The sequence below is a fragment of the Streptococcus sp. S1 genome, assembly GCF_034137685.1.
Taxonomy (GTDB): Bacteria; Bacillota; Bacilli; order Lactobacillales; family Streptococcaceae; genus Streptococcus; species Streptococcus dentalis.
In genome coordinates this window covers 1,656,536-1,771,878 of record NZ_CP139418.1, presented here as the reverse complement: position 1 = coordinate 1,771,878, position 115,343 = coordinate 1,656,536, and the positions used below count along the sequence as shown (strand labels likewise).

Sequence of the window (115,343 nt, the reverse complement as noted above, 5' to 3'; positions counted from 1 at the left end):
CGGGCTTATTCAGTTCTTTCAATCATTCATCAAAGATTGGACGTTTTGTCTAATCTTTTATTTTATATGCGGAATGAATAAAAATTTATTTTCTGGGTTTTGTGAATTGGATGGCGAAACATGTTAAGAGTTAGTGATAAAAACTGGTATAAGAAGGATCAAGTACATAAAATATTTGACAATAAAAAGATTTCATCTTAAAATATAATCAATCAATATCTATAGGAGAAAAATTATGAAAAAACTTCTCACAGCAGGCGTGGCTCTCTTATCAGTCGCAACATTAGTAGCATGTTCTGGCAAAACTGCTTCAGAATCATCAAGCAAAGATGCAAAGTCTTCTTCAAGTAAGGTAGAAAAGTCATCTAGTTCAGAAAGCAAATCAAGCAATTCATCAAAATCATCTGCTAATGATAAGACAAAAGATTCAAAAAAAGATGATAGTAAAAAAGAGGACTCTATCGCAGATGCTCAAAAAACCGTTCTCGAAACGAGTGATGAAGCAGGTAAGTCAATCATCACCTTGTATTACAAGGGAGATACCTTGTTAGTACAAGAAAAAGTTGATGATTACGATGTCTCAAAAGTAGCTGGCGATAACCCTCTTCAATCAATGAAAGAAGCCGTTGCTAGGAACCAAGAAAAATTTAAAGATCTGATGGGACATGGATTTGAACTGACATCAGAATACAAAGACGGTATCTTCTATATCACCAATACAATTGATTACACCAAAGTAGATATTAAAAAATTAAAAGAAATAATCCCTACTCTGAACCTAGAAGCCGACAATACAATCAGCTATTCTAAAGCTAAAGAGCTTTTCATTAAAAGCGGTATGGTCGAAAAATAGTGTTTAGATGTCCAAAATGGAATGGAGAGCAGCTGAATCCGCTGCTCTCTTTTTGCTTTCTTACAAAAATGTAAGAAATAAAGGGTAAAATGTAAGGTTATGTTATGGTGAAAGCGTTTCAGTTTTAGTACAATAGATTTGTAAAAATCGATTGAAGCTTTTATCGAGCTAGAAAGGAACGGACCATGACCCTACTAGACGTTCAACATATCAAAAAAATCTACAAAACCCGCTTTCAAGGGACGCAGGTCGAAGCCCTAAAGGACATTCACTTCACCGTGGAAAATGGCGAATACGTCGCTATCATGGGGGAATCAGGATCCGGGAAATCGACCCTTCTCAACATCCTAGCCATGCTGGACCAGCCAACCGAAGGGCGGGTTTACCTCAATGGCACCGACACCTCAACCATCAAGAACAAGGACGCTTCGAGCTTCCGTCGCGAAAAACTTGGTTTTGTCTTTCAAGATTTCAACCTGCTTGATACCTTGTCTGTCAAGGACAATATCCTCTTGCCTCTCGTCCTCTCTCGCAGACCAGTCAAGGAAATGATGAGCAAGGTGGATAGCGTCAGTCGGGAGTTGGGCATTCACCAACTGCTTGAAAAATATCCCTACGAAATCTCTGGTGGGCAAAAACAACGGGTAGCCGTAGCACGGGCCATCATCACCTCCCCTGAAATCCTCCTTGCCGATGAGCCAACAGGGGCGCTGGATTCCAAGTCTTCAGCAGCTTTGCTAGATGTCTTTGAAGATATCAACACTATGGGCCAAACCATTCTCATGGTGACCCACTCAACCGCCGCAGCAGCGAGGGCCAAGCGCGTGCTCTTTATCAAGGACGGGATCCTTTACAACCAGATCTTCCGCGGGGAAAAAACAGAACGTCAGATGTTCCAAGAAATCTCGGATACCTTGACGGTCATGGCGAGTAAGGAGGATCGTGATGTTTAAATTAACAAGTAAATTAGCTCTTTCCAACCTCAAACAAAATCGTAAGCTCTATTACCCTTTTGCTATAGCTATCATTTTAACGACTATGATCCTCTATAGCTTTATCGCCCTGGCAACGACCCCTCATTTAGAAGCTTCTTACGGAGGACGAACGGCAAGAGCTGTCCTTGGTTTTGGTTGTTTCGTCGTCCAGCTGGTCGTCGTCATTTTAGTGGCTTATGCCAATGGCTATGTTATGAAAAATCGTTCCAAAGAATTGGGATTATACAGTGTTTTGGGGATGGAGAAGAAGCATCTCCTCGTCATGACCTTATGGGAATTGCTTATCTTCTATATCCTCACAGTTGGAGTAGGACTGGGCTTGGGGCTCTTGTTTGATCCCTTGATTTTTGCCCTCCTCTTAAAATGTATGGGGCTTCCAGTCGTCATTCAATCGACCTTCCAGATAGGGGCTGTTCTTAACACTTTATTTGGGCTAGCCTTAGCTTTTGCCCTCATTCTCTTGTTAAATTCTTTCCGTCTCTTGCGCTACAGTTCCCTCCACCTCATGCAACAGAAAAAGGCAGGAGAGAAGAAAGGACGCTTCTTGCTGGTCCAAACTCTTTTAGGACTAGGACTCTTAGGAATTGCTTTCTATTTAGCGCTAACAGCAGAGCGTCCAGTTGCGGCTGTCCAAAGATTCTTTATTGCCGTTATCTTGGTCATTCTTGCGACTTATCTCTTATTCAACGCAGGCACCATTACCTTTTTAAGATTTCTCAAAGGTCGGAAATCCTACTATTACAAGCCAGAGAATTTTATATCCGTCTCCAACTTAATAGCACGGATGCGAAAAAATGCAGCGGGCCTTGCGACCATTAGTATTCTTTCCACCATGGTCTTGGTCACCTTAACAGGGTCGCTGAATCTCTTTATTGGAGGGCAGAATTACCTAGATACTATGTACCCTTCGGACTACAATATTAGTGTGGGGCATATGACTTCAGAAGCTGAAACAGAACCGGTTATTGAGGAGGTTCAAGCACAAATTAAGAAAGTGGCCGATGCGACACATCTATCAGATTATCAAGTGAATCAGACAACATACTGGTCGGCTGAAATTCGAAAGATTGATGGAAAGGTCTTAGAGGTTTATGACCAGTCCGATCAAGAAACTGGTCAGGAATTGAAGACAGAAGGAGTAGTCTACTTTTTTGATCAGGCAACTTATGAGCAACTGACGGGTCAAAAAGTTGAGCTTGGGGAAAATGAAATCCTAGCCTATGGGTATCAGTATCCTGGAAGACTAGACTCGCAATTAGAAATCAATGGAAAGAGCTTCGCGATTAAGCAAAAACTAGACTCCAATTTTATCCAAGGAAAACTCCCGCAAGCCGACCTGTTTCAACACCAAATGGGCTTGTATCTTGTCCTCCCTGACTTGAACCAACTGGGACTAAAAATTGATAAAAATTTGGAATTCTCTATTAGTGCTAAAAATAAAGAAAACCAAGATTTTATAGCTGGAATGGCCAAAGAGCTTAATTCGACAGACAAAATGAGTCAATATGGTGCGACTTTGTTTGGTGGGGTTGATCGATACAGCATGGAGAAGTAGTGGCGTGAATCAGCAGGGACAATCCTCTTTATTGGGATTTTCCTATCGGTGATCTTTCTATTGTCTACGGTACTCGTCATTTACTACAAGCAGATTTCAGAGGGCTATGAGGACCGGGATAATTTTGTGATCTTGCAACAAGTAGGGTTGGACCAAAAGCAAACGGCCACCACCATTCGCAAACAGATTCTCACTGTCTTTTTCCTTCCTTTATTCTTCTCCTTCCTCTACCTAGGAGTGGCCTACAAGATGATTGCAAAGATCGTTGCCCTCTTAGGAGCAACCAATGCGGGCTTGGTCCTTCAAACGACTCTGTCTATCTGCGCTGTCTTTTTCATCTCTTATATCCTCGTCTTTCTACTGACGTCTAGAAGTTATCGGAAAATTGTCGTGAGGTAGCGCTGAGTCTATAAAAGATTGAGAAATGAAAAATCCAATAAATAAACAAACTGGTTTTTACATAGAACAAGCTAAGTGTTGTGGAAAGAATTATAATAATGTATGTTATTAAGCTTATTTAAACAAAAACCGAAACTTTCCGCCGTGAGAAAAGTGCTAGAAATAATAGTATTTCTAGCACTCGGGAGTTTTGGAACCTTAGGTCCAAAACTAAGTTATGGAACTTCCTGGATTGCTGAAATCATCCACTGGATAATTTCACCTAACGTCCGTACTCACCTAAGGAAAGTTTCAAAGAGAGTTTTATCCTTAACCAAAAACACCGGGGATTATATCCCCGGTGTTTTCTTTCGTGATTATTTCACGTGTTTTGCAAGTTCTTCTTGCGCTTTTTTGTTTGATTCTTCTTTTTCTTTCAACCAATTCTTATAAGCTTTTTCGTAGTCAGCAGTTGTGACTGTCTTATCTTGAAGTTTTTGGTATTTGAAGAAGCTTGTTTCACCTTTAATACCAATTGCAGAATTTGCTGCTGAGAATGGCGTTACCTTCGTGATAGATGGAACTCCACCCTTAGAGTAGATTGGAAGAACAATTGCGTTTTCTGTCAACCAAGCTTGGGCATCAGCATATTTTTCATAACGCGCATTGGTATCCAATTTTTCAGCATTGGCAGCATCTAGCAATTCTTTGTATTGGTTCAAACCAATTTTCTCGATGAGCGCTTGGTCTTTCTTAGGATCAAGTCCCATACCAGTCAAGGTTGAACCATCTGTTGGGTTCAAGATATCTAAGTAAGTAGATGGGTCTTGGAAGTCAGGTCCCCAACCAGTGATATCCATGTCAAAGTCTTTTTGATCTGGTGATTGGGCAAAGTAAGTAGCGTTATCCGCATCGTCTGTAGACAATTTTTGTACGTCAATCACGACATTGTCTTTACCAAGAGCAGATTCGATAGAGCTCTTCATAGAGTCTGCTTGTTGAACAAGTGAGCTAGAAGATTGGTCTACGACATAGTCGATATGGATTGGGAATTGAACCCCTTGTGATTGCAATTCAGATTTTGCTTTTGCAAGTTCTGCTTTGGCTTTGTCTGCATTATGCAAGCTATCTTGAGCATCGGCAAAGCTCACACCTTTCCACTCATCTCCTGTTGCGGCAAGTTTTTCTTCAACGAGCGTACCGAAATCTTTTCCGTTGGCTTGCACAAATGTAGGTGGAACTAGTAGGGTACGAAGGGTTTTGGTTGCTCCATCTTTCCCATTAGCTTGAGCACTGTATGAAGTTCTATCCAAAGCAAAGTTCAAGGCTTGACGGAAGTTTTTGTTTTGAAGAGCTGTCTTAGTGCTGTTCTTTTGCTCGTCAGAAGTCTTCTTCGTATGACCGTAGTTTTGACGGTTTACATTGAAGTAAGCATAGTAGGCAACCGCATCTTGTGGTGAATAAACGATGTTATCCTTGAATTTCTTTTGAATCGTAGTGTAAGTTGAGCTCGTTGGGAAGAGACGGGCAGTAGATAAGTTGCCATCTGAGAAGTTACGAGCGAGATAGTCTTGGTCAGAGCCATCGAAGTAAGTCAATTTAACGGTATCGATGTGAACATTTTTCTTGTCGTAGTATTCTGGGTTTTTATCCAATTCAATTTGTGATTTTGAAGTGAAGGATTTCAAAATGTATGGACCGTTGTAGAGGATACCACTTGGTTTCACGCTACCAAAGTCTTTCCCAGCTGATTCCAAGAATTTTTCATTAACTGGCATCATAGTAGCAGTCGTCAATTTAGAATTCCAGAAAGATTCTGGTTGGTTCAAAGTATATTGAAGAGTGTGATCATCAACAGCTTTTACCCCAACAGTTGAGAAGTCTTTGGTTTTCCCGTTTACATAATCATCTAATCCTTTGACTGAGTTTTGAACCAAGTAAAGTGCATCAGATTTTTTATCTGCTACGTATTTTAGAGATGTCACGAAATCTTGTGCAGTGACGTCAGCATATTCATTTCCTTCTGAATCATACCACTTCGCGTCTTTTCGAAGCTTGTAAGTATAAGTCAGACCGTCTTTTGAAACGGACCAGTCTTCAGCAAGAGCAGGCACTAAGTTACCGTATTGGTCGTTTTCAAACAAACCATCGACCAAGTTGGTAGTAATATCGCTTGTAGTTGCACGGTTTGAAGTCAAATAGTTCAAGGTATCAGGGTCAGAACTATACACGTAGTTGTAGGTTGTCCCTTTTGACGCATTAGAAGATGAGCCACATGCAGCAAGGAAAAGCGTTGAAGCTGCGGCGACACCTGCTAAAAGAGCAAGCTTCGATTTTTTCATATTCGTGTCTCCTTTTGAATAATTTTAATTATTATACTCCAATCAATCTACAAAATAAAGTGTTTTTTGAACTTTTTTTGTATATTTACACACGAGTATACAGAAAAACCTTGATTTTAAGGGATTTTTAAGGAATAAAAATTTTTTAAAAAAGATTACTAATATGCTTTACATACTAGTGGAGAAAGAGTATACTGATAGTGAAATAGCTAGTATGTAAAACAAACTAGTTAAAAATGTGAAGAAAGAGGTGAGAAGGATGAAAGAGTCCCAATTACTAAAGGGAGTCTTGGAGGGCTGTGTGCTGGAGATTATTTCTAAAAAGGCCATCTATGGCTATGAATTGATCCAAAGTCTCAAAGAGATGGGATTTGATAAAATTGTCGCTGGGACCATTTATCCCCTGCTTCAAAAATTAGAAAAACAAGGGGTTATTCATGGGGAAATGAGGCCGTCTCCAGATGGTCCTGATCGCAAGTATTTTTCACTCAGTGATGCTGGAAGAGAACGCTTAGAGGAATTTTGGGACCAGTGGCAGGAGCTGGTCACAAAAGTAGAACGTATCAAGAAGGAGGGGGAAGAATGGTAGAAAGTTATACAGAAAAAATGTCCGATGAATTGATTCATTTAAACAAAGAGGATCAAACCTATATGAAAAAAATGGTGGCCTATATTGGGGCCAAGTCCTATTTTTATGATGATGAAGCACTCGGTGAACAACTCTACAATATGGTTTGCGACCTAAAAGTTGCTGAGAAAGAAGGCATACGGGCGGTGGATTATTTTGGAAAGGATCCACGGGCGATGGTGGATCAAGTTCTTTCAGACTTGCCTAAACGCTCTTTAGGATCTTATGTGGGACTAGTCTTTATGCTTGGAGGGATCTTAGTTGGCATGCGTTATTTAATGGATTTTACCTGGATGACGCCACTGAAAATCGAACCCCTGACCTATGTTGTCATTCTACTCAATTTCTTGGTGTTCAGCCAGTTCATTACGTGGCTTTGGTCCAAACAGAGCTATGGTGAAATGAAGTGGTCGTGGGCTACTTTTATCAGTGTGATCAGCCTGATGGTGTTTCTGAACATCGTACGACTATGTTCGATCTATTTTGGCCACATTGGGGGTCTCTTCTTATCAGATGGTTGGGCGATTGTTCTCGCTGTCTTAGTCCTGCTTGGGTTTGCAGTTATGGCCTATAGAAGCAGGAATCGTTTGATGTCGAGTCTACTAGTCCTGGGCCTGACTTTCTTAGTTACTGGATGCTGGATTCGTCTTGTGAATCAGGAAACTGCTCATTTAATAGGCTGGCTACTTCCTCTCATGGGACTAGTCCTGACTCTCATTGTATTTTGTCTCCAAAGAAAGAAGGAAGAAGCATGAAATCAGCAATGTATTATGAAGAAACGCAGGTCTTGATGCAAACCTTTAGCCAAGAGGACCAAGCCTATTTCCAAGATCTCTGGGATTATTTCAATCTTGCAGGTTTCTTATATGAGGAGAAAGCCTTAAGAGAGCAGGTCTATAATCTAGCACTTGACTTTTCGCAAGCAAGCGGAGATGGCCTCACGGCAAAGGATTATTTTGGTCTCGATCCAAAGGGAATGGCAGACCAAATCATCGAAAATATGCCTAAAGAATCGACGCGGTCTGTTTTGAAATATGGGGCTATCTTTTCAGGTATTGTGATTTTTTATCGCCTCTTAAGTGATTTTGCTTCTCAAGCGGTCCTTGTGCTCAAGCCTCTCGTCTATTTGACCGACATCATTTTGGGACTCCTAGCTGTTGGGATGATCTTCTATCTCCTTCGTCGCCTCATTTTTGTGGAAGAAAAAGCAAAAAAAGCAATTTATGTAGCATTCGTTCTAGTTCTAGGATTCTATTTTGTCGGTGAAATAGTGGGCGTCCGTTTCTTACCTGCTCTTGCCTGGCTAGTGGTCCCTAGTCCTTGGGATGCTCTTCTCATGACAGGGGCTAGCGGAGCTCTCATTCTTTGGCAATGGAAAGAAGAGTTTGGACGAGCTTTCATCTTTCCTATCGTCGCCTTTTTAGTGGTTGGATTCTTACATCGCTGGACCTTGGCACAAGGAGTTCAGAATCTTGGTATGACGGTTCTTCTGCCCACAGTGATCATCGTCTTTGGGCTAGTTATTTATTATTGGTTTACGATTCGTGCTTTGAAAAAGAATAGGACGGAAAGTGATAAATAGAAAGAAAAGGGGGGCTGGGACAAAAGTCCTAGCCTCTCAATTGTTTTTGGATTATCGAGCAAGACGCAGTGGTTGAGTGGGCTCTACTACGCTGATTTCATCAGCTTTTACAGCCCTACTCAACTGTGCGGAGGTGGGACGACGAAATCGAATTCTAACGAATTACCGATTTCTGTCCCACTCTCTTTCTTGTCCAAGTATGATAGAATAAACTCATTAGATGGGAGAATATACATGAATCTATTTCGAAAAAAGAGACTTGGGCAAGTACACCCAGGTCTAAATCGCCATTTAAGATTGTGGGATTTGATTATTTTAGGAATCGGTGCCATGGTGGGGACAGGGATCTTCACGATTACGGGTACTGCAGCAGCGAATTTAGCTGGTCCAGCCTTGATTATTTCGATTGTGGTTGCGGCTTTTTGCGTCGGCTTATCTGCCCTCTTCTTTGCAGAATTTGCGTCTCGTATTCCTTCAACCGGTGGAGCCTATAGTTACCTCTATGCCATCTTTGGAGAGTTTCCTGCCTGGATTGCCGGTTGGTTGACTGTGATGGAATTTATGACAGCTGTATCAGGGGTGGCTTCAGGTTGGGCTGCTTATTTCAAGGGCTTGTTGGCCAATCTTGGCTGGAGCCTGCCGACGGCTTTAAACGGGACTTTTGATCCAGCTAAGGGAACTTACGTGGATCTCTTGCCTATTTTGGTCATGGTCCTCGTCACTGCCTTAGTTCTTATGAATGCAAAAGCGGTATTACGTTTTAATTCCTTGCTGGTCTTACTCAAGTTCTCCGCTCTTGCCTTGTTTATCCTTGTGGGGATTTTTCATCTAAACCCTGGCAACTGGGAAAACTTTGCTCCGTATGGATTTGGCGAAATCTATGGTGGTCAGACAGGGATTATAGCTGGAGCTTCGCTCATGTTCTTTGCCTTTCTTGGTTTTGAGTCCATTTCCATGGCGGTCGATGAAATCAAGGAACCACAAAAGAACGTTCCTCGTGGCATTGTCCTTAGTCTTTTGATCACAACTGTTCTTTATATTTTGGTTACCTTAGTTTTGACAGGTATGGTTCCTTTTAAGAACTTAAATGTTGATGATGCAGTAGCCTTTGCCCTTCGTCAGGTCGGAGCCGGCTGGGCTGGAAATTATGTATCGCTGGTCGCGATTTTGACCCTGATTACCGTCTGCATTTCGATGACCTTTGCCCTTTCACGGATGATTTACAGTTTGGCGCGGGATGGGCTTTTGCCAAAAGATATGAAACAGCTCGATCCAAAAACTAAAATTCCAAAAAATGCAACACTAGTAGCTGGGTCGATGGCTGCCATTGCCGGTGGAGTCTTTCCACTAGCCAGTATCGCTTCCTTCTTAAATATCTGTACCTTGGCTTACCTGGTTATGTTGGCTCTTGCCCTCTTGAAATTGCGCAAGGAACACGGGGCTCCTGGACCTGGTGAATTTAAAACACCCTTGGTTCCAGTCCTGCCAATCCTATCGATTGTGGTCTGTCTGTCCTTTATGACCCAGTATTCCCTATCGACCTGGCTGGCCTTCGGAGTTGCTCTCTTGATCGGGGTCGGAATTTATTTCGGCTATGGCTATCGCCATTCAGAAGAAAATCAATAAAACATGAAAGCTAGAGTAGAAGAACTCTGGCTTTTTGTATAGGGAAAGCTCTTTTTTTGGTATAATAAAGGGAGAAGGTTAAATAGATAACAAAGGAGAAAAACATGACATTTGAAGAGATTTTACCAGGCTTAAAGGCTAAGAAAAAATATGTACGAACTGGTTGGGGTGGAGCAGAAAACTATGTCCAATTGTTTGATACCATTGAGCAAAATGGGGTGGCTCTAAAAGTGACGCCTTATTTCCTCATCAACGTCTCTGGTGAGGGTGAAGGTTTCTCCATGTGGAGCCCAACCCCTTGTGATGTCTTAGCCACAGATTGGGTGGAAGTCCATGACTAAAAGAGTCTTGATTACAGGCGTGAGTTCTGGGATTGGTCTGGCTCAAGCTCGTCTCTTTCTAGAAAATGGCTACCAGGTCTATGGGGTGGATCAGGGAGCGGATCCTCAGTTAGCAGGTGATTTTCATTTCTTGCAACGGGACTTGACCCTGGATTTGACGCCGATTTTCGACTGGTGTCCTGAGGTAGAGATCTTGTGCAATACAGCAGGAGTTTTGGATGATTACAAGCCGCTTCTGGAGCAAAGCGCTCAGGAGATTCAGGAGATCTTTGAGATCAACTATGTGACCCCAGTGGAGCTGACACGGCATTATCTGACTCAAATGTTGGAGAATAAAAAAGGTATCATCATCAATATGTGCTCCATTGCTTCTAGCCTGGCAGGAGGAGGCGGTCACGCTTATACCTCTTCCAAGCATGCTCTAGCGGGCTTTACCAAGCAGTTGGCCCTGGATTATGCAGAAGCTGGTGTTCAGGTCTTTGGCATCGCGCCAGGAGCCGTCAAAACAGGCATGACTGCAGCAGATTTTGAACCAGGTGGATTAGCTGACTGGGTAGCCAGTGAGACGCCCATCAAGCGCTGGATTGAGCCAGAGGAAGTAGCAGAAGTCAGCCTCTTTTTGGCAAGCGGGAAGGCATCTGCCATGCAAGGGCAAATCCTGACTATTGATGGTGGTTGGTCTTTGAAGTAATATAGTTGATACTCAGTGGATATGTGGAGGTAAGCTATGAAAAGAGATGAGTTTGGATTTGTATTGCCCAATCTCTACTATCAGTTTTTATCAGAGTGGGAAGAGATTGATCCCTATGAAATTGGAGATACAGGTATCTGTTTGTATGCTAAGGAGGATCTCCAGGAGCGTAATGAGACTTATCAGATTGAGGAAGTAGAGCCAGATTACTTTATGATTGGACAGGAAGGAGATTTGGCTTACTTTATCAAGAAAAATTCTGATGATTGCATTTATGAAAATGACCTGGGTGCTTTAGGCTCCTTAGAGATGAAAATAGTTGCTGCAAATGTTTATGACTTTATTGAAAAGGAACTAAAAGAAGAATTGTAGAAAATTGAAGGGAGTAATCATGTTTAGGATGCTTGATGAAGATTCACCGATTTCAAAAGAAGACCTTTTACAATTTGAGGAGATTCTTGGAAAGAAATTGCCAGAAGTCATGAAAAATTTTTATCTCAAGAACAACGGTGGTCAGCCCCAAGTAAGTGGTGTCCACGATGAACATCACCTCTTTCCTTTCAATTCCTTTAATTCACTTGAGGAAATGAGCAAGTCTCTTACATGGTATGACGATGAGGCTGTGCCTGCAGGATTTAGGGCTACAGACCTTCTCCATTTCGCCTATGATCCTGGTTCTGGCAATTACGCTCTTTCCCTAAGGGAAGAAGATTATGGTATGGTTTGCTTCTATGTTCTAGAAGAAACAGCTGAGATCTACGGTCAATGGGCTTCTTTTGAGGACTTTTTAAACTCTTTTGTTGAAGAGTGAGACGAAAAAGGAGAAGGGATGCGTAAACACCAAGAACTTTTACTAGAGCAGATAATTGAGCAGGTGCGCGTGGACAAGTTGGCATCAGATGATTAAAAACACTTTAAATTTTTTAAAAAAGAATAGAAAGGATTTCAGATGAAGCTACCTGAAGTAGTTGAACAACTGGAAAAACATCCAGACCTACATCTTTATTTAGATAAAGTATTAAAAAAGAATAAGAAAACCCAAGCTACCTATCTCGAATCGCTAAATCATCTGGCTTATTTACTTTATCTGGATGGTCAAGAGGAAATGGCTAAGGAATTATTAGATAGGATCATACAAGTTCCATTTGAAGGGAATTATAACACTTGGTCCTTTGTTGATAGCTCTCTAGTTTTATTGGCTTATCTGGAAAGAGAAAAAGAAAATCAGGTACTCCTCTATAAAAAACTCCTTTTATCTCCATTAGAACAAGGGGAGGAATCAACTCAAAAAATAAGAAGGAGAGTTCATCAGAGATTTTTGAATGGTGATAGCTTGGAGCAAAAGCTTGCAAAAATCGAGCAGGCTCCAAGCCCTGAATCAGAAATGGAACGTCGTCTGCTATACCTGACAGATTTATTGAAGATTCACCTTTTTATTGATGAGTCAACTTGTGAAGAGACAGATATTCGGACAAAAATCGAAGAGAATATAGAGATACTAAAGAAGTATATCAAGGAGCATGAAATCTTTAGCCTATTTCCTTTTAAGGGATAAGGTAAGTTATTGATCTTGGACTTTTAGAAAAGAGTAGAATATGGAAATCAAAAAACACTTTGGTGTATACGGAGTCTGTCTTCAAGAGGGGAAACTGCTCTGCATTGAAAAAAAAAGAGGCCCTTAACAGCATCGTTTTGATCTACCGGGTGGTAGCCAGGAACTAGGAGAAGGGCTGACTGAAACCCTCAAGAGAGAAGTTCTGGAGGAGACAGGCTATACGCTTAGCAATTATTCAAATCCTAGGATGTATGACGTGATGGTTCAAGAAGAGGGCAAAGATTTCGCTGTACACCATATCATGGCCTTTTATGATATCGTACTCGATTTCGAGAGCTCTCAACAATCCCTTCCTCAGGAGGTTCTTGATGGAAGTAATGATTCAGCCAATGCCATTTGGTTGAATGTGGAAGACATTACTGCCGACAATGCTTCTCCTTTAGTATTGAAGGTGAAGGCAGAGTTAGGAGGATTTCCAGAATTAGAACTGACAAGCTATAGAAATTGGAAGGTTAAAGAAAAGAAGGAGAACCAATGACACCTCAAGAAATGTGGAATGCCTACAAGCAGATTAACCCCTCGATTGGAGATGAGATAGATGCCTGGGCCTTTGGAGTGGATCCAGACCTTTTAGCGGAACTGGTCTTTAAAGGCGAAAAAACAGCAACAGCTTCAGCTTATGACCTCTACGCAGTAGAGGACGAACTCCTTCCACAAGAAGGGACCTTTGATGTTATTTTAGACAGTCAAGATCAAGCTGTCTGCATTGTTGAAATTACAAAGGTTTCCGTTCAGCCTTTTCATCAAGTGTCAGCCGACCATGCCTATAAAGAAGGCGAAGGAGACAAATCTCTGGCTTATTGGCGTCAGGTTCATGAAGACTTTTTCAAAGACTGTTTAGGAGAAGCGGGACTAACTTTTACACCTTATAGCAAGGTGGTTTTAGAAGAATTTCGCAAGGTTTATCCATTATAGAACGAGGCTGGGCAAAAACTGTCCAGCCTTCGATGTTTAATAGGAATAACTGTATGACGCAGTGGTTGATTGCTCAAAGCACTGCTTTTAGGTGGTGGATAGGACTTGCGAAGCAAGGTTCCTAAGTATTTGTTCGTTATTTAGCTCCAAAGATGACCTATGAAGACGGATAACAATGTTTTCTTTATCTGCAACCTCCAACAGTCTCCCAGACTGTTGGAGCTGTGCGAGGGTGGGGAAATTGAATAGGTTTGGGGAACCTTTTCAACTTTTGTTTAATTAGTCGAAGTTCTTTCCCACTCCCTTTGATTTAGGTCTTATTTTCCAAAAGGGGTGAAAAATGGTATAATAACTACGATATTGTAAAGAAAAGAGAATGTATATGCCAAATTATGCCATTATTTTAGCTGCGGGTAAGGGAACTCGCATGAAGTCAGATTTGCCTAAGGTTCTTCACAAGGTTGCTGGGATCTCTATGTTGGAACATGTTTTCCGTAGTGTTGGAGCCATCTCACCTGAAAAGACTGTAACGGTTGTGGGCCACAAGGCGGAATTGGTAGAGCAAGTCTTAGCGGGACAAACAGACTTTGTTAAGCAAACGGAGCAGTTAGGAACTGGTCATGCGGTAATGATGGCAGAGCCAGTCTTGGAAGGTCTTGAAGGGCATACTCTCGTCATTGCAGGTGATACTCCTTTGATTACGGGTGAAAGCCTCAAACACTTGATCGACTTCCATATCAACCACAAAAATGTGGCAACGATTTTGACAGCCGAAGCAGCGAATCCATTTGGCTATGGTCGGATTGTCCGTAACGACAATGCGGAAGTGCTTCGAATCGTCGAGCAAAAAGATGCGACAGAATATGAACAACAAATCAAGGAAATCAATACAGGGACTTATGTCTTTGACAATGCGCGTCTCTTTGAAGCCTTGAAGAATATCAATACAAACAATGCCCAAGGCGAATACTATATTACGGATGTCATCGGAATTTTCCGTGAGGCAGGGGAGAAAGTTGGAGCCTATACTCTGAAAGATTTTGATGAAAGTCTTGGGGTTAACGACCGCGTGGCTCTTGCAACAGCAGAAGGCGTCATGCGTCGTCGCATTAACCAAGCCCACATGGTTAATGGAGTGAGCTTTGTTAACCCTGATGCGACCTATATCGATGTCGATGTTGAGATCGCACCAGAAGTGCAAATCGAAGCCAATGTTACCCTAAAAGGGCACACAAAAGTTGGGGCTGAGACAGTTTTAACCAATGGAACCTATATCGTGGATAGTGAAATTGGTGCAGGTGCCGTTATTACTAACTCTATGATTGAAGAAAGCACCGTAGCCGATGGCGTGACAGTAGGACCATATGCTCATATTCGTCCAGGATCTAGCCTCGCCAAAGATGTCCATATTGGAAACTTTGTCGAAGTCAAAGGTTCGTCTATCGGCGAAAATACCAAAGCTGGTCATTTGACTTACATTGGCAACTGCCAAGTTGGCAGCAACGTCAATTTTGGTGCAGGAACTATCACGGTGAATTATGATGGCCAACACAAGTTTAAAACGACGATTGGAAACAATGTTTTTGTCGGATCCAATTCGACGATTATTGCGCCAGTTGAATTAGGGGACAATTCCTTAGTCGGTGCTGGATCAACTATTACCAAGGATGTACCAGCTGATGCGATTGCGATCGGTCGTAGCCGTCAAGTGAATAAAGAAGAGTATGCTCTTCGTTTGCCACACCATCCTAAAAATAAATAGGAGAATCTCATGCAATTTGAAGAAAAAACCATTGAGCGCAAGGAAATTTATCAGGGACCGATTTTCCAAGTGGTGACTGATCAAGTAGAACTACCCGCTGGAAAAGGTCAAGCTCAGCGTGATTTAATTTTTCATAATGGAGCAGTAGCGGTTTTACCGATCACAGATGAGGGCAAGACTATTTTGGTCAAGCAGTACCGCAAGGCGATCGAGAGGACTTCAGTAGAGATCCCTGCAGGGAAGTTGGAAAATGGTGAAAATGCGGATCCTCAAGCAGCTGCTCTGCGTGAATTGGAAGAAGAAATTGGTTACACAGCGGAACTAGAGTTGTTGTATGATTTTTATTCTGCCATTGGATTTTGCAACGAGCGGATCAAACTCTATGCTGCGACCAATTTGAAAAAAGTGGAACATCCACGCCCACAAGATGAAGATGAGACCTTGGAGTTATTAGAAGTGACCTTGAAGGAAGCGAAAGATTTGATCCTTTCTGGTGAAATCTGTGATGCCAAGACCATCATGGCTATCCAATATTGGGACTTAATCAATAAATAGAGGAGGATCCGATGGGAAAACCTTTATTAACCGATGAAATGATTGAACGAGCAAGGCGAGGAGAGGACATCACCGGTCCTAAAATGATCGATGCTGAAGAGACGAAAATTATTCGGACAGATCACAGAGGATTTGGCTATGAACGTCCTATGAGAGAAAGCCGTATGGAACGTCCGCAAGAGCGTTATTCTCAGGATACGGTGCAGATCCAAGTGGAGCCCACAGTGACCAAGAGTCGTCGCATTGAAGAGCGCAAACAAAGTGTGGTCCAATCCAAACTCAATAAGATTTTGTTCTGGATCATTGTGCTCCTCATTGTCTTGATCATTGCTATTTGGCGTCTATAAGGTCGTCACAAGGAGAGAAATGACATGAAAATTGGAATTATTGCAGCCATGCCCCAGGAGTTGAAGATCTTGGTTGAAGCCCTTGAAAATGGGGAAAAGCATCTGCGTCTTGGAAAAGTCTACTATACAGGATCAATTGGACGCCATGAGGTCGTTTTGGTTGAAAGTGGTATCGGAAAAGTCATGTCTGCTATGAGTGTAGCAGTCTTGGCCAATGATTTTAAGGTGGAAGCCATTATCAATACGGGTTCTGCAGGTGCCGTTGCCCCAGGGATGGCTGTTGGAGATATCGTTCTTGCGGACAAATTGGCTTATCATGATGTGGATGTAACAGCCTTTGGCTACAAGTATGGTCAAATGGCAGGCCAACCGCTTTACTTTGAATCCAGTCGCTATTTCGTATCAGAAATGAAAAAAGTTCTGGAAGAAGAAGCTGCAACCACACATGTAGGCTTGATCACAACAGGAGATAGCTTTATCGCGAGTGAAGAAAGAGTCGCAGCCATTCGGGAGCATTTCCCAGAAGTATTGGCAGTTGAGATGGAAGGGGCAGCCGTTGCCCAAGCCGCTCACGCAGCTGGACGTCCCTTCATGGTCATTCGAGCTATGAGTGATACGGCAGATCACGCAGCCAACATCTCATTTGATGAATTTATCGTAGAGGCTGGCGAACGCTCTGCTCAAATCCTGATTACCTTCTTGAAGAGATTGGTGTAGAAAAAATATAGGGAGATGGACCATGTATCGTGAATCGTATTTTGATGGAGGCTTATTTTCATATATTGGCCATGTTTTATTAGCAACCTTCATTACAGTATTTACTTTTGGGATTTGTGCTCCTTGGGGCGTGTGCATTATGTATAACTGGAAGGTCAAGCATACCGTGATTGATGGTCGTCGTCAGTACTTTGACGGCACGGCTATGCAGTTATTTGGAAATTGGATCAAATGGTGGTTCTTTACCATCATTACATTTGGGATCTATGTGTTCTGGTTAAATATCAAGGTCACTCAATGGATTACCAAGCATACTCATTTTATAGACTAATTGAAAAGGACTCGTCTACGGACTAGTCTTTTTCTGAAGCCGATTCTTTTAGAAATAGGGTGCTTTCATGCTATAATAAAGATTAGTAATGTAAAGGAGAAATGATGGTTTTATCAAAGAAACGGGCACGTCATGTGATCGAAGAAATTATCGCCCTTTTTCCAGATGCCAAGCCAAGTCTGGATTTTCGTAATCATTTTGAATTACTAGTGGCAGTTATGCTCTCAGCTCAGACGACAGACGCGGCTGTTAACAAAGCGACACCAGGTTTGTTTGCGGCTTTTCCAACCCCGCAAGCCATGGCAGCAGCCAGTGAGGCCGATATCGCCAAGCATATTTCTAAATTAGGCCTCTATCGAAATAAGGCCAAATTTCTCAAAAAATGTGCCCAACAATTGCTGGATAACTTTGATGGGCAAGTACCTCAGACTCGCGAAGAGTTAGAAAGTTTAGCAGGAGTAGGACGCAAGACAGCCAATGTGGTCATGAGTGTAGGTTTTGGGATTCCAGCCTTTGCTGTCGATACCCATGTGGAGCGGATCTGCAAGCACCATGATATTGTCAAGAAATCAGCGACGCCATTGGAAGTTGAAAAGCGGGTCATGGATGTTCTGCCAAAGAGCGAATGGCTGGCGGCTCACCAAGCCATGATTTATTTTGGGCGGGCTATCTGCCACCCCAAAAATCCTGAATGCGATCAGTACCCACAACTCTATCATTTTGATTAGAAATCAGTCCCTCTGCTCGAAAGAGCAGAGGTTCTTTTTTTCGCTGAAACGTATATTTATTAAAAGGATTAAAAGATGAGGTTTTACAAGTCTGTAATGGTATGTGATAAGACTTGCCTATCCAGCATCTATGAGATCAATTTCAAAATGCTTTTCTTGACATCTTATTATATTCATTCAGAAATAACGAACTTTTTTAAAATAAATTTGGTTTTTTTTAAGAAATAGTGTATAATGGTAGAAAATCTAACATAAGGAGATAGTGATGAAAGCAAAAAAACTGTTAGCTCTTGCAGGAGTTTCTGTTGCAGGTGCCTTTCTCTTAGCAGCGTGTGGCGGTGGTAGTAGCAATCAAGCAACCTACTCATTCGTATATTCAGCGGATCCAAATACATTGGATTATATCGCTGCAACTCGTACAACGACTTCAGATATCACAAGTAACCTTGTAGATGGTCTTCTTGAAAACGACCGATACGGAAATTTTGTGCCAAGTCTAGCAGAAGATTGGACTGTCTCTGAAGATGGATTAACCTATACTTACAAACTTCGTAAGGATGCCAAATGGTATACAAGTGAGGGTGAAGAGTATGGTGCTGTAACAGCTCAAGACTTTGTTACAGGGATCAAACACGCGGTTGAGTCAAAATCAGAAGGTCTCTTCTTGATTCAAAATTCGATCAAAGGTTTGGATGCCTATGTAAAAGGAGAAACGAAGGACTTTAAAACAGTTGGAGTCAAAGCTTTAGACGACCACACCATCCAATATACCTTGGTCCGTCCAGAAAGCTTCTGGAACTCAAAAACAACTTCAGGTGTTCTTTTCCCAGTCAATGCAGATTTCTTGAAATCTCAAGGAAAAGATTTTGGTTCGTTGAAACCTAGTAGCATCTTATACAATGGTCCATATTACTTGAAATCATTGACTTCAAAATCTGAGATTCAATTGGTCAAGAACAAAGACTATTACGATGCAAAAAATGTTCATATCGACAATGTCAAATTGACCTTTAACGATGGATCAAACCCAGATTCTATCATTAAGAACTTTGAAAAAGGTCAATATTCCTTTGCCTCTGTTATGCCAAACAGTTCGACGTATAAGAGCGTCAAGAAAAACTTTGGTGACAACATTGTCTACGGTTTGCAATTGGGAACATCTTACTATCTTGGATTCAACTTGGACCGTCAAAAGTATGATCACACAGCCAAAACAACGGATGAACAAAAAGCTTCTGCCAAGAAAGCAATCTTGAATAAGGATTTCCGTCAAGCGGTGAACTTTGCCTTTGACCGCAAATCTTATGCGGCGCAAGTATCTGGATCTGACGCGGCTGAAAATACCCTTCGTAGCACCTTGGTGCCACCAACTTATGTCCAAGTCAATGGAGAAGATTTTGGTAAAGTGGTTGAAAAACAATTGGTTACCTATGGGGATCAATGGAAGGGTGTGAATCTGGACGATGGTCAAACAAGCCTGTATAGCCCAGAAAAAGCCAAGGCTTCATTTGCGAAAGCCAAAGCTGAATTGCAAAAACAAGGAGTTCAATTCCCAATTCATTTGGACTACATTGTCAGCCAAGTGGACAACAGCATGGTCCAACAAGCGAGCTCTTTCAAACAATCTGTAGAGTCAGCGCTTGGTGCAGACAATGTTGTAGTGGATCTTCAAAAGGTATCGGATGATGATTTCCAAAATATCACCTACTTCAGTGATACAGCTGCTGCAAGAGACTACGATATCTCAGGCGGTGGATGGCAACCTGACTACCAAGATCCATCGACTTACCTCGAAAGTATCAGCCCAGTAAATGGTTCTGTCTTCTACTATCTTGGTATTGATGCAGGTTCAAACAACCCAGCCATTGCAACAGTTGGGTTGGATCAATACGCTAACATGTTGAAAGATGCCGATGCTGAATTGTTGGATCAAGCAAAACGCTATGAAAAATATGCAGCAGCGCAAGCTTGGTTGACAGATAGCTCGATTACGCTTCCAACTGTCTCAAATGGTGGTGCTCCAATGCTTCAACGGACCGTACCATACAGCCGTGCTTCTTCATGGGTAGGTACTAAAGGAACAGGAACATTCTACAAATACCTTGAAATGTCTAAAGATGTTGTCACCACAAAAGACTTTAACAAGGCCAAAGAAGAATGGTTGAAGAAAAAAGCCGAATCCAATAAAAAAGCTCAAGAAGATCTCAAAGATCACATTGAGAAGAAAAAATAAAAAAATCAATCATTGGTCTATCAATGAAGATAAAAAAGTCGGAGCCGTCATGTGAAGGCTCCGTTTTTTTTTTAATGTCTCGAAAGTCAGTCTGTCTCATTTTTTAAGATGAAAGATAAATAAATCACCCGCTATTGAACTGTACTCCAAATAATAGATTTTTGGGTATAGCTCATAGACGGGTGATGGTTATTCTATTCACTAAATCTTAAAAAATAGCCGTCTGGATCCAGAACTGCAAATTCATGAGGATAGATATAATGATCACCAACACGAAATTTTCTTTTAATTAATGGGCGATAAATAGGATAGTTGGATTCTAACAACTTCTGATAGAGTTTAGGAACATCCTTTATTCCAAAGGAGATGTTAATTCCTTGGCCAAATGGGTAAGCAAGTTCAGTTAGTTCATTATCTGTCCCCTCCTCTATCATTAGCTGGCAATCTTCGAGAGAAAGGAAAAGGAAGTTCTCTTCTGGTCGCCCGTATTCGATGGTAAAACCAAGTAAATCACAGTAGAAGGAACGGGACTGCTCTAAATCCGATACAATAAACTCAGGAATCACTGCATTGAAATTCATAAAGAACATCCTTACAAATCAATTTCTAATACAATTGGTGTATGATCTTGACGAGCGCCTGAGTCAATCATATCTGATTTAGTGACCTTGTCAGCAATGCGGTTTGAGGTTAACCAATAGTCGATTCTCCAGCCCGTATTGTTGATTTTTGAGGTTTTACTTCGTTGTGCCCACCAAGTATAGCGCTCAGGAACATCACCATGTAGGTGACGAAAGGTATCTGTAAATCCTTTGGCCAAAAGATTTGTAAATCCTTCACGTTCTTCGTCTGTGAATCCTGGTGAACGGCGGTTGCTGGCTGGGTTGGCAAGGTCAATTTCCTTGTGGGCAACGTTGTAGTCCCCAGTTGCAAGGACGGTTTTTTCTTTGTCTAATTCAGCCAAATATTCAGCATACTTAACGTCCCAAATTTGACGTTCTTCCAAACGTTTGAGTCCATCACCAGCGTTAGGTGTGTAGACCTGAGTCACGAAAAATTCATCAAATTCCAAGGTAATGATCCGACCTTCCAAGTCCATGGTCGAAGGAGCTCCGATTTCTGGGAAAGTCACAACTGGTGTGAGCTCTTTTTTATAGAGGAACATGGTTCCAGCGTAGCCTTTACGAGCCGGTTCTTGAGAAGAGCGCCAGGTGTTTTCGTAGCCAGGGAAGAGCTCCTCAAGGATTTCGAGGTGTTTTTTAGTAGGACCTTTGGCGGATAACTTGGTTTCTTGAATGGCAATGATATCCGCATCCTCAGAAACCAAGGTTTGGAGGACTTCTTGAGAGAGTTTGGCGCGTGCTGAATCACTAGTTAATGCAGCATTAAGCGAGTCGATATTCCATGAAATGAGTTTCATTGTATTTCCTTTTCTTGACATGATAGATAATTTTATTATAACAAAAAATATATTTTTTTCTGATTAGAATGCCTTGAATTCTCCCCTGAAATCTATTATAATAGCTTGAATTAATTTGGAGAAAGGGAGTTCATTATGAAATTTTACTCTTATGACTATGTATTGAGTCAGATCAGTCAGCAAAATTGGGTGACTATTGGGATCTCTGGTTTGCTCATTCTACTGACTGGTTTTTTTGCGGTGAAAGCTTATCGGGATAAGCACGATAGCAAATTCCGTGAATTATCCATTATCTCGATTTTGACTCTGGTTGCAGTGGTCTTGATCGGCATCAGCAATTTCCAAAATAGTCAAAGTAATAATGATCAATTCCAACGGTCTCTGCATTTTATTGAGGTCATCTCAAAGGAGTTGAATGTCAAAAAAGAAGACGTCTATGTCAATACTTCAGCAGCCACAGATGGGGCGATCCTGAAAGTTGGAGAAGTTTATTACCGGGCTATCGCAGGCTCTGACCCAGATAGCTACCTATTAGAAAAGATGGATCTGTATAAAACAGATGTAGAACTTGTGGAGGTGAACAAATGATAGTAAATTTTTTAAACATCTTGATTAAATTAGCTTTGGGCTTGATTTCCTTGGTATTTGTCATCAATGTGACCGGGAAAGGAAACTTAGCACCAAATTCTGCAGTAGACCAGATACAGAACTTTGTTCTTGGGGGCATTATTGGTGGGGTCATCTACAATAGCTCCATTACCATTCTTCAATACATTGTGATTCTCTTAATGTGGACTATTTTGATCTTGCTCTTAAAATGGCTCAATACCAATGTTCGTTTTATGAAGCACTTGATTGATGGAAAACCAACTGTCATCATTAAAAATGGGAAACTGGATCCGGAAGCGTGTCGTTCCAAAGGACTTTCTGCTTCAGATGTTGCCTTGAAACTACGTGGACAAGGGATTTTTCAATTAAAAGATGTGAAGCGCGCTGTTATTGAACAAAATGGTCAATTGATTGTTGTCCGTGCGGGGGATGAAAATCCTAAATACCCGATTATTACGGATGGAGTGATTCAACTTGAAATTTTGGAAACAATTGGGAAAAGCGAAGAGTGGTTGCTGGCTGAATTGGAAAAAGAAGGCTATGACAACGTTCTGGACATTTTCATTGCCGAGTACGACAAAGGCAAGATCAACGTGGTGACCTATTAGAAGAAGAGATTGGGCAAACAGGTCCAATCTCAAATTGAATACAAAATAGTCTTAAAAACTTTCCTTAGGTGAGTACGGACGTCAGCGAACTTCTACGAAGTTCCATGACTTAGTTTTGAACCTAAAGTTTCAAAACTCCCGAGTTCCTGAAACAATTGTGTTTCAGGAACTTTTCTCACGGCGGAAAGTTTCGACATATGCTTGAATAAGCCTAAAAATTAAAAATCAATATTTTATTCAACCACCTCACCTAAGATTGTACATGTAAAAAAGTTTGTGTTAATTTCAAGATTGGACGAGCCTGTCCAATCTTTTTTCTTTATTAAATTCCAGGAAAGGGCTCTTCCTTTTCTTGAGATACTCTGGGAAAAATAGTAAAATGGAAGGTAAGTGTTCATTAGAAAAGAAGGATAGAAAATTTCATGAAGAAGAAAATACGGAAGTTTGAGAATCATTCGATTACACGCAGACTCTACCTGCTGTTTAGTTTGATTTGCCTTCTTTTTTTGGTGCTGATTGCCCGACTTGGCTATATGCAGATCACTCACCAAGCCTATTATACAGATAAATTGGCAAAAGCTACGAAAAAGACGGTCAAACAAGGGAGTGTGCGAGGGCAAATCTATGATGCTTCTGGTAAGCCCTTGGTGGAAAATGTGGGAAAACAAGTCCTGACCTTTACGCGCGATCGTAAAATGACGGCCCAAGAAATGCGAGAGACAGCTGGGAAACTCTTACAGTATGTCGATGTAGAAAATCCTCAAGTAACCGAACGGCAAGAAGTGGATTACTATCTAGCCAATACCAAGGTCTACCAAGAGGTCGTGGAACACCTGCCTGAGAAAAAGAAATTTGATACCGATGGCAACCGCCTGCCGGAAGCCAAGGTTTATCAAGCGGCAGTGGATAGTATCGACCCTTCAAAACTCGGCTATACAGATGATGAGAAAAAGATTATTTATCTCTATAGCCAGATAAATGCGGTGGAGAATTTTGCGACGGGGATTATTTCGACGCAAGCACTAGGAGCTGAACAGATTGCGACCATCGCTGCGGACAGTCAGGACCTTCCGGGAATTGCCATCACGACTAGCTGGGACCGCAAGGTTTTGGATACTCCTTTAGCTTCTATTATTGGAAATGTATCAACCGAGCAGGCGGGACTTCCAGCAGAAGAGGTTGAGGACTATGTCAAAAAAGGCTATGCTCTCAATGACCGGGTTGGTACCTCTTATCTCGAAAAGGAATACGAAAATGTCCTTCAAGGAAAACGCAGTGAAAAAGAAATTCTCCTAGATAAAAATGGCAATATGGAGAAAGTGGTCGACGTTTCAAAAGGGGCCAAAGGAGAAAACCTCAAGCTCTCGATTGATTTGGATTTCCAAAAAGGAGTGGAAGATATCCTTCGCTCCGCCTTTAGCGCAGAGTTGCAAGCTGGAAATGCGACCTACTCCGAAGGTGTCTATGCTGTAGCTCTGGAGCCCGATACAGGGAAGGTCCTTGCCATGGCAGGGATTAAACACCAGGCTGGTAGTCAAGATCTATCAGCAGATGCGTTGGGAACAGTCACCAACGTCTTCGTTCCAGGATCCGTGGTCAAAGGAGCAACCTTGACTTCTGGATGGGAAAATGGAGCCATTTCTGGGAATCAGGTGCTGACCGATCAGCCGATTGTTTTTGCAGGATCAGCTCCTATCAATTCTTGGTTTACCCAATACGGTAGTCGTTCCATCAATGCGGTGGAAGCATTGGAATACTCTTCTAATACCTATATGGTCCAAATTGCCCTTAAGATGATGGGGCAACCTTACACTCCAAACATGACCTTACAAGTCGATCAGGTTGAACCTGCTATGAAAAAACTGCGCTCTACTTTTGCAGAGTATGGTCTTGGAACGTCAACGGGGATTGACCTTCCCAATGAATCGACCGGTTTTATTCCAAAAGACTACACAGTCGGTAATTATTTGACCAATGCCTTTGGTCAGTTTGACAACTATACGCCTATGCAATTGGCTCAGTATGCGGCAACCGTAGCGAATGATGGGAAGCGAGTGAGTCCTCATGTCGTCGAAGGCATCTATGACAATAATGATCAAGGGGGCCTTGGTCAGTTGAAAAAAGCGATCGAAACCAAGGAGCTCAATCAGGTCCATATCTCAGCGGAGGACATGGCCTTGATCAAGCAAGGATTCTACCAGGTTGCCAATGGTACGAGTGGGTTGACGACAGGGAAAACCGTCGGTCAAGGTGCTAGTGTCTTTATTAGTGCCAAGACTGGTACAGCCGAAACCACAGTCGATGGAGGCAAACAAGCCATTAATACCAATGTGGTGGCTTATGCACCGTCAAACAATCCAAAGATTGCAGTAGCGGTGGTCTTTCCACATAATACCAATCTACAAGCGACGGTCAGTCATTCCATTACGCGTGACATTATTAACTTATACAATCAGAAACACCCCATGAATTAGAAAGGAAACTATGCTTTATCCAGCACCTATTGCAAAATTAATTGACAGCTATTCGAAGTTGCCAGGAATTGGGATCAAAACAGCGACTCGTCTGGCTTTTTACACCATTGGTATGTCAGATGATGATGTGAATGAATTTGCCAAGAATTTACTGAATGCCAAGCGTGAGCTGGGGTATTGCAGTATTTGTGGCAATTTAACCGATGAAGAAACCTGCGAGATTTGTCGAGATGAAACGCGGGATCCATCCCTCATTCTGGTTGTAGAAGATAGCAGGGATGTATCTGCTATGGAAAATATCCAGGAATACCATGGTCGTTACCATGTCTTACATGGCTTGATCTCGCCCATGAATGGTGTGGGACCTGATGACATCAATCTCAAAAGTTTGATTAGTCGCTTGATGGATGGAACAGTCACTGAGGTGATTGTTGCGACCAATGCGACGGCAGACGGGGAAGCGACTTCTATGTATATCTCACGTGTGCTCAAACCTGCAGGGATCAAAGTGACCCGTTTGGCACGGGGATTAGCAGTTGGAGCCGATATCGAGTATGCGGACGAAGTGACCTTGCTTCGCGCGATTGAAAATCGGACAGAATTATAAGAGAAGTTCTTTCGAAAGGGCTATCATTGTGGTATACTATCAAGTAAGAAATCAAGGGAACAATTAGGGAGCAACTATGAGTAAACAAGACTTAATCCTGTTGTATGGTGGACGTAGTGCAGAACGTGAAGTATCTGTTCTTTCAGCAGAAAGCGTGATGCGTGCGATTGATTACCAAGCATTTTCGGTTCAAACCTACTTTATTACGCAGTCAGGAGACTTCATCCAGACGCAAGCTTTTGAAGAGAAACCAGCGGATGATGAGAAATTGATGACCAATGAGACAGTGGACTGGTCTAAAAAAGTGGCTCCATCTGCGATTTACAAGGAAGGAGCAGTAGTCTTTCCAGTTCTTCATGGACCAATGGGAGAAGATGGTTCCATTCAAGGCTTCTTAGAAGTCTTGAAGATGCCTTATGTCGGCTGTGGCATCCTAGCTTCCAGTGTTGCGATGGACAAGATCACGACCAAACGGGTCTTGGAGTCGGCGGGGATTCCACAAGTTCCTTATGTAGCTGTAGTGGAAGGCGATGACGTGGAAGAGAAAATTGCTGCAATTGAAGCGACTCTCTCTTATCCTGTCTTCACCAAACCATCCAATATGGGTTCAAGTGTGGGGATTTCAAAATCTGAAAACCAAACAGAGCTTCGGACTGCTCTCGAGTTAGCCTTTAAATACGATAGCCGTGTCTTAGTAGAGCAAGGAGTCAATGCGCGTGAGATCGAAGTTGGACTGCTTGGAAACTATGATGCGAAGAGTACCTTGCCAGGTGAAGTTGTGAAAGATGTGGCCTTCTATGATTATGATGCCAAATACATCGACAACAAAATTACCATGGCGATTCCAGCTCAATTGAATCCTGAGGTTGTGAAAACCATGCGGACCAACGCAGAAAAAGTCTTTCGTGCGATCGGTGGTCTGGGCTTAGCGCGTTGTGATTTCTTCTATACCGATAAAGGAGAGATCTTCTTAAACGAACTCAATACCATGCCAGGATTTACCCAATGGTCTATGTATCCTTTGCTTTGGGACAATATGGGACTCAACTATACAGATTTGATCACCAAGTTAGTAGAGCTTGGAAAAGAAGTCTTCCAAAAACACGAAGCGCATTTGTTGTAAGAAAAGAGAGAGTGGGACAGAAATCGGTAATTCGTTAGAATTCGATTTCGTCGTCCCACCTCCGCACAGTTGAGTAGGGCTGTAAAAGCTGATGAAATCAGCTTAGTAGAGCCCACTCAACCACTGCGTCTTGCTCGACAATCCAAAAACAATCAAGAGGCTAGGACTTCTGTCCCAGCCACTTTTTTTGTGGTCTAGAATATGGTATAATGAGAAGAATTTGATAGGAGCGTCCAAATCTTTGAGAACGTTACGGAGAACTGAGGAGTCGGATATGAATCTCACATTACATGAAGTTGCTCATCTAGTACATGCAAAAAATGATATCAGCCAATTTGAAGATGTGGCTCTCGTCAAGCCGGAATTTGACAGCCGTTTGATTGGGCCTGGAGACCTGTTTGTTCCCTTAAAGGGAGCGCGTGATGGTCATGACTTTATTGAGACTGCTTTTGAAAACGGAGCCGTAGCCACTTTTTCAGAGAAAGTGGTAGAAGGCCACCCTTATATTTTGGTGGAAGATGTATTGAGTGCTTTTCAAACACTTGCTGCAGCCTATCTTCAAAAGACAAAAGTAGATGTTTTTGCGGTGACAGGGTCAAATGGTAAAACCACCACAAAAGATATGTTGGCACAGCTTTTGTCCACCACCTACCTGACCTATAAAACACAAGGAAACTATAATAACGAAATTGGTCTTCCTTATACGGTTTTGCATATGCCAGAAGGGACGGACAAACTCGTCCTTGAAATGGGGCAAGACCATCTAGGAGATATCCATCTCTTGTCAGAACTGGCGCATCCAAAAGCTGCTATTGTCACCTTGATTGGGGAAGCCCATTTGGAATTCTTCAAAGATCGAAGTGAGATCGCAAAAGGAAAACTCCAGATTGCGGACGGGATGCCAGAAGGTGGCCTTCTGGTAGTTCCAGCTGATCCGATCGTCGATGCCTACCTTCCTGAAAATCAAACAGTCGTCCGCTTTGGTCCAGACGAGGAGATTTTTATTACCGAGTTAATCGAGCGAAAGGATAGCTTAACTTTCCGAGCGAATTTCTTAGAAGAAGCGATCGATCTTCCAGTAACAGGAAAATACAATGCGACCAATGCCATGATTGCAGCTTATGTTGCCTTAAAAGAAGGAGTGAGCGAAGCTGCGATTCGTGATAGTTTCGAAACCCTGCAATTGACACGCAACCGGACAGAATGGAAGAAGGCGGGTAATGGGGCGGATATCCTATCCGATGTCTACAATGCCAATCCAACGGCAATGCGCCTAATCTTAGAAACCTTCTCTACCATTCCTGCTAATCCAAATGGTCGAAAATTAGCCGTCCTGGCAGATATGAAAGAACTAGGGGAGCAATCTATTGATCTGCACAACCAAATGATTCTCAGCCTCTCGCCAGATGTCTTGGATACGGTTATTTTCTACGGCCAAGACATTACGGGATTGGCCCAATTAGCGAGTCAGATGTTCCCACTCGGACATGTCTATTATTTCAAGAAGACAGCTGAGGAAGACCAGTTTGAGGACATGGTCAAACAAGTCAAGGAAAGCTTGAAAGAGCAAGACCAAATCCTTATCAAGGGAAGCAATTCCATGAATCTAGCCAAATTAGTAGAGGAATTGGAGAATGGTAAGTAATAATGTACTGAAGGACATTCAGCGCTTGATTTCAATCACCAATACAGGCTTAGCGTTCTCAAAAGATCCATTTGATCAAGAGCGCTACCAGGATATTCGTGAAATTTTACAGGATCTTGTGAGAGAAACGACTGATCTGAATTCACAAGAATTATCGGATTTGTTTCGACCGACAAACTATTATGACACCCCCTTAATTGATGTAAGGGCCTGGATTGTCAAAGATGACAAACTTTGTTTAGTGAAAGGTCAGGGAGAAGAGACCTGGGCTTTGCCGGGTGGTTTTGGTGAGGTTGGCTATTCTCCTAAAGAAAATATTTTAAAGGAAATCCAAGAAGAAACGGGCTATTTAGCACGTGTCAATCGCTTGTTGGCAGTATTTGATACCAATCGCTACCAATTGCAAAGCCGCCAATATGTGAAATTGGTATTTGAATGTGAATTGCTGGATGGAAGTTTTCAACAGAATCAGGAAATTTCCGACCTTGCATTTTTTGAGAGAGAGAAAATGCCTGCTCTTTCTACCAAGCGCAATACAGAAGAACAATTGAACTTCCTTTGGGAGGTTTATGATGGGAAACGAGATTTGTATTGTGATTAAAAACGATCTATAAATTAAAGGGATATAAAATGACACTTTGGGATTTATTGTTTACGAACCAAAAATCAGCCCCGCCTGAGTTTGGTCTCTGGTATTTCATTCTGCCAGCATCTTTGTTGGTGGTTGGTTACTTTTCCATCAGATATGCGCAGTCTAAAAGCTACCAACGCTTTTGGTATTGGGCACAGTTGATCCAAGTCTTGACCATCAATACTTGGTATATTCTAGCCCACATGCCTTTGACGGATAATTTGCCTTTTTATCATTGCCGCTTGGCCATGTTGGTGATTCTCTTTGCCCCTAAAGGGACCTATATCAAGCAATATTTTGCTCTCTTGGGAGTTTTGGGATCGATTGCGGCCCTGGTTTATCCAGCCTTTGATCCCTTCCCATTCCCTCATATCACTGTGCTCAATCTAATTTTTAGCCACTGGGCCTTGTTTGCTAATAGTTTGATTTACCTGCAAGATTTTTATCAGTCGGAAAAGCAAGACAGCCTACGAATTGTTAAGATCACCTTTGGCATGAATGCCTTGATTTTCTTGGTCAACCTTTTGACGAAAGGAGATTACGGCTTCTTAAAGCGTCCACCAATCATTGGAGATCACGGTGCTCTCTTGAACTACCTCTTGGTCAGCATCGTGATGGTAGCTGGTATTTGCTTGGTCAATCAACGCTATAAATACAAATACAAGATGGTCGAAGAGAGTATAGTTTCGCGTTCAGAATAAAAAGAGCAGAAAAGGGAAAGAAATCATGACACTTTGGGACTTATTTTTCACCAGTCAACCAACGACCCCTCCTCAATTGGGGGTCTGGTATTTCTTATTGCCGACTTCATTAGTGGTAGTGGGAGGTCTGTCCATTCGATTTGCTCACTCTAAAGGCTACCAAAACTTTTGGTATTGGGGGCAATTGATTCAGTTGTTGATTATCAACTCTTGGTATCTAGCTGCTCGCTTGCCTCTTTCAGAGAGTCTTCCTTTCTATCATAGCCGGATGGCCATGTGGATCATTCTTTTGGCGCCCAAGGGCAGCTTCAAACAATATTTTGCTCTCGTGGGAGTCTTTGGCTCCATTATGGCCTTGGTTCATCCTGTTTTTTATCCCTACCCTTTTCCTCACGTTTCTTCGATCAACAATGTTTTTGGTCACTGGGCTCTCCTGGCCAACTGTTTGATCTATCTGGTTCAATCCTACCAGGTGGAAGAAGGGTCTGTTTGGAAAATCTGTCAGATGACTGTTGGGGTCAATGCCATTATTCAGCTTGCCAATCTCGCAACAGGTGGAAACTACGGCTTTATGCGTCGCCCTCCTGTGATCGGTGACCATGGTCGTGTGTTCAACTATTTAATCGTGACGGTACTCATGACGGGGACACTGATTTTCATCAATACGATCGTTCAGTACAGTAAGAAAAGAAGAATACCTAAATCTGTTTAAATAAGGAGATTTTATGCATCATTTTTTCACTACAGAATCAACAGCACCACCAGCAATCTCAGCACTTTGGTATAGTGTGATGGTCTTGTTAATTGTGACAGCGATTATGATGTCACTTCGTTATTATCAGAATGAGCAATTTCGCAAATGCTTTCAATATTTACAAGGCTTCCAGTTAATTTGCTTGTATCTTTGGTATTTTGCCTACCACATTCCTTGGTCCAATAGCTTACCATTTTATCATTGCCGCTTGGCCATGTTTGCGGTCTTGTTTTTACCAGACCGCTGGAAAAGCAAACAGTTCTTTGCCTTGATGGGAGTGAGTGGAGCCATCTTTGCTTTAGGCTATCCAGTCTTTGATCCCTATACTTTCCCTCATATTACGAGCTTTTCTTTCCTCCTCGGACATTACTGTCTTTTAATCAATTCCTTGATTTATCTCTTGAGATGGTATGATCGAAACCTCTTAAAAAATAGTCAGATTGTTCTCTATACCTTTGCCTTAGATTTATTCCTGGTTGGAGTCAATCAATTGACAGGAGGAAATTATGGCTTGATGGCCCGACCTCCGATTATGAGAGGGGATAAGGTGTGGCTTAATTATCTGGTTGTATCCAGTATTTTAGCCCTTGCTTTATTACTCTTTAATCAGTTCTTCAGTCGCAGAAGTGAGCGGGTGAAAGTGAGAAAATAACCATGATTGAAGAGGACTAGAATCGACGGATTTTAGTCTTTCTTTTTGCTCTCAAAGAAGAATCATCGTTGAAAAAAGTGCCTATTTTCGCTATAATAGGACAGATAGAGAAATTGAGGAGAAATCCGATGTAGAGATGAATTTGTAAATTTATCAAAAAATAAGAAGAGAAAGAATTAGGAACATGAACGTACAAGAAGAAATTAAAAAACGCCGTACCTTTGCCATCATCTCCCACCCGGATGCTGGTAAAACGACGATTACAGAGCAGCTGCTCTACTTTGGGGGAGAGATTCGGGAGGCCGGTACTGTCAAAGGGAAGAAAACAGGAAACTTTGCTAAATCCGACTGGATGGATATCGAGAAACAACGTGGGATTTCGGTAACTTCATCTGTCATGCAGTTTGACTATGATGGAAAACGGGTCAATATCCTAGATACCCCAGGGCACGAGGACTTCTCAGAAGATACCTACCGGACCTTGATGGCGGTGGATGCTGCTGTTATGGTGGTGGACTCTGCCAAGGGGATCGAGGCCCAAACCAAGAAATTGTTTGAAGTTGTGAAACACCGTGGTATTCCAGTCTTTACCTTTATGAATAAGCTGGACCGTGACGGTCGTGAGCCGCTGGACCTCTTGCAAGAATTGGAAGAAGTCTTGGGCATCGCAAGTTATCCAATGAACTGGCCGATCGGGATGGGGAAAGCCTTTGAGGGACTTTACGACCTCTATAACCAACGCTTGGAACTCTACAAAGGGGATGAACGCTTTGCCAGTCTAGAAGATGGAGACAAACTCTTTGCCAACAATCCATTCTACGAGCAGGTGAAAGACGATATCGAACTTTTGCAAGAAGCTGGGAATGAATTCTCAGAAGAAGCCATCCTTGCGGGTGAATTAACACCAGTCTTCTTTGGATCCGCTTTGACGAACTTTGGGGTGCAGACTTTCTTGGAGACTTTCCTCAAGTTTGCTCCAGAACCACACGGCCACAAGAAGACCGATGGAGAAATGGTCGATCCTTATGACAAGGATTTCTCAGGATTTGTCTTTAAAATCCAAGCCAACATGGACCCTCGTCACCGTGACCGGATTGCCTTTGTGCGGATCGTATCGGGTGAATTTGAGCGTGGGATGAGTGTCAACCTGCCTCGTACTGGTAAGGGCGCTAAGCTATCAAATGTCACCCAGTTTATGGCCGAAAGCCGTGAGAATGTCAGCAATGCCGTGGCAGGAGATATCATCGGGGTCTATGATACTGGTACTTATCAGGTTGGAGATACGCTGACAGTTGGTAAAAACAAGTTTGAATTTGAACCACTGCCAACCTTCACCCCTGAAATCTTCATGAAGGTGTCTGCCAAGAACGTTATGAAGCAAAAATCCTTCCACAAGGGGATTGAGCAATTGGTGCAAGAAGGAGCTATTCAGCTCTATACCAACTACCAAACAGGTGAATACATGTTGGGTGCTGTCGGGCAACTTCAGTTTGAAGTCTTTAAGCACCGGATGGAAAATGAATACAATGCCGAAGTGGTCATGAGCCCAATGGGTAAAAAGACCGTTCGCTGGATCAAACCAGAAGACCTAGATGAGCGCATGTCTTCAAGCCGGAACATCTTGGCCAAGGACCGCTTTGACCAGCCAGTCTTCCTCTTTGAAAATGATTTTGCCCTCCGCTGGTTTGCGGACAAGTATCCAGACGTTGAGTTGGAAGAAAAGATGGGATAAGGAACGTTTTCAAAACCGATCCACAACAAGAGAAATAAGAAAACGGAAATTTATCTGTTTTCGCTTTTAAAGGAGAAATGATGGGATTATTAAGTGGTTTGATGGGCAATGCCTCTCAAAAAAATGTTGACAAAGTAGAAAGAGATCTAGAAGATATCTTGGTGCCTGGCGAGCAAGTCACTCTCGCTTTTAGCCTGATTCGTGATTTGATCGTCTTTACCGAATTTCGTTTGATCTTGGTGGATAAGCAAGGGATGACAGGAAAGAAAACATCCTACAAATCCCTTCCTTATCGCTCCATCTCTCGTTTTTCAGTGGAAACTTCCGGTCATTTTGATTTGGATGCTGAATTAAAAATCTGGGTTTCTTCTGCAGTGGAGCCTTCAGAAGTTTTACAATTCAAGAGTGACAACAGTGTCATTGAAATCCAGCAAGCATTAGCTAGTGCGGTCTTTAAATAAAAGAAATCGATTTGATAGAGAACAGTTGAGAAAGGAGACGGAATGTTTATCGATAAACAATTGGGCCATGATCGCAAATGGATTAATATTGACTCGGATATGATTACTGAGAATTCATATCTTTATAAAAAATACGAGATTGATAAAGAAACCATTGAGTACGCGATGGATAAGAACGAACGTGCCCATATGGATTACAATCGAGAAAACGGTACGATCACCTTTATCTACAATGTATTGGATTTAGAAAAGGACAAGGAATACTACGAAACTATTCCTATGACCTTTATCGTTCAAGATACGCGACTCGTGACCATCAGTAACCAAGACAATGCCTATATCATTGAACAAATGGTTCGCTATTTGGAAAGTCATGAGGAACTGTCGATCTATAAGTTGCTTTTTGCAGGTCTTGAAATGATCAGTAATGCTTATTATCCGATTATTGATCGCTTAGATAAGCACAAGGATGAACTCAATCGCTTGCTTCGAAAGACTACAACAACCAAGAATCTCTATGCCCTGTCTGACCTTGAGACCGGTATGGTTTATCTGGTCGCAGCAGCCAAGCAAAATCGGATGTTGCTAGAGCATATCAAAGCGCACGCCATCTATCGCAGGCTGGATGATGTTGAAAAAGAGCAGTTTGATGATGCCATGATCGAAGCGCGTCAGTTGGTTTCAATGACGGAGTTGATTTCCAACGTCTTGCAACAGTTGTCAGGATCCTACAACAATATCCTAAACAACAACCTGAATGACAACTTGACAACCCTGACCATCTTTGAAGCCTTGTTGGCGGTCTTAGCCGTTATCACCGGTTTCTTCGGAATGAATATCCCTCTTCCTATGACAGAGGATCCCAATGCCTGGATCTATGTATCCGTATGTAGCTTTATTTTATGGCTCATTTTGGCAAAGGTCATGCGTTGGATTGTGAAAAAAAGATAAAAAAAGAGGCTTGGAGAAATCCGAGCCTCTTCGTATCTAGAAACATCTGAGAAATAGGAACCATCTAGACACCTGCCCTCCTCTCCAAAGAAGGGGCAGTGTGAATAGTTCATCGACTGTACAAATCTTCTTGGAAATAGTAGGAGTAGATTTAATAGTACTGAGTGGTTTCTAAATAAATTAGAACGTAGAATAAATCGTTGAATCAGATAAAATGATCCTATTTCTTTATACAGAAATATTTTAGATACTAACTGTATTATACATATTTATTTGTAAAAACGCAAGATAAGAGCTACCAAAAAATAAAAGTTTTTCCTGTTTTTTATACTCATATGATGAAGTATATGAAATGGTCGCAAGAAGAAAAGCAGTCCTGGCTTGGCTTTGCGTCACTTTTATGATTTCGAGCTATCAAGGATGTTTTCCTAAAAAATAAAATTATTCTCCTTTGACTATCATTTGCCTCTTCATTGTGTTATACTAGATAAGTTGCAAACTTGTATGAGAGAAATGGTGGGGAGGCAGAACAGATGGAAGGATTCTGTTCGAAAGAAGACTCCCGCAAGAAGGATCTTATTGACTGTTTGTTTGAAAAACAATTCCAGTCAGCAACATCCGTTAGGACGCAAAATATTTTTCTCTAAAGAAAATGTAGTCCATAACAGACGGACTAAGTTTTTCTTTAGATGAGTCTTGCGACAGGTAACCAGGAAGGCGACTTCCTATGCAATCAATGCGTTTTCGCATTGAAAGAAGTTTGATAAAGTGGCTTCGCACCACTTTTTAGAAAGAAGAAAGAATTGAAATTTAACGAATTTAACTTGTCTGCTGCACTATTAGCAGAAATTGAAAAAGCTGGCTTTGTAGAAGCAAGCCCGATCCAAGAACAAACTATTCCTTTGGCACTTGAAGGAAAAGATGTCATCGGTCAAGCGCAAACAGGGACTGGTAAAACAGCTGCTTTCGGTCTTCCAACGTTGGAGAAGATTGATGTCGATAACACAGTGATCCAAGCCCTTGTCATTGCCCCAACGCGTGAGTTGGCGGTTCAAAGTCAGGAAGAATTGTTCCGCTTTGGACGCAGTAAGGGTGTTAAAGTTCGCTCTGTCTACGGTGGATCAAGCATTGAAAAGCAAATTAAAGCTTTGAAGTCAGGCGCTCACATCGTTGTGGGAACACCTGGACGTTTGCTAGATTTGATCAAGCGCAAGGCCTTGAAACTCGATCATATTGAAACCTTGATCCTGGATGAAGCAGATGAAATGCTCAATATGGGCTTCTTGGAAGATATCGAAGCCATCATTAGCCGTGTTCCAGAAACACGCCAAACCTTGCTCTTTTCAGCAACGATGCCAGAAGCTATCAAACGCATCGGTGTTCAGTTTATGAAAGAGCCAGAACACGTTAAGATTGCGGCCAAAGAATTGACAACTGACTTGGTCGATCAATACTATATTCGCGTCAAAGAAGGCGAAAAATTTGATACCATGACTCGATTGATGGATGTCGAGCAGCCTGAACTTGCTATCGTCTTTGGTCGTACCAAACGCCGGGTCGATGAATTGATTCGTGGCCTCAAGATTCGTGGCTTCCGGACAGAAGGAATTCACGGAGATTTGGATCAAAACAAACGCCTCCGAGTGCTTCGTGACTTTAAAAATGGGAACTTGGACGTCTTGGTAGCAACAGACGTTGCGGCACGTGGCTTGGATATTTCAGGTGTTACCCATGTCTACAACTACGATATTCCACAAGATCCAGAAAGCTATGTTCACCGGATCGGACGGACAGGTCGTGCTGGGAAAACAGGGCAATCCATTACCTTTGTATCGCCAAATGAAATGGGCTATTTGCAAATCATTGAGAACTTGACCAAAAAGCGGATGAAGGGAATGAAACCTGCAACAGCAGAAGAAGCCTTCCAAGCGAAAAAACAAGTAGCGCTGAAGAAAATTGAGCGAGACTTTGAAGATGAAAAAATCCGGACCAACTTTGAGAAGTTTGGCAAGGATGCTCGCAAATTGGCTGCAGAATTCACTCCTGAAGAATTGGCTATGTATATTTTGAGCTTGACCGTTCAAGATCCAGACAGTCTTCCAGAAGTTGAAATTGCGCGTGAAAAACCATTGCCATTTAAACCATCCGGTGGTGGCTTTGGTGGAAAAGGCAAAGGTGGCCGTGGAAATGGCCGTCGTGGTGACCAACGCCGTGACCGAAATCGTAGAGATGACCGTGAAGGTGGACGCCGTGATTTCAAACGCAAGTCCAATAAAAATAGCCGAGACTTTGAAGGTAAAGGCAACAAACGTCCTCATCGTACTTCCAATGAAAAGAAAAATGGATTTGTCATCCGCAATAAAGGGGATAAATAAGTCTCAAGGACGGTCTAGCAATAGGCCGTTTTTTATATGAAAATCAAAAATACAAGGGTTAACCAGCTGTTAACCCTTGTATATTTATAAGGAGACCTAAATGATAACTGACTCTTTTAGAAAAATGTATCATGATAAGGAGCATCCAAAAAAGTCAGACAACAGAAAGAATGAATTCCTAAAATGGAATATTTCTGTTAACATATTAAGTCTACAATTATTTCTAAGCCTTGTCAAGAATTTTTTCTTATTTTTTTAAAATTTTTGACTAGAAAAATAAAAATTGACAATCTCTTCTAAAAGTTTATAATGAATATAATAACTATACTAATTACAAAGAGGTGTCGCCCATGGTGATTGCATTAAAAAATGATGATCTAGAACTACAATTTAAGACATTCGGAGGGGAATTGAGCTCTATTCGAAGTAAAGAAGGCATAGAATATCTCTGGCAAGGGGATCCAGAGTATTGGTCAGGACAAGCGCCCGTTCTGTTTCCGATTTGCGGGAGCGTTCGTAATGGTCAAGTGCAGTATCATCTAAAAGATGGAGTGAAGACAGGCCAGCTTCCAAGACACGGCCTTATTCGCAAGAGAGAGTTTGAACTCAAAGAACAAACAGACCATCGTCTTGTCTTTGAAATCAGCTCTAACGACGAAAGCTTACAAAATTATCCCTACCATTTTCGAGTGGAAATCGCTTATGAATTGAAAGGGAAAGAAATCACCATCACCTATCGCGTGCAAAATCTAGAGTCAGATCAAGTCATGCCTTATTTCATTGGAGGGCATCCAGCCTTTCGTTGTCCCCTTTTAGCAGATGAAGACTATGAAGACTACGAGTTGATTTTTGAAAAAGAAGAAAGCTGTAGCGTTCCTCTCTTGTTCACAGAAACCGGTTTGGTTGATCGCCTGCAGCGGACGCCATTTTTAGACCATAGTCGTAGCCTACCTTTGCGCCATGAACTGTTTGAAAAAGACGCCATTATTTTAGATCAATTAGCCTCCAAATCTGTGCAGCTCCTCTCGAAAAAATCCGGTAAAGGTTTGGAATTTGACTTTGCAGATTTTGAGAATCTCGTCCTTTGGTCTACCAATAACAAGGGCCCTTTCATTGCCTTAGAGCCTTGGACGGGTATTTCCACATCTGCAGAAGAGGGAGATTTCTTCGAAGATAAAAAGGGTGTGATCCAGTTGGCTCCTCAAGAGACACGGAGTCACCAGTACCGTATCACCATTTTGTAAATGAAAAACCGTTGGACTATGGAGTCCGACGGTTCTTTTTGATATAGTTTAGCTTTGCTTGGCGGGATTTCTTTTTAAAGAGAGCCTCGGCAGACATAGCAGAGGGTTTATCTGGATAGGATTCTTGATAAAGAAGTTTAACGGGGAGGCGAGCCCGTGTGTATTTGGCGCCTTTTCCAGCATTGTGAGTCTTTAGGCGTTTTTCGACATCCGTGGTGTAGCCAGTGTAGAGGGAGCCATCCGCACACTCTAGGACATACATGTAAGCCTTAGTTTCCATAGTAGATCTCATGAATCTCGTCTGTATAGCTGCCGTCTTCATTGTGAATAAAGAGGGGAGGCAGAATTTTTAAACCATCCAGTGAGCCATCCTTGATCGCCTCAATCAACAACATATTCGCCTCTTTGGTCACTTTGGGATAGACAAACTGGATCCGCTTAGGTGCAAGATTGTAACGCTTCATGGTTTCAATGATATCTAAAAAGCGATCTGGACGATGGACCATCGCAAAGCGGCCATTTGATTTGAGAACCCGCTGGGCCACATGGCAAATCTCATCTAAGTTGGTCGTAATTTCATGCCGAGCTAAGAGGTAGTGTTCACTCTCATTGAGATTGGAATGTTCATCTACCTTGAAATAAGGAGGATTGCAGAGGATGATATCCACCTTACTCCCCTTGATGTGTTGAGGCAAATGCTTGAGGTCATCGGTGATCATGGACATTTGCTGGTTCAAGCCATTGAGAGCAATGGAGCGGGTAGCCATATCCGCTAGACGTTCCTGAATTTCGACACCAATGATCTGGGCCTCTGTCCGAGTGCTTGCAAAGAGTCCCACAGCCCCATTTCCAGCGCAGAGATCTACGATCAAGCCCCGCTTGGGCAATTTTGGAAAGCGCGAGAGCAGGACGCTATCCACGGAGTAACTAAAGACTTCCCGATTTTGTATAATTTTCACATCACTTGAAAAAAGTTGATTGACGCGCTCGCCGTCTTTTAATTCGATATCTGTCATGGCTCTATTATAGCATGAAAAGAGGCTTGGGGAAAGATCGATAAAACATAAAAAGTTGAGAGTTTTACTCTCAACTTTTTTTAATCAAATTCATATTTTTGGAGAATTGTAGTGAGGATAAAGACTCCTGTAAAGATGGCCATCAATGCCAGATAAACTGGGAAAGTAGTGGCTGTAAGGAGGGAAATCTCGATCAAGTTTTTCAACACGATCGCAGATGCGTAGAATCCTACTACAGAGAAGAGAATGAGGAGGGCCCGCCAGATATTTAGTGGCAGGCAAGCACGGATAACGGATAGGAAACCGATGGATCCAAGTAAGTAGTAGGATACAGTAGACATATCGGCTGCAGACCAACCATGGCTTGCTCCCCAAAGGCGAATAAACAAGACACTAAAGACGACCATCAAGGCGCTTGGTAAGGCTAACAGAAGGGAACGTCTCAAGAAGTGTTTTTCAACCGGTTTGATATTGCGTTCAAAGGTCAATACAAATGGTGGGAATCCTTCGACGAATTGGTCGATCAGGGTGATTTGAATAGGAATGAAAGGGAAAATCAGCAAATAGTTGACGTTAAAGAAGAGAGCACTGGCGATACAGATGATAGCCAAGAGGAAGGAATAGATCGTTTTGATAAAGAAGATTGGAGCGATTCGTCCAATGTTATTCACCACACGACGGCCTTCAAAAAGAATTTCTGGAACGTCATTAAAGTCAGAGTTCAAAAGAACAATATTGGCAATTTGACGGGTTGCGGGATCTCCTTCAGCCATCACGATGGAGCAGTCTGCTTCGCGAAGAGCAAGAATATCATTGACCCCATCTCCTGTCATAGCAGTCGTCCGACCAGCTGCTTTCAAGGTTTGGATAAGCAGTTTTTTCTGGTGAGGGGACACGCGCCCAAAGATAGCTGTTTCTTCTGCTTGATCCACTAATTGATCATCAGAAATTTTTGAACAATCGATGTAGTTCTCATAATTTTCGAAGCCAGCTTGTTGAGCGATATAAGAGACCGTCACAGGGTTGTCACCAGAGATGATTTTGAGATCCACTCCTTGAGAGCGCAAATACTCAAGAGTATCTGAAGCCCCTTCACGAATGGGGTCTGTAATCTCAATAACCGCAATCCCTTCAAGATTTTCAGGCAGATTCAATTCCTGCATGCTGATCAGTTCTGAACTATGAGCCAAGACGAGCACGCGTGATCCACGAGCTTGTGCTTCGACGACAGCAGCTGGATTTTCTTGAAGGAGCATTTCAGGAGCACCGAGAAAGACGGTTCCAAGGTTGGATAGGTGCATGGCTCCCCATTTCCGATCACTTGAGAAAGGAATAATGTTTTCCGCAGTATAAGCATGCTCCAACTCCCCATAAGCCTTGCGAATAGCTTGAGCAGTAGGATTGGTGTCCTCGCTATTTTGCATGTAAGCTGAAAGAATAACTTTGATGGTTTCCTCAGAAAAATGATCAGATAAGCTATGGAGAGATTCAACTGTCATCTTCCCTTGAGTGATGGTGCCGGTCTTATCAAGACACAAGGTATCCACACGCGCCAGGGTTTCTACTGAGTACATTTCTTGGACAAGAACCTTGCGCATACCGAGCTTAATCACCGCTGTCAAAAGAGACGTAACTGTCAGTAAAGCGATTCCCTTTGGCAACATTCCCAAGAGAGCTGTTGAAGAATTCACGACAGAATCCTTGATCGGTAGCATCTTGATCAACAGTGCTTCAAAGAAGAGGGCAAGGCCAAATGGGATGATAATTTTACCAGTGAAGCTCGAAATTTTCGCTAAGTTATAAAGAATACGCGAATTGATAGGCTTCAAGGTCTTGGCTTCCATCATCAGTTTGTTGGCATAGTTGTTTGCTCCAACTCGCTTGACACGGGCATAGACTTGACCACTGGCAATATAACTACCAGAAAGCAGTTCATCGCCAACTTCTTTTAAGACAAGGTCACTCTCACCAGTCAGCATAGCCTCATTGGCTTCTGCGATACCGGACATGACTTCGGCATCACTAGGGATCTGCTCACCCGAAGATAAGAGCATTAGATCACCCAGAACAAGCTTTTCTGGTGGAATCGCATCTTTTTCCCCGTCTCGAATGACAGTCACTAGCTCACGACTCATGAGGTTAAGTTTATCAATCATCCGCTTAGCGCGCATCTCGGTCATGATCCCTGTAATGGCATTGAAGCAAATGACTGCGAAAAAGATCATATTGCTCCAAGCCTGTACAGCAGCTAAAGCCACAGCAATCACAAAGTTTAAGGTATTAAACAAGGTGAAGACGTTGCGCTTGATAATTTGCCAGGTGCTGGTACTTGTATTCGTTGTAAAATCATTGGTTTGTCCGCGATCCATTTTCTTGCGGACTTCACTGAGGGACAAGCCCTTTAAATCAATAGTTTCCATAGATAATATGATATCATTTTTTTGAGAAAAAGACTATCTAGAATCGGTCCGCTGAGACAATTTTTATCTAAAAAAGGTTTGCGGTCAAAATCAGGATACGGTATAATAAGAAAGAACCTTTTACAGGATGAAATATCTTGTAGAGAGACGAATGAAATGGATTTGAGGAACAACTATGTTTTATACCTATTTACGTGGCCTTGTTGCCTTTATTCTGTGGGTTTTAAATGGGAATGCCCATTACCATCATAAGGACAATATTCCAGATCGAGAAGAGAACTACATCTTGGTATCCCCTCACCGGACTTGGTGGGATCCTGTCTATATGGCCTTTGCGACCAAGCCAAAGCAGTTTATCTTTATGGCTAAAAAAGAACTCTTCACCAATCGTATTTTTGGCTGGTGGATTCGTATGTGTGGGGCTTTTCCGATCGACCGTGAAAATCCAGGAGCAGAAGCCATTAAGTATCCTGTCAATATGTTGAAAAAGAGCAACCGTTCTTTGATTATGTTCCCAAGTGGAAGCCGTCATTCTCAAGACGTCAAAGGTGGTGTTGCCATCATTGCCAAAATGGCGAAGGTTCGAATCATGCCAGTGACTTATACTGGTCCAAGAGACTTGAAAGGGTTGGCAACGGGTGAACGCATTGATATGAACTTTGGACATCCCATTGATATCTCGGATATTAAAAAGATGAATGACGAAGGAGTGGCAGAAGTTGCCCGCCGTATCCAAGAGGAGTTTGACCGCTTGGATGCGGAAGCACAAGCGATCAACACCCCAACAAAACCTTTTATCTTGATTCGTTTGTTAAAAATCCTTTTGATTCCCCTTGTCTTAGTCATGGGCATCTTGACCTTGCTCTTTAGTTACCTAGCAAGCTTTGTATGGGATCCAGACAAACATCGGAAAAATAAGTAAAAAAGCTGAGAGTTTTTCTCAGTTTTTTTTATTTTTACGAATAATAAAAGTGAGAGGAGGTTTCTTATGGAGGATATCATCGAAAAAATCAAAGAATATAAGCTCTTTTTAGCTCTTACTGCTATCGGACTCTTACTTGGAGGGTATTTTCTTTTTCATCGACCCCAGTCAAGTGCATCCACCATACCGGATTTTTATCAGTCTTCTAGTTCAACTTCGAGCAAAGAAAAGGTGCAGACCACTAGTTCCAAAGAAGAAAAGACGACTACTTCTGTGTCTGATGCACCCGAGATCATTACGGTCGATGTCAAAGGAGCCGTCAAACAACCAGGTGTCTATGAGTTGCGCTCAGATAGCAGAGTCCACGATGCCATTCATAAGGCGGGTGGGATGACAGCAGATGCCAATAGCCAATCAGTCAACTTGGCGCAAAAACTCTCCGATGAAGCAGTGATCTATGTTGCTAAAGAAGGAGAGGATGTTCCAGCACTTGGAAGTTCAGAAAGTCCTGCAACTTCGTCAGCGCCAGCAGAAAAAACAGGCAAGGTTAATTTAAATCGAGCGACAGAGACAGAGCTCCAGACCGTATCGGGCATTGGCCAGAAACGTGCCCAGGACATTATCGCCTATCGCGAGGCAAATGGTCCTTTTCGATCAGTGGATGATCTGAAGAATGTTTCAGGAATCGGAGAGAAAACACTGGAGAAACTAAAAGATGCTTTCACGGTGGATTAAAAACCTTCCTTTTTCGCTTGTCCATCTCGCCTTTGTACTCCTATGGTTGTATTTTAGTGTTTATCAACCATCTTGGCTTTCGATCAGCGGTCTAGTAGTAGTGGGAATTTTAGCGGTTCATCACTATAAAGGGGAGCGCTCAAGTTTGCTAGGGCTTGCTTTAGCAATCCTTTGTTTTGCGGCCTTCTTTGTCTTTCAGCGAATACAAGATCATCCAGTACAAGTAGAAAGTCAGCCCCCAGCCCATTTACATCTGATCCCAGATACCATCAAGATCAATGGGGACGCCTTGTCTTTTCGTGCTAAAAATCAGGGAAGGACCTACCAAGTCTTCTACACTTTAAAATCAGAAAAAGAAAAACAGCATTGGCAAAGTCAAACTCATTTGTTGGAGTTGACGTATAAAGGTGCTATAGAAGAGCCAGAAGGGCAGCGAAATTTTAGAGGATTTGACTACCGGTCTTATTTGGAAACACAGGGCATTCACTATCAAATAAAAATTGAAACGATCCAATCTGCTCTCCCTATCCAAACTTGGAATGTTTTCGATTGCCTATCTCAATGGAGGCGCCAAGCCATTGTTTGGAGCAAGAAGCACTTTCCGCAACCGATGAACCAGTATATGACCGGCCTTCTTTTTGGCTATTTAGATACGGATTTTGAAGAGATGGACCAGCTTTACACGAGTTTAGGAATCATCCATTTATTCGCCTTATCTGGGATGCAGGTTGGCTTTTTCATCAATGGGATCCGGAAAGCTCTCTTACGTTTAGGAATCTTGCAAGAGACAGTCGATATCTGGATGGTTCCAATTTCTTTGGTCTATGCTGGCTTGACAGGTTTTTCTGTTTCAGTGGTTCGCAGCCTCTTGCAGAAGATCCTCTCTCAAAAGGGGGTCCGAGGGATGGAGAATATGGCGATGACCTTGATGATCTTAATGTTGCTCATGCCCAAGTTTTTCCTGACAGCTGGAGGGGTCTTGAGTTGTGCCTATGCCTTTATTTTGACCTTGGTAGATACCAGCTCTTATTCAGGACTTAAAAAGATACTAGTGGAAAGTTTCTGGATTAGCCTGGGGATTTTGCCCCTTTTGACCTATTACTTTAGCGTCTTTCAACCCTGGTCACTCCCTTTAACCTTCCTCTTTTCTTTCTTATTTGACCTTGTCCTTCTTCCAGGTTTAACGGTGCTATTTATCTTATCGATTCTAAAGCCCCTTACCATTTTTAACAGTTTCTTTCTTCTCATAGAGGAGTGTATTCGTTGGATTTCAAAGCTCACGTCGCTACCTTTGGTATTTGGTCAGCCAACGGGACTAGCTCTGATCGCTCTCTTCCTTCTTTTAGGGATCTTGTATGATCTTCGAAAGCAAAAAAAACGTCGTTTCCTGTTAATAGGCATGATTCTACTCATCTTTTGTTGGACCAAGCATCCTTTAGAAAATGAGATCACCATGGTGGATATCGGTCAAGGAGATAGTATCTTTTTACGTGATTGGAAAGGAAGAACCATATTAATTGATGTCGGAGGACGCGTCACTTTTAAAAGTGGAGACAAGTGGCAAGAGCGCAGTCAATCTGCTAATGCGGATCAAACCTTGATTCCATATCTCAAGAGTCGAGGTGTTGGAAAAATCGATGCGCTGGTCTTGACTCATACAGACCAGGACCATATGGGTGATATGGTGGAGGTCGCCAAACAAATCCCAGTTAAAAAAGTGTATGTCAGTCCAGGCAGTCTAACCAATTCTCAATTTCGAGAGAAATTGAAACAGCTTCATAGTCCGATTAAAGTAGTCCAGAGAGGGGATCGACTTCCTATTTTTGATCATCATCTAGAAGTCTTATCCCCTGATGAAGTGGGGGATGGTAAAAATGATGATTCGATTGTCCTCTATGGGCAGTTCTATCAGAAACGATTTTTGTTCACGGGTGATCTAGAAGAAGCTGGAGAGAAAAAACTATTGGAAAACGATCCACAATTACAAGTAGATGTCTTGAAAGTAGGCCACCACGGATCTAAAGGTTCCTCTAGTGATGTGTTTTTAGACCAGTTACATCCTCAGTTGGCCTTGATCTCTGTTGGAAAGAAAAATCGCTACCAGCATCCCCATAAAGAATTGCTCGATCGTCTAGAGGAACGCTCTATTTCTTATCTTCGTACCGATGAAAGAGGAGCAATTCGCTTGATTGGATGGGACCATTGGAGGGTAGAAACGGTCCGCTAGAGATGAGGAGAGGTTTGCTTTCTATGCTGAAAATTGCTATTATAGAAAGTGAAATCAATGTAAAGGTAGAATCGTATGAACGCATTTAAGCAATTTTGGATACATTATGCAGATTTTTCAAGTAAGACCAGTCGGGCCCATTTTTGGCTAGCTTTTTTCTGGAATTCCCTGATTTCGTTGCCTCTTTGGGTCTTTTACATCGTGGCCTCATTATCTCATCAAAATGCTCAAGAAACGCTCAATTTTTCAACTGTTCATTCTAAGACAGGTTTATGGGCGCTCGCTTTCTTAGCATTCTTTTACTTCCTCATTTTAGTACCCAGTCAAGCCATTTGTGTACGTCGCTTGCGGGATGCTGGGATCCATTGGTCTTGGATCTTTTTGAACCTTGGTCCGGTTCTGCTCTATTTGTTGACGGGCCTAGATATTTTCCTATTTCTTTGGGTGATTACAGTTATTTCTCTATTGATTCTCATGATGCTTCCAGGGAAAAACACCTTCCCGCAACCAGTAGAAACTCCTATGGGAGTGGCTTCTGAACCACAAGTCACAGCGACAGGGGGGAGCTTTGGAGGCAACTCGTTTGAGCAAATTCCTAATTTTGTATCAGCACCTGATTTGTCTGATGAAAAACCACCATTGGAACAAAAAATGGCTGCTGAACACGAAATCCACTAAACTGATAAAGATAAGAGAGTTTCATGCAAGCAATTACTGACACTAAACATCTGACGGTTCAAACTCTGCCTTCTGTTCTTGTCTTGACAGGGGAGGATGTAGGTCAATTTGAATGGTTAAAAAAAGACATTTTAAAAAAAATAGGCTATGATCCTTCAGATTTGAATTATTCTTATTTTGATATGAAAGAAGCCTCTTATGCTGAAGTCGAGCTGGATTTGCTCAGTCTTCCCTTTTTTGCAGATGAAAAAATCGTGATTTTGGATCACTTATTGGATCTGACCACTGCCAAGAAACGCAATTTAACCGATGAAGATCTGAAGCAATTTGAAAACTATCTGGAAAATCCTTCTGAATCGACCCGTTTGGTGATTTTTGCAGAAGGAAAATTAGATAGTAAGCGTCGCTTGGTCAAACTCCTAAAACGGGATTCCCAAATCATTGAAGCAACAACACCTAAAGAGCAAGATTTAAAGCGTTATTTTTCTAGTCAGGCCCAAGAATTGGGCTTACAGTTTGTAGGCGATTCCTTGGACCAGCTACTTTTAAAATCTGGCTATGATTTTGGAGAGTCACAGAAGAATATCGCTCTATTGCAGGCTTATAAAGAAGATGGTCAGATTACCCTCGAAGAGATCGAGGAGGTTGTTCCAAAGTCCTTGCAAGATAATATTTTTGATCTGACACAAATGATTCTCAAATGCCAAATCGATCAAGCCCGGAATTTGGTTAAGGATCTCCGCTTACAAGGAGAAGATGAGATAAAATTGATCGCTATTTTGTTGAGTCAATTCCGAATGTATTCTCAAGTTAAAATTTTCTCAGAAGAAGGCCAATCCGAAAGCCAAATTGTAGCGAGCTTGTCGGACTTGTCAGGGCGCAAGGTCAATCCTTATCAGGTGAAGTTTGCCTTACGGGATAGCCGCAGGCTTTCCCTGTCCTTTTTGAAGCAGGCCATGATGACCTTCATCGAGGCGGACTATGCGATTAAAAGTGGAACATATGAAAAAGACTACTTATTTGATTTGGCCCTGTTGAAAGTAGCAAATAGCGTCTAACGATGAATGAAATCGCAGGCAGATTAGTTGAATAATTTAGCTGTTTGCGTTATCATCAAGTCAGTAATAAAGAAAAGAGGACCATAAAATGGCTATCATTTTACCAGAATTACCATATGCTTATGATGCATTGGAACCTTATATCGATGAAGAAACCATGCATTTGCACCATGATAAACACCATCAAACATATGTAAACAATGTGAATGCAGCTCTTGAAAAACATCCTGAAATTGGAGAAGACCTTGAAAGCTTGTTAGCTGATGTTGAATCCATTCCAGCTGACATTCGCCAAGCTGTGATCAACAATGGTGGTGGTCATTTGAACCACGCTCTTTTCTGGGAATTGATGACTCCAGAACAAACAGCTCCTTCAGCAGAACTTGCTGCAGCGATTGATGCCACATTTGGTTCATTTGAAGACTTCAAAGCAGCCTTCACAGCAGCAGCAACGACACGTTTTGGTTCTGGTTGGGCATGGTTGGTTGTCAACAAAGAAGGCAAACTCGAAGTGACTTCAACAGCAAACCAAGATACACCAATCTCTGAAGGTAAAACACCAATCCTTGGTTTGGATGTTTGGGAACATGCCTACTACGTGAAATACCGTAACGTACGTCCTGACTACATCAAAGCTTTCTTCTCAGTGATCAACTGGAATAAAGTTAATGAATTGTTTGCAGCAGCAAAATAATAAAATGAAGGAATCTATTAGAGCGAGTATTGGCTCTTATAGATTTTTTTGTTTACATCCGAAAAATCGGAGTATAATTTCTTGCGTTTGGACAGGAAAATGATACACTAGTAGGAGTGTGTCTTACTTGTTAGAAGCCTGGTTTGAAGGGCCTAGGCAAGGAAAAGATAAACCTTAAAATGAAAACTGAAACATTCAGGGAGAAATGAAATGACTAGTATTACCATTACCAAAGGAACAGTTGAGACGCCTATCTATTTGCGGATGTTGAATCGTCATGGCTTAATTGCAGGAGCTACTGGGACAGGAAAAACGGTTACTCTCAAGGTTCTAACAGAAAAATTAAGCAAAGAAGGCATTCCGGTCTTTCTAGCTGATATCAAGGGAGATTTATCTGGCTTAGCCAAAGCCGGGCAATGGACACCAAAACTGGAAGAACGCTACAAGCTGCTTGGTATCACAGAGCTGTTTGAGCCACAAGCCTTCCCAGTTCGATTGTGGGATGTCTTTGGCCAAGCTGGTCATCCTGTTCGGGCGACTGTCGAAGGGATGGGCTCATTGCTTCTTTCTCGTTTGCTTGATTTGAATGAAACCCAATCAGGAATTCTTGCAATTGTCTTTAAAGTGGCCCAAGAGAAAGACTGGCCCTTGATTGATTTGAAAGACCTGCAAAGCCTTTTAAAGGAAGTTTATGAACACAGCTCAGACTATTCGGCCCAATATGGCAATATCACCAAACAATCTGTCGGAGCGATCCAAAGAAGTCTCTTGGTTCTTGAAGAAGAAGGAGCAGACCAGTTTTTCGGAGAGCCAGCACTTGATTTAAATGACTTCATGCAACTCGATGCATCTGGTCGTGGTTATATCAATATTCTTTCGGCTACAAAGCTCTTTCATTCACCAAAATTGTACTCAACCTTTTTGATTTGGATGCTGTCTCGTCTCTTTGAAACACTTCCAGAGGTTGGGGATCCTGAAAAGCCAAAACTGGTCTTCTTCTTTGATGAAGCTCATCTCCTATTTAAGGATGCAAGCAAGCTCTTTCTTGAGAAGGTCGAGCAAGTGGTACGACTGATTCGTTCTAAGGGTGTAGGGATTTACTTTATTACCCAAAATCCTCAAGATCTCCCAGAATCTGTTTTGGCACAGCTTGGAAATCGTGTTCAGCATGCACTTCGAGCTTATACACCAAAAGAAATGAAGGCGATTAAGGTTGCTGCCCAAAGTTTTCGTCCGAATCCAGACTTTGATACAGAAACAGTAATCACAGAATTAGGGACAGGGGAAGCCTTGGTTTCTTTCCTGAATGAAAAGGGACAGCCTAGTGTGGTTGAGCGTGCTTATATTCTCTCTCCTCAATCGAGTTTTGACCTCTTAAATGAGAGTGAACAATTGGCCTTGATCACAACCTCGCCTTTCCATCAAAAGTATGCGACGACGATTGATCGGGAATCTGCCTATGAAAAATTAGCAGCTAAAGCAAGCAAGGAAGTACAAGAAAAAGAGCAAAAAGAAGCAGAAAAGGAAGAGGCTGCAGCAGATAAGGCGGCTCAAAAACGTAGTCCAGGTCGTCCAAGAAAATCTAGTCTTGAAAAGGCAAAAGATTCCTTCTTGAGTTCCTTATTCCGAACGATTGCGCGTGAGATCGCTAAGCTGATTATGGGCTCCTTTAAACGGAAATGACAGTCTAGAGGTAGCGTAAAAAGGTATTTAAGGAGAAATCGTTTTCCTCACCTGATATGCCTTGTTATTTTTTGTAGAATCTTTTATAATAAAACTTATATGAAAAACTATTTGAAGCTACGCTCGATCATGATTGCGATCAGTATTCTATTGTGCATGGCGGGAACGGGTACACTGGGCTACTTGCATGTTACGCAACCAATAGCATCAGCAATCGACAAAAAAGCAAAGAAAACAAAAGAAGCAAAAGAACAAGATATCGAAAAGTCTACCCCTGAGACAAAAAAGCCACGTATCAAATCTCCTGAAGCCAAGCAAGCGGTGCTAGATGCTGACAGGGAGACAATGAATGAGTATGGCTTAGTCTATGATTATGCTAATAAAGGTTTGGTAGAGGTTGTTCAGGATTTCCTAGCAGAAAGTGAAATTGATCCATCACAAGTTGCCTTCACTTATCGCAATGCCATTACAGGAGAGCAATTTGCCATGAATGATCTCCAACCAATGACTGGAGGAAGCACCTATAAGCTACCATTAAACATGTTGGTGGTAGATGAGGTCGCAAAAGGCAAACTCAATTTAACAGACCGGTTTGACATTACCAATACCTACTATGAATATGTAGGGGAGCATGACAATTACGTTGCTGCCTTCGATGGTGCCATGTCTATTCCTGATATGCAACGCTATTCATTGGTTTACTCTGAAAATACCCCTGCCTATGCCTTAGCAGATCGTTTAGGGGGAATGGAGCAAGCGCGTAAGTTATTCAGTCGCTATGGTCAATCCCGTTCACCAGAGGTTAAAACCTTTAGCGAAGATAATAAAACGACAACGGATTATTACATCCATGTCTTGGAATATCTTTGGAATCATCAAGAAAAATATGCAGATTTGCTGGAATTGATTGGGGAATCTTTCCCAGGCGAGTACTATAAGAAATTCTTGCCAGACTTGGTGATCCAACAAAAACCAGGCTATGTGGCTGAAGCGCTCAATGTGGATGCCATTGTCCATGAATCGACTCCTTATTTAGTTGCCATCTATACTGCAGGCCTTGGAGGGACGACTCCAGAAAGTTCTGAAATCAGTGGTGTTGGTCTTTATCAATTGGGTCAATTGGCTTATGTTATTAATGAATGGCATCGTGTCAATATGAATGAATAATCGACAGAAGGTCTGAGGGTTGCTCAGGCCTTTTATTCTATCAAAGTAGGATGAAATTCACTTGGTGTTTCGAATTACTTTTCTGTTCTAAAGAGACTTCTTTCCCTTTTCTATAAAAAGTATGTTATACTACTAATAGTAATAAGAGGAAGTATAGACATGATTACAAAGGAAGATTACCAGTTGCTCCGCTCGCATCCAGCCTTTTCTGCGCTACCAGTGGAGCTATTTGATAAATTAGCTGTTGAAATTCATGCCAGGGATATCCCTAAGGGACAAATTTTATTTTATGCAGGAGATAAGCGGGAGCGCCTTTTTCTTCTGGCAAACGGCTTTGCTCGTATTGAGCAATTTGATTCGTCGGACCAATTCTCCTATATGGATTATATAAAGAAGGGGGCTTTGTTCCCTTATGGTGGGATGTTCCAGGATGAGCGTTACCACTATACAGCTAGTGCGGTGACGGATTTACGTTGTTTTGTTATTCCCGTTCATCTTTATGAATTTTATGCCAAAGAGAGTAAGGAGCAATTGCTCTTTATTATGAGAAAGATCTCCTCCATCCTAGAATTTCAAGAGTTGCGCTTGCGCAATGTCGTGACAGCTAGTGCTAGTGAGCGCGTGATTCAATCTTTAGCAATTCTGTGCAAGGACTATGAAAGTCTAGGAAATCAGCTTCCATTTCCAATTAGTATGAAGGAAATGGCCAAATTAGCAGCCACAACTCGAGAAACCGTCAATCAAGTTTTAAAGAAACTCATCGATTCTCATAAGGTCCAGTATGAGAGAAAACAACTAACTTTTCTAGATACAGCCTATTTTTTAAAGAGTTTTGAAGAGATCAACTAATTTGTTGATCTTTTTATTTTTTTACAAAAAAATATATATTCATAAAAATGATATAAAAGGCAAAATATGCAAAGAAAACGCTTCATATTAACTAAAAAATAGGAAAGATTCAAAAAAATGCCAAATTCTTTGCATTCAAAAAGTAGAATCCTTTGTGAAAGCGGTACCAATTGGTGATAAAATAAAACCTGTAAACAGGATTAGCTATGCTAAACCGCAAGAAAAAAGGAGGACTATAGATGTCTACACACCCAATTCATGTTTTCTCAGAAATTGGAAAACTGAAAAAAGTTTGTTTGCACCGTCCAGGTAAAGAGTTGGAAAACTTGATGCCTGACTATCTTGAACGTCTTCTTTTTGATGATATTCCATTCTTGGAAGATGCTCAAAAAGAACACGACGCATTTGCTGAAGCACTTCGTAACGAAGGAATCGAAGTACTTTATCTTGAACAGTTGGCTGCTGAGTCATTGACTTCTCCAGAAATTCGCGATCAGTTCATCGAAGAATACCTTGAAGAAGCGAACATTCGTGGACGCCAAACAAAAATTGCGATCCGTGAATTGCTTCACAGCATTGAAGACAACCAAGAATTGGTTGAAAAAACAATGGAAGGGGTTCAAAAAGCTGAACTTCCAGAAATTCCTGAAGAAGCAAAAGGATTGACAGACCTTGTTGAATCTGACTATCCATTTGCTATCGACCCAATGACAAACTTGTACTTCACACGTGACCCATTTGCAACAATTGGTAATGCAGTATCATTGAACCACATGTACGCAGATACACGTAACCGTGAAACTTTGTATGGTAAATACATCTTCAAATACCACCCAGTTTACGGTGGAAAAGTTGAACTTGTCTACAACCGTGAAGAAGATACTCGTATCGAAGGTGGAGATGAGTTGGTACTTTCTAAAGATGTATTGGCAGTTGGTATCTCACAACGTACTGATGCTGCATCAATCGAAAAATTGTTGGTAAACATCTTCAAGAAGAACGTTGGCTTCAAGAAAGTATTGGCCTTCGAATTTGCTAACAACCGTAAATTCATGCACTTGGATACAGTATTCACAATGGTGGACTACGATAAATTCACAATCCACCCAGAAATCCAAGGTAACCTTCGCGTCTTCTCTGTAACTTATGAAAACGAACAATTGAAGATCGTTGAAGAAAAAGGTGATTTGGCTGAATTGCTTGCTGAAAACCTTGGTGTTGAAAAAGTTACATTGATTCCATGTGGAGGTGGCAACGTCGTTGCTGCTGCACGTGAACAATGGAACGACGGATCAAATACTCTTACAATCGCACCAGGTGTGGTAGTAGTATACGACCGTAACACTGTTACGAACAAGAAATTAGAAGAATACGGACTTCGTTTGATTAAGATCCGCGGAAGTGAATTGGTTCGCGGTCGTGGTGGACCTCGTTGTATGTCAATGCCATTCGAACGTGAAGAAATCTAATCATCCTTCTTCAGGTTAGACGGGCTCAGTGTCTAAACTGAGCCCTCTAAACTGAATGACAGGATCCTATCATGCATAATTAAAGGAGATAATTAATGACAACTTCAGTATTCCAAGGGCGTAGCTTTTTAGCAGAAAAAGACTTTACACGTGCAGAGTTAGAATACCTTATCGGACTTTCAGCTCACTTGAAAGACCTTAAAAAACGCAACATCGAACACCACTACCTTGCTGGTAAAAACATTGCGCTTTTGTTTGAAAAAACTTCAACTCGTACTCGTGCAGCCTTCACTACTGCAGCCATCGACCTTGGTGCTCACCCAGAATACCTAGGTGCAAACGATATCCAACTTGGTAAAAAAGAATCTACAGAAGATACTGCAAAAGTTCTCGGACGTATGTTTGATGGTATCGAATTCCGTGGATTTAGCCAACGCATGGTTGAAGAATTGGCTGAATTCTCAGGTGTTCCAGTATGGAATGGTTTGACTGACGAATGGCACCCAACTCAAATGCTTGCTGACTACTTGACTGTTCAAGAAAACTTTGGGCGTTTGGAAGGTTTGACACTTGTATACTGTGGTGACGGACGTAACAACGTTGCAAACAGCCTTCTTGTAACAGGTGCAATCCTTGGTGTGAACGTACACATCTTCTCTCCAAAAGAACTCTTCCCAGAACAAGAAATTGTTGAATTGGCAGAAGGATTCGCAAAAGAAAGTGGCGCTCATATTTTGATCACTGAAGATGCTGATGAAGCTGTGAAAGGTGCAGATGTACTTTACACTGACGTTTGGGTATCTATGGGTGAAGAAGACAAATTTGCAGAACGCGTTGCCCTTTTGAAACCTTACCAAGTAAACATGGAATTGGTTAAGAAAGCTGATAACGAAGACTTGATCTTCTTGCACTGCTTGCCAGCTTTCCACGACACAAACACTGTTTATGGTAAAGATGTTGCTGAAAAATTCGGCGTAGAAGAAATGGAAGTTACTGACGAAGTGTTCCGTAGCAAATATGCTCGTCACTTTGACCAAGCTGAAAACCGTATGCACACCATCAAAGCGGTTATGGCAGCTACTCTTGGTAACTTGTACATTCCAAAAGTTTAAGACTTTATAACCGTATACCAACAGCTATAGGGGCTGGACTGCTAGCTTTAGTCCTGCCCCTATTTTTTATAGAAAGGGAAAATTCATGTCAAGAAAAATCGTCGTTGCTTTGGGAGGAAATGCTATTCTCTCATCTGATCCTTCTGCAAAAGCTCAACAAGAAGCACTTGTAGAAACAGCTAAACACTTAGTTAAATTAATCAAAAATGGGGATGAGTTGATCATCACTCATGGGAATGGTCCTCAAGTAGGAAACCTCTTGCTCCAACACTTGGCTGCAGATTCTGAAAAGAACCCAGCTTTCCCACTTGATTCATTAGTTGCTATGACCGAAGGAAGCATTGGTTACTGGCTTCAAAATGCTCTTCAAAATGCTCTTCTTGAAGAAGGAATTGAAAAAGATGTGGCTTCTGTTGTAACACAAGTCGTTGTTGATAAGAACGACCCAGCTTTCGTTAACCTCAGCAAACCAATTGGCCCATTCTACTCAGAAGAAGAAGCAAAAGCAGAAGCTGAAAAATCAGGTGCAACTTTCAAAGAAGATGCTGGTCGTGGCTGGCGTAAAGTTGTGGCTTCACCAAAACCAGTGGATATCAAAGAAATCAATACCATTCGTACTTTGTTGAACGACGGTCAAGTCGTTGTTGCAGCCGGTGGTGGCGGTATCCCAGTTGTGAAAGAAGCAGATGGTAGCCTATCTGGTGTTGAAGCGGTAATCGATAAAGACTTCGCATCTCAACGTTTGGCTGAATTAGTAGAAGCAGACCTCTTCATCGTCTTGACTGGTGTCGATTATGTCTTTGTGAACTACAACAAACCAGACCAAGCAAAATTGGAACATGTTAATGTGGCTCAATTGGAAGAATATATCAAACAAGACCAATTTGCACCAGGAAGCATGCTTCCTAAAGTAGAAGCTGCCATTGCCTTTGTAAACGGTCGCCCAGAAGGAAAAGCAGTTATTACATCCCTTGAAAACCTTGGAGCTTTGATTGAGTCTGAAAGTGGAACAATCATCCAAAAAGACTAATGAAAAATTAGGAAAAAACTAGTATTTTAAAGCTTATTGTGATAGAATAAGTTTATAGGTAAGCGTTTTACAAGAGACTCTTGTAAAACATCACTCACACTTTGTTGCGTTAGGAGGAAGACAAATGAGTGAAAAAACGAAAAAAGGATTTAAGATGCCTTCATCTTTTTCCGTATTGTTGATAATCATTGCCATTATGGCAGTGTTAACTTGGATCATTCCAGCTGGTCAATACAAGGTTGATAAATCTGGTGCCATCATCGCAGGTAGTTATGAATCTGTGAAACAAAATCCTCAAGGGATTTGGGATGTCTTGATGGCTCCGATCAATGCCATGCTTGGTAAAGCACCAACTAGTGCAGCGATTGACGTAGCCTTCTTCATCTTGATGGTCGGTGGTTTCCTTGGAGTTGTGAACGAAACAGGTACCCTTGATGTAGGGATTGCTTCTATCGTTCGTAAATACAAAGGCCGCGAAAAAATGTTGATCTTGATCTTGATGCCATTGTTTGCCCTTGGTGGGACAACTTATGGTATGGGTGAAGAAACCATGGCCTTCTATCCACTTCTTGTACCTGTTATGATGTCCGTTGGTTTTGACAGCTTAACAGGGGTAGCCATTATCCTTTTAGGATCACAAATCGGATGTTTGGCGTCAACATTGAACCCATTTGCAACAGTTATCGCTTCTGACACTGCAGGTATCTCAAGTGCCTCAGGTCTCTTGCTCCGTGTAATCTTCTGGATTGTCTTGACAGCCCTTAGCACATACTATGTATATCGTTATGCAGATAAGGTTCAAAAAGACCCAACCAAATCTCTCACCTATGCAACTCGTGAAGAAGATTTGAAACACTTCAACGTTGATAGTGGCGAAGAAATTCCTTCACAAATGAACAAGAAACAAAAACGTGTCTTGCTCGTCTTCATTTCAACATTCGTTATCATGGTTGCTGGATTTATCCCATTCAAAGATTTGGGTATTACATTCTTTGAAAACTTTAACGAATCTCTCCATAAAGTTCCAGTGCTTGGTCAATTGATCGGTAACACAGATGCTCTTGGTACATGGTACTTCCCTCAAACAGCTATGCTCTTTGCCTTTATGGGAATCCTTGTTGGTATCATTTATGGCTTGAAAGAAGATAAAATCATTTCATCCTTCATGAATGGTGCAGCTGACCTCTTGAGTGTTGCTCTTATCGTAGCGGTAGCACGTGGTATCCAAGTCATCATGAACGACGGTATGATCACTGCGACAATTCTTCACTGGGGTGAAGAAGGACTTAAAGGTCTTTCATCTCAATTGTTCATTGTCTTGACTTACATTTTCTACTTGCCAATGTCATTCTTGATCCCATCATCGTCTGGTCTTGCCAGCGCAACAATGGGTATCATGGCACCTCTTGGTAAATTCGTCAATGTACCAGGTAGCTTGATTGTCACAGCTTACCAATCTGCATCTGGTGTCTTGAACTTAATCGCACCAACTTCAGGTATCGTAATGGGGGCTCTTGCTCTTGGACGTATTGACTTGAGTGCATGGTGGAAATTCATGGGTAAATTGGTCGTAGCGATTGTTGTGATCACCATTGCCCTTCTTCTACTAGGAACAATGGTTCCATTCTTGCAATAGCATAAAGTAGGTGTTTCATGAAAAATAGAATAAAGGACGATGTAAAAGAGCAGTTTTTAAACTCGCTCCAAACCATCATTTCTTACCCTTCTGTATTAAATGAAGGGGAAAATGGAACACCGTTTGGACAAGCTATCCAAGATGTCCTAGAAAAAACCTTAGAGCTTGCTCGAGAATTAGGTTTTCAAACATATATAGATCCTGAAGGATACTATGGATATGCAGAGATCGGTCAGGGGGAAGAACTCCTGGCCGTTCTTTGTCACTTGGATGTTGTTCCAGCCGGTGATTTACAAGATTGGCAAACGCCACCTTTTGAAGCGACTGTTATAGGTGACTATCTAGTAGGTCGCGGTGTGCAGGATGACAAGGGGCCGTCCCTCGCTGCCCTTTATGCAGTTAAGAGTTTGCTGGATGATGGTATCCAGTTTACCAAACGAATCCGCTTTATCTTTGGAACGGATGAAGAAACCTTGTGGCGCTGTATGAATCGCTACAACCAAATCGAAGAGCAAGCAAATCTTGGATTTGCACCGGATTCCTCTTTCCCATTAACCTATGCTGAAAAAGGCTTATTACAAGTGAAATTGCATGGTCCAGGTTGGGACGATCTTCCCTTACAGGCTGGTCAGGCCCTCAATGTTGTTCCAGACAAGGCGACTTATGCTGGTCATCGTTTGGAAGAGTTGCTTCCTGTTTTGGATCAAAGTGGGGTTCAGTATAGCCAAACAGAAGATTCTGTAACAGTTTTGGGTGTTTCCAAGCACTCTAAAGATGCAGCTGAAGGAGTGAATGCCATTGTCGGTTTAGCGGAAAGTTTATCCCTCATCCAACCCCACCCAGCCTTGCTCTTTATCGCAGATGCTGTTGGTGAGGATGCAACGGGAGAAGCTCTATTTGGCAGAATTACAGATGAACCAAGTGGCGATCTTTCCTTCAATCTTGCGACCCTTGTCATCGATCAAGAACAATCGGAAATCGGGATTGATATCCGGATCCCCGTCTTAGCAGACAAGGATGCCTTAGTAGCTCGTTTGCGAGAAATTGCAGCTAGTTATCAGTTGTCATATGAAGAGTTTGATTATTTGGCTCCTTTATATGTTCCTTTGGATAGTCCTTTAGTCAGCTCTTTGATGGCAGTCTATCAGGAAGAAACTGGTGATAAGACGCCAGCCATGTCTTCTGGTGGTGCGACATTTGCGCGGACCATGGAAAATTGTGTCGCTTTTGGGGCTCTTTTCCCAGGTGCAGAACAGACCGAGCACCAAGCCAATGAACGAGCAAAAATTGACGATCTCTATGCTGCGATGGAAATCTATCGAGAAGCCATTCAACGCTTAGCTACAACATAAAAAGTTTGGAAACTTGGTTTCCAAACTTTTTATTTACTAAAGAAGAAGGGTGGGGTGAATTCTTTTAATTTTTCGAAACAATCCAAAGCTCCTTGATTGTCTTCGCAGATAACCAAACAGACATCGTCTCCACAGATGGTGGCTACAATTTCTTGGAGTTCCAATGCATCTAAGATAGCTCCAAAGGATTGGGCAAGACCTGGAAGAGTTTTTACAACGACCTGGTTTTGAACGGGCCGCAACATGACTAAGGCATCTTCCATATACATCCGCAGTCGATTTTCCCAACGGGAAGGAGCGATGGTGTTCATGGCATAGTAGGAACTATCCCCCTCGTTAATTTTTACTAGATTCAAGGATTTGACATCCCGTGAAAGGGTGGACTGGGTAACGAGAACGCCATTGGCCTCTAAGGCTTCTTGAAGTTCTTGTTGGGTATGAATCCTACGCTCAGAAATAATAGAGCGGATCAAGCGGTGGCGGCTTTCAATTTTATTCATGAGTGACTCCTTTACTTGATGAACATAGCATCCCCAAAACTGAAGAACCGGTAGCGTTCCTGAATAGCATGGTGGTATGCTTCGAGGGTTAATTCACGGCCAGCAAAGGCAGAAACCAACATGACCAGAGTTGATTTTGGAAGGTGGAAGTTGGTTGAAAAGGCATCGACGACTTTCCATTCATAACCTGGTTTGATAAAAATATTGGTCCAACCTGAATCGGCCTGGATGTCTCCATCAAATTTGTTACCAATCGTTTCAAGGGTCCGAATAGAAGTCGTTCCGACGGCTACGATACGTTTCCCTGCAGCTTTTACCTGACGAAGGGTAGCAGCAGCCTCTTCAGAAAGTTGGTAAAATTCAGAGTGCATCTCATGGTCTTCAAGATTGTCCACAGATACTGGACGGAAGGTTCCTAGGCCCACATGAAGGGTCAAATAGACCAGGTGAACCCCTTTTGCTTCAATCTTTTGGAGCAATTCTTGGGTGAAATGAAGACCTGCCGTTGGAGCTGCAGCAGAACCATTTTCTTTGGCGTAAACAGTTTGGTAGCGCTCGCGGTCAGCAAGCTTTTCATGAATATAGGGAGGAAGTGGCATTTCGCCAAGGCTTTCTAGAACTTCTAAAAAGATCCCTTGGTAATGGAAGCGTACGATGCGACCTCCGTGCTCTAATTCTTCCTCAACAGTTGCGGTCAAGCGACCATCTCCGAAGCTGACTGTGGCACCTACCTTTAAGCGTTTTGCAGGTTTTGTCAAGACTTCCCAACAGTCGTCTTGTGTATTCTTAAGGAGAAGGAATTCGACGTGACCACCTGTTTCAAGTTTGACTCCATGAAGGCGGGCAGGTAGAACACGCGTATTGTTCATGACAAGAGCATCTCCTGGCTCCAATTCATCTAAAATGGCATCAAAATGACGGTCTTGGAATTGCCCTGTTTTTCGATCGAGAATCAAGAGTTTAGAGGCATCTCGTTTTTCAAGAGGGGTTTGGGCAATCAGTTCTTCGGGCAAATCAAAGTCAAAGTCGTTGGTATTCATTTGCGCTCCTTTTATAATAAATTTGTGAGTAGATAGATGGTAGTCCCGACAGCTAATAGCATCAGGCAGATTCCCATCAAAAAGATCAGGACCTTGAGAATCTTTCTTTGATGAATCAAGAAAGATAAGAGAAAGACAAGGAGTCCGATCAAAAAAATGATGAATAATAGTGATACAATCATACCTTCCATTATATCACGAATCGACTTGAAAATGAAAAAAACGCCAGAAAAAGATAGCGGTTTCACTTGACAAAAATTGGTCTATACCATATAATAAAAGCATAGAGAAATAGGAGGACTATCCAATGAAAATTATTGAAGTAAAGGACCAAATTGAGGGTGGAAAAGTTGCCTTTGATATATTGAAAGAAACATTACAGAAAGGTGCTCAAACCTTAGGTCTTGCGACTGGAAGCAGTCCCCTTGAGTTTTATAAACAAATTCGTGAAAGTGATTTGGATCTGTCTAACCTAATTAGTGTTAACTTAGATGAATACGTAGGGTTGACGGGAGATGATCCTCAATCTTATCGTTATTTCATGGAGAAGAATCTCTTTGATGCCAAACCATTCAAAGAAAGTTTTCTCCCATCAGGTGTAGAAGAATCTGCCGATCAGGAAGTCATCCGCTATAACAAAATACTCGAAGACCATCCAGTGGACCTCCAAATCTTAGGTATTGGGCGCAATGGACATATCGGTTTTAATGAGCCAGGAACATCCTTTGACAGTCAGACCCACTTAGTTCAGTTGGATGACTCTACGATTGAAGCCAATTCTCGTTTCTTTGATAAGATCGAAGATGTACCAACTCAAGCCATTTCGATGGGGATTGCCAATATCTTAGCTGCGAAATCAATTGTTTTGTTTGCTTATGGGGAATCAAAAGCCCAAGCGATCAAAGGTACGGTAGAAGGTGAAAGAACAGAAAAAGTGCCAGCTAGTGCCCTTCAAGGACATCCAAATGTGACCATTATTGCGGATAAGGAAGCCTTGAGCTTGTTAAGTCGATAAAAAAAAGGACCTATCGCCGATTTATTCGGGTCAGATAGGTTTTTTTCTGCTTTAAAGTATGGTACAATACAAGTAATTATCTGCTGGGATTAGCTCTTTTCATCTACTGGGAGACAAGAGGAAAGGGCATGAGGGCTAGAAGCTTGTTTTAGCTCCCAGCTGAATAGTCTGTTATAAAGGAAACGTTTATGATAAAAAAATATTTGATCCATATTTGCCTCCTTCTGAGTCTCTTGTGTCAGCCAATTCTAGCGAGTGCGGATGAATTGGTGGATATGGCGCAAAAGATGTATCCAAATGACAATGTCCAAGCCATTAACCGCCCGCATTCTTCGCTCATTATTGACGGAAATACGGGAAATGTTCTTTGGAAAGACAATATCGATGAACCCAGAGATCCTGCAAGCATGAGTAAGCTCATGACGCTCTATCTCTTGTTTGAAGATATGGCAAGTGGCAAGATTGGTAAGGATACAGTGATCAAGGCGACCGCTTCAGACCAAGCAATCGGAAAGATCTATGAGATCTCCAACAATAATATTGTTGCTGGGGTAGACTATACAATTCCGGAGTTGATTACCATGACAGTGGTTCCATCCTCAAATGTGTCGACCCTCATGTTGGCTAATCTCATGTCCAACAATGATCCAGATGCCTTTATCGAGCGCATGAATGCCAAGGCTAAGGAATTAGGGATGACCAATACGGTCTGGAATAACCCGAGTGGGGCAGCCATCTCCACCTTGCAAGGCTACTATCCGGTAAACAATTATCCAAATGACGCTGCTAACCAGACAACTGCGCGTGATTTAGGAATTCTGGTCTATCATTTTATCAATAAATACCCAGATATTTTAAACTATACCAATCAAGCACAAGTTACGGTCAAAAAAGGGACTCCGTATGAGGAAACCTTTGATACCTACAATTATTCATTGCCAGGAGCCAAGTATGCTTTGAAAGGTGTGGATGGTTTAAAAACTGGATCAAGTCCTCGTGGAGCCTTCAACTATATCGCGACCATCAAACGGGGCAATCAGCGCTTAATTGCTGTCATTATGGGCGTAGGAGATTGGGCAGATCAAGATGGGGAATACTACCGTCACCCGTTTGGAAATGCTTTGATCGAAAAAGCCTATAAAGATTTTGGCTATAAAAAATTGTTGGATGCAGGTGTCCAGAAGATCGACGGCAAGACCTATAGACTCGAAAAACCCTTCTATGCAACGGTCAAAAAAGGTGCTAAAGAACCGACCCTTGCGGTAAAAAATGGCTATCTGACAGTAGATAATGATCTCTACACCTTGTCTGAAGGTATCCGAGATGATATGAAGGTAGAAGAAGGGGCCAAGCCAGAGCTTGTCAAAGAAACAGCAAGTGGGAAAAAGACAACGGCTAAGCACAGTAAATGGCTTTCGCTGGATCACTTCCTGATCTTGATTCCAATTCTCATTCTTGTCATCATTCTCTCGATTGAAAAACAAAGTCGTGAGAGACGCAAAAAAGAGGCTCAAAAGCGCTATAATAAAGAGTAAAATAAAACCTAACTGATTGTCAGTTGGGTTTTGTCATTGTCTCATTCCGATATTTTTAGAAAGGATTCATATGAAAAAATTCCGAAATTCTTATGCGGCTTATATGTTGCTCTATAGTTTTTATTTTATGTCCACATCTCTCTTTACGACCCTCATTTCCGTCTATTTGATGGGAAAGCACTATAGTGCAACCCAAGTGTCGACCTTGGTATCGGTTGCTTTTTTCTTATCCATGGTAGCCCAACCCTTCTTTGGTTATATCAATGAGCGATTTGGAATCGTAAAAATGACGACCCTCAGTCTGAGTGTGATCATTGGTGGTGTCTTCGGTTTTCTTTGGGCCCCCAATCTCTTTTGGCTGACCGTTTTTTACGGAATTGTTCTAGTCTGTTTGAATGGGACAGCTCCCATGATGGAAGTTTTTGCAACGCAAAGTCCATACGCTTTTGGGAAGATTCGCGTTTGGGGAACCATTGGCTACTCGGTCGGTGTTCAAATAGCCGGCTGGGTCTATCATCAGTTTAGCCCCCAAGCTGTCTATTATACGGTTTTGATCACCATTGTACTCAGCATTTTCTGTCTAAGTGCCGTTCGGATGAAGACAAGAGAGAAAAAAGAAGAAAAGGTTAAAGAGCCAGTTTCTATTCGTCCCCTTCTTCACAATGGACCTTACCTCTTCTTTATCATTTTGATTGGCTTGGCTTCAGGGGTTGGAAATATTGGTCATACCTATATTCCTGAGCTACTCATGGATAGTGGTCTACCAGTTCATATTGCCTCAACAGTTGTGGCTATCTCCGTCGTAGTGGAAGCTCCCTTGATCTTTTTCTCTGATCGATTCATGGACCACTGGCCTTTACGGGTTTTGATCGCTCTTCCAATCGGGATTATTTTTGCTCAATATGTTGTCTACGCTCTTCCAAGTCCTGTCTTCTTAAAAGTGCTTTTGACTCTTTTAGCCAAGCATACAACAGGGATGGTTTTGATTATGGTCTCCTTACGGTTTATCGCCCAACAGGTAAATGGCAAAGACTTGGTTCTTGCTATGGCCATTGTCCAAGGAGCTCGTTATTTAGGAACCATTCTTTTACAACCCCTCGCAGCCCTCTGTATTGAAAGAGGCGGTTACCAAGTCATGAGTTTCTTTTTAGCAGGGGTTGTAGGGATCGTCTTTTTGCTGAGCTTTGCCTTAAAAATGCCCCAAGGGAAGGCTCACGGCCTTTTTGGTGGCAAAGTAGACTAATGAAATTGTTACAATTGTATGACTAATCATCGAGGAGTTGGACAGAAACACTGATTTCACAGTGTTTTGTCCGGCTTTTTTGATATTATTAAGAACTAGTAATTGATTTGGCAATCAAAGTATTCGATGGTAGAATGAGGTAAAATAAATATAAAGGAGACCATTTTATGAAAAAAATGATCTTATCGACAGCTGCTCTTTTGACGATTGTTTCCCTAGCTGCTTGTTCAAACAAACAAGACACAAAGAAGGAAACTTCAAATAGTCAATCAACTACTAAAGTGACGAGCAAATCTGCCAACACTTCAAAAAGCAAGGATACCTCAACAGATTCAGAAGAGACTTCATCTTCTAGCCTCTTAACAGACGCTGAAATCAGCAAGGCTAAAACAGTTGGAGACTTTAAAAAGTTGTTTGCAAAATTAATGGATCAATCTGTTTCTATTACTGAAGAAGCAGGTACTTCTGTGACAGGTTCTGCAAAAGAACAATACGATGCAATGATTAGTACCTTAAAGCAAGGATTAGAAAACCAAAAAGATATCTTTAATGAAAGCTTGGAAAGCATCGGTTCAGATAGTACTGTCGTTCCTAAAGAAGACCGTGAAGCTCTGATCGAAAGCTTGAAAGATGCTCGAGAAGAGTTGGAAAGTACTCGCAAAGAGATGAAAGATATGCAGAAAGAATTGAGTAAATCTCCTGTTGCTGATGATTCTAGTGACGATTCAGACTCAGATTCTGACGAATAATAGCAAAAAAAGGTTGGAAATTTCCAGCCTTTTTCTTATTTTTTTCGAATGATATAGATGAGGAGGTGGGGCTATGTTTATTGCCATGGATAAAAATAAAGAGCGCTGGAATTGTATGGAGGAGATTCCGCCTGTGACAGAAGGTCCCTTCTATTGCTTGGTTTGTCATAGTCCAGTGCGTCTAAAAAATGGCTCGGTTCTACGGGCTCATTTTGCTCATATAAAATTACAGCATTGTCCCTATCATCACGAAGCTGAGAGTTTTGAACATCTGGAATTGAAAGCTTGTCTTTATGATTGGGCCTCTAAGGAATCTAATACAGAGGTAGAAAGTTATTTAGCAGACTTTCAACAAATTGCCGATCTTTTGGTAGTAGACAAGAACTTAGCTTTGGAAGTGCAGTGCAGCTCCCTATCTTTAGAACGCTTGAAGGAGAGGAGCGATGCTTATCGATCCAACGGTTACCAGGTCTATTGGTTACTTGGTAAAAAGTTGTGGCTCAAGGAAAGACTAACAAAGCTACAGGCTGGCTTTCTTTATTTTAGTCAGAATCGAGGGTTCCATCTTTGGGAATTGGATCTGACAAAGAAAGAGCTACGTCTGCAATACCTCATTCATGAGGATTTACGAGGGCGATTGCATTATCAAACAGAAGTTTTCCCTTTTGGTCAAAGGTCTTTACTGGAAGTCTTACGGACCCCTTATCTTTCGCAACCCATGCAGCAAATGGCAGTCGAGCTCGATCGTACATTTTTAACGTATATACAGCAGCAACTCTTTTATCGTCATCCAAAGTGGCTGAAGCTTCAGGAAGAACTCTATTTGCAGGGACACCATCTGATGGAACTGGGGCTGGATTTCTTTTATCCTCTTTGTCGTCCGATCCTTTCACAGAACTTGCTCCAAATTGAAGAGGATGTAGAAGATTACTACCAGCAATTTATGGTCTATTATCAGTCGCAAGGGATCCAACCCGTTCAGATCCTTTATCCCCCACGTTTTTATGCTCAACAGAAAAGCTAACTTTCTAAGATAGAAATCCTCCCGAAATGTTCATTTTTATGCTAAAATAGAACCATTGGAGGATTAATCGAAATGGTAAAACAACGTAATGAAATTGATGAAAAATACCAATGGGATTTGTCGACAATTTTTGCGACAGATCAAGCTTGGGAAGAAGAAGCAGCCAGCTTAGCTGCAGATATTAAAGCAGCAAACCACTATGCTGGCCATTTGTTGGATTCAGCGCAAACACTTTTGGATACAACCAATGCATATTTGGAATTGAGCCGTCGCATAGAAAAGGTCTACGTCTATGCCCATATGAAAAATGACCAAGATACACGAGTGGCTAAATACCAAGAGTACCAATCAAAAGGGATGTCTCTTTATAGCTTGTTAGGCGAAACCTTTGCCTTCTATGAGCCTGAATTCATGGCCATTACGGATGAGCAGTACAAAGCCTTTGTGAGTGAGGTTCCAGACTTGGAGCAATATGGTCATTATTTTGATCGTTTGCTTGAGAAGAAAGAACATGTCTTGTCTCAAAAAGAAGAGGAATTACTTGCAGGAGCTGGTGAGATCTTTGCGGCTGGTGGAGAAACTTTTGAAATCTTGGACAATGCAGATATTGTTTTCCCAACTGTACATGATGACAAGGGCGAAGAAGTTCAATTAACCCATGGGAACTATATTTCTTTGGTAGAATCTAAAGATCGTGCCGTTCGTAAAGAAGCTTACGAAGGTCTCTACAAGGTCTATGAACAGTACCAACATACCTATGCTAAAACCTTGCAAACCAATGTGAAAGTTCATAACTTTAATGCCAAAGTTCGCAAATTCTCATCTGCTCGTGAAGCGGCCCTTTCTGAAAACTTTGTACCAGAAAGTGTTTATGATAGCTTGGTAGCAGCGGTGAACAAACATTTGCCACTCTTGCAACGCTATGTGCAATTGCGCTCAAAAATTCTTGGAATCTCAGACTTGAAGATGTACGATATGTATACGCCATTATCCGATACAGACTACAAGTTTACTTATGAAGAATCATTGGCCAAAGCAGAAGAAGTCTTGGCTGTTTTGGGTGAGGACTACCTTTCTCGTGTAAAACGTGCCTTTAGCGAACGGTGGATTGATGTGCATGTCAACCAAGGAAAACGCTCAGGTGCTTATTCAGGTGGTTCTTATGATACCAATGCCTTCATGTTGTTGAACTGGCAAGATACATTGGATAATCTCTTCACCTTGGTGCATGAAACTGGTCACAGTATGCATTCTAGCTATACCCGTGAAACCCAGCCTTATGTCTATGGGGACTATTCCATCTTCCTTGCCGAAATCGCCTCTACAACCAATGAAAATATCCTGACCGAACGTCTGTTAGAAGAAGTAGAAGACGATGCAACTCGCTTTGCTATTTTGAATCACTTCTTGGATGGCTTCCGTGGAACCGTCTTCCGTCAAACCCAGTTTGCCGAATTTGAGCATGCCATTCATAAAGCAGACCAAGAAGGTACCGTTTTGACTAGTGAGTTCTTGAACAACCTTTATGCAGAGCTCAATGAAAAATACTATGGTCTTTCAAAAGAAGACAACCCTGAGATCCAATATGAATGGGCTCGGATTCCTCACTTCTACTATAACTACTACGTCTTCCAATATTCAACAGGTTTTGCAGCAGCTTCTGCCTTAGCTGAAAAAATAGTTCACGGAACCCAGGAAGATCGCGACAAATATATCGACTACTTGAAAGCTGGAAACTCTGATTATCCGCTCAACGTTATCCGCAAAGCAGGTGTGGATATGGAAAAAGAAGACTACTTGGACGCAGCCTTTGCGGTCTTCGAACGTCGTTTGAATGAATTTGAAGCCCTAGTAGAAAAATTAGGACTCGCATAAGATGGTAGAGTCTTATAGTAAAAATGCCAACCACAATATGCGCCGGCCAGTCGTTAAAGACGAGATCGTTGACTTTATGCGTACGCGTCAAAAGCCGGTATCTGGTGCCCTAAAGGAATTAGAATCATTCGCCCGTAAGGAAAATATTCCCATCATTCCGCATGAAACTGTAGCCTACTTTAGACTGCTCCTGCAAGCCTTACAACCAAAGAAAATCCTTGAAATTGGGACAGCAATTGGATTTTCAGCGCTCTTAATGGCTGAAAATGTTCCCGATGCACAAATTACCACTATTGATCGGAATGAAGAGATGATTGGTTTTGCCAAGGAAAATCTGGCTAAATACGATCAGAGAAAGCAAATCACCTTGCTTGAAGGGGATGCGGTAGATGTCTTGCAGAATTTGACAGAGACCTATGACTTTGTCTTCATGGACTCTGCTAAGTCTAAGTATATCGTCTTTTTACCACGAATTCTCGAACTCTTAGAGGTTGGGGGAGTCGTGGTACTGGATGATATTTTCCAAGGGGGAGATGTTGCCAAAGACATCATGGAAGTGCGTCGTGGGCAACGAACCATTTACCGGGGGCTTCAGAACCTCTTTAATGCGACTCTCAATCATCCAGATTTGACCGCTAGTTTGGTGCCACTTGGAGATGGTATTTTGATGATTCGGAAAAATGCAGAGACAGTAACCTTGCCAGATCCTAGCTCTTTTAGGTAAATTTAAGGTATTCTCTCTAATTTGTGGTAAAATAGAAGAAGTTTAAAAAGAACGGAGAATAATTTTCATGAAGAAAAAACTTGTAGCAGGTGCTGTGACCTTGCTATCAGTCGTAACACTAGCAGCATGTGCCAATGGTACAAACAAAGATGTCGTTACCATGAAAGGCGACGCGATTTCAGTTTCTGATTTCTATGATGAAATCAAAACCAACCAAGGAGCTCAACAAGTTCTTTTTCAAATGACCATCAATAAGGTTTTTGAAAAAGAATATGGATCAAAAGTTTCTGATAAAGAAGTTGATAAAGAATTGGCTAAACAAAAGAAACAATTAGGTAAACAATTTGATGCTTACTTGGCGCAACAAGGCTTGACGGAAGAAACAGCGAAGAAGCAAATCCGTAGCAATATGTTGTTGGAATATGCAGTTAACCAAGCTGCTAAGAAAGATATCAAAGAGTCTGACTACAAGGCGGCTTTTGAATCCTACACACCAGAAGTGACAGCACAAATTATCAAGTTGAATTCAGAAGATAAAGCAAAAGAAGTGTTGGAAGCAGCTAAAGCAGAAGGTGCAGATTTTGCCCAAATCGCCAAAGATAATTCAACAGATACTGCTACAAAAGACAAAGGTGGCGAAGTCAAGTTCGATTCAGGAACAGCAGGTATTCCATCTCAAGTCAAAGAAGCTGCCTTTAAGTTGAATGAAAATGGGATTTCAGATGTGATCACAGTTTCAGCAGGTCAAAACTATTCTGCTAGCTACTATATTGTCAAATTGAATAAGAAGACAGATAAAGGCTCTGACTGGAAGAAATACGAAAAACGTTTGAAAGAGATCATTGTCGATGGTCGTAAGCAAGATACCAACTACATCCGTAGCATTATTGCAAAAGCGATGACCAATGCCAATATCAAGGTCAAAGATGATGCCTTCAAATCAACATTTAACCAATATTTGCAAAATATCGGTGTTCAAACAAGTGATAGCAGCTCATCATCTAAAAAATAGTTGACGGTTCCTTTTGGAACTTGTATAATGAAATAGTTGAGATTAAATCATTGTTACTCGGAATCAGAGAAGTGGCGGGGGTGCGAGCCATGGAAGAGAAATGATTTTGCTACTCGGCTGAGACAATTGCATATAAAATGAAGAATGACAAGTTCATTGAATGAAGGTGGTACCGCGGTTTTTCGCCCTTCGTTTAGTGGCTTGTCTTTTGTTTATGGGCAGTTGTCTGGAGCTTTTTAAAGGAGATCAAAAGATGCGAACCTATCAGGTGAAACAAAAATTTCGATTGGGTGGCGAGCGCTTCGATATCAAAGATGAGTTGGGAAATGTTGAATACCAGGTAGAGGGCTCCTTTCTTAAGGTTCCTAAGACCTTTACCATCTATGATCAAAATGGAGAAAAAGTCAGCCATATCACCAAAAAAACAATCAGCCTTCTTCCAAAATTTGTGATTGAGTTGATGAATGGGGATCGCTTTTATATCCATAAAAAGCTGACGCTCTTCAGAGACAAATACGATATCGAAGATTTGGGGCTTCGGGTGCAGGGAAATATCTGGGACCTGGAATTCAAATTGTTCGATGATCGGGATCAAATCGTCGCTGAGATTAGCAAGGAACTCTTTCATCTCACCTCGACTTACCAAGTATTGGTGTATGAGGATGAATACGCTGATTTAGTCATCTCACTTTGTGTCGCTATCGATTATGTCGAAATGTTAGAAGCTGGCGCAAATTAATCTTAAAAAAATTAGGAGAAAAATATGAAACAATTATCTAGTGCACAAGTCCGTCAAATGTGGCTTGATTTCTGGGCAAGCAAAGGTCACTCTGTAGAACCATCTGTTAGCTTGGTTCCAGTAAACGACCCAACGCTTTTGTGGATTAACTCAGGGGTTGCCACTCTTAAGAAATACTTCGACGGAACCATCAAACCTGAAAATCCACGGATTACCAATGCTCAAAAAGCCATCCGTACCAACGATATCGAAAACGTAGGGAAGACTGCCCGTCACCATACCATGTTTGAAATGTTGGGGAACTTCTCTATTGGAGATTACTTCCGTGATGAAGCCATTACGTGGGCTTATGAGCTTTTGACAAGTCCGGAATGGTTTGATTTCCCTAAAGACAAACTTTACATGACCTATTACCCTGACGACAAGGATTCATACAACCGTTGGATCGCTGTTGGGGTAGATCCAAGTCACTTGATCCCAATCGAAGACAATTTCTGGGAGATCGGTGCGGGACCTTCTGGACCAGATACAGAAATCTTCTTTGACCGTGGAGAAGCCTTTGACCCTGAAAACATCGGTCTTCGTCTGCTTGCGGAAGATATCGAAAACGACCGTTACATCGAAATCTGGAACATTGTCTTGTCACAATTTAACGCTGACCCAGCAGTTCCTCGTAGCGAATACAAGGAATTACCACACAAGAACATTGATACGGGCGCAGGTTTGGAACGTTTGGTAGCCGTTATCCAAGGGGCGAAGACTAACTTTGAAACAGACCTCTTCATGCCGATCATCCGTGAAGTGGAAAAGATGTCTGGTAAAACCTATGATCCAGATGGCGATAACATGAGCTTCAAGGTGATTGCTGACCACATCCGTTCGCTTTCATTTGCGATTGGAGATGGGGCTCTTCCAGGTAATGAAGGACGCGGTTACGTTCTTCGTCGTCTCCTCCGTCGTGCTTCCATGCATGGTCAAAAATTGGGGATTGAAGGAACCTTCTTGTATAAATTGGTTCCAACCGTTGGGAAGATCATGGAAAGCTACTACCCAGAAGTACTTGAAAAACAAGACTTTATCGAAAAAATTATCAAGAGTGAAGAAGAATCATTTGCTCGTACCTTGAACTCTGGTCAACACTTTGCCCAAACCATCGTTGAAGACTTGAAAGCCAAAGGTCAAACAGTGATTGCTGGTCAAGATGTCTTCAAACTCTATGATACATACGGATTCCCAGTGGAATTGACAGAAGAAATCGCAGAAGAAGCAGGTATGACAGTCGACCGTGAAGGTTTTGAAGCAGCCATGAAGGAACAACAAGAACGTGCGCGTGCATCAGCTGTTAAAGGCGGATCCATGGGGATGCAAAATGAAACCCTTCAAAACATTACAGTTGAAAGTAGCTTCAACTACAATGCTAGCCAATTGCCTTCTAAGTTGGTGGCTATTGTAGCGGACAATGCAGAAGTAGAAGCTGTATCTGAAGGGACTGCATCACTGATCTTTGCAGAAACTCCATTCTATGCTGAAATGGGTGGACAAGTTGCGGACCATGGTCAAATCTTGGATGCTGCAGGAAACGTCGTAGCGACAGTGACAGATGTTCAAAAAGCACCAAATGGACAACCACTTCATACTGTTGAAGTTCTTGCTCCTCTTGCCTTGAACCAAGAATACACCTTGGCGATCGATACCAATCGTCGTCATCGTGTCATGAAGAACCACACTGCGACTCACTTGCTCCATGCGGCTCTTCACAATATCCTTGGTAACCATGCAACCCAAGCAGGATCTCTCAACGAAGTAGAATTCCTTCGCTTTGACTTTACCCACTTCCAAGCCGTAACTCCTGAAGAATTGCGAGCTATTGAACAACAAGTCAATGAAAAGATTTGGGAAGCGATCGCAGTCGAAACAATTGAAACAGATATCGATACTGCTAAAGAAATGGGAGCCATGGCCCTCTTTGGTGAGAAATACGGTAAGGAAGTCCGTGTTGTCACTATTGGTGATTACTCTGTTGAGCTCTGTGGTGGTACTCACGTAGGTAACACTTCTGAAATTGGTCTCTTCAAGATTGTCAAAGAAGAAGGGATCGGATCAGGAACTCGTCGTATCTTGGCAGTGACTGGTAAGGAAGCCTTTGAAGCTTATCGTGAACAAGAAGATGCTCTGAAAGCAGTCGCAGCAACTTTGAAAGCTCCTCAACTCAAAGAAGTCCCTCACAAGGTGGAAGGTCTTCAAGAACAACTCCGTCAATTGCAAAAAGAAAATGCAGAATTGAAGGAAAAAGCAGCAGCAGCGGCAGCAGGTGATGTCTTCAAGAATGTTCAAGAAGCAAACGGACACCGTTACATTGCCAGCCAAGTTTCTGTATCAGATGCAGGTGCCCTTCGTACCTTTGCGGATAACTGGAAACAAAAAGATTACTCTGATGTGCTTGTTCTTGTCGCAGCCATCGGTGACAAGGTCAATGTCCTTGTAGCCAGCAAGACAAAAGATGTGCATGCAGGTAATGTGATCAAAGAATTGGCTCCAATCGTCGATGGACGTGGTGGTGGTAAACCAGACATGGCCATGGCAGGAGGAAGCAACCAAGCCAAGATCCAAGAATTGTTGGATGCTGTAGCAGGTAAATTGTAATTATCGAAGAGGTTGGATGTTTGTTCAACCTCTTTTTTCAAAAAAGAAGCAGATCCAATTAGAAAAAGATTGCAACAAAAAAACCTTTCCGTCTGGAAAGGTTTCAGATTGAAGATAAAGTCTTCTGAAAAACTTTCCTTAGGTGAGTACGGACGTCAGCGAACTTCTACGAAGTTCCATGACTAATTCTTGAGACTAAGGTCTCAAGAATTCCGAGTGTCTGAGACTACTATGTCTCAGACACTTTTCTCACGGCGGAAAGTTTTTAATCTTTAAAAAATAAAAGTCATTTTTTGAAAATCATCTATCTGTTTTATGTAAAACAATAGGTTGTCTACATTTAAAAACCTTTCCAAACGGAAAGGTTTTTCTTCTTATAGTCCGTAATTGTAATCGTCATCCTGCATGGCTTCTACTTCACCGAGAAGGTAACCATTTCCGACTTGAGAGAAGAAGTCGTGGTTAGATGTACCGGTTGAGATTCCGTTCATAACGATTGGGTTGACGTCATCCGCTGAGTCTGGGAAGAGTGGATCTTGTCCCAAGTTCATGAGGGCTTTATTAGCATTGTAGCGAAGGAAGGTCTTGACTTCCTCTGTCCAGCCCACACCGTCATAGAGGCTCTCTGTATAGCCTTCTTCATTTTCATAGAGGGTATAGAGCAGGTCATACATCCATTCTTTGAGTTTTTCTTGTTCTTCTTCTGGTAATTCGTTAAATCCAAGTTGGAACTTGTAGCCGATATAGGTTCCGTGAACTGATTCGTCCCGAATGATCAACTTGATGATCTCAGCTACGTTGGCCAATTTGTTGTTTCCAAGATAGTAGAGAGGTGTGAAGAAACCAGAGTAGAAGAGGAAGGTCTCAAGGAAAACGCTGGCGACTTTCTTTTCAAGGGGAGTCCCATTGAGATAGATTTCGTTGATGATTTCTGCCTTCCTTTGAAGGAAAGGATTGGTGTTGGTCCATTCGAAAATCTCTTCGATTTCTGACTTGGTATTCAAAGTAGAAAAGATAGAAGAGTATGACTTAGCATGGACAGATTCCATAAATTGGATGTTGTTAAAGACAGCTTCTTCATGGGGAGTACGAATATCCGCACGAAGGGCTTGAACACCTGTTTCAGATTGCATGGTATCTAGAAGAGTTAATCCCCCAAAGACTTTACCAACTAGGTCTTTTTCTTTATTAGATAACTTTCTCCAGTCATCCAAGTCGTTTGACAAAGGGATACGTGTATCCAACCAGAATTGCTCTGTCAGTTTTTCCCAGGTCGATTTATCGATGACATCTTCGATCGCATTCCAGTTAATGGCTTTGTAGTATGTTTCCATTTGCATCACTTTCTTTTTCTATTCATTCAATCGTTACTATTCTACCATAAATTGATAGAATACCGCACAAAAAGTCGGCGAACCGACTTTTGATAGCTATCTAGGATAGCGGATTAGATGACACAGCTTTCACATTGGTTGGCGCCAACTTCTCCACCATCATCTGTAAAGGTACGGACGTAGTAGATAGACTTGATACCCTTGTTAAAGGCGTAGTTCCGAAGGATAGACAAGTCACGAGTGGTTTGTTTGTTTTCAGTTTTCCATTCGTAAAGACCCTTTGGAATATCGCTGCGCATAAAGAGAGTCAGTGAAAGACCTTGGTCTACATGCTCAGTTGCAGCAGCATAGACATCGATGACTTTTCGCATATCCATGTCGTAGGCAGAAGTGTAGTAAGGAATCGTTTCCGTTGACAATCCTGCTGCAGGGTAGTAGATCTTACCGATTTTCTTCTCTTGGCGTTCTTCAATCCGTTGTGTAATTGGGTGGATAGAAGCAGATACGTCATTGATGTAGCTGATAGATCCATTTGGTGCGACAGCTAGGCGGTTTTGGTGGTAAAGACCATCTGCTTGAACTTTAGCACGCAGTTCTGCCCAATCCTCAGCACTTGGGATAAAGATATCTTTAAAGAGTTCTTTGACGCGATCAGATTTTGGTACAAATTCTCCAGTCGTGTACTTATCAAAGTAAGTACCATTGGCATAATCAGATTTTTCGAAGTTGTGGAAGGTAACACCACGTTCGCGCGCAATGTTGTTTGATTCTACGAGAGTCCAGTAGTTCATGAGCATGAAGTAGATGCTCGTAAACTCAATAGACTCCGGTGATCCGTATTCGATCAATTGTTGGGCAAGGTAGCTATGAAGTCCCATGGCTCCAAGACCAAAGGTATGCGCCAGTTTATTTCCGTGGTCAATAGTTGGAACGGCTACGATATGAGAGCTATCTGTAACGAAGGTCAAAGCACGAACCATGGCACGAATCGAACGACCAAAATCAGGTGAAGTCATCATGTTAACTACGTTGGTTGAACCAAGGTTACAGGAGACGTCTGTTCCCATTTGAACAAATTCTTGGGCATCGTTGATCAAGCTTGGTTCTTGAACTTGAAGGATCTCTGAACACAAGTTACTCATGATGATTTTTCCATCAACAGGGTTTGCCCGGTTAGCAGTATCAATGTTGACTACATATGGATAGCCAGATTCTTGTTGCAATTTAGAAATTTCAGTTTCCAAATCACGTGCCTTAATTTTAGTCTTGCGGATATTTGGATTAGCAACCAACTCATCGTATTTTTCAGTGATGTCGATGTAGTTAAATGGTACTCCGTATTCACGTTCCACAGAGTATGGGCTGAAGAGGTACATTTCTTCATTCTTACGCGCCAACTCGTAGAACTTGTCTGGCACGACGACCCCAAGTGAGAGAGTCTTCACCCGAACTTTTTCATCAGCATTTTCTTTCTTAGTTGAAAGGAAGGCGATGATGTCTGGGTGGAAGACGTTGAGGTAAACCACCCCAGCCCCTTGGCGTTGTCCCAATTGGTTAGAGTAAGAGAAGCTATCTTCGAAGAGTTTCATAACTGGAACCACTCCAGAAGCGGCTCCTTCATACCCTTTGATTGGTGCTCCAGCTTCACGAAGGTTGCTGAGAGAAATCCCAACCCCACCACCGATACGAGACAGTTGAAGGGCAGAGTTGATGGAACGTCCGATCGCATTCATATCATCGGTTACTTGGATCAAGAAACATGATACCAATTCCCCACGGCGGGCACGTCCAGCGTTTAAGAAAGAAGGAGTAGCTGGTTGGTAGCGTTGGTGGATAATTTCGTTTGCGATGTCTCGCGCGATAGCTTCATTTCCATCAGCAAAATAGAGAGCATTGAAAAAGACACGGTCTTCCATGCTTTCAAGATAGTATTCTCCATCATTTGTTTTCAAAGCGTATTGGTTATAGAATTTGTAGGCCGCCATGAAGGACTTGAATTGGAAGTTTTGATCTTTGATAAATTGGGCCAATTCCTCTAAAAATTCAGGACGGTATTTCTCGATAAAAGCTCTCTCAATGTAATTGTGCTCGAGAAGGTACTGAATCTTGTCTGTAATCGAGTCAAAGGTTTTAGTATTTGGTACAACATTTTCTTTAAAGAACGCATCCAAAGCTTCTTTATCTTTATGAAGCATGATTTGGCCGTTTACTGGACGGTTGATTTCATTGTTAAGACGAAAATACGTCACATCTTCAAGAGATTTTAATCCCATAATAATCCTTTTCTAGTTCAAAAAAATGAAGAGGAGAAGTCCTCTCTTTCCAAGTAAAAAGTCTAGTGTTAGGTTGCTAACGCTAGACCCTATTTAAGCAAAATACTGTGTTTATTAAGAAAGTTTCTTCAACTTAGCTGGTTGAAAACCAGAAAATACTTCATCCGGTGTTTGAATAACTGGAGCAGCATTGAAGCCAAGGTTCTTAACATGCTCTACAAATTCTGGCTGTTCATCTAAGTTAATTTCGCGGTATTCCACATGATTGCTATCGAGGAATCGCTTGGTCATTTTGCATTGAACACAATTATTTTTTGAATAAATGGTTACCATTTCTTTTTCGTTCTCCTATCGAAATATAAATCTGTAAACAGTATAAACAAAATCCAGCAACTTGTCAACAAAATAAAACTAAATATTGTGCAAAGATATGAAATGGGGTTTTTAAAACACAATATATTGTGGTGAACGGAAATTGAGAAATTCCAAGAAATGGGATAGGAATAGGCTTTAAAGCATCTTTAATTAGTTATAATTTTTTTGTGAATCAATATCCTGTGGTACACTTGCTTCTTTTTATTTGAAAGCGGAGGAAAATGTTACTTATAATATAGTAGAAAATTGAAAAGATTTGTTCTCCATTCTTCAGGTACTTCTTAGAATGTATCTAAATTGGGATTTTTCGCAGTCTTTTTCTGTAAGTCAGTGATAAAAATCTTGAAAAAAATTTCAAAAGATGATATAATACCAAATTGTAAGGGTTATCAAAAGGTAACTCAAAAACTATTTTTTAAAAGGAGAGTCCAATTATGGCTTCTAAAGATTTCCACATCGTGGCAGAAACAGGTATCCACGCACGTCCAGCAACTTTGTTGGTTCAAACTGCTAGCAAATTTGCATCAGACATCACTCTTGAATACAAAGGTAAATCAGTTAACTTGAAATCAATCATGGGTGTTATGAGCCTTGGTGTTGGTCAAGGTGCTGACGTTGTAATTTCTGCTGAAGGTGCTGACGCTGATGATGCAATCGCAGCTATTTCAGAAACAATGACTAAAGAAGGATTGGCTTAAAAATATGACAAAAATGCTAAAAGGAATTGCAGCATCTGACGGTGTTGCCGTTGCTAAGGCATATTTGCTCATTCAACCAGACTTATCATTTGAGACTGTTTCAGTCGAAGATACAAGTGCAGAAGAAGCTCGTTTGGATGCAGCTCTTGAAGCTTCACAAAACGAGCTTTCTCTTATTCGGGAGAATGCAGTAGCAAGCCTTGGTGAAGAAGCAGCGCAAGTTTTTGATGCGCATATGATGGTTCTCGCTGACCCTGAAATGATTGGTCAGATCAAAGAAACGATTCGTACGAAAAAAATCAATGCAGAGGCTGGCTTGAAAGAAGTCACTGACATGTTCATTGCAATCTTTGAAGGAATGGAAGACAATCCTTACATGCAAGAACGTGCAGCAGACATTCGCGACGTTACCAAACGTGTCCTTGCCAACTTGCTTGGTAAGAAATTGCCAAACCCTGCTTCTATCAATGAAGAAGCAATCGTGGTTGCGCATGACTTGACTCCATCTGATACAGCACAGTTGAACAAAAAGTATGTAAAAGCTTTTGTCACGAATATCGGTGGACGTACAAGTCACTCAGCTATCATGGCTCGTACACTTGAAATCGCAGCTGTTCTTGGTACAAATAACATCACAGAACTTGTCAAAGATGGCGATGTTTTGGCTGTTTCAGGGATCACTGGTGAAGTGGTGATCAACCCTACTGAAGAACAAATCGCAGCCTTCAAAGCAGCTGGTGAAGCTTATGCCAAACAAAAAGCTGAATGGGCTCTCCTTAAAGATGCGAAAACAGTGACTGCTGATGGAAAACACTTCGAATTGGCTGCCAACATCGGTACACCTAAAGACGTTGAAGGTGTAAACGATAATGGTGCAGAAGCTGTTGGTCTCTATCGTACTGAATTCTTGTACATGGATTCTCAAGACTTCCCAACTGAAGATGATCAATACGAAGCCTACAAAGCAGTTCTTGAAGGTATGAACGGTAAACCTGTTGTCGTTCGTACAATGGATATTGGTGGGGATAAAGAACTTCCTTACTTCGATCTTCCTAAAGAAATGAACCCATTCTTGGGTTACCGTGCTTTGCGTATTTCTATCTCTGAAACTGGTAATCAAATGTTCCGTACACAATTGCGTGCCTTGCTTCGGGCATCTGTCCACGGTAAATTGCGGATCATGTTCCCAATGGTTGCTTTGTTGACTGAGTTCCGTACAGCTAAAGGTATTCTTGAAGAAGAAAAAGCGAAATTGCTTGCTGAAGGTGTTGCTGTGGCAGATGATATCCAAGTAGGGATCATGATTGAAATCCCAGCTGCTGCGATGCTTGCGGACCAATTTGCTAAGGAAGTTGATTTCTTCTCAATTGGTACAAACGACTTGATCCAATACACAATGGCTGCTGACCGTATGAACGAACAAGTTTCATACCTTTACCAACCATATAACCCATCTATCCTTCGTTTGATCAACAACGTGATCAAGGCGGCTCACGCTGAAGGCAAATGGGCTGGTATGTGTGGTGAAATGGCCGGTGACCAAACTGCTGTTCCACTTCTTGTCGGAATGGGCTTGGATGAGTTCTCTATGTCAGCTACATCTGTCCTTCGTACACGTAGCTTGATGAAGAAACTCGACACAGCTAAAATGCAAGAATACGCTAACCGTGCTCTTACTGAATGTTCAACAATGGAAGAAGTTCTTGAACTTTCAAAAGAATACGTGAACGTAGACTAAGAATTCAACAAGACTAAGACAAATCTGTCTTAGTCTTTTTTTACATTGTTCATAAAAATGTTCATTTTATTCGTAATAAACTAGTTAGTAATAAAAATAGTGATTTAAATGTTCGGTTTTTGTTTGATTTTCCTCGTATATATAGTATAATCGTAAGTAAGATAAGGAGGATGACCAAGGAAGGATCGAAAAGGTTCGGGAAAGAAAATGGAAAAACTTTTCCTGATAATTTTACATGATTTTACAGGAATCAACTTGAAAATTAAGTGATTTTATAGTAGAATAATACCAAATAGAAAACGCTTTCAAAAAACAAAGAGGTGAGTATATGGATAGAAGCACAGACTTATGGACATTTGGAAGAGGGGATAATTTCCATCTTCAAGAGTACTTAGGAGCTCACAAGGAAACAAGGGGAGAACAAGAAGGCTTTACCTTCCGTGTTTGGGCTCCCAATGCTCAGGCGGTGGATCTGATTGGTGATTTCACTGATTGGGAAGCTCGTAAAATTCCAATGGTTCGTAATGAAGGAGGCGTCTGGGAAGTCTTCTGTTCCGATGCAAAAGAGGGAGATATATACAAGTATTTGGTGACTCGACAAAATGGTCATCAGGTGCAAAAAATCGATCCTCTAGCATTATGGATGGAAAAGAGACCCAATACAGGATCTATTATTAAGACCATTCCAGAGAAAAACTGGAAAGATGGTCTCTGGAGAGCACGCCGCAAAAAACTTGGTTTTAAGGAACGACCTGTTAATATTTATGAGGTTCACGCAGGATCGTGGAAACGTAATGAGGATCACAGTTCCTATACCTTCAAACAACTAAAAGAAGAATTGATTCCATATTTGGTGGAGATGAACTACACCCACGTGGAATTTATGCCAGTGATGGCCCATCCATTGGGCTTGAGTTGGGGCTATCAGCTCATGGGATATTTTGCACTCGAGCAGACTTATGGTAGCCCAGAGGAGTTTCAAGACTTCGTGGAAGAATGCCACCTCAACAATATCGGAGTGATCGTGGATTGGGTACCAGGACATTTCATTATCAATGATGATGCCTTGGCTTATTATGATGGAACACCAACCTTTGAATACCAGGATGAACATCGTGCTCATAACTACGGATGGGGAGCCTTGAACTTCGATTTAGGGAAGAATCAAGTCCAGTCATTCTTGATTTCTAGTTTGAAGTTTTGGATTGATACCTATCATTTAGATGGGATTCGGGTCGATGCTGTGAGCAATATGCTCTATCTTGACTACGATAGCGGTCCATGGACACCAAATATTGATGGTGGAAACCTCAACTACGAAGGCGTTCATTTCCTTAGACGGTTGAATGCGATTATCAAGAACGAACACCCAGATGTCATGATGATTGCAGAAGAAAGTTCTGCTGGTCAAAAGATCACGGGTCCTGAAGAAGAAGGTGGACTTGGCTTTGACTATAAATGGAATATGGGGTGGATGAATGATATCCTTCGATTCTACGAAGAAGATCCCATCTACCGGAAATTTGACTTTAACCTGGTAACCTTTAGTTTCATGTATGCATTTTCTGAAAACTTCTTACTACCATTTTCACATGATGAAGTGGTGCATGGTAAGAAGAGTTTGATGCATAAGATGTGGGGAGATCGTTACAATCAATTTGCTGGACTCCGTAACCTCTTGACCTATCAGATTTGCCATCCAGGTAAGAAATTACTCTTTATGGGTTCAGAATTTGGTCAATTTTTGGAATGGAAGTCAGAAGAGCAATTGGAATGGGGCAATCTAGAGGATGAAATGAATGCTAAGATGCGTCGTTTCACTTCTCAGCTCAATCATTTCTACAAAGAACACAAGGAATTGTGGGAGATTGATGATAGCTTTGATGGCTTAGAGATTATTGATGCAGATAACCGGGATCAGAGCGTTTTGTCTATGGTCCGGAAAAATCGTAAAGGCGATCTTTTGGTGTGCGTCTTCAATATGGCACCAGTAGAACGCAAGGACTTTACGATTGGTGTGCCTGTATCAGCGGTCTATGAAGAAATTTGGAATACAGAATTAGAAGAATGGGGAGGTGTCTGGAAAGAGCACAATCCGACAGTTCAGTCTCAAGATGGACTGTGGAAGGATTATGAACAAACTTTGACCTTTACTTTGCCGGCTTTAGGGGCTAGCATTTGGAAGGTGAAACGGAAGGTTCGCAAAACGAAATCTAAAACATCAGATAAAAAATGATGATCGGTTGACTCTAAGGGAGTCCAAGCTTTAAAAAGAGGAAGTAGTCAATGAAGAATGAAATGCTCGCTTTAATTCTTGCCGGTGGGCAAGGAACACGTCTTGGAAAATTAACCAAAAACATCGCGAAACCTGCGGTTCAATTTGGTGGGCGCTATCGGATTATCGATTTTGCTCTCTCAAACTGTGCCAACTCAGGAATTCACAATGTTGGTGTGATTACACAGTATCAACCCCTTGCACTTAACAGCCATATTGGAAATGGTTCCAGTTGGGGCTTGGATGGAATCAATACAGGTGTGTCTATTCTCCAACCTTATTCAGCTAGTGAAGGAAATCGTTGGTTTGAAGGAACTAGCCATGCCATCCTCCAAAACATCGACTATATCGACAGCATCAATCCGGAATATGTCTTGATATTATCTGGGGACCACATCTATAAGATGGATTACGATGATATGCTTCAAGCGCACAAGGATAATAATGCAAGCTTGACTGTTGCCGTCCTAGATGTCCCTTTGAAGGAAGCAAGCCGTTTTGGAATCATGAATACAGATGCTAATAATCGGATTGTCGAATTTGAAGAAAAACCAGCGGAACCAAAATCTACCAAGGCTTCCATGGGGATTTACATCTTTGACTGGGCTCGTCTGCGCAATATGTTAGTTGCTGCTGAAAAGAGCGATATCGATATGTCAGACTTCGGTAAAAATGTCATTCCAACGTATCTAGAATCAGGCGAAAGTGTTTATGCTTATGAATTCAATGGTTATTGGAAAGACGTTGGTACGATTGAGTCTCTTTGGGAAGCCAATATGGAATATATCGATCCAAATAATGCCTTGGATAGTCGCGATCGTCACTGGAAAATCTATTCACGCAACCTCATTTCTCCACCGAACTTCTTTGGGGAACATGGCCACGTCGAAGATTCTCTTGTCGTCGACGGTTGTTCGGTAGACGGTACAGTCAAACACTCCATCTTATCAACAGAAGCTCAAGTTCGTGAAGGAGCAGTTGTCGAAGATGCTGTCGTGATGAGCAATGCCATTATCGGTAAAGGAGCTGTCGTGAAACGCGCGATTATCGGGGAAGGTGCAGTCATTGCAGAAGGTGTCGTGATTGATGGAACAGAGGAAGTACAAGTTGTCGGTTACAATGAAAAAGTGGGGGTAGCAACAGATGAAGATTGATAAATATTCAGCCATTTTAGGAAATACAGTTGGGTATCATGATATGTCCACTTTGACCAGCCATCGTCCGGTAGCATCTCTACCATTTGATGGGAAATACCGCTTGATTGGCTTCCCGTTGTCTAGTCTTGCGAATGCTGGTATTCGTAGTGTTTTTGGGATTTTCCAACAAGAAAATATTAGTTCGGTCTTTGACCATATTCGTTCAGGTCGTGAGTGGGGCTTGTCTACTTTATTGAGCCACTATTACCTCGGAATCTATAACACTCCTGTTGAAAATACAAATGTAGGGCCAGAATACTACCAACAATTATTGACCTATTTGAAACGGTCTGGTTCCAACCAAACAGTTGCTTTGAACTGTGATGTCTTGATGAATATTGACCTCAATCAAGTTTTCCACTTGCATAATAGCGTTGACCGTCCGATTACAGTGGTTTATAAGAAGTTGCATCTTCAAAATATCTCTGAAGTCAATGCTATCTTGGAAATTGATGAAACAGACCATGTTACAGAGCAAAGACTTTTCGATGGCAAGGATCCTGACGAAGTCTACAACATGTCGACAGATGTCTTTATTGTGGATACTCCTTGGTTGATTGAAAAAATTGAAGAAGAAGCCAAGAAAGAATACCCACAAAAATTGCGCTATATCTTGCGTGATTTGGCGGTGGAATACAATGCTTTTGCTTTTGAATATACAGGTTACCTAGCCAATATTCATTCAGTTGAATCCTACTACCATGCAAACTTGGATATGTTGGAAAACCAAAAATTCATGAAGCTCTTTTCACCAAACCAAAAGGTGTATACGAAAGTGAAGAATGAAGAACCAACGTATTATTCCAAGACTTCACATATTAAAACGTCTCAATTTGCTTCGGGTAGTATTGTAGAAGGAACCGTTGAACGCTCCGTTGTTTCACGGCGGGTACACCTTCATGAAGGTTCAGAAGTCCGCAGTAGTCTTCTCTTCCCTGGTGTTGTGATTCATGAAAATGCAATCGTCGAATATGCCATCCTGGATAAGGGTGTCGAAGTGGCTGCTGGTGTGACGATTCGTGGGACAGAAGAAGCACCTGTCGTGGTTAAAAAAGGAACGATTGTTACAGAGGATATTGTCTAATGAAACTATTATTTGTTGCAGCTGAAGGTGCACCATTTTCTAAAACAGGCGGATTGGGAGACGTTATTGGCGCTCTTCCTAAATCCTTAGCGAAAAGTGGTCATGATGTGCGCGTGATCCTCCCTTACTATGATATGGTAGAGACTAAGTTTGGAGATCAAATCGAAGATGTTTTGCATTTTGAGACCAAGGTTGGCTGGAGAAGTCAATATGTTGGTGTGAAACGTATTGTGCGTGATGGAGTCACCTTTTACTTTATTGATAACCAACATTATTTCTTTAGAGGTCATGTCTATGGTGACTTTGATGATGGAGAACGCTTCGCCTTCTTCCAGCTCGCGGCTTTAGAAACGATGGAACGAGTTGATTTCATTCCAGATGTTCTTCATGCCCATGATTACCATACAGCGATGATTCCTTTCTTGCTGAAGGAAAAATATCGTTGGATTCAAGCTTATCATGGAATTAAGACAGTATTGACCATCCATAATTTGGAATTCCAAGGTCAGTTCGACCCAGGAATGTTGTGGGATCTATTCGGAGTTGGATTTGAACGCTATGCAGATGGAACGCTTCGGTGGAATGATTGCCTGAACTGGATGAAAGCCGGCATTCTATATGCTGACCGTGTGACAACTGTTTCTCCTAGCTATGCGCATGAGATTATGACTGCTGAATATGGTTGTGGCTTGGATCAGATCCTTCGGATGGAGTCTGGCAAGGTGACCGGAATTGTTAACGGGATTGATGCAGATCTGTATAATCCTGAAACGGATCCGCTCTTAACGTATCACTTCAGTCTCTCAGATCTTTCAGGTAAAGCAGCTAGTAAACGAGCTCTTCAAGAACGTGTTGGTCTACCTGTTCGCGATGATGTTCCTTTGTTTGGGATCGTCTCTCGTTTGACACGTCAAAAAGGTTTTGATGTGGTGGTAGAAGAGTTGCATCAACTTTTGCAAAAGGATATTCAGATTGTCTTGCTCGGTACAGGAGACACTGGATTTGAAAATGCCTTTGCTTGGTTTGGTCAAGCCTACCCAGACAAACTTTCAGCGAATATCACATTTGATGTCCAATTGGCACAAGAAATCTATGCAGCGTCAGATGTCTTCTTGATGCCAAGCCGTTTTGAACCGTGTGGCCTTTCTCAAATGATGGCCATGCGTTATGGAACCCTTCCTTTAGTGCATGAAGTCGGCGGACTTCGTGATACGGTTCAACCGTTTAATGCTGTTGATGGAAGTGGAACAGGCTTTAGCTTCAATAATTTGTCTGGTTATTGGTTTAACTGGGCAGTTGATGAAGCCTTGGCTGTCTACTACAATGACAAACAGGCTTGGTATGGTCTCCAAGAACAAGCTATGACGCGTGACTTCTCATGGGATACGGCTAGTCAACGATACAATGATTTGTACCAATCCTTATAAATAGATCGATGATACAAACGCCTTTCGAGGCGTTTTTTAGTATGCTTTCTTCCTATAAAGAGAACGGTTTATTTTTTTGAGTTTTAGAGCTTGCTAAAATAGAAGAAAAAAGATAAGATAGGTAAAGGTAAAAAATCCCAGGAAGGTTCTTATTTCTAGAAAGGATCCCAGCCTCTCTAGAAATAATAGGTCCCTGCTTGAGGGTTGAATATTACTATATAGGAATTATAGGATGAAAAAAGCGAAACAAATTTTTGAAAAAATGACCAAATATTCGATTCGAAAATTATCTGTCGGGGTTGGTCCTGTGGCCATTGGTGCCTTTTTATTAGGAGGAAGCCTGTTAGGAGCTCGTCCTGTCAAAGCTGATCAAGTGACCCTACCTGCTCATGTGCATTTAGGTTATGTGACAGAAGAAGAGCTAACTGCTGAAGAAAAAGCACAGGTGATTCATGCAATCCCTGAAGAATATCAAAATGAAGATACTTTCTATCTCGTCTATAAGAAGAAGGAAACAACTCAGCCAGTTCTTCCTCAAACAGGAAGTCAGGAAGTTGCCCTCTTTGGCCTAAGTCTAGCTACAGCTTCCTTTGCGGTCCTCTTGCTCTCTAAAAAGCGCCGGAAGAAGATCATCGGCGTCCTTTTGATTGGAGTTATGGGACAAAGTCTTCTACTACCTGTTGAAGTCGCAGCGCTACAAAATCAAGTTTTGCGCGCTTATAATCAGGATCTTGCGATCTCATCAAGCAAAGATCTTTCAAATGGCGTGATTCAAATTGACGGCTATGACTATGTGGGCTACTTGCGCTACCCGTCAGTCCAAAAGACGAGCTTACAAGAACCAAAGGCTATGCAGGAAACGAAATCTTCTGTAGAAGGGACGATCAAAACAAGTACAGGGATTCCACAAGTAGAACCACAAGCGCGTGTGACTCCAGAAGTTGCCCCAGCCTTTCCTCAAGTTGAAAAACCAAGTCTTGAAGTCTCTACTGAGCCTGTGCCATTTGAAACTGTCACCCAAGCTGATCCTACATTAGCCAAAGGGCAAACCAAGGTGCTGACTGCTGGTCAAAATGGGGAGCGGACCATATTGACGGAAGTGAGTGTGGTAGATGGACAAGAAGTTCGCAGAGTAGTTGAAAGCAAGGTCACTAAAGAACCAGTTTCACAAATTCTTGCTGTCGGGACAAAAGAAGATGCCCAACCAACCCCTCAACCCAGCCCTTCTCCAGTTGTAACGGCCAAAGGGACACAAGAAGAAGGCCATGTCGGCGAAGCTCCTGTTCAACCAGAGAATCCAGTCTATACAGGCGTAGTGGAAGCTAAGGGAACACAAGAAGAAGGCCATGTCGGCGAAGCTCCTGTTCAACCGGAGAATCCAGTCTATACAGGTGTGATAGAAGCCAAAGGAACACAAGAAGAAGGCCATGTCGGCGAAGCTCCTGTTCAACCAGAGAATCCAGTCTATACAGGCGTAGTGGAAGCTAAGGGAACACAAGAAGAGGGCCATGTCGGCGAAGCTCCTGTTCAACCGGAGAATCCAGTCTATACAGGTGTGGTAGAAGCCAAAGGGACGCAGGAAGAAGGCCATCTCGGCGAAGCTCCTATTCAACCGGAGAACCCAACCTATCAAGTAACGGAAGGGACTGTAACAGAGACAGAAACGGTAATCCTTCCATATGGAACAGAGTATGCAACGGACGCCAATCGTTACACCGATGAAGAAAGCCTCCTTCAAAAAGGAGAGGCTGGTAGCCAGGAGATTCGTCGTGTTTATAAGACGGTTAATGGTGAGAAGATTGGAGAGCCTCTCAGTACGACCACTGAAACGGTCAAAGCTCCTGTGACAGAAAAAATTAGTCGTGGGACCAAGGCTATTGAAGGCCAAAAAGAGGAAGTTGCTTTTGAAGAAATTCCATTTAAGACGGTAACCGAACAAGATGCCACCTTGCTAAAAGGAACTGAAAGGGTTTCTCAAGCCGGTAAGAATGGGAAGAAGAAAATCACCAAGGTCTACAAGACCATCAAGGGAGTTAAAACGGCGGATGCCCCAACGGTTACGGAGGAAGTAGTTGAACAAGCTCAAGATCGGATCATTCAAAAAGGGATCAAAGAACTTGACAAGCCAACCTTGACTTTGACCCAGGTCGATAAGGAAGAATTGAAGCGCAGTGCTAAAGCTACTTATCGTTTGGACAAACCAGATGGTGTGACCATCAAGTCCATCCAGGCTGTATTGAAGAAGGGTGATCAAGTTGTGAAAACTTTCGCCCTTTCAGAGACGGACTTAGTAGCTGCCCTAGCGGACTTAGACTACTACAAGGATTATACGCTCGCAACGACTATGGTCTATGACCGTGGAAATGGTGATGAAGAAGAAGTTCTCAAGGAAGAACCTCTGAGAATTGATCTAAAGAAAGTTGAAATCAAAAACATCAAGGAAACCAGCCTGATTAGCGTGGATGACCAAGGTCTTGAAACAGATAGCAGCCTCTTGTCTGAAACACCATTAGATGTGAAGCCTTACTACTTAAAGGTCACCACCCACGATAATAAGGTCACAAAACTGGCCGTTGATAAAATAGAAGAAGTGACGGTAGATGGCACGACCCTCTACAAAGTAACAGCCAAAGCTCCTGATCTTATCCAACGGACTGCGGACAGCCAGTTTAGTGAGGACTATATCCACTATATTGCAAAACCCAAAGCACATGAAGGTGATGTCTACTACAATTTCAACGAACTTATAAAAGCCATCCAAGCCAATCCGACTGGTACCTTTAAACTGGGTAGCAATATGAATGCGGCCAATGTCCAGCCAGCAGGAAAATCCTATGTGACCAATGCCTTTAAGGGAATTTTGGAAAGTACGGATGGAAATAAATTTGCCATCCATAACATTACAAGACCATTATTTGGAAACATTGAAGGTGGTTCGGTTAAGAATCTCTTGCTAGAAAATGTTGCGATTGACTTACCTGGAGTTGATCGAGTGGCTCCAATTGCCAATGTTATTAAAAACAATGCAACTGTCGAGAATGTTAAAGTAACAGGAAGTGTTGTCGGGAACAATGACGTAGCAGGGATCATCAATAAAATTGATGGCAGTGGGAAGGTAAGTAATGTTGCCTTTATCGGTAAATTGCACGCTGCTGGGAACAAAGGTGGCTATCTAGCGGGTATTGTTGGCGAGAACTGGAAAGGTGTTGTTGAAAAAGCTTACGTTGATGCTGAAATCACTGGGAACAAAGCCAAAGCTGCAGGTTTAGTTTATTCCTCTCAAAATGGAGCAAATAACCATACAGTAGGTAAAGAAGGAGTCCTTAGAAATTCAGTTGCTAAAGGCTCGATTGAACTCAAAGAAGCGGTGCAATCTGGTGGATTACTAGGGACCAACTGGGCCTTGGGGACTATTGAAGACAATATCACCATGATGAAAGTCAAAACAGGTGAGATGGTCTTCGGACACTCGGATATTGATGCGGATGATTACTTCACTTACTCAAGAACCAAGCGCAATTACAGTGTGGAAGGTGTGAGTGAAGGAAAAAAATCCTTTAACAACTCCCGTAAAATCCCAAGCATCTCTCTAGCAGAAGCTGAGCAGAAAATCGAAGCAATGGGAATCACTGCTGATAAATTTACCAGCAGCAAACCGATTGAAGATACGCTCAATCACCTTGTTAACAAAGACGATCAATACAAGGCAATCACTGGTTACGATGCGACTCGTGAGCTAGCTTACCGCAATATTGCTAAATTGCAACCATTCTATAACAAAGAATGGATTGTCGACCAAGGGAATAAATTGGCTGCAACGAGTCCTCTCTTGACCAAGGAAGTCTTGTCTGTGACCGCTATGAAGGGCAATGATTTTGTCACTGAACTAGCTAATGCTGATCATATTCTGATCCATTATGCCGATAAGACAAAAGATATTTTTAGCATGACGCCGAAAGACTCTAAGGTCAAACAAGTCAAAGAGTACAGTGTAGCGGAGCTCGGTGAAGTGGTCTATACGCCGAATATGGTGGATAAGGACCGGAGCGATCTCATTCATGCGATCGTTGAAAAATTAAGCTCTGTAGAATTACAATCAGATCCTATCTACACACACTTAGGTCGAACAGGTCCTAACAAGGTCAATGCTATTAAGAACCTTTACCTTGAAGAAAGCTTCCAAGCAGTCAAGGATAATCTGACTCACTTTGTCAAACAACTGGTTGAAAACCAAGATCATCAATTAAATACAGATGAGTCTGCCAAACGGGCCCTTATCAAGAAAGTTGATGACAACAAGGCCGCTGTTCTTTTGGGTCTCTCTTACCTCAACCGCTATTACGGAGTGAAGTTTGATGATGTCAATCTTAAGCAGCTCATGTTGTTCAAGCCAGACTTCTATGGGAAGAATGTTGATGTCTTAGACCGTTTGATTGAAATTGGTTCAAAAGAAGACTACATCAAAGGGACTCGTACCCACGATGCCTTCCGTGAAGTTGTGGCTAAATCGACTCTTTCTGGTAACTTAAATGACTTCCTGAAATACAATATGGAGCTCTTTACAAGTGATAGAGACTTAAATGATTGGTTCATCAAAGCAACCAAAGACAATGTCTATATTGTGGAACCTGAGACGACCAATCCAGCGTTCGCATCTGCTAAGCATAGAGCCTATGAGGGCTTAAACAATGATGTTCACGGTAAAATGATCTTGCCACTCTTGAACTTAAAAGATGCCCATATGTTCTTGATTTCAACCTACAATACCATGGCTTATAGTTCCTTCGAGAAATATGGTAAGAACACGGAAGCAGAGCGTAATGCCTTCAAAGCGGAAATTGATAAAGTCGCTAAAGGGCAACAAAATTACCTAGATTTCTGGTCACGTCTAGCAACGGATAAGGTACGCAATCAACTCTTGAAGAGCAATAATATGGTGCCGACCCCTGTCCTTGATAACCAAAACTACAAGGGCATTAGTACAGACCGTTATGGCCACACCAACAGTGGCAAAGATGTCGCTCCAATTCGGGAGTTGTATGGTCCAACCGATCGTTACCATGCGACAGATTGGCGGATGGGAGCAGTGGCGCGAATTTACGGAAATCCATATAAAGACGACTCTGTCTTCTTCATGGTGACCGATATGATTAGTGACTTTGGGGTCTCTGCCTTTACCCACGAAACGACGCACGTCAATGACCGCATGGTTTACTTAGGTGGTTGGAGACACCGTGAAGGAACCGATATCGAAGCCTTTGCCCAAGGCATGCTCCAAACGCCATCCGTATCCAATCCAAATGGGGAATACAAGGCCTTAGGTCTCAATATGGCCTATGAACGTCCTAACGATGGAAACCAATGGTACAATACCAATCCAAATGATTTGAAGTCACGTGACGAAATTGATCGGTATATGAAAGGCTATAATGACACCCTCATGCTTCTGGATTACCTAGAAGGAGAAGCTGTTCTCGATAAAGGCAGTCAAGACTTGAACAATGCTTGGTTCAAGAAGGTTGACAAGCAATACCGAGGGGCTAACACCAAGAATCAATTTGATAAGGTGCGTCCTTTGAGTGATGAGGAAAAAGCCATCACCTTACATACAGTAGATGACCTTATCACCAACAACTTCATGACCAATCGTGGTCCTGGAAATGGAGTCTATAACCCATCTGACTTTGGCTCCGCCTATGTGACGGTGCCGATGATGACAGGGATCTATGGTGGAAACACCAGTGAAGGAGCTCCTGGAGCCATGTCCTTCAAACACAATACCTTTAGACTCTGGGGCTATTATGGCTATGAAAAAGGCTTCTTAGGTTATGCTTCAAACAAGTATAAACAAGAATCCAAACAAGCAGGCCATACGACGCTAGGGGATGATTACATCATTCAAAAGATTTCTGATGGGAAATTCAGTACCCTTGAAGACTGGAAAAAAGCCTACTTCAATGAAGTGGTGACCAGTGCCAAAAATGGACTTCAGGCTATTGAAGTGGATGGCACTACTTACAGCACTTATGATGACTTGAAACAAGCTTTCGCTACTGCAGTTGAAAAAGATCAGGCCAGCTTGAAGAATGGTTCTGTCAAATTTGATAATACCCTTGCCTTGAAAGAAAAAATCTTTAAGAAATTACTGCAACAAACAGACAGTTTCAAAACGTCTATCTTTAAATAATCGAATTCTCTCATCTGCTGAGCAGGTGAGAGTTTTTTAGAAGAAAAAATGAATAGAGGTGGACAAAGCGTCTAAAAATTAAAAGAAATCAATCGTAGATAGGAAAAATTATCATATTAAAAAAATAACGTAATTTCACTAAAACGCTTACTTTGATAGGAAATATTTGACTATTATATCTTTTAGGAGTAAACTAAAGATGTAAAATTTATAAAAGGAGAATTCATCATGAATTTAACATTTTTAGGTCTTTGTTTAGCCTGTTTTGGTGTGTCACTTGCGGAAGGTTTGATGATGAGCAATCTGTTCAAATCTGCATCACGTCAACCAGAAATTATTGGTCAATTGCGTAGTCTCTTGATTCTTGGTGTTGCCTTTGTCGAAGGTACTTTCTTTGTAACTTTGGCCATGGCCTTCGTTATTAAATAGACAACTCTATTTAGAAAAGGAGGTGTCAAACCTTGGAAGAAAGTGTGAATCCAACCCTAAATATTGGACCAGTATCCTTTGATTTGACCCTACTTGCCATGTCTCTTGTAACTGTTTTGACGGTCTTTGCCTTTGTCTATTGGGCAAGTCGCAAAATGACCCTTCGTCCAAAGGGCAAGCAAAATGCTCTGGAGATGATTTATGATTTTGTTATCGGTTTTACCAAGGGAAACATTGGGGAACATTATATGAAGGATTACTCTTTATTCTTGTTTTCTCTCTTTCTCTTTATCTTGGTAGCCAATAATATTGGCTTGATGGCAAAAATTCAGACAACAAACGGTTATAACTTATGGACTTCCCCAACGGCTAACCTTGGATATGACCTATCTCTTTCATTTTTGATCACCCTGATTGCTCATGTGGAAGGAATTCGTCGCCGAGGCATTAAGGAATACTTGAAGGCTTTTGCAACACCAGGATTTATGACCCCGATGAACCTCCTAGAAGAGGTGACTAATTTTGCATCCTTAGCGATTCGGATCTACGGGAATATTTTTGCTGGTGAAGTCTTAGCATCCTTGTTACTAAGCTTGTCGCAACTGGCCTTTTATTGGTATCTAGCAGCCTTTGTTGGAAGCATGTTATGGACAGCCTTTTCGATTTTCATTTCATGTATCCAAGCTTATGTATTTACCATGTTGTCTTCGATGTACATTGGTAAAAAAATAAACGGTGAGGAAGAGTAAGTAGAGGAGGAGTAGAAGATGGATTTAACTATTGGTACCATTATTGGTGACTTTATTCTGATCGCTGGTTCCTTCCTATTACTAATCTTTTTAGTAAAGAAATATGCTTGGGGCAATATTACCAGTATTTTGGATGCGCGTGCTGAAAAAATTACCAATGATATTGATGAAGCAGAAGCAGCTCGTCAAAAAGCTGAGGAACTAGCAAGTAAACGTGAAGAAGAGTTGGCAGGTAGCCGCAAAGAAGCTGCGTCTATCGTCGAAAATGCAAAGGAAACTGCAGAAAAGAACAAATCTCAGATTCTTTCAGAAGCCACTCAAGAAGCAGTACGTTTGAAAGAAAAAGCGCAACAAGAAATTGCGCATAACAAAGAAGAAGCATTGAACAGTATCAAAGGCGATGTGGCAGATCTCACTGTCAATCTTGCCAGCAAATTGTTGAGCCAACAGCTGGATACTGAAGGTCAACGCCAACTGATCGATCGCTATCTTGATGAATTAGGAGAAGCCTAATGGACAAAAAGCAACTGATGGTGATTGAGAAATATACCCAGCCTTTTGTTCAATTGGTCTTTGAAAAAGGAGAACAAGATCTTGTCTTTGAAAAATTGACCCAAATCAAGGGCATTCTTGAGGAGACTGGACTTGCGAACTTCTTAGCTCATATCGGTGTAGAGGATGAAGAGAAAGCAAAAAGTCTACGGCTTTTTCAACCCTCTGATTCACAATTACTCGACCATTTGATTGAAGTGGTGATTCTCAATCATCGTGAAGCCTTATTTTATGACATTGTAACGGTTTGTTTGGAGCAGATTCAATTACTGAGCAACGCTTTTGTCGTCACAGTTACGACAGTTGCAGGTTTGGATCCCATTCAAGAGCAAAAGCTAGTACCCATTATCGAAAGAAAATTTGGGGTTCAAGTTCGCTCGATCCAACAAAAGATCGATCCAGATTTAATTGGTGGCTTTGTCGTGACAGCCAATCATAAAACGTTGGATACCAGTCTCAAACACCAATTGCAAGTTATAAAATCTAAATTGAAATAGAAAGTGGTGTGAATTTTGGCGATTAACGCACAAGAAATCAGCGCTTTAATTAAGCAACAAATTGAAAATTTCAAGCCAAACTTTGACGTCACTGAGACAGGTGTTGTAACCTACATTGGTGACGGGATTGCTCGCGCTCATGGGCTTGAAAATGCCATGAGTGGTGAGTTGTTGATCTTTGAAAATGGCTCATACGGGATGGCCCAAAACTTAGAAACAACGGATGTCGGGATTATCATCTTGGGTGATTTCACGGATATTCGTGAAGGAGACTCTGTCCGTCGTACAGGTAAAATCATGGAAGTCCCTGCAGGAGATGCCTTGATTGGTCGTGTTGTCAACCCACTTGGCCAACCAGTGGATGGTTTGGGTGAGATTGTGACAGATAAATTCCGTCCAGTTGAAACGCCAGCTCCTGGTGTTATGCAACGGAAATCTGTCTCAGAACCTCTACAAACTGGTTTGAAAGCCATTGATGCCCTCGTTCCGATTGGACGAGGCCAACGGGAATTGATCATCGGAGACCGTCAAACAGGAAAAACCTCAATTGCCATCGATACTATCTTGAACCAAAAGGATCAAGATATGATCTGTATCTATGTAGCAATTGGGCAAAAAGAATCAACGGTTCGGACACAAGTAGAAACACTTCGTAAGTATGGAGCCATGGATTACACCATTGTGGTGACGGCATCAGCCTCACAACCATCTCCACTCTTGTTCCTTGCACCTTATGCAGGGGTTGCTATGGCCGAAGAGTTCATGTACAATGGCAAACACGTTTTAATCGTCTATGATGATTTGTCTAAACAAGCCGTTGCTTACCGTGAATTGTCCCTTCTTCTTCGTCGTCCGCCAGGACGGGAAGCCTTCCCAGGGGATGTTTTCTACCTTCACAGCCGTTTATTGGAACGTTCTGCGAAAGTATCGGATGAATTGGGTGGTGGTTCCATTACTGCGCTTCCAATCATTGAGACACAAGCAGGGGATATTTCTGCTTATATCGCGACTAACGTGATTTCGATCACAGATGGCCAAATCTTCTTGCAAGATAGCCTCTTTAACTCAGGAATTCGTCCAGCCATTGACGCAGGATCATCTGTGTCACGGGTTGGTGGATCAGCCCAAATCAAGGCTATGAAGAAGGTTGCGGGGACTCTCCGTATTGACCTAGCTTCTTACCGTGAGTTGGAAGCCTTCACCAAGTTTGGTAGTGACTTGGATGCCGCTACTCAAGCTAAGTTGAACCGTGGTCGCCGGACAGTAGAAGTCTTGAAGCAACCAGTCCATGAACCATTAACTATCGAAAAACAGGTAGTCATCTTGTATGCTTTGACACATGGATTCTTGGATAGTGTACCTGTTGATGATATCCTTCGCTTTGAAGAGGAATTGTTTGCCTTTGTAGAAGTGCATCATCCAGAAATCTTTGAAACCATTCGGACGACCAAAGATCTTCCAAGTGAAGAAACAATGGATGCAGTGATTACTGACTTTGTCAACCAATCAAGTTTCAAATAGAAATAGGAGTGGCAGATGGCAGTTTCTTTAAATGATATCAAAAATAAAATTGCATCGACAAAGAATACCAGTCAAATTACAAATGCTATGCAGATGGTATCTGCTGCCAAACTTGGGAAGTCTGAGCAAGCTGCCAAGGACTTCCAAATTTACGCATCTAAGGTTCGTAAGCTATTGACCGACCTCTTACATGGACATGAGGCTGAGAATGCTAAGTACCGTCCATTTTTAAAGAGTCGGCCTGTCAAAAAGTCTGCTTATATTGTCATCACTTCTGACCGTGGACTAGTGGGTGGCTACAACGCCTCTATTCTCAAGTCTGTCATGGAATTGAAGGAAGAATACCATCCAACGGGTGAGGATTTCGAAGTCATCTGTATTGGAAGTATTGGGGCAGATTTCTTTAGAGCAAGAGGCATCCAGCCGGTTTATGAACTACGTGGCCTAGCTGATCAACCAAGCTTTGATGAAGTGCGGAAGATCATTAACAAGACAGTCCAAATGTATCAAAATGAATTGTTTGATGAATTGTATGTCTGTTATAACCACCACGTCAATAGTTTGACCAGTCAATTGCGGGTTGAGCAAATGCTTCCGATCATTGACTTGGACCCCAACGAAGCAGATGAAGATTATATCTTGAATCTGGAGTTGGAATCAGACCGAGATGCGATTTTGGATCAATTGCTTCCACAGTTTGCTGAAAGTATGATTTATGGAGTCATCGTTGATGCCAAAACAGCTGAAAATGCTGCCGGTATGATGGCCATGCAAACAGCAACAGACAATGCCAAGAAGGTAATTGATGAATTGACCATTCAATACAACCGAGCTCGTCAGGCAACCATTACGCAAGAAATTACGGAAATTGTTGCAGGAGCGAGTGCGCTTGAGTAGTTGATTCGATGCACATTTTAACAATACAAAAATAAGCTTGCTTATATGTATGACCAAGCTTAGAAACTTAATAGAATAGGAGAATGACATGAGTTTAGGCAAAATTTCTCAGGTTGTAGGTCCTGTCGTTGACGTAGCTTTTGCTGCGGGCGATAAACTCCCTGAGATTAATAATGCGCTTGTAGTCTATAAAAATGACCAACAAAAATCAAAAGTCGTTCTTGAAGTAGCTCTTGAACTTGGGGATGGTGTCGTTCGCACCATTGCCATGGAATCAACAGATGGCTTGACTCGTGGGATGGAAGTATTGGACACTGGTCGTCCAATCTCTGTGCCTGTCGGAAAAGAAACTCTTGGACGTGTTTTCAACGTCTTGGGAGATACCATTGACTTGGAAGAAGCATTTCCAGAAGATGCTCCTCGTGAATCCATTCATAAAAAAGCTCCATCCTTTGATGAGCTTTCTACTTCAGAAGAAATTCTTGAAACAGGGATCAAGGTCATTGACCTCTTGGCCCCTTACCTGAAAGGTGGGAAGGTCGGCCTCTTCGGTGGTGCCGGAGTTGGGAAGACCGTCTTAATTCAAGAATTGATCCACAACATTGCCCAAGAGCACGGTGGGATCTCCGTCTTTACCGGGGTTGGTGAACGGACCCGTGAGGGGAATGACTTGTACTGGGAAATGAAGGAATCTGGCGTTATCGAAAAAACAGCCATGGTCTTTGGACAAATGAATGAGCCACCTGGAGCACGGATGCGTGTTGCCTTGACTGGTTTGACCATTGCGGAATACTTCCGTGATGTCGAAGGTCAGGACGTTCTCTTGTTTATCGACAATATCTTCCGTTTCACCCAAGCCGGATCTGAAGTATCAGCCCTTTTGGGACGGATGCCATCAGCCGTTGGTTACCAACCTACTTTGGCCACTGAAATGGGTCAATTGCAAGAACGGATTACGTCAACGAAGAAAGGTTCTGTTACATCCATCCAAGCCATCTATGTGCCAGCCGATGACTACACAGACCCAGCGCCAGCAACCGCTTTTGCTCACTTGGATTCAACCACCAACTTGGAACGTAAATTGGTACAATTGGGGATCTACCCTGCGGTGGACCCATTGGCATCAAGCTCACGTGCCCTTTCTCCAGAAATCGTAGGAGAAGAACACTATGCAGTAGCTTCTGAAGTCAAACGCGTCCTTCAACGTTACCATGAATTGCAAGATATCATTGCTATCTTGGGGATGGATGAATTGTCTGACGAAGAAAAGACCTTGGTGGCTCGTGCTCGTCGGATCCAATTTTTCTTATCACAAAACTTCAACGTTGCGGAACAATTTACAGGTCAACCTGGGTCTTATGTACCAGTTGGGGAAACTGTTCGTGGCTTTAAAGAAATTTTGGATGGGAAATATGACCATCTTCCTGAAGATGCCTTCCGTGGTGTTGGGTCAATCGAAGATGTGATTGCCAAAGCTGAAAAAATGGGATTCTAAGAAGAGGTGAAGGATGAGTCAAATGAACGTCCAAATCGTTACACCGGATGGACTGGTTTATGATCATCATGCCGCATTTGTATCTGTCAAGACAATTGATGGTGAATTAGGGATTTTACCTCATCATATCAATACCATTGCGGTTTTGGCTGTAGACCAAGTAAAGGTTCGTCGTGTCGACGATGACAAACATATTGATTGGATTGCAGTTAATGGGGGAATTATCGAAGTAGCTGATAATGTCATTACCATTGTTGCCGATTCTGCCGAACGTGCTCGAGATATCGACATTAGTCGTGCAGAACGTGCTAAACTGCGAGCTGAAAAAGCGATAGAAGAAGCCAAGGATCAGAATTCGGTTGATATGGAACGTCGTGCTAAAATTGCTCTTCAACGCGCCATTAACCGGATTAATGTCGGAAATCGTTTATAACATATTCAAATAAGGTGGAGGTTTTGACCTCACCTTATTTTTATTGAGTGAGAATCAAAAGAAGAAAGTAAGGACCAAATATGGTATAATAGCTGTATGATTCAAATGATTTTTAACCTTTCAAGCCATCTATTGTTTATCTTTTTTGCCTATTACCTTTTATTGAACTTGGTTCGATGGGAAAAGTTTTTAAAAATAAGTGCTGAAAATGCTGTTAAAATCCGTTTTTTGATCCTGATGATCAGTGTTGGAATCGGGTTTCTAGCTAGCTCATTTTTTATCAGTGTCTATGAGATGAGTCGGCAGCTATTTATTGGAAATTTCTAACCACATTTTATAAAAAATATGGTATGATAGAAGGCGTGACTTTAAGAAATTGGAGATCGATCTTGTATGGAAAAAATAATCATTAATGGTGGTCATAATCGACTGGTTGGAACTGTTAAAATCGAAGGTGCAAAAAATGCTGTTCTTCCTCTTCTTGCTGCAACAGTCCTAGCAAGCGAGGGCGTGACAATCTTGAAAAACGTACCTGTATTATCAGATGTTTTCACAATGAACAATGTTGTACGTGGTTTGAATGCACAAGTGACTTTTAATGAGGAAGAAAATACAATTGTTATTGATGCACAAGATGAATTATCAGAGGAGGCTCCTTATAAATATGTGAGCAAGATGCGGGCCTCTATCGTTGTCTTGGGTCCTGTCTTGGCACGCAATGGGCATGCCAAAGTTTCCATGCCTGGAGGCTGTACGATCGGTAGTCGTCCAATTGACCTCCATCTCAAAGGTCTGGAAGCCATGGGGGCTGAAATTACACAAACAGCCGGTTATATTGAAGCGAAAGCAGATCGTCTAAAGGGAGCACATATCTATATGGATTTCCCATCAGTAGGGGCGACGCAAAATATTATGATGGCCGCAACCTTGGCAGATGGAGTCACTGTGATTGAAAATGCTGCACGGGAACCTGAAATTGTTGACCTAGCACTCTTGCTTAATAAAATGGGAGCTAATGTCAAGGGGGCAGGAACTGAGACCTTAACTATCGTCGGTGTGGAGAGCTTGCATGGGGCAGACCACAATGTTGTGCAAGACCGTATCGAAGCTGGAACCTTTATGATTGGAGCAGCTATGACTGGCGGAGATGTCTTGATTGAAGATGCCATTTGGGAACACAACCGTCCCCTGCTTTCTAAGATGCAGGAGATGGGTGTGACGGTAACCGAAGAAGAAAATGGAATTCGGATTCAATCGGATATCAGTAAACTTCGTCCAGTGACCGTTAAAACTCTTCCCTATCCAGGATTTCCAACCGATATGCAGGCTCAATTTACAGCCTTGATGGCCATGGCTAAAGGTGAGTCTACCATGATTGAAACGTTTTTTGAGAATCGCTTCCAGCATTTGGAAGAAATGCGTCGGATGGGCGTTCACTCAGATATTATGCGGGATACAGCTCGTATCGTTGGAGGAGAAAACTTCCAAGGTGCAGAGGTCATGTCGACCGATTTACGTGCGAGTGCAACCCTGGTCTTGATGGGCTTGGTAGCAGAAGGAGAGACGAAAGTCAGCAAATTAAGTCACTTAGACCGTGGTTATTATCAATTCCATGAGAAATTGGTGGCGCTAGGTGCAGATGTGAAACGTGTAGAGGAAGCAGACGATGAAAACTAATCTTCGCTATGTAGGTAAACAGCTAGGAATTGTCCTTCTTTTGGCTGTGATCGGAATCATTATTTTTGCAATTGGTTTGGTCATTGGCTATGGAGTGATTGGAGATGGAAAGAATCCATTGTCCATTCTCTCTCCTGACACTTGGTCAGATATTATTGGAAAACTAACAGGCAAATAAGCTTTTAACTAAAATTGAGTAAAAAGGAGAGCAGCGAATCGAGTCAGTGACCCATCTAGCGCTGCTCTTTTTTGGAGAGATATATGACAAAACAAGTATTCACGAAACGAACCAAACAAACCCTAGCAGGTTTTGTGGTGGCAACGGCCCTAGCTATCGGGGGCTATTATTTTAATCAACCGACGGTAAAAGAAGCGACAGATCAGGTTGTTTCGGTGGTGACTAGTAGCCAACAAGAAACACCTAGTAAAGAGTTAGCCAGCTCGGTACTAACGAAATCTGCCCGTTCGCAATTGGGGAATGACTTGGAATGGAATGGTGCTGGAGCCTTTGTAGTTAAGGGGAATCGCACAGATCTGGATGCCAGTGTGGCTAGTCAACCCTATGCGGATAACAAGACAAAAGAAGTCAATGGAAAGACCGTGCCGACGGTTGCGAACGCTATTATGACCAAGGCGACTCGCCAGTACAGAGATCGAGATGCAACAGGTAGTGGCCTAACCGATTGGAAACCAGCAGGTTGGCATCAGGTCCACAATCTGTCCGGTGAGTATGACCATGCTGTGGATCGGGGCCATTTATTGGGCTACGCCTTGATCGGCAATCTCAAAGGTTTCGATGCTTCGACTAGCAATCCCAAAAATATCGCCGTTCAGACATCGTGGTCCAATCAAGCCAATGATCCTCATTCCACTGGCCAAAACTACTACGAGACCCTGGTTCGAAAAGCACTGGATAAGAACAAGCGGATCCGCTATCGGGTGACCTTGATCTACAATCAGCCAGAAGATTTGATTCCTTTGGGGTCTCATATCGAAGCCAAATCGAGTGACGGGACGCTTGAATTCAATGTTTTTGTTCCTAATGTTCAAAGTGGGATTAGCCTGGATTACCAGACAGGCAAAGTAACCGTCCATCAATAAGCTGGAAAGCATGGCTATTTAAGTTATTTTTAAGAATGGGGTGTTACAATTGCATACCTTCTTTAAGAGAAAGGAGAATGTATGAGAACCATCTTTCGATTTTTCAAAGGAATCCTTCGCATGGCTTGGAGTCTTTTTTGGGGATTTTTCTGGACCATTGCCATCAGTTTTCTCGTTTTAGTGGGGATCATCTATTTCACAGATTCTCCTAGTTCTGGTATGGATGGGTTTGGACGAGCTGCTCAAAAGGTTGTCTATCAAGTCGGCAATTTATTTGGAGATCAGGGTTTTGCATCGCGCTTTGGGATGGCGCCTAGCTCACAGACCACGCAGACCGACAATCATGAGCATAGTGGGGCTCGCTGGGAAAAAGCGGAAGCCACGGTCTACCTGGATCCCAATATCAGTCAAACTTTTGTAAAAGCTTATCGGGATGCTATTGAGGCTTGGAACCAAACAGGCGCCTTTACCTTCAAGTTGGTTACAAATGAAAAAGAGGCTAATGTGGTCTTGACGGAAATGGATAACGCATCCGTTTCTGCTGCAGGAGAGACTGCCTCTCAGACCAACCTCTTAACCAACCGCTTCACCCACATTACAGTGCGTCTCAATCGCCATTATCTTTTAAATTATGTCTATAACTATAGTTATGATCGGATTGTCAATACAGCAGAGCATGAGCTAGGCCATGCGATTGGGCTGGACCACACTGATGGAGAATCGGTCATGCAACCGGCTGGCTCCTTCTACAGTATCCAGGATACAGATGTGGAAGCAGTCCGACAATTATACAAGGAAGAATAAGTTTTAAAATACTTTCTAAAAGTTCTGAGCCTCAAGGGGCTCAGGATTTTTTTGATGGCTCGTCTTTTCTTGTTTAATCCGTAAAAAGATAGTAAAATAGGGACATGATTATTTTACAAGCCAACAAAATTGAACGCTCTTTTGCAGGGGAGGTTCTTTTTGATAATATCAGCCTGCAAGTGGATGAACGGGACCGGATTGCCCTGGTCGGAAAGAACGGAGCCGGCAAGTCTACGCTCTTAAAAATCTTGGTGGGAGAAGAAGAGCCGACTTCTGGGGAAATCAATAAAAAACGGGACCTTTCTCTCTCCTATCTGGCCCAGGATAGTCGCTTTGAGTCATCTAATACCATCTACGATGAGATGCTCCATGTCTTTGACGACCTCCGTAAAACGGAGAAAAGCTTGCGTCAAATGGAGCTTGAGATGGGGGAAAAAACTGGGGCTGACTTAGAAAAACTCATGCAGGATTATGATCGTCTATCAGAAGAATTCCGTCAGGCTGGTGGCTTCACCTATGAGGCAGATATCCGCGCCATTCTCAACGGCTTTAAGTTCGATGAGTCTATGTGGCAGATGAAGATTGAAGAGCTGTCTGGTGGGCAAAATACCCGCCTCGCTCTGGCCAAGATGCTCTTGGAAAAACCAAATCTCTTGGTACTGGACGAGCCGACTAACCACTTGGATATTGAGACCATCGCCTGGTTGGAAAATTACTTGGTTAATTATAGTGGGGCCCTTCTCATTGTCAGCCACGACCGGTATTTCCTCGATAAAGTTGCTACCATTACCTTGGACTTGACCAAGCATTCTTTGGACCGCTATGTCGGCAATTACTCCAGCTTTGTCGAGCAAAAAGAGCAAAAACTCCTGACCGAAGCCAAGAACTACGAGAAGCAACAAAAAGAAATCGCGGCGTTGGAAGACTTTGTTAATCGCAATTTGGTGCGGGCGTCGACCACCAAACGGGCCCAGTCTCGGCGCAAGCAGTTGGAAAAAATGGAGCGCCTAGACAAGCCGGAAGCTGGGACTAAGTCTGCTCATATGACCTTCCATTCTGATAAGACATCGGGAAATGTCGTCTTAACAGTAGAAGAGGCAGCCGTCGGCTATGACAATCAAATCCTGTCAGAGCCAATTAATTTGGATATCCGCAAGATGAATGCGGTCGCTATTGTAGGACCAAATGGAATCGGGAAATCTACTCTTATCAAGTCCATCGTCGGGCAGATTCCTTTTATCAAGGGGGAAGCTCGCTTTGGGGCTAATGTCGAGGTGGGCTACTATGACCAGACTCAGAGTAAGCTAACCCCTCACAACAGTGTCTTGGATGAGCTCTGGAATGACTTTAAACTGACACCAGAAGTGGAGATCCGCAATCGCCTGGGAGCCTTTCTTTTCTCAGGGGATGATGTCAAGAAAACTGTCGGCATGCTGTCAGGTGGAGAGCGGGCGCGTCTGCTCTTGGCCAAGCTGTCCATGGAAAATAACAATTTCTTGATTCTCGATGAGCCGACTAACCACTTGGACATCGATAGCAAGGAAGTGCTGGAAAATGCCTTGATTGATTTTGACGGCACCTTGCTCTTTGTCAGCCACGACCGTTACTTTATCAATCGGGTGGCTACACAAGTTTTGGAACTCTCAGAAGAGGGCTCAACTCTTTACCTAGGCGACTACGACTATTATCTGGAGAAAAAAGCTGAGTTAGAGGCCCTTGCTGCAGCACAAGCAGAAGCTGTGCCTGTTTCTTCGACCGAAGAAGTCACCAGCAATGACTATCACCTGCAAAAGCAAAGCCAGAAGGAACTCCGAAAAATCACCCGTCGCATTGAGCAATTGGAAGCAGAGATGGAAGAGCTGGATCAAAAAATCCAAGATATCACCGGAACCATGCATAGCACCAACGATGCAGCCGACTTGGTTCAACTCCAAAGCGAGCTGGATCAACTGACTGTCCAGCAGGAAGCGGTCATGGAAGAGTGGGCAGAACTGTCAGAGCAGGTGGAATAGATGGACGATCTTGGAAAAGTTTTTCGTGAATTTCGGATCAGTAAAAATTATTCGTTAAAAGAAGCTGCTGGAGAGGCCTGCTCGACCTCCCAGTTATCCCGTTTTGAATTGGGGGAGTCGGATCTGGCTGCGTCGCGCTTCTTTGACATTTTGGACAATATCCATGTGACGATTGAGAATTTTATGGATAAGGCCAGAAATTTTCAACACCATGAGCATGTTGCTTTGATGGCCCAGATTATTCCACTTTACTATTCAAATGATATTGCGGGTTTTCAAAAGCTTCAAAGAGAACAACTTGAAAAAGCCAAACATTCCACCAATCCCCTCTATTTTGAATTGAACTGGATTCTGCTACAAGGCCTGATTTGCCAGAGAGATGCCAGCTTCACGATGAAGCAGCGTGATCTGGATAAGGTGGCGGATTACCTCTTTCAAACGGAAGAGTGGACCATGTATGAATTGATCCTCTTTGGCAATCTCTACAGCTTTTATGAGGTAGACTATGTCACACGGCTTGGGAGAGAAGTGATGGAGCGAGAAGATTTTTACAAAGAAATTGGTCGCCATCGAAAACTGGTCTTGATTCTAGCTCTGAATTGCTACCAGCATTGTTTAGAACACCGTTCTTTTGAAAACGCCAGCTATTTTGAATCCTATGTAGAAAAGATTATCGGCAAGAGCATCAAGCTCTACGAACGCAATGTCTTTCATTATCTCAAGGGATTTGCCCTGTATCAAAAGGGGCAAACAGAAGAAGGGCGGCAGCAAATGCAGGAAGCCATGCATATCTTTGATGTGCTGGGACTGCCAGAGCAGGTGGCCTATTATCAAGAACACTTTGATAAATTTGTAAAAAATGAATGTTCTAAATAGGACAGTGATAAAGGAGATTTTATGAACCGACATGCGGTCCAATTAATTAGTCGTGGAGCTATTAACAAAATTGGAAATATGCTCTATGATTATGGGAATAGTGTCTGGCTGGCCTCGATGGGTACTATAGGAAAGACGGTATTAGGGATCTATCAGATTTCTGAGTTAGTGACAGGGATTCTCGTGAATCCTTTTGGAGGAGTGATTTCAGACCGTTTTTCTCGTCGCAAGATTTTGATGACGACCGACTTGGTTTGTGGACTCCTTTGTTTGGCGATTTCTTTTATCACAAATGATAGCTTGATGATTGCGGCTCTTATTTTTGCCAATATTGTTCAGGCCATTGCCTTTGGTTTTTCTCGACCTGCCAATAAAGCCATTATTACCGAGGTAGTAGAGAAAGAAGAGATTGTGACCTATAACGCTCACTTGGAGTTAGTCCTACAGGTTGTTAGTGTCTGTTCACCTGTTTTTTCTTTCCTAGTTCTACAATTTGCCAGTCTTCATGCGACCCTCTTATTAGATGCACTGACCTTTTTCATTGCTTTCGTCCTAGTGGCTTTCCTTCCGAAAGAAGAAGCTAAGGTTCAAGAGAGGAAACAGTTTACCGGGAAAGATATTTTTTCTGATATCAAGGATGGGTTAGACTATATCTGGCATCAGAAAGAGATTTTCTTTCTCTTATTAGTGGCTTCTAGCGTCAATTTCTTTTTTGCAGCTTTTGAGTTTTTACTTCCCTTCTCGAATCGTCTATACGGGGTTAAAGGAGCTTATGCGACTATTCTAACGCTGGGAGCTATTGGATCTATTCTAGGAGCACTTGTTGCCAATAAAATGAAATCAAGTATGAGAATTCTCCTGTTTTTACTGCTTATGGCAGGGATAGGAGTGTTCATAATGGGCTTGCCCCTTCCACCTTATCTTTCCTTTTCAGGAAATCTGGTCTGTGAATTTTTTGTGACCATTTTCGACATCCACGTTTTTTCCCAAGTACAAACCAAGGTGGAAGATGATTATCTAGGTAGAGTATTGAGCACAATTTATACCTTGGCTGTTCTCTTTATGCCCATCGCCAAAGGGTTGATGACTTGGTTGCCAAGCGTCCGTATGGAATCATTTTTCTTGATTGGAGCTGGGATTATTCTCTTTTCAGCGATTGCATCAGTTTATGCTAAAAGAATGGATAGGAAGTTGACGCTTTAGTCACAATCCTGTCTTGAGAGAAGGCTACATTATTCTATAGGAAGTACCAAGTTAAAGATCTTGAAAAGATAGACTTTTTCAAGGTCTTTTTTTCGTAGTGAGACCTCATAGAAAGTTGACTCTTCCGTATTTAGTTTGATGGAAATGAGGGTGAGAAAAGAGTAAAAAAAGAAAACCTGTTTTGGGAAAGCAATTTCTGGTTTCTATCCTTAGCTTTTTCTGGTAAAATTTAAATAAGTGATGCCTTATTAGAGATGTTTAACATCCCAGTCTATCGGACTGGTATGACTTTATCCAATCTGTTTATAGCATAAGTTCTCTTGTTTTGAGAATCATGCCTTTTAATTCGTTTTTGACAGTTTGGCCGTTGATCACTTTCATCTGGACTGGTTTTGTTAGTTATTCGTCAAATAAGAAGGAAAACATAAATGAATAAAAATGTATTTATGAGATCATTAGGAGTTTGGTTATTAGCGATAGGCTTGCTAGTTTATAGCTACTTCCAGGCAATACCAGGTCTACATTCCCTTGAGCCTCCTCAAAAATTGTATCAGCAAGGCTTAGTTTATAAGTCGAAAGATAGTGAGGATGTTTTGGCTGTGAAGGTATTGGACATAGACCTAATTCCAGTTAAAACAGATGAGGCCCAATACTTTTTAATTAAGCATGAATATGGCGTTACGGCCATGAAAGCAACTTATCATACTGTCTATTCATTGCTGCAAATGAAAGCTAGAGTTCCTAATCAAGAAAACCCATTAGAATCAAGTGGATTCTATCTAAGTGTTAAAGTGATTCCTGAGGTAGAGAACAGACGAAAAGGCGGCATGAAGATTCATTTGCGTTTTGAATATGAAAATAAGAAATACGACTCGATTCTCTTTAGAAGACATTTATTACGTCTCAAGGATCTTGTGGAATATTTAAATGAAGAATATAACTTAGGATTGAAAGTGGATTTTAGACTCCTAGGGTAATCAACGGAGAGTAAGATGAACAAAAAGATATTTGTTAGGACACTATTTGACTGGTGTGTCGTTGTTGTTTTATCGGTTGTTTGCTATTTTGATGTACAGCCAGCTATTCATATGAATACGAACCCGGAAAAATTGTATCAGCAAGGTTATGTCTATAAGGCAGAGAATAGTGATGATGTATTAGCGATTAAAGTGTTGGATATTGATCCTAACCCGATTGAAAGAAAGAATAATACTTATTATTTAGTCAAACATGAATATGGTGTCACAGCGATGAAGGTCGTCATTAAAGGAAGTATAAATAAACTACTTGAGATGAAAGACGTACTCGCTCCTCAAGAAAATCCTTTGGAATCTTCTGACTTTTATCTTCATGTACAGGTGCTTCCTGAAATTCGCAGGAGAAATAAAAGTTCAGATATCGTCATTATTAGCCAAGAATTTAAGGACATCATTCAAGAGAGATTTAACCAAAGCGACCTTTCGAAAGGAGGGGCTACTGTCGATACGACGCATCTTCTTGATTTGATGGACGACAGAGGGGTAGCTCATTTTCTCGTGGGACCTGTATTGGTGGGACTTGTGGCATTCTTTTTCTTCATCAATACAATCAGAAGAATTTTATATATACGTAGACAGTTCATGCTCTTTAATACATTGTTTCCAAGTTATGCGAATCAACCAGAGAAATTGGTGAAAGATGCGGACTACAGTGACAAAAAACTAGAACTCCTTGTGCACCAGGGCATCCTCGTGTTTTACGGCATGGATTTTGAAATACTACCAGTAGATGACATTGAAGAAATCAAACTTTTTAGAGTCCATAGAAAAAGTTTTTATCGCTACAAGATGAAGATTATCTTTTATTCAAGTCGCAGGCCTTATGTTTTTGAAATAAACAAAAGTAATATGGAGGCCTATTATCCTTTCATCGACTATTTGAGAAGTCTTGCACCAATTGTTGTTGAAGATGGATGGAAGATGAATTATCGTTAAGGAAATTGGATTCAATTAAATACAAAGCATCTTGAAGAAGGACTTGGAGTACGTGGTGGTGCTTCAAGTCTTTTTCTCATCTAATATTATGGTTTAGAAAAATGAGAAAGGAATCATTGATTCTGATGATAAGTGACAATGTAGAAAACCGTTTCAGGCTAATAAAGCAAACAGGCTATATTAGTGTGTCTAATAGTTATGATTTGGAATATACCTCACATAAAGCATTTGAAAATCTAACTAGTTAGGATGGAATCATGTCAATTAAACATTAGATATATAAGGCCTGTATCGTTATTATGAGGATTCTTTACAATTTAGGGTTAAAAAACTGTTGAGAAGATTCTGGAATTCTATCTATATAAAAAACACCCCAAAAGTCAGATTTTATCTGTCTAACTTTTGGGATGTAGTTCATTCGGTGTTTTTTTAGTTGTTATCTTTTTCTTCTGCTTTAACTTCTTTCTTTTCTTCTTCCAGTTGCTTTTGAGTGCTCTTGAGCTCTTTTTTTAGGGAGAAGCCCTTTGAAAAATTAACCAAGGTCATGACAAATGCACCCAAGAGGACACAGAGCAAGATCAGAATGATCAAGGGCAATTTAAATTGAACCAAGAGGAAATTCACGGTGACCGTTTGCATGTTTGCAAGGGAAATACCAGCAATCAATAAAATTAAAAGTAATAAAGCAATGTAGTGTAGATTATTTTTGTTCATCATTATCTCCTTATTGTTCAGTAGGCGCCTTGCTCTTCACATCAGCGTATTCCTCTGGCTGCTCTAGGCTTAGAATATCCTCATAAGCCGGTAGGGAAAGGTCCTTACCATATTTATTTTTTAAAGCAGTGCTCACTAGGCGATAGGCCAAATTGGCATTTCGGGATAAGATAGGACCGTGGAAGTAGCTCCCAAAGACGTTCTTGTAATGAACCCCTTCGCCCCCATATTCTTTGTTGTTCCCATTTCCGTAGACGACCTTGCCCAGCGGTTTTTCATCCTCAGCCAAGAAAGTCCGACCTTGGTGGTTCTCAAAACCATAATAGGTTTCGTTAAATTCTTCGTTATGGATTTTGATATCGCCGATATAGCGGTTGTTGACTTGGTTGAGCGTATAGTGGCCCATAATGCCGAGTCCTTCAATGCGTTTGCCAGAAGCTTCAATGTAGTATTGGCCTAGAAGCTGAAAGCCACCACAGATAGCAAGTACCACGCCATCATCCTGAATAAAGCGTTCGAGATCTTCTTTTTTATCTGGTAGGTCCTCAGATACAATAGTCTGTTCGTAGTCTTGTCCTCCGCCGAAAAAGGCGATATCATAGGCATCAGGGGCGAACCGGTCTTTGAGAGAGACGATATCCACTGTGACATGGGCTCCAAGTTTTTCCGAAACGTACTTGAGCATGAGGATGTTCCCGTTGTCCCCGTAGGTATTCATTAAGTTGCCATAGAGATGGGCAATGCGCAGGCTGTAGGGATACTGTGCCTGATCAGAAGATTCTAGGGAAGTATAAGTCATTAGTGCATCTCCTTTTCAATCAGGTGTTCTTGGGCCAAGAGTTCACGGAATTCTAGCATGGCTGTATAGGTAGCTAAAATGTAAGCGTGAGGGGTTTCCTGTTGCTGGATGCGTTGGAAGACCTCCTTCAAATCAGCCATTTCTGTGATCTGTTCAGCAGGATAGCCAGTGACCCGAAGTCGTCGAGCAATCTCAGAGTGGCGCACTCCGCCAGCGTTGATCTCTGGGATGTCCATCTGGGTGATTTGCTCAAAGTCAGCATCCCAAATCCAGCTCGTATCGATTCCGTCTGCATAATTGGCGTTGAGGAGAACCGACAAGCTAAAGGGATACGGCGCTAGTTTAATCATTTCAATAGCCTGAGTAGCTCCAACCGGATTTTTAATCAGGACCAAGGTACATTCCTTATCCCCAATCTTAAAGGTTTCCTGGCGACCAAAGACAGCGCGACTGCGATCAAATCCTTGTTTGATGACTTCGGGCCGTACTCCAAAGAATCCAGCAACAGAGACAGCTGCTAAGGCATTGTAGATGTTGTAAAGACCACCGATATTGATGTGGTAATCTTGCCCTTGGATCCGGAAGTTGGAAGATCGATGAGTTAAAGAAAGGAGGTCCGATACGGCATAGGTCAGAGGGGGCCGGTGGAACCCACAGTGCTCACAAATATAATCTCCCAGGTTAGCATAGGTATTGAGCTTGTACTTGAGGATGTTGTGGCAATGTGGACAGAGGATTCCTTCCGTATTGTAATGGGCTAGCTGTGGCTCTGATTTGTCTGTATCAAATCCATAATATTGGATCGGATTGGACAAGGTTTGACTATTAAAGAGCGGACTATCTCCATTTAGCAGAACCGTCGCAGTTGGGACCTTGTGAATGGCATCCAAAATCATTTGGTAGGTCGTATAGATCTCTCCATAACGGTCCATCTGATCCCGGAAAATATTGGTGACCACAAAAAGGCTTGGCTGGATATAATCACAAATCCGAGAGAGGCTGGCCTCGTCAATCTCAAGTACCGCAATCGGTCGATTTGATTTCGAATGCTTAGCTCGTAAGAAGGTCGTTGTAATCCCAGAGATCATATTGGCCCCGCTTGGATTGGTTAAAATCGGTCCGAAAGCTTCTTGGAGAATACCTACGGTTAGCGCAGTGGTCAGGGTTTTCCCATTTGTCCCTGTAATCACAACAATCTCATAGTTTTTTGCCAGTTGACTGAGAATATCTTTATCAAATTTGAGGGCTACTTTACCTGGTAGGGTTGATCCCCGCCCCATTTTTTCTAGAATAGAGCCGGAAAGCTTTCCTGCCAGAAGGCCCAAGGTTGTATTTATCTTCATAAATCATATTTTATCATAAAAAGCATCAGAAGGTTACAGAAAAATCTGTTGAAACGTGTTATAATAGGATGATGTCTTTTAGAGAAGTGGTAGGTATGAGAATATGAATATTCAACAGTTTACAAATCCACAATTTTGGACCAGTTTGTTCCCAAATTGGTGGAGTGTTGTTATCAATATCATCGATATTGCCCTGGTGGCTTGGTTGTTGTATTTTTTGATCAAGGCCATCGTCGGGACCAAGATCATGATTTTGGTTCGTGGAGTTATTATCTTTTTCTTGGTGCAGTTTTTAGCCAATTTCTTAGGTCTCACGACTATTTCATGGCTGATCAATCAAGTGATTACCTATGGGGTTATCGCCCTGGTTGTGATTTTCTCCCCTGAGATTCGGATTGGTTTAGAACGTCTGGGTCGAGCGATAGAATTCTTTACGACGAGTGAAGTCAGTCAGGAAGAGAAGATGGTGCAGGCCTATGTCAAGGCAGTAGCTTATATGAGCCCACGTAAGATTGGTGCCTTGGTAGCCATTCAAGGAGCCAGAACCCTTCAGGAATATATTTCCACAGGGATTCCTCTAGATGCAGAAATTTCAGGAGAATTGCTGATTAATATCTTCATTCCTAATACTCCTTTACACGATGGTGCCGTCATTGTCCGCAATGATAAAATAGCTGTTTCTTGTGCCTACCTGCCCTTGACCGAAAACACTGGAATTTCAAAAGAGTTTGGAACACGTCACCGCGCAGCCATTGGTTTATCTGAAGTTTCGGATGCCTTTACCTTTGTGGTATCAGAAGAAACGGGTGGGATCTCTGTGACTTATAATGGAACCTTCCTTCACGATTTAACCTTAAAAGAGTTTGAGGCAGAATTGAGAGCCTTCTTGGTTCCTGAAGAGAATAAAACGACTAGTTGGAAAGAGCGTCTATTTGGGAGGGTCACAAAATGAGATCTAAAAAAGAATTTCTTTATGTTTTCTCTTCCGTCTTATTGTCCTTTATCTTGTTTATCAATGCGTCTTCCTTTAATTTTCAAAATAATAGTAGCGCAAGACAAGTGAGTTCAGAGACCTACACCAATACCTTGACCAATATTCCAATTGATGCCAAGTACAATGACAAGACATACTTTGTCAGTGGGTTAACATCAGAGGTAACGGTCTTTCTAAAGGGTTCAAACCGGGTCGCTCTAGCAAGCGAAATGCAACCGGGAACGCGAAAATTTCGCGTGGTAGCGGATCTTCGTAAGGCCAAGGAAGGTACCGTCGAAGTACCGTTGATTGTAGAAGATCTTCCGGCTGGTTTGACCGCAACCGTAGAGCCTCAGAAAGTGTCTGTAAAGATCGGGAAGAAAGCGAAAAAATCGTTTGCTGTCAGAGCCACGATCCCGGACAATCAAATCGTGGATGGAATTACGGTAACGGATGTTTCTCTCGAAACAACAAAGGTAGAAGTAACGAGTGATCAAGAAACATTGAGTCGCATTGATCATGTCGAAGCTGTCTTCCCATCCAGTGAGATCATCAGTGGAAATTATAGTGGAACTCTTTCATTAAATCCGGTAGATGCTCAAGGAGAGGGTCTACCAGGTCTGGTAAATCCGAGTGAAACACGGATTCAAATAACCACAAAGAGTAGTTCGTCTACGTCAAGCTCAAGCAGTTCGTCGTCGACCTCCTCCAGTTCAAGTAATTAGAAAGTAAAAAAGGTAATAAAGAATGGGTAAATATTTTGGAACGGACGGTGTCCGTGGAGAAGCAAATGTAGAATTAACGCCAGAATTGGCCTTTAAATTAGGTCGTTTCGGTGGCTATGTATTGAGCCAACATGAAGAAGAAACACCCTTGGTATTTGTTGGACGTGATACGCGTATTTCTGGTGAAATGTTAGAGCATGCCTTGATTGCTGGCCTCTTATCTGTTGGAATTCGTGTCTACAAGTTGGGTGTGATTGCAACACCAGGTGTCGCTTATCTAGTTCGTACGGAAAAAGCCAGCGCCGGAGTTATGATTTCTGCTAGCCACAATCCAGCCTTGGACAATGGCATCAAATTCTTTGGTGGTGATGGCTTCAAATTGGATGATGATCGTGAACTTGAAATTGAGGCCTTGCTTGATGCCGCTGAAGATACCCTTCCACGTCCAAGTGCGCAAGGTTTAGGAACGGTTATGGAATATCCAGAAGGCTTGCGTAAGTATCAAGAATTCCTTGTATCGACAGGGGTCCAACTCGAGGGTATACACGTAGTCTTAGATACAGCAAATGGTGCAGCCTCAACAAGTGCCCGTCAAATCTTTGCAGATTTGGGAGCTCAATTGACCGTCATCGGTGAAAACCCAGATGGTTTGAACATCAATGATGGGGTTGGCTCTACTCACCCAGAACATTTGCAAGAGAAAGTAAAAGAAGTTGGCGCAGCGATTGGTCTTGCCTTTGATGGAGACAGCGATCGCTTAATTGCAGTGGATGAAAATGGAGAGATCGTAGACGGCGATAAGATCATGTACATCATCGGTTCTTACCTTTCAAGCAAGGGCTTGCTCGAGAAAAATACGATCGTCACGACCGTCATGTCCAATCTCGGATTCCATAAGGCATTGGATGCGAAAGGAATTCAAAAAGAAATTACAGCTGTTGGAGACCGCTATGTCGTCGAAGAAATGCGCAAGTCTGGTTACAACCTTGGTGGTGAGCAATCTGGTCACGTAGTCATCATGGATTACAACACAACTGGTGATGGCCAATTAACAGGTGTACAATTGACAAAAATCATGCAAGAAACCGGCAAGAAATTATCTGAATTGGCTGCAGAAGTGACCATTTATCCGCAAAAACTGGTCAATATCCGGGTTGAAAATAGCATGAAAGACAAGGCGATGGAAGTGTCTGCTATTCGTGAAATCATTGAAAAAATGGAAGCAGAAATGGCAGGAAATGGACGTATTTTGGTACGTCCAAGTGGAACTGAACCCCTCCTTCGAGTGATGGCAGAAGCACCAACCAATGAAGAAGTGGACTACTATGTGGATACCATTGCTGCAGTTGTCCAAGCAGAAATTGGACTCTAAAAATGAATGTGTCTAGGTGTGAGTTTTTGTGTTCAAAAGTCGGGTTTATAGATGGACCATACCTATTAGTCCAGTGTACGAGCTTTAATACCTTCTGTTCATGGAAAGAAACACCTCTTGGCACAAAGAGATCAGCCTCATGTCTGGTCTTTTTGTGTAGGCTCGATTTGAAAAATCCTCTCATTCGTGGTAAAATAGGGCTACTAATGAATTTAATGTAATCGAGGTATTTAGAAGTGGCTTTTGGAGATAACGGAAAACGTAAAAAAACACCATTTGAAATGATTACGATGGTCGTGATTGTGATTATGTTGATTGTCACCGTTGGTGCAATCTTTGCAACTGCAATTGGTGCTCTTTCTTATTAAGATGCAAGCAGGAATAAAGGAAATCATCTATTTATGAGTATGTTTTTAGATACAGCCAAGATAAAGGTCAAGGCTGGAAATGGCGGCGATGGCATGGTGGCCTTTCGTCGTGAAAAATATGTCCCCAATGGTGGACCTTGGGGGGGTGATGGAGGACGTGGTGGCAATGTCATCTTCCTAGTAGACGAAGGCTTGCGTACTCTAATGGACTTCCGTTATAACCGGCATTTCAAAGCCCAAAATGGGGAAAAAGGAATGACCAAAGGGATGCACGGACGTGGGGCAGAAGATCTCTATGTACGAGTTCCTCAAGGAACGACCGTCCGAGATGCTGAGACTGGCAAGGTCATCACTGACCTAGTTGAAAATGGACAAGAGTACATTGTCGCACACGGTGGCCGTGGCGGACGTGGAAACATTCGTTTTGCTACTCCAAAGAATCCAGCTCCAGAGATTTCTGAGAATGGGGAACCTGGTCAGGAACGCGAACTCGAATTAGAACTCAAGGTCTTGGCAGACGTTGGTTTGGTTGGCTTCCCTTCTGTTGGGAAATCAACCCTTCTCAGTGTCATCACTTCAGCCAAACCAAAGATTGGAGCTTATCATTTCACTACCATCGTTCCAAACTTGGGCATGGTTCGGACGCCATCAGGTGAATCCTTTGCAGTCGCAGACCTTCCTGGATTGATTGAAGGAGCTAGCCAAGGTGTTGGACTAGGAACCCAGTTCCTTCGCCACATCGAGCGCACCCGGGTTATCTTGCATGTTATTGATATGTCAGCCAGTGAAGGACGCGACCCTTATGAAGATTATGTTCAAATTAATAAAGAGCTTGAAACCTATAATCTTCGTTTGATGGAACGTCCTCAGATTATCGTGGCAAATAAGATGGATATGCCAGAGAGCCAAGAAAACTTGAAAGAATTCAAGAAGAAATTGGCAGCCAATTACGATGAGTTTGATGAATTGCCACAGATCTTCCCAATCTCTAGTTTGGCACATCAAGGTTTGGACAATTTGTTAGAAGCAACAGCAGAATTGTTAGACAAAACGCCAGAATTCCTCTTGTATTCAGAAGATGAAATGGCACAAGAAGAAGTATACTACGGCTTTGATGAAGACCAGCCAGCCTTTGACATTAGTCGGGATGACGATGCCGCTTGGGTCTTGTCTGGTGAAAAACTTGAAAAGCTTTTCAATATGACCAATTTCGATCGTGATGAAGCGGTCATGAAATTTGCTCGTCAATTGCGTGGCATGGGGGTTGATGAAGCTCTCCGTGCGCGTGGGGCAAAAGATGGCGATATCGTTCGGATCGGTAAATTTGAATTTGAATTTGTTGATTAAGTGTGATCCTTGTGGATCAAGGATTCCAAATTAGAAGTGAGGCTTTTTCAGTGGGAGATAAACCAATATCTTTTCGAGATGAAAATGGAAATTTTGTTTCAGCAGCCGATGTTTGGAATGCTGAAAAACTAGAAGAGCTCTTTAATACGCTAAATCCTAAACGCAAATTGCGCTTACAGAGGGAAAAATTAGCAAAAGAAAACCAGCAGAAGTAAAAAGACATGGAGAATACGATGGCAAAAACAATTCATACAGATAAAGCACCCGCAGCAATCGGACCTTATGTTCAAGGGAAAATCGTAAGCAATCTTCTCTTTGCAAGTGGACAAGTTCCTTTGTCACCTGAAACAGGCGAAATCATTGGCGAAACAATCCAAGAACAAACGGAGCAAGTCTTAAAGAATATTGGGGCTATTTTGGAAGAGGCTGGGACAGACTTTGACCATGTGGTGAAAACCACTTGTTTCTTAAGTGATATGAATGACTTTGTACCTTTTAATGAGGTCTATAAAACAGTCTTTACTACAGAGTTTCCAGCTCGTTCTGCTGTTGAAGTAGCACGCCTGCC

104 protein-coding genes and 2 pseudogenes (1 of these 106 cut by a window edge) are annotated in these 115,343 nt (G+C 42.1%); 92 read left to right on the top strand and 14 right to left on the bottom strand.

Annotated features, from left to right (window positions below; translation table 11 throughout):
- The first annotated feature begins 235 nt into the window (after positions 1 to 235).
- The 3 genes and pseudogenes from SM121_RS08645 to SM121_RS08635 all read left to right on the top strand — a co-directional run bounded on the left by SM121_RS08645 (position 236) and on the right by SM121_RS08635 (position 3,802).
- A complete protein-coding gene (locus SM121_RS08645; RefSeq protein ID WP_155125560.1) occupies positions 236 to 853 on the top strand; it encodes a DUF1307 domain-containing protein in 618 nt (205 codons plus the stop codon).
- A 185-nt stretch (positions 854 to 1,038) separates the two neighbouring features.
- Positions 1,039 to 1,806 (top strand): ABC transporter ATP-binding protein, encoded by a 768-nt coding sequence (locus tag SM121_RS08640; RefSeq protein ID WP_129824369.1) that lies wholly within the window; start codon positions 1,039 to 1,041, stop codon positions 1,804 to 1,806.
- Positions 1,799 to 3,802: pseudogene (locus SM121_RS08635) on the top strand (FtsX-like permease family protein). The gene SM121_RS08640 and the pseudogene SM121_RS08635 overlap by 8 nt, the downstream one beginning before the upstream one ends.
- A 356-nt stretch (positions 3,803 to 4,158) precedes the next feature.
- Here SM121_RS08635 and SM121_RS08630 read toward each other — a convergent pair.
- Positions 4,159 to 6,123, bottom strand: a complete 1,965-nt coding sequence (locus SM121_RS08630) for a peptide ABC transporter substrate-binding protein (RefSeq protein ID WP_129824367.1) — start codon at positions 6,121 to 6,123, stop codon at positions 4,159 to 4,161.
- Positions 6,124 to 6,382: 259 nt separating this feature from the next.
- Here SM121_RS08630 and SM121_RS08625 point away from each other — a divergent pair, with 259 nt between their 5' ends.
- The 18 genes and pseudogenes from SM121_RS08625 to SM121_RS08540 all read left to right on the top strand — a co-directional run bounded on the left by SM121_RS08625 (position 6,383) and on the right by SM121_RS08540 (position 20,194).
- Entirely contained in the window at positions 6,383 to 6,712 is a 330-nt protein-coding gene (locus tag SM121_RS08625) for a PadR family transcriptional regulator (RefSeq protein ID WP_003012258.1), read from the top strand.
- On the top strand, positions 6,706 to 7,506 hold the full coding sequence (locus SM121_RS08620; protein ID WP_155171479.1) for a hypothetical protein: 801 nt from the start codon (positions 6,706 to 6,708) through the stop codon (positions 7,504 to 7,506). Before SM121_RS08625 ends, SM121_RS08620 begins: the two co-directional genes overlap by 7 nt.
- A complete protein-coding gene (locus tag SM121_RS08615) occupies positions 7,503 to 8,333 on the top strand; it encodes a hypothetical protein (protein WP_155171481.1) in 831 nt (276 codons plus the stop codon). The genes SM121_RS08620 and SM121_RS08615 overlap by 4 nt, the downstream gene beginning before the upstream one ends.
- A gap of 234 nt (positions 8,334 to 8,567) precedes the next feature.
- Positions 8,568 to 9,959: an APC family permease gene (locus SM121_RS08610; protein ID WP_155125566.1), complete on the top strand. Its 1,392-nt coding sequence runs from the start codon at positions 8,568 to 8,570 to the stop codon at positions 9,957 to 9,959.
- 104 nt (positions 9,960 to 10,063) lie between these two features.
- On the top strand, positions 10,064 to 10,300 hold the full coding sequence (locus SM121_RS08605) for a DUF2829 domain-containing protein (RefSeq protein WP_050242411.1): 237 nt from the start codon (positions 10,064 to 10,066) through the stop codon (positions 10,298 to 10,300).
- On the top strand, positions 10,293 to 10,991 hold the full coding sequence (locus tag SM121_RS08600) for a 3-oxoacyl-ACP reductase (protein WP_155125568.1): 699 nt from the start codon (positions 10,293 to 10,295) through the stop codon (positions 10,989 to 10,991). The genes SM121_RS08605 and SM121_RS08600 overlap by 8 nt, the downstream gene beginning before the upstream one ends.
- 36 nt (positions 10,992 to 11,027) lie before the next feature.
- Complete coding sequence (locus SM121_RS08595; RefSeq protein ID WP_155125570.1) at positions 11,028 to 11,363, top strand: hypothetical protein; 336 nt, start codon at positions 11,028 to 11,030, stop codon at positions 11,361 to 11,363.
- Positions 11,364 to 11,382: 19 nt separating this feature from the next.
- Positions 11,383 to 11,802, top strand: coding sequence for an SMI1/KNR4 family protein (locus SM121_RS08590; RefSeq protein ID WP_155125572.1), 420 nt, complete (start codon positions 11,383 to 11,385; stop codon positions 11,800 to 11,802).
- A 138-nt stretch (positions 11,803 to 11,940) separates the two neighbouring features.
- The gene (locus SM121_RS08585; RefSeq protein ID WP_155125574.1) at positions 11,941 to 12,546 is read left to right on the top strand and encodes a DUF6707 family protein; all 606 of its coding nucleotides are present in this window, start codon (positions 11,941 to 11,943) and stop codon (positions 12,544 to 12,546) included.
- A gap of 40 nt (positions 12,547 to 12,586) precedes the next feature.
- Positions 12,587 to 13,084 (top strand): annotated as a pseudogene (locus SM121_RS08580) (NUDIX hydrolase).
- Positions 13,081 to 13,521 carry an ASCH domain-containing protein gene (locus SM121_RS08575; RefSeq protein ID WP_155125578.1) on the top strand — a complete coding sequence of 147 codons (441 nt, stop codon included), beginning with the start codon at positions 13,081 to 13,083 and terminating at the stop codon, positions 13,519 to 13,521. The pseudogene SM121_RS08580 and the gene SM121_RS08575 overlap by 4 nt, the downstream one beginning before the upstream one ends.
- A 382-nt stretch (positions 13,522 to 13,903) precedes the next feature.
- Positions 13,904 to 15,283, top strand: coding sequence for a bifunctional UDP-N-acetylglucosamine diphosphorylase/glucosamine-1-phosphate N-acetyltransferase GlmU (gene glmU, locus SM121_RS08570; RefSeq protein WP_320911327.1), 1,380 nt, complete (start codon positions 13,904 to 13,906; stop codon positions 15,281 to 15,283).
- 9 nt (positions 15,284 to 15,292) lie between these two features.
- Positions 15,293 to 15,838 carry an NUDIX hydrolase gene (locus SM121_RS08565; protein WP_320910863.1) on the top strand — a complete coding sequence of 182 codons (546 nt, stop codon included), beginning with the start codon at positions 15,293 to 15,295 and terminating at the stop codon, positions 15,836 to 15,838.
- 11 nt (positions 15,839 to 15,849) lie between these two features.
- Entirely contained in the window at positions 15,850 to 16,185 is a 336-nt protein-coding gene (macP, locus tag SM121_RS08560; protein ID WP_004219826.1) for a cell wall synthase accessory phosphoprotein MacP, read from the top strand.
- A 24-nt stretch (positions 16,186 to 16,209) separates the two neighbouring features.
- Complete coding sequence (locus tag SM121_RS08555; protein ID WP_320910862.1) at positions 16,210 to 16,902, top strand: 5'-methylthioadenosine/adenosylhomocysteine nucleosidase; 693 nt, start codon at positions 16,210 to 16,212, stop codon at positions 16,900 to 16,902.
- 22 nt (positions 16,903 to 16,924) lie between these two features.
- Positions 16,925 to 17,233, top strand: a complete 309-nt coding sequence (locus SM121_RS08550) for a YjgN family protein (protein ID WP_049473168.1) — start codon at positions 16,925 to 16,927, stop codon at positions 17,231 to 17,233.
- 104 nt (positions 17,234 to 17,337) lie between these two features.
- Complete coding sequence (gene nth / locus SM121_RS08545) at positions 17,338 to 17,961, top strand: endonuclease III (protein ID WP_003006251.1); 624 nt, start codon at positions 17,338 to 17,340, stop codon at positions 17,959 to 17,961.
- A gap of 265 nt (positions 17,962 to 18,226) precedes the next feature.
- A complete protein-coding gene (locus tag SM121_RS08540) occupies positions 18,227 to 20,194 on the top strand; it encodes a peptide ABC transporter substrate-binding protein (RefSeq protein WP_155125588.1) in 1,968 nt (655 codons plus the stop codon).
- 194 nt (positions 20,195 to 20,388) lie between these two features.
- Here the strand turns inward: SM121_RS08540 and SM121_RS08535 are convergent, their stop codons facing one another.
- Positions 20,389 to 20,775, bottom strand: coding sequence for a bleomycin resistance protein (locus tag SM121_RS08535; protein WP_155125590.1), 387 nt, complete (start codon positions 20,773 to 20,775; stop codon positions 20,389 to 20,391).
- An 11-nt stretch (positions 20,776 to 20,786) separates the two neighbouring features.
- Positions 20,787 to 21,614 (bottom strand): exodeoxyribonuclease III, encoded by an 828-nt coding sequence (locus SM121_RS08530; RefSeq protein ID WP_049522944.1) that lies wholly within the window; start codon positions 21,612 to 21,614, stop codon positions 20,787 to 20,789.
- Positions 21,615 to 21,749: 135 nt separating this feature from the next.
- Here SM121_RS08530 and SM121_RS08525 point away from each other — a divergent pair, with 135 nt between their 5' ends.
- The 15 genes from SM121_RS08525 (at position 21,750) to SM121_RS08455 (ending at position 38,181) form a co-directional block, all read left to right on the top strand.
- Positions 21,750 to 22,202, top strand: coding sequence for a DUF3290 family protein (locus SM121_RS08525; RefSeq protein WP_201036876.1), 453 nt, complete (start codon positions 21,750 to 21,752; stop codon positions 22,200 to 22,202).
- Complete coding sequence (locus SM121_RS08520; protein WP_320910861.1) at positions 22,199 to 22,831, top strand: DUF421 domain-containing protein; 633 nt, start codon at positions 22,199 to 22,201, stop codon at positions 22,829 to 22,831. The genes SM121_RS08525 and SM121_RS08520 overlap by 4 nt, the downstream gene beginning before the upstream one ends.
- 422 nt (positions 22,832 to 23,253) lie before the next feature.
- Positions 23,254 to 25,305, top strand: coding sequence for a penicillin-binding protein PBP2B (pbp2b, locus tag SM121_RS08515; protein WP_320910860.1), 2,052 nt, complete (start codon positions 23,254 to 23,256; stop codon positions 25,303 to 25,305).
- A 10-nt stretch (positions 25,306 to 25,315) separates the two neighbouring features.
- The gene (gene recR, locus SM121_RS08510) at positions 25,316 to 25,912 is read left to right on the top strand and encodes a recombination mediator RecR (RefSeq protein WP_003002450.1); all 597 of its coding nucleotides are present in this window, start codon (positions 25,316 to 25,318) and stop codon (positions 25,910 to 25,912) included.
- Positions 25,913 to 25,988: 76 nt separating this feature from the next.
- Positions 25,989 to 27,035, top strand: coding sequence for a D-alanine--D-alanine ligase (locus SM121_RS08505; protein WP_320910859.1), 1,047 nt, complete (start codon positions 25,989 to 25,991; stop codon positions 27,033 to 27,035).
- A 274-nt stretch (positions 27,036 to 27,309) separates the two neighbouring features.
- On the top strand, positions 27,310 to 28,680 hold the full coding sequence (locus tag SM121_RS08500; RefSeq protein WP_320910858.1) for a UDP-N-acetylmuramoyl-tripeptide--D-alanyl-D-alanine ligase: 1,371 nt from the start codon (positions 27,310 to 27,312) through the stop codon (positions 28,678 to 28,680).
- Entirely contained in the window at positions 28,670 to 29,281 is a 612-nt protein-coding gene (locus SM121_RS08495) for an NUDIX hydrolase (RefSeq protein WP_320910857.1), read from the top strand. Before SM121_RS08500 ends, SM121_RS08495 begins: the two co-directional genes overlap by 11 nt.
- Before the next feature lie 29 nt (positions 29,282 to 29,310).
- Positions 29,311 to 30,012, top strand: coding sequence for a YwaF family protein (locus SM121_RS08490; RefSeq protein ID WP_320910856.1), 702 nt, complete (start codon positions 29,311 to 29,313; stop codon positions 30,010 to 30,012).
- A gap of 25 nt (positions 30,013 to 30,037) precedes the next feature.
- Positions 30,038 to 30,724: a YwaF family protein gene (locus tag SM121_RS08485; RefSeq protein WP_320910855.1), complete on the top strand. Its 687-nt coding sequence runs from the start codon at positions 30,038 to 30,040 to the stop codon at positions 30,722 to 30,724.
- Between the two features lie 13 nt (positions 30,725 to 30,737).
- Positions 30,738 to 31,418: a YwaF family protein gene (locus tag SM121_RS08480; RefSeq protein WP_003011786.1), complete on the top strand. Its 681-nt coding sequence runs from the start codon at positions 30,738 to 30,740 to the stop codon at positions 31,416 to 31,418.
- 184 nt (positions 31,419 to 31,602) lie between these two features.
- Positions 31,603 to 33,150, top strand: a complete 1,548-nt coding sequence (locus tag SM121_RS08475) for a peptide chain release factor 3 (protein ID WP_003012237.1) — start codon at positions 31,603 to 31,605, stop codon at positions 33,148 to 33,150.
- An 80-nt stretch (positions 33,151 to 33,230) separates the two neighbouring features.
- Complete coding sequence (locus tag SM121_RS08470) at positions 33,231 to 33,611, top strand: PH domain-containing protein (RefSeq protein WP_003011846.1); 381 nt, start codon at positions 33,231 to 33,233, stop codon at positions 33,609 to 33,611.
- A 42-nt stretch (positions 33,612 to 33,653) separates the two neighbouring features.
- On the top strand, positions 33,654 to 34,562 hold the full coding sequence (locus SM121_RS08465; RefSeq protein ID WP_320910854.1) for a magnesium transporter CorA family protein: 909 nt from the start codon (positions 33,654 to 33,656) through the stop codon (positions 34,560 to 34,562).
- An 803-nt stretch (positions 34,563 to 35,365) separates the two neighbouring features.
- On the top strand, positions 35,366 to 36,937 hold the full coding sequence (locus SM121_RS08460; RefSeq protein ID WP_320910853.1) for a DEAD/DEAH box helicase: 1,572 nt from the start codon (positions 35,366 to 35,368) through the stop codon (positions 36,935 to 36,937).
- 350 nt (positions 36,938 to 37,287) lie between these two features.
- Entirely contained in the window at positions 37,288 to 38,181 is an 894-nt protein-coding gene (locus tag SM121_RS08455; RefSeq protein WP_004219944.1) for an aldose 1-epimerase family protein, read from the top strand.
- A 16-nt stretch (positions 38,182 to 38,197) separates the two neighbouring features.
- Here the strand turns inward: SM121_RS08455 and SM121_RS08450 are convergent, their stop codons facing one another.
- The 3 genes from SM121_RS08450 to SM121_RS08440 all read right to left on the bottom strand — a co-directional run bounded on the left by SM121_RS08450 (position 38,198) and on the right by SM121_RS08440 (position 41,617).
- Positions 38,198 to 38,461, bottom strand: coding sequence for a GIY-YIG nuclease family protein (locus SM121_RS08450; protein ID WP_004219743.1), 264 nt, complete (start codon positions 38,459 to 38,461; stop codon positions 38,198 to 38,200).
- Positions 38,451 to 39,197 carry a tRNA1(Val) (adenine(37)-N6)-methyltransferase gene (locus SM121_RS08445; RefSeq protein ID WP_049514084.1) on the bottom strand — a complete coding sequence of 249 codons (747 nt, stop codon included), beginning with the start codon at positions 39,195 to 39,197 and terminating at the stop codon, positions 38,451 to 38,453. Before SM121_RS08445 ends, SM121_RS08450 begins: the two co-directional genes overlap by 11 nt.
- Positions 39,198 to 39,277: 80 nt before the next feature.
- Positions 39,278 to 41,617: a cation-translocating P-type ATPase gene (locus SM121_RS08440; RefSeq protein WP_320910852.1), complete on the bottom strand. Its 2,340-nt coding sequence runs from the start codon at positions 41,615 to 41,617 to the stop codon at positions 39,278 to 39,280.
- Between the two features lie 175 nt (positions 41,618 to 41,792).
- Here SM121_RS08440 and SM121_RS08435 point away from each other — a divergent pair, with 175 nt between their 5' ends.
- From SM121_RS08435 to SM121_RS08370, 14 genes are all read left to right on the top strand, one after another.
- Entirely contained in the window at positions 41,793 to 42,539 is a 747-nt protein-coding gene (locus SM121_RS08435) for a lysophospholipid acyltransferase family protein (protein ID WP_320910851.1), read from the top strand.
- 66 nt (positions 42,540 to 42,605) lie between these two features.
- On the top strand, positions 42,606 to 43,274 hold the full coding sequence (locus tag SM121_RS08430; protein ID WP_320910850.1) for a helix-hairpin-helix domain-containing protein: 669 nt from the start codon (positions 42,606 to 42,608) through the stop codon (positions 43,272 to 43,274).
- Complete coding sequence (locus SM121_RS08425) at positions 43,255 to 45,501, top strand: DNA internalization-related competence protein ComEC/Rec2 (RefSeq protein WP_320910849.1); 2,247 nt, start codon at positions 43,255 to 43,257, stop codon at positions 45,499 to 45,501. Before SM121_RS08430 ends, SM121_RS08425 begins: the two co-directional genes overlap by 20 nt.
- Positions 45,502 to 45,576: 75 nt before the next feature.
- Positions 45,577 to 46,179 (top strand): DUF805 domain-containing protein, encoded by a 603-nt coding sequence (locus SM121_RS08420; RefSeq protein ID WP_320910848.1) that lies wholly within the window; start codon positions 45,577 to 45,579, stop codon positions 46,177 to 46,179.
- A gap of 23 nt (positions 46,180 to 46,202) precedes the next feature.
- Positions 46,203 to 47,237 (top strand): DNA polymerase III subunit delta, encoded by a 1,035-nt coding sequence (holA, locus tag SM121_RS08415; RefSeq protein ID WP_320910847.1) that lies wholly within the window; start codon positions 46,203 to 46,205, stop codon positions 47,235 to 47,237.
- A gap of 88 nt (positions 47,238 to 47,325) precedes the next feature.
- Complete coding sequence (gene sodA, locus SM121_RS08410; RefSeq protein ID WP_003006336.1) at positions 47,326 to 47,931, top strand: superoxide dismutase SodA; 606 nt, start codon at positions 47,326 to 47,328, stop codon at positions 47,929 to 47,931.
- Between the two features lie 210 nt (positions 47,932 to 48,141).
- Positions 48,142 to 49,614 (top strand): helicase HerA-like domain-containing protein, encoded by a 1,473-nt coding sequence (locus tag SM121_RS08405; protein ID WP_320910846.1) that lies wholly within the window; start codon positions 48,142 to 48,144, stop codon positions 49,612 to 49,614.
- Between the two features lie 99 nt (positions 49,615 to 49,713).
- Positions 49,714 to 50,781: a serine hydrolase gene (locus SM121_RS08400; RefSeq protein ID WP_320910845.1), complete on the top strand. Its 1,068-nt coding sequence runs from the start codon at positions 49,714 to 49,716 to the stop codon at positions 50,779 to 50,781.
- A 159-nt stretch (positions 50,782 to 50,940) separates the two neighbouring features.
- Positions 50,941 to 51,630, top strand: coding sequence for a Crp/Fnr family transcriptional regulator (locus SM121_RS08395; RefSeq protein WP_320910844.1), 690 nt, complete (start codon positions 50,941 to 50,943; stop codon positions 51,628 to 51,630).
- Between the two features lie 239 nt (positions 51,631 to 51,869).
- Positions 51,870 to 53,099: an arginine deiminase gene (arcA, locus tag SM121_RS08390; protein ID WP_003006347.1), complete on the top strand. Its 1,230-nt coding sequence runs from the start codon at positions 51,870 to 51,872 to the stop codon at positions 53,097 to 53,099.
- 95 nt (positions 53,100 to 53,194) lie between these two features.
- Positions 53,195 to 54,211, top strand: coding sequence for an ornithine carbamoyltransferase (gene argF, locus SM121_RS08385; RefSeq protein WP_223363472.1), 1,017 nt, complete (start codon positions 53,195 to 53,197; stop codon positions 54,209 to 54,211).
- Between the two features lie 85 nt (positions 54,212 to 54,296).
- Entirely contained in the window at positions 54,297 to 55,241 is a 945-nt protein-coding gene (arcC, locus tag SM121_RS08380) for a carbamate kinase (protein ID WP_049514058.1), read from the top strand.
- Positions 55,242 to 55,365: 124 nt separating this feature from the next.
- On the top strand, positions 55,366 to 56,877 hold the full coding sequence (locus tag SM121_RS08375) for a YfcC family protein (RefSeq protein WP_320910843.1): 1,512 nt from the start codon (positions 55,366 to 55,368) through the stop codon (positions 56,875 to 56,877).
- 17 nt (positions 56,878 to 56,894) lie between these two features.
- Complete coding sequence (locus tag SM121_RS08370) at positions 56,895 to 58,229, top strand: dipeptidase (RefSeq protein ID WP_151378887.1); 1,335 nt, start codon at positions 56,895 to 56,897, stop codon at positions 58,227 to 58,229.
- Between the two features lie 29 nt (positions 58,230 to 58,258).
- On the opposite strand, the gene SM121_RS08365 is transcribed toward SM121_RS08370, so the two are convergent.
- Complete coding sequence (locus SM121_RS08365) at positions 58,259 to 58,729, bottom strand: arginine repressor (protein WP_320910842.1); 471 nt, start codon at positions 58,727 to 58,729, stop codon at positions 58,259 to 58,261.
- 11 nt (positions 58,730 to 58,740) lie between these two features.
- Positions 58,741 to 59,769: a tRNA preQ1(34) S-adenosylmethionine ribosyltransferase-isomerase QueA gene (queA, locus tag SM121_RS08360; protein WP_320910841.1), complete on the bottom strand. Its 1,029-nt coding sequence runs from the start codon at positions 59,767 to 59,769 to the stop codon at positions 58,741 to 58,743.
- A gap of 307 nt (positions 59,770 to 60,076) precedes the next feature.
- Between queA and SM121_RS08355 the strand changes: the two genes are divergently transcribed.
- The 10 genes from SM121_RS08355 (at position 60,077) to alaS (ending at position 72,328) form a co-directional block, all read left to right on the top strand.
- Positions 60,077 to 60,784, top strand: a complete 708-nt coding sequence (locus tag SM121_RS08355) for a glucosamine-6-phosphate deaminase (protein WP_151378885.1) — start codon at positions 60,077 to 60,079, stop codon at positions 60,782 to 60,784.
- Positions 60,785 to 60,972: 188 nt separating this feature from the next.
- Positions 60,973 to 62,319, top strand: a complete 1,347-nt coding sequence (locus SM121_RS08350) for a DUF1958 domain-containing protein (protein ID WP_320910840.1) — start codon at positions 60,973 to 60,975, stop codon at positions 62,317 to 62,319.
- Positions 62,320 to 62,389: 70 nt separating this feature from the next.
- Entirely contained in the window at positions 62,390 to 63,562 is a 1,173-nt protein-coding gene (locus SM121_RS08345) for an MFS transporter (RefSeq protein WP_195487053.1), read from the top strand.
- A gap of 167 nt (positions 63,563 to 63,729) precedes the next feature.
- A complete protein-coding gene (locus tag SM121_RS08340; protein ID WP_155168933.1) occupies positions 63,730 to 64,311 on the top strand; it encodes a lipoprotein in 582 nt (193 codons plus the stop codon).
- Between the two features lie 73 nt (positions 64,312 to 64,384).
- The gene (locus tag SM121_RS08335) at positions 64,385 to 65,335 is read left to right on the top strand and encodes a competence protein CoiA family protein (protein WP_155168935.1); all 951 of its coding nucleotides are present in this window, start codon (positions 64,385 to 64,387) and stop codon (positions 65,333 to 65,335) included.
- A gap of 72 nt (positions 65,336 to 65,407) precedes the next feature.
- Positions 65,408 to 67,210 (top strand): oligoendopeptidase F, encoded by a 1,803-nt coding sequence (gene pepF, locus SM121_RS08330; RefSeq protein ID WP_320910839.1) that lies wholly within the window; start codon positions 65,408 to 65,410, stop codon positions 67,208 to 67,210.
- A gap of 1 nt (position 67,211) precedes the next feature.
- Positions 67,212 to 67,934, top strand: coding sequence for an O-methyltransferase (locus tag SM121_RS08325; protein WP_155125645.1), 723 nt, complete (start codon positions 67,212 to 67,214; stop codon positions 67,932 to 67,934).
- Between the two features lie 67 nt (positions 67,935 to 68,001).
- On the top strand, positions 68,002 to 68,946 hold the full coding sequence (gene prsA, locus SM121_RS08320) for a peptidylprolyl isomerase PrsA (protein ID WP_155125647.1): 945 nt from the start codon (positions 68,002 to 68,004) through the stop codon (positions 68,944 to 68,946).
- Between the two features lie 253 nt (positions 68,947 to 69,199).
- The gene (locus SM121_RS08315) at positions 69,200 to 69,685 is read left to right on the top strand and encodes an LURP-one-related/scramblase family protein (protein ID WP_320910838.1); all 486 of its coding nucleotides are present in this window, start codon (positions 69,200 to 69,202) and stop codon (positions 69,683 to 69,685) included.
- A 24-nt stretch (positions 69,686 to 69,709) separates the two neighbouring features.
- Complete coding sequence (gene alaS / locus SM121_RS08310; protein WP_004219906.1) at positions 69,710 to 72,328, top strand: alanine--tRNA ligase; 2,619 nt, start codon at positions 69,710 to 69,712, stop codon at positions 72,326 to 72,328.
- 374 nt (positions 72,329 to 72,702) lie between these two features.
- Here alaS and nrdF read toward each other — a convergent pair whose 3' ends face one another.
- From nrdF to nrdH, 3 genes are all read right to left on the bottom strand, one after another.
- Positions 72,703 to 73,662 carry a class 1b ribonucleoside-diphosphate reductase subunit beta gene (nrdF, locus tag SM121_RS08305; protein ID WP_031573445.1) on the bottom strand — a complete coding sequence of 320 codons (960 nt, stop codon included), beginning with the start codon at positions 73,660 to 73,662 and terminating at the stop codon, positions 72,703 to 72,705.
- 113 nt (positions 73,663 to 73,775) lie between these two features.
- Complete coding sequence (gene nrdE, locus SM121_RS08300) at positions 73,776 to 75,935, bottom strand: class 1b ribonucleoside-diphosphate reductase subunit alpha (protein ID WP_031573442.1); 2,160 nt, start codon at positions 75,933 to 75,935, stop codon at positions 73,776 to 73,778.
- Positions 75,936 to 76,049: 114 nt separating this feature from the next.
- Complete coding sequence (nrdH, locus tag SM121_RS08295; RefSeq protein WP_003006408.1) at positions 76,050 to 76,268, bottom strand: glutaredoxin-like protein NrdH; 219 nt, start codon at positions 76,266 to 76,268, stop codon at positions 76,050 to 76,052.
- Between the two features lie 476 nt (positions 76,269 to 76,744).
- Between nrdH and SM121_RS08290 the strand changes: the two genes are divergently transcribed.
- From SM121_RS08290 to SM121_RS08170, 25 genes are all read left to right on the top strand, one after another.
- The gene (locus tag SM121_RS08290) at positions 76,745 to 77,008 is read left to right on the top strand and encodes a phosphocarrier protein HPr (RefSeq protein ID WP_003006411.1); all 264 of its coding nucleotides are present in this window, start codon (positions 76,745 to 76,747) and stop codon (positions 77,006 to 77,008) included.
- 4 nt (positions 77,009 to 77,012) lie between these two features.
- Positions 77,013 to 78,746 carry a phosphoenolpyruvate--protein phosphotransferase gene (gene ptsP / locus SM121_RS08285; RefSeq protein WP_320910837.1) on the top strand — a complete coding sequence of 578 codons (1,734 nt, stop codon included), beginning with the start codon at positions 77,013 to 77,015 and terminating at the stop codon, positions 78,744 to 78,746.
- 328 nt (positions 78,747 to 79,074) lie between these two features.
- A complete protein-coding gene (gene glgB / locus SM121_RS08280; protein ID WP_049483903.1) occupies positions 79,075 to 80,982 on the top strand; it encodes a 1,4-alpha-glucan branching protein GlgB in 1,908 nt (635 codons plus the stop codon).
- Positions 80,983 to 81,032: 50 nt separating this feature from the next.
- Positions 81,033 to 82,175: a glucose-1-phosphate adenylyltransferase gene (locus SM121_RS08275; RefSeq protein WP_014713084.1), complete on the top strand. Its 1,143-nt coding sequence runs from the start codon at positions 81,033 to 81,035 to the stop codon at positions 82,173 to 82,175.
- Positions 82,165 to 83,301: a glucose-1-phosphate adenylyltransferase subunit GlgD gene (gene glgD, locus SM121_RS08270; RefSeq protein WP_320910836.1), complete on the top strand. Its 1,137-nt coding sequence runs from the start codon at positions 82,165 to 82,167 to the stop codon at positions 83,299 to 83,301. Before SM121_RS08275 ends, glgD begins: the two co-directional genes overlap by 11 nt.
- Positions 83,301 to 84,728: a glycogen synthase GlgA gene (gene glgA / locus SM121_RS08265; RefSeq protein WP_320910835.1), complete on the top strand. Its 1,428-nt coding sequence runs from the start codon at positions 83,301 to 83,303 to the stop codon at positions 84,726 to 84,728. Before glgD ends, glgA begins: the two co-directional genes overlap by 1 nt.
- A gap of 232 nt (positions 84,729 to 84,960) precedes the next feature.
- Positions 84,961 to 90,915, top strand: coding sequence for a ZmpA/ZmpB/ZmpC family metallo-endopeptidase (locus SM121_RS08260; RefSeq protein WP_320910834.1), 5,955 nt, complete (start codon positions 84,961 to 84,963; stop codon positions 90,913 to 90,915).
- A gap of 228 nt (positions 90,916 to 91,143) precedes the next feature.
- A complete protein-coding gene (locus SM121_RS08255; protein ID WP_023022742.1) occupies positions 91,144 to 91,344 on the top strand; it encodes a F0F1 ATP synthase subunit C in 201 nt (66 codons plus the stop codon).
- 32 nt (positions 91,345 to 91,376) lie between these two features.
- Complete coding sequence (atpB, locus tag SM121_RS08250; RefSeq protein ID WP_031573421.1) at positions 91,377 to 92,093, top strand: F0F1 ATP synthase subunit A; 717 nt, start codon at positions 91,377 to 91,379, stop codon at positions 92,091 to 92,093.
- 18 nt (positions 92,094 to 92,111) lie between these two features.
- On the top strand, positions 92,112 to 92,606 hold the full coding sequence (gene atpF / locus SM121_RS08245) for a F0F1 ATP synthase subunit B (RefSeq protein ID WP_023022744.1): 495 nt from the start codon (positions 92,112 to 92,114) through the stop codon (positions 92,604 to 92,606).
- Entirely contained in the window at positions 92,606 to 93,142 is a 537-nt protein-coding gene (locus SM121_RS08240; RefSeq protein WP_023022745.1) for a F0F1 ATP synthase subunit delta, read from the top strand. Before atpF ends, SM121_RS08240 begins: the two co-directional genes overlap by 1 nt.
- 15 nt (positions 93,143 to 93,157) lie before the next feature.
- Positions 93,158 to 94,663, top strand: a complete 1,506-nt coding sequence (atpA, locus tag SM121_RS08235) for a F0F1 ATP synthase subunit alpha (RefSeq protein WP_320910833.1) — start codon at positions 93,158 to 93,160, stop codon at positions 94,661 to 94,663.
- Positions 94,664 to 94,678: 15 nt separating this feature from the next.
- Entirely contained in the window at positions 94,679 to 95,560 is an 882-nt protein-coding gene (locus SM121_RS08230) for a F0F1 ATP synthase subunit gamma (protein ID WP_320910832.1), read from the top strand.
- 88 nt (positions 95,561 to 95,648) lie between these two features.
- Positions 95,649 to 97,055, top strand: coding sequence for a F0F1 ATP synthase subunit beta (gene atpD, locus SM121_RS08225; RefSeq protein ID WP_320910831.1), 1,407 nt, complete (start codon positions 95,649 to 95,651; stop codon positions 97,053 to 97,055).
- Between the two features lie 13 nt (positions 97,056 to 97,068).
- Entirely contained in the window at positions 97,069 to 97,488 is a 420-nt protein-coding gene (locus SM121_RS08220; protein WP_003012328.1) for a F0F1 ATP synthase subunit epsilon, read from the top strand.
- A gap of 96 nt (positions 97,489 to 97,584) precedes the next feature.
- Positions 97,585 to 97,815 carry a DUF1146 family protein gene (locus tag SM121_RS08215; RefSeq protein WP_003011760.1) on the top strand — a complete coding sequence of 77 codons (231 nt, stop codon included), beginning with the start codon at positions 97,585 to 97,587 and terminating at the stop codon, positions 97,813 to 97,815.
- Between the two features lie 66 nt (positions 97,816 to 97,881).
- A complete protein-coding gene (gene murA, locus SM121_RS08210; RefSeq protein ID WP_320910830.1) occupies positions 97,882 to 99,165 on the top strand; it encodes a UDP-N-acetylglucosamine 1-carboxyvinyltransferase in 1,284 nt (427 codons plus the stop codon).
- Positions 99,155 to 99,343: a DNA-directed RNA polymerase subunit beta gene (locus SM121_RS08205; RefSeq protein WP_003011983.1), complete on the top strand. Its 189-nt coding sequence runs from the start codon at positions 99,155 to 99,157 to the stop codon at positions 99,341 to 99,343. The genes murA and SM121_RS08205 overlap by 11 nt, the downstream gene beginning before the upstream one ends.
- An 83-nt stretch (positions 99,344 to 99,426) precedes the next feature.
- Positions 99,427 to 100,266 (top strand): DNA/RNA non-specific endonuclease, encoded by an 840-nt coding sequence (locus SM121_RS08200; RefSeq protein ID WP_155171557.1) that lies wholly within the window; start codon positions 99,427 to 99,429, stop codon positions 100,264 to 100,266.
- A gap of 81 nt (positions 100,267 to 100,347) precedes the next feature.
- The gene (locus SM121_RS08195; RefSeq protein ID WP_155171559.1) at positions 100,348 to 101,070 is read left to right on the top strand and encodes a M57 family metalloprotease; all 723 of its coding nucleotides are present in this window, start codon (positions 100,348 to 100,350) and stop codon (positions 101,068 to 101,070) included.
- Between the two features lie 104 nt (positions 101,071 to 101,174).
- Positions 101,175 to 103,082 carry an ABC-F family ATP-binding cassette domain-containing protein gene (locus SM121_RS08190; RefSeq protein ID WP_320910829.1) on the top strand — a complete coding sequence of 636 codons (1,908 nt, stop codon included), beginning with the start codon at positions 101,175 to 101,177 and terminating at the stop codon, positions 103,080 to 103,082.
- Complete coding sequence (locus tag SM121_RS08185; RefSeq protein WP_320910828.1) at positions 103,083 to 103,958, top strand: XRE/MutR family transcriptional regulator; 876 nt, start codon at positions 103,083 to 103,085, stop codon at positions 103,956 to 103,958.
- A 21-nt stretch (positions 103,959 to 103,979) separates the two neighbouring features.
- Positions 103,980 to 105,161: an MFS transporter gene (locus SM121_RS08180; protein ID WP_320910827.1), complete on the top strand. Its 1,182-nt coding sequence runs from the start codon at positions 103,980 to 103,982 to the stop codon at positions 105,159 to 105,161.
- Positions 105,162 to 105,589: 428 nt separating this feature from the next.
- Positions 105,590 to 106,138 (top strand): hypothetical protein, encoded by a 549-nt coding sequence (locus tag SM121_RS08175; RefSeq protein WP_320910826.1) that lies wholly within the window; start codon positions 105,590 to 105,592, stop codon positions 106,136 to 106,138.
- A gap of 15 nt (positions 106,139 to 106,153) precedes the next feature.
- On the top strand, positions 106,154 to 107,134 hold the full coding sequence (locus SM121_RS08170) for a hypothetical protein (RefSeq protein WP_320910825.1): 981 nt from the start codon (positions 106,154 to 106,156) through the stop codon (positions 107,132 to 107,134).
- 429 nt (positions 107,135 to 107,563) lie between these two features.
- On the opposite strand, the gene SM121_RS08165 is transcribed toward SM121_RS08170, so the two are convergent.
- From SM121_RS08165 to murT, 3 genes are read right to left on the bottom strand one after another with little or no spacing between them, the layout of a single operon-like run.
- Entirely contained in the window at positions 107,564 to 107,848 is a 285-nt protein-coding gene (locus tag SM121_RS08165) for a LapA family protein (protein WP_004219809.1), read from the bottom strand.
- Between the two features lie 10 nt (positions 107,849 to 107,858).
- Positions 107,859 to 108,647, bottom strand: coding sequence for a lipid II isoglutaminyl synthase subunit GatD (gatD, locus tag SM121_RS08160; protein ID WP_320910824.1), 789 nt, complete (start codon positions 108,645 to 108,647; stop codon positions 107,859 to 107,861).
- Entirely contained in the window at positions 108,647 to 109,990 is a 1,344-nt protein-coding gene (gene murT, locus SM121_RS08155) for a lipid II isoglutaminyl synthase subunit MurT (RefSeq protein WP_320910823.1), read from the bottom strand. The genes gatD and murT overlap by 1 nt, the downstream gene beginning before the upstream one ends.
- A 103-nt stretch (positions 109,991 to 110,093) precedes the next feature.
- Here murT and cdaA point away from each other — a divergent pair, with 103 nt between their 5' ends.
- The 7 genes from cdaA to SM121_RS08120 all read left to right on the top strand — a co-directional run.
- Complete coding sequence (gene cdaA / locus SM121_RS08150; protein WP_320910822.1) at positions 110,094 to 110,942, top strand: diadenylate cyclase CdaA; 849 nt, start codon at positions 110,094 to 110,096, stop codon at positions 110,940 to 110,942.
- Positions 110,939 to 111,688 carry a CdaR family protein gene (locus tag SM121_RS08145; RefSeq protein WP_320910821.1) on the top strand — a complete coding sequence of 250 codons (750 nt, stop codon included), beginning with the start codon at positions 110,939 to 110,941 and terminating at the stop codon, positions 111,686 to 111,688. The genes cdaA and SM121_RS08145 overlap by 4 nt, the downstream gene beginning before the upstream one ends.
- A 22-nt stretch (positions 111,689 to 111,710) precedes the next feature.
- Positions 111,711 to 113,060, top strand: a complete 1,350-nt coding sequence (glmM, locus tag SM121_RS08140) for a phosphoglucosamine mutase (protein WP_320910820.1) — start codon at positions 111,711 to 111,713, stop codon at positions 113,058 to 113,060.
- Positions 113,061 to 113,296: 236 nt separating this feature from the next.
- Entirely contained in the window at positions 113,297 to 113,428 is a 132-nt protein-coding gene (locus SM121_RS08135; protein WP_003011566.1) for a DUF4044 domain-containing protein, read from the top strand.
- 33 nt (positions 113,429 to 113,461) lie between these two features.
- Entirely contained in the window at positions 113,462 to 114,775 is a 1,314-nt protein-coding gene (gene obgE / locus SM121_RS08130) for a GTPase ObgE (protein WP_003011788.1), read from the top strand.
- 50 nt (positions 114,776 to 114,825) lie between these two features.
- Positions 114,826 to 114,990 (top strand): hypothetical protein, encoded by a 165-nt coding sequence (locus SM121_RS08125; RefSeq protein WP_003006512.1) that lies wholly within the window; start codon positions 114,826 to 114,828, stop codon positions 114,988 to 114,990.
- 18 nt (positions 114,991 to 115,008) lie between these two features.
- On the top strand, positions 115,009 to 115,343 hold the 5' portion of the coding sequence (locus tag SM121_RS08120) for a RidA family protein (RefSeq protein WP_320910819.1). 49 nt of this gene lie beyond the right edge of the window; the window shows 335 of its 384 coding nt (coding positions 1-335); the start codon lies at positions 115,009 to 115,011; its stop codon lies beyond the right edge, outside the window.

Excerpts from the sequence above, each read along its gene's own strand:
- SM121_RS08645 (WP_155125560.1), top strand. The coding sequence starts at position 236 with ATGAAAAAACTTCTCACAGCAGGCGTGGCTCTCTTATCAGTCGCAACA.
- SM121_RS08640 (WP_129824369.1), top strand. The coding sequence starts at position 1,039 with ATGACCCTACTAGACGTTCAACATATCAAAAAAATCTACAAAACCCGC.
- SM121_RS08630 (WP_129824367.1), bottom strand. The coding sequence starts at position 6,123 with ATGAAAAAATCGAAGCTTGCTCTTTTAGCAGGTGTCGCCGCAGCTTCA.
- SM121_RS08625 (WP_003012258.1), top strand. The coding sequence starts at position 6,383 with ATGAAAGAGTCCCAATTACTAAAGGGAGTCTTGGAGGGCTGTGTGCTG.
- SM121_RS08620 (WP_155171479.1), top strand. The coding sequence starts at position 6,706 with ATGGTAGAAAGTTATACAGAAAAAATGTCCGATGAATTGATTCATTTA.
- SM121_RS08615 (WP_155171481.1), top strand. The coding sequence starts at position 7,503 with ATGAAATCAGCAATGTATTATGAAGAAACGCAGGTCTTGATGCAAACC.
- SM121_RS08610 (WP_155125566.1), top strand. The coding sequence starts at position 8,568 with ATGAATCTATTTCGAAAAAAGAGACTTGGGCAAGTACACCCAGGTCTA.
- SM121_RS08605 (WP_050242411.1), top strand. The coding sequence starts at position 10,064 with ATGACATTTGAAGAGATTTTACCAGGCTTAAAGGCTAAGAAAAAATAT.
- SM121_RS08600 (WP_155125568.1), top strand. The coding sequence starts at position 10,293 with ATGACTAAAAGAGTCTTGATTACAGGCGTGAGTTCTGGGATTGGTCTG.
- SM121_RS08595 (WP_155125570.1), top strand. The coding sequence starts at position 11,028 with ATGAAAAGAGATGAGTTTGGATTTGTATTGCCCAATCTCTACTATCAG.
- SM121_RS08590 (WP_155125572.1), top strand. The coding sequence starts at position 11,383 with ATGTTTAGGATGCTTGATGAAGATTCACCGATTTCAAAAGAAGACCTT.
- SM121_RS08585 (WP_155125574.1), top strand. The coding sequence starts at position 11,941 with ATGAAGCTACCTGAAGTAGTTGAACAACTGGAAAAACATCCAGACCTA.
- SM121_RS08575 (WP_155125578.1), top strand. The coding sequence starts at position 13,081 with ATGACACCTCAAGAAATGTGGAATGCCTACAAGCAGATTAACCCCTCG.
- glmU (WP_320911327.1), top strand. The coding sequence starts at position 13,904 with ATGCCAAATTATGCCATTATTTTAGCTGCGGGTAAGGGAACTCGCATG.
- SM121_RS08565 (WP_320910863.1), top strand. The coding sequence starts at position 15,293 with ATGCAATTTGAAGAAAAAACCATTGAGCGCAAGGAAATTTATCAGGGA.
- macP (WP_004219826.1), top strand. The coding sequence starts at position 15,850 with ATGGGAAAACCTTTATTAACCGATGAAATGATTGAACGAGCAAGGCGA.
- SM121_RS08555 (WP_320910862.1), top strand. The coding sequence starts at position 16,210 with ATGAAAATTGGAATTATTGCAGCCATGCCCCAGGAGTTGAAGATCTTG.
- SM121_RS08550 (WP_049473168.1), top strand. The coding sequence starts at position 16,925 with ATGTATCGTGAATCGTATTTTGATGGAGGCTTATTTTCATATATTGGC.
- nth (WP_003006251.1), top strand. The coding sequence starts at position 17,338 with ATGGTTTTATCAAAGAAACGGGCACGTCATGTGATCGAAGAAATTATC.
- SM121_RS08540 (WP_155125588.1), top strand. The coding sequence starts at position 18,227 with ATGAAAGCAAAAAAACTGTTAGCTCTTGCAGGAGTTTCTGTTGCAGGT.
- SM121_RS08535 (WP_155125590.1), bottom strand. The coding sequence starts at position 20,775 with ATGAATTTCAATGCAGTGATTCCTGAGTTTATTGTATCGGATTTAGAG.
- SM121_RS08530 (WP_049522944.1), bottom strand. The coding sequence starts at position 21,614 with ATGAAACTCATTTCATGGAATATCGACTCGCTTAATGCTGCATTAACT.
- SM121_RS08525 (WP_201036876.1), top strand. The coding sequence starts at position 21,750 with ATGAAATTTTACTCTTATGACTATGTATTGAGTCAGATCAGTCAGCAA.
- SM121_RS08520 (WP_320910861.1), top strand. The coding sequence starts at position 22,199 with ATGATAGTAAATTTTTTAAACATCTTGATTAAATTAGCTTTGGGCTTG.
- pbp2b (WP_320910860.1), top strand. The coding sequence starts at position 23,254 with ATGAAGAAGAAAATACGGAAGTTTGAGAATCATTCGATTACACGCAGA.
- recR (WP_003002450.1), top strand. The coding sequence starts at position 25,316 with ATGCTTTATCCAGCACCTATTGCAAAATTAATTGACAGCTATTCGAAG.
- SM121_RS08505 (WP_320910859.1), top strand. The coding sequence starts at position 25,989 with ATGAGTAAACAAGACTTAATCCTGTTGTATGGTGGACGTAGTGCAGAA.
- SM121_RS08500 (WP_320910858.1), top strand. The coding sequence starts at position 27,310 with ATGAATCTCACATTACATGAAGTTGCTCATCTAGTACATGCAAAAAAT.
- SM121_RS08495 (WP_320910857.1), top strand. The coding sequence starts at position 28,670 with ATGGTAAGTAATAATGTACTGAAGGACATTCAGCGCTTGATTTCAATC.
- SM121_RS08490 (WP_320910856.1), top strand. The coding sequence starts at position 29,311 with ATGACACTTTGGGATTTATTGTTTACGAACCAAAAATCAGCCCCGCCT.
- SM121_RS08485 (WP_320910855.1), top strand. The coding sequence starts at position 30,038 with ATGACACTTTGGGACTTATTTTTCACCAGTCAACCAACGACCCCTCCT.
- SM121_RS08480 (WP_003011786.1), top strand. The coding sequence starts at position 30,738 with ATGCATCATTTTTTCACTACAGAATCAACAGCACCACCAGCAATCTCA.
- SM121_RS08475 (WP_003012237.1), top strand. The coding sequence starts at position 31,603 with ATGAACGTACAAGAAGAAATTAAAAAACGCCGTACCTTTGCCATCATC.
- SM121_RS08470 (WP_003011846.1), top strand. The coding sequence starts at position 33,231 with ATGGGATTATTAAGTGGTTTGATGGGCAATGCCTCTCAAAAAAATGTT.
- SM121_RS08465 (WP_320910854.1), top strand. The coding sequence starts at position 33,654 with ATGTTTATCGATAAACAATTGGGCCATGATCGCAAATGGATTAATATT.
- SM121_RS08455 (WP_004219944.1), top strand. The coding sequence starts at position 37,288 with ATGGTGATTGCATTAAAAAATGATGATCTAGAACTACAATTTAAGACA.
- SM121_RS08450 (WP_004219743.1), bottom strand. The coding sequence starts at position 38,461 with ATGGAAACTAAGGCTTACATGTATGTCCTAGAGTGTGCGGATGGCTCC.
- SM121_RS08445 (WP_049514084.1), bottom strand. The coding sequence starts at position 39,197 with ATGACAGATATCGAATTAAAAGACGGCGAGCGCGTCAATCAACTTTTT.
- SM121_RS08440 (WP_320910852.1), bottom strand. The coding sequence starts at position 41,617 with ATGGAAACTATTGATTTAAAGGGCTTGTCCCTCAGTGAAGTCCGCAAG.
- SM121_RS08435 (WP_320910851.1), top strand. The coding sequence starts at position 41,793 with ATGTTTTATACCTATTTACGTGGCCTTGTTGCCTTTATTCTGTGGGTT.
- SM121_RS08430 (WP_320910850.1), top strand. The coding sequence starts at position 42,606 with ATGGAGGATATCATCGAAAAAATCAAAGAATATAAGCTCTTTTTAGCT.
- SM121_RS08425 (WP_320910849.1), top strand. The coding sequence starts at position 43,255 with ATGCTTTCACGGTGGATTAAAAACCTTCCTTTTTCGCTTGTCCATCTC.
- SM121_RS08420 (WP_320910848.1), top strand. The coding sequence starts at position 45,577 with ATGAACGCATTTAAGCAATTTTGGATACATTATGCAGATTTTTCAAGT.
- holA (WP_320910847.1), top strand. The coding sequence starts at position 46,203 with ATGCAAGCAATTACTGACACTAAACATCTGACGGTTCAAACTCTGCCT.
- sodA (WP_003006336.1), top strand. The coding sequence starts at position 47,326 with ATGGCTATCATTTTACCAGAATTACCATATGCTTATGATGCATTGGAA.
- SM121_RS08405 (WP_320910846.1), top strand. The coding sequence starts at position 48,142 with ATGACTAGTATTACCATTACCAAAGGAACAGTTGAGACGCCTATCTAT.
- SM121_RS08400 (WP_320910845.1), top strand. The coding sequence starts at position 49,714 with ATGAAAAACTATTTGAAGCTACGCTCGATCATGATTGCGATCAGTATT.
- SM121_RS08395 (WP_320910844.1), top strand. The coding sequence starts at position 50,941 with ATGATTACAAAGGAAGATTACCAGTTGCTCCGCTCGCATCCAGCCTTT.
- arcA (WP_003006347.1), top strand. The coding sequence starts at position 51,870 with ATGTCTACACACCCAATTCATGTTTTCTCAGAAATTGGAAAACTGAAA.
- argF (WP_223363472.1), top strand. The coding sequence starts at position 53,195 with ATGACAACTTCAGTATTCCAAGGGCGTAGCTTTTTAGCAGAAAAAGAC.
- arcC (WP_049514058.1), top strand. The coding sequence starts at position 54,297 with ATGTCAAGAAAAATCGTCGTTGCTTTGGGAGGAAATGCTATTCTCTCA.
- SM121_RS08375 (WP_320910843.1), top strand. The coding sequence starts at position 55,366 with ATGAGTGAAAAAACGAAAAAAGGATTTAAGATGCCTTCATCTTTTTCC.
- SM121_RS08370 (WP_151378887.1), top strand. The coding sequence starts at position 56,895 with ATGAAAAATAGAATAAAGGACGATGTAAAAGAGCAGTTTTTAAACTCG.
- SM121_RS08365 (WP_320910842.1), bottom strand. The coding sequence starts at position 58,729 with ATGAATAAAATTGAAAGCCGCCACCGCTTGATCCGCTCTATTATTTCT.
- queA (WP_320910841.1), bottom strand. The coding sequence starts at position 59,769 with ATGAATACCAACGACTTTGACTTTGATTTGCCCGAAGAACTGATTGCC.
- SM121_RS08355 (WP_151378885.1), top strand. The coding sequence starts at position 60,077 with ATGAAAATTATTGAAGTAAAGGACCAAATTGAGGGTGGAAAAGTTGCC.
- SM121_RS08350 (WP_320910840.1), top strand. The coding sequence starts at position 60,973 with ATGATAAAAAAATATTTGATCCATATTTGCCTCCTTCTGAGTCTCTTG.
- SM121_RS08345 (WP_195487053.1), top strand. The coding sequence starts at position 62,390 with ATGAAAAAATTCCGAAATTCTTATGCGGCTTATATGTTGCTCTATAGT.
- SM121_RS08340 (WP_155168933.1), top strand. The coding sequence starts at position 63,730 with ATGAAAAAAATGATCTTATCGACAGCTGCTCTTTTGACGATTGTTTCC.
- SM121_RS08335 (WP_155168935.1), top strand. The coding sequence starts at position 64,385 with ATGTTTATTGCCATGGATAAAAATAAAGAGCGCTGGAATTGTATGGAG.
- pepF (WP_320910839.1), top strand. The coding sequence starts at position 65,408 with ATGGTAAAACAACGTAATGAAATTGATGAAAAATACCAATGGGATTTG.
- SM121_RS08325 (WP_155125645.1), top strand. The coding sequence starts at position 67,212 with ATGGTAGAGTCTTATAGTAAAAATGCCAACCACAATATGCGCCGGCCA.
- prsA (WP_155125647.1), top strand. The coding sequence starts at position 68,002 with ATGAAGAAAAAACTTGTAGCAGGTGCTGTGACCTTGCTATCAGTCGTA.
- SM121_RS08315 (WP_320910838.1), top strand. The coding sequence starts at position 69,200 with ATGCGAACCTATCAGGTGAAACAAAAATTTCGATTGGGTGGCGAGCGC.
- alaS (WP_004219906.1), top strand. The coding sequence starts at position 69,710 with ATGAAACAATTATCTAGTGCACAAGTCCGTCAAATGTGGCTTGATTTC.
- nrdF (WP_031573445.1), bottom strand. The coding sequence starts at position 73,662 with ATGGAAACATACTACAAAGCCATTAACTGGAATGCGATCGAAGATGTC.
- nrdE (WP_031573442.1), bottom strand. The coding sequence starts at position 75,935 with ATGGGATTAAAATCTCTTGAAGATGTGACGTATTTTCGTCTTAACAAT.
- nrdH (WP_003006408.1), bottom strand. The coding sequence starts at position 76,268 with ATGGTAACCATTTATTCAAAAAATAATTGTGTTCAATGCAAAATGACC.
- SM121_RS08290 (WP_003006411.1), top strand. The coding sequence starts at position 76,745 with ATGGCTTCTAAAGATTTCCACATCGTGGCAGAAACAGGTATCCACGCA.
- ptsP (WP_320910837.1), top strand. The coding sequence starts at position 77,013 with ATGACAAAAATGCTAAAAGGAATTGCAGCATCTGACGGTGTTGCCGTT.
- glgB (WP_049483903.1), top strand. The coding sequence starts at position 79,075 with ATGGATAGAAGCACAGACTTATGGACATTTGGAAGAGGGGATAATTTC.
- SM121_RS08275 (WP_014713084.1), top strand. The coding sequence starts at position 81,033 with ATGAAGAATGAAATGCTCGCTTTAATTCTTGCCGGTGGGCAAGGAACA.
- glgD (WP_320910836.1), top strand. The coding sequence starts at position 82,165 with ATGAAGATTGATAAATATTCAGCCATTTTAGGAAATACAGTTGGGTAT.
- glgA (WP_320910835.1), top strand. The coding sequence starts at position 83,301 with ATGAAACTATTATTTGTTGCAGCTGAAGGTGCACCATTTTCTAAAACA.
- SM121_RS08260 (WP_320910834.1), top strand. The coding sequence starts at position 84,961 with ATGAAAAAAGCGAAACAAATTTTTGAAAAAATGACCAAATATTCGATT.
- SM121_RS08255 (WP_023022742.1), top strand. The coding sequence starts at position 91,144 with ATGAATTTAACATTTTTAGGTCTTTGTTTAGCCTGTTTTGGTGTGTCA.
- atpF (WP_023022744.1), top strand. The coding sequence starts at position 92,112 with ATGGATTTAACTATTGGTACCATTATTGGTGACTTTATTCTGATCGCT.
- SM121_RS08240 (WP_023022745.1), top strand. The coding sequence starts at position 92,606 with ATGGACAAAAAGCAACTGATGGTGATTGAGAAATATACCCAGCCTTTT.
- SM121_RS08230 (WP_320910832.1), top strand. The coding sequence starts at position 94,679 with ATGGCAGTTTCTTTAAATGATATCAAAAATAAAATTGCATCGACAAAG.
- atpD (WP_320910831.1), top strand. The coding sequence starts at position 95,649 with ATGAGTTTAGGCAAAATTTCTCAGGTTGTAGGTCCTGTCGTTGACGTA.
- SM121_RS08220 (WP_003012328.1), top strand. The coding sequence starts at position 97,069 with ATGAGTCAAATGAACGTCCAAATCGTTACACCGGATGGACTGGTTTAT.
- SM121_RS08215 (WP_003011760.1), top strand. The coding sequence starts at position 97,585 with ATGATTCAAATGATTTTTAACCTTTCAAGCCATCTATTGTTTATCTTT.
- murA (WP_320910830.1), top strand. The coding sequence starts at position 97,882 with ATGGAAAAAATAATCATTAATGGTGGTCATAATCGACTGGTTGGAACT.
- SM121_RS08205 (WP_003011983.1), top strand. The coding sequence starts at position 99,155 with ATGAAAACTAATCTTCGCTATGTAGGTAAACAGCTAGGAATTGTCCTT.
- SM121_RS08200 (WP_155171557.1), top strand. The coding sequence starts at position 99,427 with ATGACAAAACAAGTATTCACGAAACGAACCAAACAAACCCTAGCAGGT.
- SM121_RS08195 (WP_155171559.1), top strand. The coding sequence starts at position 100,348 with ATGAGAACCATCTTTCGATTTTTCAAAGGAATCCTTCGCATGGCTTGG.
- SM121_RS08190 (WP_320910829.1), top strand. The coding sequence starts at position 101,175 with ATGATTATTTTACAAGCCAACAAAATTGAACGCTCTTTTGCAGGGGAG.
- SM121_RS08185 (WP_320910828.1), top strand. The coding sequence starts at position 103,083 with ATGGACGATCTTGGAAAAGTTTTTCGTGAATTTCGGATCAGTAAAAAT.
- SM121_RS08180 (WP_320910827.1), top strand. The coding sequence starts at position 103,980 with ATGAACCGACATGCGGTCCAATTAATTAGTCGTGGAGCTATTAACAAA.
- SM121_RS08175 (WP_320910826.1), top strand. The coding sequence starts at position 105,590 with ATGAATAAAAATGTATTTATGAGATCATTAGGAGTTTGGTTATTAGCG.
- SM121_RS08170 (WP_320910825.1), top strand. The coding sequence starts at position 106,154 with ATGAACAAAAAGATATTTGTTAGGACACTATTTGACTGGTGTGTCGTT.
- SM121_RS08165 (WP_004219809.1), bottom strand. The coding sequence starts at position 107,848 with ATGAACAAAAATAATCTACACTACATTGCTTTATTACTTTTAATTTTA.
- gatD (WP_320910824.1), bottom strand. The coding sequence starts at position 108,647 with ATGACTTATACTTCCCTAGAATCTTCTGATCAGGCACAGTATCCCTAC.
- murT (WP_320910823.1), bottom strand. The coding sequence starts at position 109,990 with ATGAAGATAAATACAACCTTGGGCCTTCTGGCAGGAAAGCTTTCCGGC.
- cdaA (WP_320910822.1), top strand. The coding sequence starts at position 110,094 with ATGAATATTCAACAGTTTACAAATCCACAATTTTGGACCAGTTTGTTC.
- SM121_RS08145 (WP_320910821.1), top strand. The coding sequence starts at position 110,939 with ATGAGATCTAAAAAAGAATTTCTTTATGTTTTCTCTTCCGTCTTATTG.
- glmM (WP_320910820.1), top strand. The coding sequence starts at position 111,711 with ATGGGTAAATATTTTGGAACGGACGGTGTCCGTGGAGAAGCAAATGTA.
- obgE (WP_003011788.1), top strand. The coding sequence starts at position 113,462 with ATGAGTATGTTTTTAGATACAGCCAAGATAAAGGTCAAGGCTGGAAAT.